Below are 112627 nucleotides of genomic sequence, written 5' to 3'. Positions count from 1 at the left end.
TCTCGGCCGACGTACCGGCGCTCCGGTCGGCGCGCCGCCAGGTGGTCTTCTGGGAGTCGCTCGGTGTGGTGTCGCCGGACAACGTCCGGGTCGTGGTCAACCGGTTCCAGCGGCGCAGCGAGATCCAGCAGGACACGGTCGACATGCTGGTGCTCGGCGAGCGGTCCGAGGTGCTGATCCCGGACCTGGACCGCGGCCTGGAGCGGGCCGGCAACAGCCGGACGCCGGCCGAGGTGCGCAACGCGGTCTGGTGGAAGAGCCTGCGCCGGATCGGCCAGGAACTCGGCGTGACCAGCCGCCGCGCCGTGACGCCGGCTGCGGCCGCCGGTCCGAACGGGACGCCGCCGGCCGACGGCACCCCGGGGGTCCGCCTACCGCCGGCTTCGGGGACGGCCGTGCCGGGACCGACCTCGCCCGGTCCGGGCCTTCCGGGACCGGCTTCGCCCGGTGCGGGCACTCGGGGGCCGACTTCGCCCGGTACGGCCAACGGGCGTCCGAACGCCCGGGCGACCGGCGAGGCCGGTCAGGTCACCGTCGAGAACGTGGTGCTGTTCCCGTTCGCGCTGATCGTGCTGGTGATCTGCCTGCAGTTGGTGCTGCTCGGCCTCTCCTTCGTCTGGTCCGGGGTCGCGGCCGACGCCGCCGCCCGGGCCGTGTCGATCGGCACCGACCCGGTGGCGGCGGCCCGGGACGTGGTGCCGGGCCCGATGGTCGACCAGGTGGTGGTCGACCGGGACGGCCCGCGGGTGGTGGTCCGGGTCAAGGCGCCGCTGCTGCTCGGCGACGGCGTGCCCCGCACCGTGACCGTCGATGTCGATCATGCGGTGGTCGAGGAGCCGAGATGATCATCGCGCGATCACGTACCGCCGAGCGGGGGACGGCCAGCATCGAGATGGTCGCCCTGGTCCCGATGGTCATGATCGTGATGATCTTGGTCTTCCAGATCCTGGCCACCGCCTACACGGCGCAGGCCGCCTCGCAGGCGGCCCGGGATGCGGCGCGGGCCTACTCGCTCGGCGAGTCGGCGCAGGCCGCCGCGGAGTCTAGTCTGCCGGGCGCGGTGCGGCTGGTCGAGGTGACGACGTTCGGCCCGGACCACGGTGTCCGGGTGGTCGTGGAGGGTCCGGCGATCCAGGTGATCGGCGACCGGACCATGATCAGGGAGGTGGTCATGCCATGAGGCGGTCGTTCTCCACCGGCTTCGTCAGCCAGGCACCCACGGCGGGACGGGAGACCGAGGCCGACGACTTCCAGGTCCGCCGGTTCAAACAGATCCTGCTCGACGAGATCGATCTTCAGGAGATGTCCGCCCAGCCGGCCGAGGAGCGCCGGGCCAGGCTGGAGCGGGTGCTGGCCCACCTGATCTCGCGCGAAGGTCTGATCCTGTCCAGCCGGGAGCGTTCGATCCTGATCCGGCGGGTGGTGGACGAGTCGATCGGGCTCGGCGTCCTGGAGCCGCTGCTGGCCGACGCGACGATCTCGGAGATCATGATCAACGGGCACGAGACCGTCTACGTGGAGCGGTTCGGCCGGCTGGAACGGATCCCGTCCGGCTTCACCTCCGAGGCCCAGCTGCTGCAGACGGTCGACCGGATCGTCTCCTCGGTGAACCGGCGGGTCGACGAGTCCAGCCCGATGGTGGACGCGCGGTTGCCGGCCGACGCCAGGATGCCGCGCGGTGCCCGGGTCAACGTCGTGCTGCCGCCGCTGTCGCTGAACGGTCCGCTGGTGACGATCCGGCTGTTCCCGAGGGCGTACGGGCTGACGGAACTCCTGCAGCGCGGCACGCTGGACCGCCCGGCCGCCGACCTGCTCGCCGCCTGTGTCCAAGCCCGCCGCAACATCATCGTCTCCGGCGGCACGGCCTCCGGCAAGACCACCCTGCTCAACGCCCTGTCCCAGTTCGTGCCGGACCGGGAGCGGATCGTCACCGTCGAGGACGCGGCCGAGCTGTCGCTGAACCAGGAACACGTGATCCGGCTGGAGACCCGGCCGCCGAACGTCGACGGGCGCGGCGAGATCACCATCCGCGACCTGGTCCGGAACAGCCTGCGGATGCGGCCGGACCGGATCATCGTCGGCGAGGTCCGCGGCGGCGAGGCACTGGACATGTTGCAGGCGATGAACACCGGCCACGAGGGCTCGCTGGCCACCGTGCACGCCAACTCCACCGACGACGCGTTGTCCCGGATCGAGACCCTGGCGACGATGAGCGACATCGAGGTGCCGTTCCTCGCGATCCGGGACCAGGTGAACAACGCGATCGATGTGATCATCCAGCTCACCCGGCACTCCGACGGCACCCGCCGGATCACCGAGATCGCCTCCGTGGTCTCGGCCCGGCGGGAGGACTACCGCCTGCAACCCCTGGTGGAATGGGATCCGCTGGCCCGTCGGTTCCGCTACCACGCCGTTCCGGAGGGCCTGCGACTCGGACTTGATCATGCCGGCGTCGGCGTACCGGGCACCTGGCCGGTGCGGGAGGGCTGAGCCGTGCCGCTGATCATGATCTACGCCGGCCTGGTGCTGTTCGTGGCGTTGTTGATCACCGGCACCGCCCAGTTCTTGATCAACACGGCGGACCAGCGGCGGCTCGTCGCGGCCACCCTGGCCGGCTCGTCGAGCCGGGAGCCGGCCGGTTCCCGGTACGCCCGCTGGAACCAGCAGTTCGTCGCCACCCGGTTCGGCCGGCTGGTCGAACGTGATCTTGCCCTGGCCGGCATCCGGCAGGCGCCGCTGACCGTCGTCCTGATCCTGGCCGGGATCACCGTCGTGGTGCCGATCGGGCTGGCCCAGTTCCTGGCGCCGGCGTTCGGCGTGCTGGGTCTGGCGGCCGGCTTCCTGGTGTTCCGGCTCTGGGTCAACCGGGCCCGGGACCGGCGGCGGGAGCGGTTCGTCCAGCAGATCCCCGAGCTGGCCCGGGTGCTGTCCAACGCGACCGACGCCGGGCTCAGCATCGCCACCTCCTGGGCGGTCGCCGAGGAGGAGCTGGCCGAGCCGGCGAAGTCGGAGATCCGGCGGCTCAACACGGCGGTCCGGTTCGGCTCGACGCTGGAGGACGCGATGCTGCAGCTGAACGAGCGGCTGCCCTCCCGCGAGGTCCGGGTGCTGATGTCGACGCTGGTGGTCAGCGCCCGCTCCGGCGGCTCGCTGGTCACCGCGCTGCGGGAGATCTCGCAGACCCTGGACGACCGCAAGGAGACCCGCCGTGAGGTCCGTACCACCTTGGCCCAGGCCCGCAGCACCAGCCTGCTGGTCACCCTGCTCGGCGTCCTGATGCTGTTCATGCTCAACGTCGTCCAGCCCGGCACGGTGGAGCGGATGACCCAGCACCCGCTCGGCCAGGTGGCCCTGGTGGTGGCGGGCGCGCTCTTCGTCGGCGGCCAACTGCTGGTGCACCGGATGACCAGGATCGAGCGCTGATGTCCCCGCTCTGGCCGGCGCTGGCCGCGACGGGCGCGCTGGTGCTGTTCCTGATGGGGTACCGGATGCTGCGCGGCCGGGTGGCCGACTACCTGGACGCCTCCGACCTGATCCTGCTCGACGACGAACGCCGCCGGGAGGCGGTCACCCGGGCGTCCCCGCTGACCCGGCTGGCCGGACGGTTCGCGACCCGGCTGCGCCGGCTGATCAGCCCGGCCGTGCTGGAGGCGCTGCAGCGGCAGGTCGACTACGCCGGCCGGCCGCCCGGCGTCACGGTGGAGAGCCTGCTCCGGCGGATGTGCTGGTGGCTGCTGCTGATGATCCCGGTCGGCGTCCTGTTCGTCGTGCAGGGGCAGCTCGTGGGGCTGCCGCTGCTGCCGGCGGTCGCCGTCCTCGTGCCGCTGATGCCGGTCGCCGCCCGGGCCCGGCGCCGCCGCGAGTCGATCGACCGGGACCTGCCGGACTTCCTCGACATCCTGGCCGTCACGGTGAGCGCCGGGATGTCCTTCCGCGGCGCGTTGGCGCGGGTCGCCGACCACTTCTCGGGCGCGTTCTCCGACGAGATCCGGCTGACCCTGGGCCAGCTCTCGCACGGCTCCAGCGTCCGGGTCGCGTTCACCGGGCTGGCCCAGCGGACCGGCTCGGTCGCCGTCCGCAGCTTCGTCACGGCGTTCCTGCAGGCCGAGGAACTCGGTGCGCCGCTGGCCACGACGCTGAACCAGATCGCGATCGACATGCGCCGGGAGAGCGCGCAGCGGATGCGGCGGAAGGCGGCCCAGACCGCGCCTCGGGTCACCCTGGTCACCTCGATGGTGCTGGTCCCGGCCTGCCTGATCCTGGTCATGGTCGGCCTGGTCATCGGCGCCGACATCGACTTCGCCGAACTGTTCGAGGCGTTCTCGTGAGCGCGTCGGCCGTCCGGCTGGCCCGGCTGGACCCGGACAGCCAGACCCGGCTGCTCGACGAACCGCAGTTCGTCCGGCTGGTCCGCGGGGTGTTCACGGCCAGGCTGGTCTTCCTCGCCCTGGCCGCACCGGCCGCGTTCCTGACCAGCTCCGGCACCGTGCTGTCCGGGGTCAGCCTGGTGCTGCTGACCGCGACCAGTCTGCTGCTCAGTCGCAGTGACCGGGTGATGCACCACCTGCTGCTGCACCCCTTGCTGGCCTCGCTGGACGTCGCGCTCACCGTACTGCTGCTGATCAGTCTGGACGCCGACCAGCCGGCCGGCCTCGCCGTCGTCTGTACGGCGCTCGCGGCCGGCCTGCTGTTCCCGGGCCGGATCCTGATCGTGCTGCTGATCCCGCTCGCCTTCGGCGCGATGGGCTCGCCCGGGCTGATCAGCTCGGCCGAGGACTGGCGCGGCTGGCTGGTCGAGCTGACCGGGATGCCCGTCCTGGTGGCCGGTGTCTGCCTGATCGGCGCCGTGATCCGCCGGTACGCCGAGCGGATGATCGAGGCCCGCGAGCAGGTACGCGAAGCAGAGGCGGCCGCCGGCGCGGCGGAGGAACGGGCCCGGCTGGCCCGCGACATGCACGACTCGGTCGGCAAGTCCCTGTACGGCATCTCGCTCAGTGCGAAGGCGCTGACCCGGTCGATCGACACCGACCCGCGGCTGGCCCGCGAGGTCGCCGAGACCCTGTCCAGCTCGGCCGAGACGGCCGCCGCCGAGGCGCGGGCTCTGCTGGTCTCGTTGCGGATCGGGGAGAGCGACCGGCCGACCATCGAGGTGCTGCGCGAGGTGGTCGACGACTGGAGCGCCGAGACCGGGACCGAGGCCGTCCTGACCTCGGTCCAGGCCGTCGACGCCGATCCGCGGGTGACCCGGGAGATGCGGCACGCGCTGGGCGAGATGCTGCACAACATCCACAAGCACGCGGCGGCGAGCCGGGTCGACGTCGTCCTCCGCGGCGACGCCGAACGGCTCGAGCTGGAGGTGTCCGACGACGGCCGGGGCTTCGACCCGGAAGCCGTGGCGGCACAGGAGCGGGACGGCCATTTCGGGCTACGGGGACTGCGGGAACGCGCCGAGAGCGTCGGCGGGACCTCCGCGGTCGAATCGACGATCGGGAAGGGGACGACGTACCGATGGACAGCACAGCGTCAGATGAACGACAAACCGGGGTCGACGTGATCACCGTCGGCATCGCCGACGACAACGCGGTGGTCCGGGCCGGCATCCGCGGCCTGCTCGCCACCACGCCCGACATCCAGGTCGTCGGCGAGGCCGGCGACGGTGCCGCCGCGGTGGCGCTGGCGAAGGCCAAGCGGCCGGTCGTCATGCTGCTGGACGTACGGATGCCGCGGCAGGACGGCGTCACCGCCGCCAGTGAGATCGCCCAACTGACCAACGTCTTGATGCTCACCTACTCGGAAGCGCCGGACGTGATCTCGGCCGCCGTACGAGCGGGGGCGAAGGGCTATCTGGTGCACGGCCACTTCGGCGACACCGAGCTGATCCAGGCGGTCCGGATGGTCGCCGGCGGCATCGGTACGTTCTCCGCGCAGACCCTGGCCGCGCTGTCCAACCCGGCCCCGAGCCTGGCCCAGCTGGCCGACCGGTTCGGCCTGTCCGAGCGGGAGGCCGAGGTGATGGACCTGATCGCGAAGGGCTCGGCCAACGCCGACATCGCCCGCGGCCTGTTCATCTCCGAGAAGACGGTGAAGAACCACATCAACCGGATCTTCGCCAAGCTGCAGGCCAACAACCGAGGCCACGCCATCTCCCTCTGGCACGCCGGCTCCTAGCGCGAGCCACACCCCCGGAGCTCTTGGCCGGCGACGTTGCGGAGGTTCCGCCCACTCGGCGCGGCCGGGATGCGAGGTGCGGACGTCGTGCGGCCGGGGCTCGACGATCGGCGTGGCAGTGGATCGGGCTGGCAGGTCGACGGTCTGGTGGGATCGGGCCCCACTGATCGCGGCTGGTTCAGCTGCGGGGATGCGCGGGTGATTCAGTTGGAACGGGTGCGCCGGCGGCGGAGGATCAGGACGGTGATCACGCCGGCGACCAGGAGCACGCCGATCAGGCCGAGGACGCCGATCAGGGCGCCCTCGATGCGGCCGGGGTCGTTCGGGCCCGCGGAGTTCGTCGCGCCGGGGGTTCCCGGTTCGGAGCCGGGGCCGCCAGGAGAGCTGGCCGGACCGGTCGGGGCGGCGGTGGACGGGTCGGGCGTCGGGGTCGGCGTCGGGTAGGCGGGGAGGCCGGTCGGGGTGCCGTCGATGGCCAGGTTGAGCTGGATCGGCAGGATCCGGCCGCTCTCCGAGTCGATGGTGGGCGACAGGCTGACCGCCAGGAAATGATCACCGCCGAAGGTGGCCGCGCCGATCGAGCCGGTCTCGCCGTCGGTGATGCTGATCTCCCGGTTCCGGATCCGGAGTTGCGGCGTGCCGGTGGTGAGCCGGGTCGGGCGCTCGAGCTCGCCGACCATCACGGTGTAGCGCTCGTGGATCGTGTTCCGGATCGGCGACAGCAGCTGCACGGCGGGGGTGAGCGCGACCGAGCCCTGGGCGCTCTCCGTACCGGGCTGTGGGAAGTCGACGGTGGCCCGGATCGTCTGGCCGGGCTGGGCGGCGATCCGGTAGAACAGGGTCTCGCCGGCGGCGATGGTGTCCCGGTAGCTGCCCGGTTTCAGCTCGGCGGCGTTGGAGAAGGCGGTGCCGCCGACGACCGTGGTCGGCTTCGCGTCGGGTACGGCCTTGGCGCCCTTCCAATCGGTGACGTTCCCCGGCAGCTCGGCCAGGTTGGTGATCGGCGGGTCCTCCCGGATGACGAGTTCGATCTTCGCGGCCGCCTTGTTGCCCTGGTACGAGTTGCGGACCACCTCGAGCAGCACCGGCCCGCCGACACACGGATCGGCCGGATCGTTGCCGCGATAGGCGGTGGTCACCGACCCGGAGTGGACCGAGGTCTCGAACGAGGCCGTACCCCCGGCCGTGTCGTTCGTGCAGGTCTCGCCCTCCGCGGTCAGCAGCCGCAGCGCCCAGGTCTCCTGGTTCAGCCCGCCGCGGTACGGCGACACGACGGTGGACAGCGCCGCGCTGACGGTCGACCCCGGCGTCCTGTTGATCTTGTAGTAGCGCGGCTTCTCGCTGGCGTCGTAGCTGTCCAGGTACTGCCCGGGCGCGGCGACCGGGGCATCGGCCCGGTCCAGGCTGCCCTTGATCGGCGTACCCGACATGGTGAACGGCCGCAGTGCCCGCTTGGTCAGCTTCTGCAGCGAGTCGGTGAGGTCCTCGGTGTCCTCGGCGTCGTAGTAGCTGCCGTCGGTGACGTCGACGATGCAGCGCAACTGCTGCCGGGCCTTGGAGTTGACGTCGAGGCCGATCGCGTTGAACTGCAGGTCGACCCCGGCCGCGGCGAGCTTCTCGGCCACCGGGCACGGGTCGGGGACGCAGTTCTCCTCGCCGTCGGAGACCAGCACGACGACCCGCTTGCCGTCGTTGCCGAGGTCCTTGACCGACTGCTCCAGCGCGTACGAGATCGGGGTCTCGCCGACCGCGTCGAAGGAGTCGATCGCCTGATGCATCCTGGCCCGGTCCAGCGGACCGACCGGCATCACGGATTTCGTGTCCTGGCAGGCCTTCGGGTTCTCGGCCTTGGGTTCCTCGATCTCGGAGCCGTACACCCGCAGGCCCACCTGGGTGCCGTCCGGCAGCGCGTCGGCGACCTGCTTCAGTGCGGTACGGGCCGCGGCCAGCTTGGTCCCGCCCGAGGAGATCTTCTCGTTCATCGAGCCGGACACGTCGAGCAGCAGCAGGATCTTGACCGGCTCGTCGGCGCGGGCGAACTGCCCGGTTGCCGTGGCGAGGGTCCCGGCCAGGACGAGGGCGAGGACCGCGACGAGCACCCGCCGGACCCGCATCCGCTGTGCCATCGTCGCTGGTCCTCCTGGGCCTCGGTCGACTCGCTGTCCCAAGGCTACGGGAGCGGACGCGCCGCGAGGGAGAGGCGAGCGGGCAGCTTGGGCCCGCGATTGGGCCTCTGGACCCATGGCTCGGGGGCCGGATCGCCGTAGTTTGAGGTCATCGAGACCAACCCGGGAGACCGGGATCCAGAAACTGAATCGGCTGGTCAGAGCCGGGAACCGGAAGGAAAGCATCATGGACAAGCTGTTCGTCACGCTGTACGTGTGGCAGCTCACCGTGGCTGACAAGCTGCGGGCCCGGCGTGAGGCCGGTCAGGGGACGCTGGAGTACGTGGGCATGATCGCGGTCGCCGCGGTGATCATCATCGCGGTGGTCGGAGTGCTCAACAAGGCCGCGCTCGGCACCTGGGTCGAGGGCTTCATCAACGCGGTCAAGGGCGCCGTGAAGGTGCCCGGGACCTGATCGGTCCGGGTGATCCGGCGGTGGCCGGGGTGGGGCGATCCCACCCCGGCCATCGGCGGTTTCCACGGTGGGGAAGGAGATCTCGGTGGTGAGCGGGTACGGCAGCCGACGGGCCGACCGCGGTTCGGGTCCGGTGACCGTGGTCCTGGTCCTCGGCATCTGCGCGCTGCTGTTCGTCATCGGCGTGGTCGCCGTCGGCGCGATGGCCCGCGAGGAACGGTCGGCCGCGCAGCACGCCGCCGACGCGGCCGCGCTGGCCGGCGCGCAACGGATCCTGGACGACCTGCCGGGCCTGCTGGTGGACGGCTTCGCGGTGGTGACCAGCCTGCCCGAGCTGGCCGGTGCGGGCCCCTGCGGGCAGCGCGGCAAGGTCCGGGCGGCCGAGCTGGCGACGGCCAACGGCGCCACCCTGACCTCGTACTGCTGGAACGTGCTGTCCGACCGGGTGACGGTGACCGTGCGGCTGAATCACACCGCCGAGGGCGAACCGGCCACCGCCGAGGCCGAGGCGGAGACCCGGTTCGCGCTGGCCCGGTGCACGATCTCGGCCGACTTCGTCACGCCGACGCCCACCCCGACGCCGACTCCGACGCCGACCGGTCCGACGCCGACACCGACCGGACCGCCACCTTCGCCACCGCCTCCGCCGCCGGTGGAGACGTCGATGGACTGCGGGTTCGGCGCGCTGGAGTTGATCTTCGACCCGGGCACGCTGCGGTTCACGTTCGTCGACCTCGAGCTCGCCCTGGCGGACCTACGGCCGCGGCTGACCGGCTGATCATCGGGCGGCGAACCGGTCCCGGAGCCAGCGGTACGGATGGAAGGCCGGCAGCCGGCGGCCGATCAGGGCGACCAGCAGCGGCCCGGCCAGCCACGGCGCGCCGGCGAGCAGTCCCGCCGCCGGCCCTGCGTCGGCCGCCACCACGACGGCGGTCAGCCAGCCGACCAGGATCGGGATCCCGCCGCCCCAGAGCACACACCGGAGCCGGGTCCGGTCCGCCCGCTCGGTGACGACGACGCCGACCAGGGCGGCGTAGCAGCCGAGCAGCGCCGCCGCGAACGACAGCCGGACCGGCTCGGTGGTGGCGCTGCCGGACAGGGTCGCCGACATGCCGGCACCGGCGATGATCAACGAGACCAGTGCCGCCGCCCAGCCGGCTCCGAGGTTCTTGATCATGCCGACCACCGTACGGAGTCGAGCACCTGGTCGGTCCGGCCCGCGGTCAGCCGTTCGGTGCCCAGCACCGCCAGGATCGCCGTCGTGCCGGCGTTCTCGGTGATCAACACCGTGCCGCGGTAGTTGATCTTGGGCGCCGGCCGGTAGGCGAGCGGTGACCGCAGTGCCGGCGAGCCGTCCCGGGTGGTCCGGCTGCGGGCCGGTCCGGCCGCGAGGCCCGGCAGGCCGCCGCCGGCGCCGGACGCGAGCAGCAGCCCGAACGCCTCCTCGGGGGCGACCCCGGCCAGGTCGGCCCGGGCCAGCACGATGATCGACGGCACACCGCCTTCGACGAACTGGCCGTGCCACTGCCAGCCGGCCCGCGGCGGGTCCAGGGCCCGGACCGTGGCCGGCACCTCGAAGCCGAACCGGCCGAGCAGGATCGGCGCCGCCTGCGCCCTTGGGCTGCCGGCCGCCACGGCCAGCGCCGTGAGACCGAGCCCGATCAGGGACCGCCGGGACCAGCGCCGGACCGGCTCGCCGTGGTCGATCATGGTCGCCCGCAGGCCGGGTCGTCGACCAGCGACCGGGCCGATCCGTCCGGGCGCGGCGCCACCTGCTGGACCGAGGCGAGCCGGACGCCGGCCCACTCGGTCCGGCGGGAGAGCCGGACCTCCTCGCCGGCCCGGCTCAGCGCCGTCGCGGCGGCAACGCCCTGGTAGCGGAGCACCGTCACGGTCGCGCCGCGGCTGAACCAGCTGGCCAGCCGGTTCTTCGGGTCCGGCGCGGCGAGCCCGAACAGCTCCGTCGCGGACACGGCCAGGCCGCCCGGCCGGCTCAGCCACGCCTCGGCCAGTTCCCGTTCGTCGTCGGCGCGGATCGGCAGGTCGACGTACCCGATCGAGACCGAGTCCTTGATCGCCGGGCCGCCGTCGATCAAGGAGCCGCCGGCGACGACCATGATCAACACCCGGGTCAGCCGGGCGTCGGCATCCCTGGTCCAGCTGACCGTCCCGGCGGCCTCGCGCTCCGCGATCAGGCCGGTGACCGGCGCGGTCACGGTGAGCTGGCGGTCGGTGGTCCGGTAGCGCGCGGTGGCCGGGCGGTCGTCGTCCAGGGTCAGCCGGCCGGGCTCCGGGGCCGGCGTCTTCGGCGCGTCGTCGATCACCGGGAACGGTGCCTCGCGCAGCGCCACGGTGCTGTACCGCACGGTCGGCGGCGGCGTCGCCGGCCCGGCGGCCGGGTGCACCAGCCGGGCGAACAGCGCCATCGCGGACCGGCTGCGGGCCTGATGATCATGATGGTGCTCCAGCAGGGCGGCGAGTTCGCCGACGTCCTGACCGGCCGGCACCAGCCACTCCGTCTGGGCCGGCAGCTCCAGGCCCGGCGCCGGGTACCGGGACCGGCGCGGCTCGCCGGCCAGCACCGCCGGAGGTTCGGCGGCCGTGGGCGGGCCGGCCTGGACCACGGTGTCGCCGGACCTGGTCCGGCTGGTGGTCAGGACGAGCCCGCTGGGCAGCGTCGCCGTCTCGGTCCGTACCTCGGGCAGTGCGGTGTCCAGCCCGGCCAGGAAGCGGCAGCGCGGTTCGCCCAGCCGGACCGAGTCGAAGGCGGGCAGCGGATCGCGGCAGGTGGCCAGGCCGAGCGAGCCGACCAGGCAGGCGATCCGGGACACCGCGGCCTGCCGCGGGCCGAACGCGAAGCTCATCAGGCCGGCGATCGCGATGGCGGCCAGCCCGGCGACGATCAGCCGGTCCAGGATCCGCATCCGCAGACCGACGCGCTCAACGGAACGTCGTAGCCGAGCCACCGCATCCCTTCCGCAACCGTCCGGGGAGCAGAGTGCGTCGAGCACCCTCCTGGGCGGATCTTAGTACTGTGTCGCCACAGCACTGACGGAACGGAGGTACGTCGAGCGGGGCTTCAGGATCCTGCTGTCACATGGAATCGGGGACCGGGAGGTCCGTCACGGCGACCACGGCGGTGTCCTCGACGGTGCCGTCGCCGCGAACGGTCAGGTCGTGCTGGACCAGGCTGGTCCCGGTCACGGTCCACAGTGTGACCGACCAGGCATCCCCGTCGGCGACCGGCCGCGGTGCGGTGATCCTGGAACCGAGTTCCTTGATCAACTCATCCCGGGCCTCGGCCTGCGCGGCGGTCGGCTTCGGCAGCCACTTGATGTCGCCGACCCGCTCCACCCGATAGGACCACTTCCGGAAGTCGCGGATGGTGTCGAGGAAGGTCCGGGCGACGTCGGCGGCGGTGTCCGCGGTCGGTTCGCTGCCGCGAACCACCGCGTTGAAGGCGTCCGGGCGGCCGGTCAGGAGCTGCACCTCATCGGTGTCGGACAGCGCGACGTAGACCCGGCGCGGGTGGTTCGCGCCGTAGTGCAGGACGTCGATCAGGAGCCACCCGTCGAGCCACTCCGCGGGAACCTCGGTGAGCGTCGTGCGGCCGTCCTCGACCAGGGTCGCGGTGTCCGGGGAGACGGGCTGCAGGGCCCGTGCGAGTCGGGTACGCAAGTCACCCTCCTGACCGTTCGAAGGTGGGCTGCTGGGCGGGTCGGTGGGCGGCGGCGTGCTGCCGGGCGTGCACCCGCCGAGGACCATCGCCACGACGGCGACGATCGCGGTGAGGAGCGGCGCCTTCCGCACGGGATCCCCTTCCATGGCAGCGGTGCGGCCAGTCTTCCACAGGCCGGGGCGACGCTCGCGGCGTGACATCTCAGTGCACCCGATCCCAGGCCGAGCCGTAGTAGTCGACGTAGGACTGACCGTTGTTCGAGGTGGTGATCGAGCCGTTGTAGAAGCCCTCGGCGACCGCGGCCCGGCCCGCCTGGTCCGCCTCCGCTGCCGTACGGCCGTCCCGGATCGCCTGGTCGTAGGCGGTGGTGTAGTTCTGCTCGGACTGGTTGGTGCCGACCGAGTGACCGGCGGCCCGGAACTCGCGGGCCGCGTAGATCTGCTGGATGGTGCCGTCGATCTCCTCGTCGATGGCGCCGCGGACGTAGGCCTCCCGGTCCGGGTTGCCGATGTCGGCGCTGCGGCCCTCGGCGGTGTAGCGGGCGTGGTTCGCCTCGTGCACCAGGACGGCGGCGTCCTCGTAGCCGGGACCCATGACGATCTTGGTGCCGTCCCAGTAGGCGCCGGTCGCGTTCGGGTCGATCACGACCTCGATGCCCTGGTCGGCCAGCCACTGCAGGGTCTGCCGGCCGCGTTCCGTGGAGAGCATCGTCTCGACCAGGTCGGAGTCCGCGTCCAGTCCCTGCGGCAGGTCGACCGGCGGGTCGGCTTGATCATCCGGGCAGCCGATACCGAACAGGTCGCAGTACCACAGGGTGTCGTCGCCGCCGTCGTCGTTCGCGGCGCAGCCCCAGCCGAAGACGTCGCAGACCCAGGGCTCCGGATCCTGCTGATCCTGGTCCTGGCTGGGGTTCTCGGCGCAGCCGCCGGAGCCGAGTGTGATCACCTTGCAGAGCGCGGAGCCGGCCAGGCCGCGGAACTCGGAGTGCTGCGCGGCCAGACTGATCACGACGCCGATCACGATCACCGCGGCGGCGGCGATCGCGGCGACGTACTCGAGCGTGGCCTGGCCGCGCTGTCCTCGCCGGTCCGTCGTGATCATGAATCCATCCTGGTCGGGCGTGGTGCGGCCGGCGAGAGTCCAGGGACCCAACGGCCGGCTGGGGCCCTGGGCCCAGGGACCCAGGGGCAGTAAGGTCCTGATCATGGCCACCGAACGCGTCTTCGGGCCGGGGCCGCACCGGCTCCGCTGCAACGGGACGGACGTCGCGCCGCTCGCCGTCGCGGAGTCGTACCGGAGCCGGCAGCGCGGCCTGCTCGGCACCGACGCCGTGATCGGCGCGCTGTGGATCACCCGCTGCCCGTCGGTGCACATGATCGGCATGCGCTACCCGATCGACGTGGCCGTGGTGGATCGGGCCGGGCTGGTGCTGTTGATCAAGACCCTGCAGCCGTGGACCGGTGGGACCTGGCCGCGACGCGGGGCCAGCGCCACCATCGAGGCCGGCGCCGGTGCGATGGCCGGGTGGGGGATCGAGGTGGGCGGCGTCCTGGAGATCGTCCGGGCCGAACCGGCTACCGGGGATGCTCCAGCTGCTGCTGGATGAGCTTGGCGAAGGCCGCGTGACCCTTCGCGTTCGGGTGGAAGCTGCTCGGGTCCACCAGCATCAGCCCGGGACCGCCCCAGTCCAGGTCGTTGAACCAGGGGTCGTCGCTACCGAGTCCGTGGCCGCGGAAGGCGTCGGTCGGGTCGACGTACTCGACGCCGGCCTCGGCGGCCGCGGAGGCCAGTACGGCGTTGAGATCCCCGGCCCGCTCGTTCATCCATTCCTGATCCTCGGCGAACAGCAGGTTGCCGTAGTCGTCGTCCGGGTCCTCCACGAACAGGGGCGGGTAGCCGACGACGATGATCCGGGCGTTGGGTGCCTGCTGCCTGGCCTTCTGGTAGAGGTCGACCAGCTCGGACCGCAGTTCGGGCAGTCGCTTCGTGATCCGCTGATCATGCTTCTCCTGGCAGGAGTCGATCAGCCCGACGCCGCGCTCGCCGTTGATCACGCAGTCCCGCAGCACGTCGGCGAAGCCCAGGTCGTTGCCACCGACCGAGAGCGTGACCAGTGACGTGTCGTCGTTCAGCGCCGCCAGCTGCGGGTCCTCGCCGGTGTTGTCGCCGTTGGGCTGGTCGAAGTCGTCGATCACCGCCCCGGAGCAGGCCACGAAACCGCTGCCGTCGGCGAAGTCGTTGTCGGCGGCCAGGATCTGGGCGTACGCGTTCTTCGACCGGTGGCACCGATTGTGATTCTCCTCGTCGTCGTTGAACGGCCACAGGTCGTTCCGGTCGTCGAAGTCGGTGCCCTGCTCGTAGTCCCAGGCTCCTTCCCCGGAGGCGAAGCTGTCGCCGAGAGCGACGTACTTGCCGGTCAGGGCCTGCTGGTACGGGGTCAGCGTCAGCCGGTTCACGCAGTTGGTCTGCTGGGTGATCGAGCAGATCGCCGCGGCGGCCATGGCCTGGACCTGGCCGCCGAGCCCGGCCAGCGCGATCCCGATGATCAACACCGCCGCGATCCCGACCGTGGCGACGTACTCGAGGATCCCGGTGCCGCGGTCGGGCCGGCCCTGGCGGGCGAGCAGCTTGCTGATCATGAACCGACGGTACGGTTGCGCAGCGACCCGGCGCCTGAGCCCGGAGGCCCAATTCCGCTGGGTCCCCGGGCCCAAGATCAACTTTGCGCTTCCATGATCGACAACGGCCGCCGGACGGGGGCGTCCGGCGGCCGTTGATGGGGGGTCGGGCTACTTCGGAACGGCGGCGATGGCCTGCTCGAGCACCCTCGGGTCGGGGTCGTGCCGCAGGCTGTAGGAGAGGAAGACGATCATGGTGTTGCCGCGGCGGAAGAAGGCCAGGTCGGTGATCAGTCCCGGATCGGTGTCCGGGCTCTGCCGCCAACTGACGACCCCCGGGCCGGCCGAGTCCAACCGCAGCGGCTTGATCAGGAAGGTGGCGCTCTTCGTCTCCCGGGTGCCGGTGGCGACGTAGGAGGCGCAGCCGGGGACCTGGCCGGCGAGGCCGGTGATCACCTGCTCGGCGGTGTCGTCGGCGTAGTGCCGGACGTACTGCTGCACGAACGGGCCGAACGGCCCCATCGAGAACCGGGCACTGGCCGTGGCGGCCGGTTCCGACGGTTCCAGATCGACCCCGCAGACCTGGGTCCGGTAGCCGGTTCTCGGGTCGTTGCTCGGCCGCCAGTCCTTCGGCAGGTCGCCGACGCTGATCAGATAGTCCTCCGGCCGGACCTCCGGCGGCGGGACCGGCTCCGGGGCCTGCTGGCAGGCCGTGACCACGGTGGTGATCACCACGGCGAGCAGCAGCAGCGGCAGCCGCGGTACCCGGCCGGTCACGGCGTGTCCGGGGACCGGTCGGCGCACCCCGGCTGCGGGGTGAGGGAACAGAAGGCCTGGCTCGTCAGGGCCCGGAGCTCGCTGCGCCAGCCGGCCAGCGCGATGCCGATCACCAGCACGACGGCCAGGGCCACCACGCCCACGTACTCGAGGACGCGGGCCGTGTGGGGCCGTCCCGCCGCGGCTGCCCGTACCCGAGAGTTGATCATGGTCCGAATCTAGGCCGGACCCGCGCCCCGGCGCCTGAGCCCGGAGGCCCAACCCGCCTGGGCCCCTGGGCCCAACGGTCAGCCGGTCGGGACCAGCAGGGTGATCGCGAGTGCGACCAGGACGCAGCCGAGCGCGATCCCGGTGACCAGCCAGGCCCGCCGGATCGGTTCGCCGGGGCGCCGGTTCACCACCAGGCCGACGATCGCGGCGGCCAGGCCGATCAGGGCGACCAGTCCGACGAACTTGCCCTTGGTCGCCTCGGCCATCGCCGCGGCGGACCGGGACAGCTGGAAGTTCAGCACCAGCGCGACGAAGAGCATCGCCAGATTGGCCGGAACCGCCAGCAGCGCGAGCAGCCAGGCGGCGGTCCGGGGGGTCATGCCGGCGGGCCTTCCCGCCGGGCGATCAGCTGACAGGTGACCCGGGCGGTGCAGACCCGCGTGCCCTGGTCGTCGGTGAGGACGACCTCGTAGGTCGCGATCCGGGAACCCCGGTGCAGCGGGACCGCGGTGCCGGTCACCCAGCCCTCCCGGACCGCCTTGTGGTGGGTGGCGTTGAGGTCGACCCCGACGGCCACCTTGTCGGGCAGGCCGTGCGCCGACGCACCGATCGAGGCGAGCGTCTCGGCGAGCACGCAGGAGGCGCCGCCGTGCCAGAGCCCGTACGGCTGGGTGTTGCCGGTCACCGGCATCCGGCCGACCACCCGGTCGGGGGAGGCCTCGAGGAGTTCCAGTCCCATGCGTCCGTCCAGCGCACTGGACAGCGTGGTCACCCAGTCGGGCAGCGCAGCGGTCATTCCAGAAGGGTAGCCAGGGACGATGGCAGATTCTGGGCAGATTCCGGGAGCGGACCAGCGAGTTGCAGATGAGAATCATTATCAGTTAGCTTTCGTTGGTGATCATGGACGCCCAGGTGCCCTCGGTGGGGTTGCGCAGGGCCGCCGACGTCCGGGTCCGGCTGGCCCGTCGGACCGCACTGCTGTGCGTCGTCCTGACGTTGTCGACCATGGTGCTGGTCGTGATCTCGGGAGCGGTCGGCTCGGTCGCGGTGAGCCCGGTCGAGGCGGCTCGCCTGGTGGTCGGGCACCTGCTGCCGGGGATGCCGTGGATGGCGGACGGATCCCTGACGCCGTTGCAGGACCAGGCGGTCTGGCAGTTCCGGCTGCCGCGGGCCCTGCTGGCGGGCTTGGCCGGCGCCGGGCTGGCGCTGGCCGGGGCCCTGATGCAGGTGACGGTACGGAACCCGCTCGCCGAGCCGTACATCCTGGGCGTGTCCTCGGGCGCGAGCGTCGGCGCGGTGCTGGTGATCGTCTTCGGCTCGGCGGTGCTGGGCGGGCTGTCGCTGAACCTGGCCGCGTTCGGCGGCGCACTGGCCGCGTGCGGCTGCGTGTGGGCGCTGGCCCGGAAGAACGGAGCGCTGTCGCCGACCCGGATGATTCTCGCGGGCGTCGCGCTGGGCACCCTGTTGAGCGCGGTGACCAGCTACCTGACCATCTCCACCGATGCGCAGAACGTCGTCAGCGTTCTGTTCTTCCTGCTCGGGAGTGTGTCGGCGGCGACGATGGCGAGCCTGGTCGGCCCCGCGGTCGCGGTGCTGGTCGCCGCGTTGATCGCGGCCCTGCTGGCCCGCTCGCTCAACGCGCTGATGACCGGTGACGAGTCGGCCGTCTCGCTGGGCATCGACGCGTCCCGGCTGCGCGGCGTACTGCTCGTCGTGGCCTCGCTGCTGACCGGCACCGTCGTCTCGGTCGCCGGCGGGATCGGGTTCGTCGGCCTGGTCGTCCCGCACGTCGCGCGGATCGCGGTCGGCGCGGACCACCGCCGGCTGCTTCCGGTGACGCTGCTCGGCGGGGCGTCGTTCCTGATGATCGCGGACCTGCTGGCCCGTACGGTCGCGGCGCCCACCGAGATCCCGCTGGGCATCCTGACCGCCTTCGTCGGCGCCCCCTTCTTCCTGTGGCTGATGCGGCGCGACGGTGCTGAGCGGGCGGGGTTCGGCCGGTGAAGGTCGAGTTCGACGGCGTCACCGTCACCCTCGGCGGGCGGGACGTGGTCCGGGACGCGTCGCTCGCGGTGGAACCGGGCACCGTGGTCGGGCTGGTCGGGCCGAACGGCAGCGGGAAGTCCTCGCTCCTGCGTACCCTCTACCGGGTCCTGGCGCCGCGGCTGGGAACCGTACGGATCGACGGGCTGGACGTGCGGCGGCTCACCGGTCGGCAGGCGGCCCGCGCCGTCGCGGTCATGCTCCAGGACCCGCCGACCGACTTCGACCTCAGCGTCCAGGAGACGGTGCTGCTCGGCCGGGCCCCGCACCACGCCTCGTTCGGGCGCGACACGCCGGCGGACCTGCGGATCGTCGACGAGGCGATGCGCCGGGCCGAGATCACCGACCTCGCCGACCGGATGGTCGCCACCCTCTCCGGCGGGCAGCGGCAGCGGGTCATGCTCGCCCGCGCGCTGGCCCAGCAGAGCCCGGTGCTGGTGCTGGACGAACCCAGCAACCACCTCGACATCAGCCACCAGCACGAACTGATGAGCACCGTCCGGGGCCTCGGCCGTACGGTGATCGCCGCGCTGCACGACCTGAATCTCGCCGCGCAGTACTGCGACCGGGTCGTCGTCCTCGCGGCCGGCCGCGTGATCGCCGACGGCCCGCCGACCCGGGTGCTGACGCGCGAGTTGATCAGCGCCATCTTCGAGGTCGAGGTCCGGATCCTGGGCGATCGCGACCAGCCGGTCTTCGCCTTCCACCGCCGCGCCGCCGCTGCCGGCGGTCGGCCGATCCGCACAGAAAGCAGTGTCCGCCCATGATCCTCGTTCCTCGCGCCCTCGTCCGCGCCGCGGTCGTCCTCACCGCCGGGACCCTGTTCCTGACCGGCTGCGGGTCGTCCGTGACGGCTCCTCCGGCACCGAGCGGTGGCGCCGCCGCCGCGGTGCGGCTGGTGAACTGCGGCCGTGAGGTCGTCGTCGACGGCGTCCCCGAGGCCGCGGTCGGGATGCATCCCGCGCAGACCGAACTCATGCTGCGGCTCGGCCTGGCCGATCGGCTGGCCGGGCAGGCCCAGGCCACGGCGCAGGCCCTGCCCGACGACGTGGCCCCGCTGGCGAAGGACGTACCCGTCATCGGTGGCGTCAAGCCGCCGAGCCGGGAGGACCTGCTGGCCGTCGAACCGGACTTCGTCTATGCGCCGACCACCTACGAGTTCACCGCGGAACAGGGCTTCGCCAGCATCGAACAGCTCGAGCAGGCCGGCGCCGCCGTCTATGTCGCGGGCGGGGGCTGCCAGGAACGCCGGATGACCGGCGAGGTCCGGGACCTGTTCGCCGATCTGGAGCACCTCGGCCGGATCTTCGGGGTCGAGGACGCCGCCGCCGAGCTGGTGGCCTCGAGCCAGGCCGAGCTGGACCAGGTCGCCGCGGCCGTGGCCGGGGTGGACCGGCTGCGGGTCGCCCAGGTGTACGTCGACGGCACCACGTTGCAGGCGATCGGCGCCGGCGTCGAGTACGACATCCTGCGCCAGGCCGGCGCCGACAACGTCTACGCACCGGACCAGCCCGCGTTCGCCGAGTTCTTCGCGGCCACGATCACGCCGGAGTCGCTGGCCGCCGAGCAGCCGGAGGCGCTGGTGTTCGCCGCGTACGACGAGCAGCACGAGGCCGCGACCCGGAAGTACCTGACCACGACGTTCCCGGACCTGCCGGCGGTCCGCGACGGGCGGCTGATCGCGGTCTCGACGTCCGACATGTTCCCCGGCACGCTCGGCAATGTCTCGGTGGTCCGGCGGATCGCCGAACAGCTCTACCCGGACGCCTTCTGAGCCGTGATCCACCGCCGTCTGCTGCAACTCGCCGGTGCCGTCCCGGGCGCCGTCCTCGGGCTCGCCGCGATCGGGATCCTCATCGCCGCGCTCCAGGTCGCCTTCGCGATCACCGCGGGCTCGGTGATCGCCGCCCTGGTCCGCGGCCCGGGCGACCCGTGGCCGGCCCTGGCGACCCTGGCCGCCGTCACCGCGGCTCGCGGGCTGCTGATCTGGGTCCGGGAGCCGGTCGCGGCCCGCGCCGGCGCGGCGGTAAGGATCCGGCTGCGCCGGCGCCTGCTGGGCCGGCTGGCCGCCGTGCCGGCCGCCGAACGGGACTCCGGGCAGGCCGCCGCCACGGTGATCGACGGGGTCGAGGGCCTGGACGCCTACTACACCCGCTACCTGCCGCAGCTGGTCGTCGTGCTCGTCGTGCCCGCGGCCGTCGTGGCCGTCACGCTGACGTACTCGCTCACCGCGGGGCTGGTGCTCGCCGGCGCCGCGGCGATCGCCGTGATCGCGCCGCGGGCCTGGGACGCCCGGCTGCTGCGCAACGGGAGACAGCGCTGGGAACGGTTCGCCCGGCTGTCCTCGGACTATGTCGAGGCCCTGCAGAACATCCCGCTGCTACGGACCTTCGGCGCCGCCGGCCGGACCGCCGCCCGGCTGGCCGACGACGCCGAGGGGCTGCGCCGCTCGACGATGGCGCAGTTGCGGTTGTCGCTGGTCGAGACCGGGTTGAGCGCCCTGGCCGTTCACCTGGGCACCGTCCTGGCCGTGATCGCCGCCCTGGCCGCGGTCGTCGGCGGCCGTCCGGAGGCCGCCGCCGTCACCGTCCTGCTGCTGGCGCGCGAGTGCTTCCGCCCGGTGCAGGAGCTCGGCGCGAGCTGGCACGCCGGTTATCTGGGCCTGACCGCGGTCGACGGGCTGGACCGGCTGCTCTCGTACCCGACCGGGATCGTCGAGGAGGGGACCCGGACCGAGCCCGCCGGGCGCGGTGCGGTGGAGGTCGACGACGTCGGCTACCGCTATCCGGGAACGGACCGCGGCGTCGTCGGCCTCACCCTGCGGATCGCTCCCGGCGAGACCGTCGCCGTGGTCGGCCGGTCGGGATCCGGGAAGAGCACCCTGGCCCGGCTGCTCGAGCGCGACGTCGACCCCGCGTCGGGCCGGCTCCGGATCGACGGTACGGACCTGCGCGGCTACACCCACCAGGCCCGCAGCCGCAGCGTCGTCGTGGTGCCGCAGGACCCGGTGTTCTTCGCCTGGACGGTCCGCGACAACCTCCGCCTCTACCGGCCCGATGCGACCGCTGCCGAGGTCGAGCACGCCGCCGAGACCGCCCAGCTGCGGGACGTGATCGGCGGGCTTCCCGACGGTTACGACACCGTGCTGGCCGAGAACGCCGAACAGCTCTCCGGCGGCCAGCGGCAACGGCTGGCGATCGCCCGGGCACTGCTGTCGGCAGCTCCGGTGCTCGTGTTCGACGAGGTCACCTCCGCCCTCGACCTCGACACCGAACGGCGCGTCATGGACGCCGTCGCGGCGGCGACACCCGATCGGACCAAGCTGCTCATCGCGCACCGCGACACGGCCTGTACCCACGCGACCCGGTGGATCGCGCTGGATCAGGGGCGCATCGCCGACACCGGCGACGGCCCGCCGTCGGCACGGGCTGCGCTGGCGGGAGGGACCGGATGAGGACCGTGCTCCGGCTGCTGCCGATCATCGCCGAGCGGCGCGCCCTGTTCGTCGAGACCGTGCTGTGGAGCGTGGTCACCCAGCTGGCCGTCCTCGGGATCGCGCTCGGCCTGGCCTTCACCGTCGGCCGCGTCGTCGCGGGCGCGCCCGTACCGCTTCCTGGTCTGGCCGGCGGACTCAGCGGGCTCGCGGTCCTGGCCGCGCTCACAGCATGGCGGGAGTCCTGGGTCGCGCACGACCTCGCCTACCGCATCATCGGCGATCTCCGGGGCCGGGTGTTCGACGTCCTGCGGCGCGCGCTGCCCTCGCGCCGCCGGTCGCACCGCAGCGGCGACCTCGCCACCACCGTGATGGCCGACATCGAGACCCTCGAATGGCTGTACGCGCACACGGCGGCGCAGACCCTCAGCGCCCTGCTGATCCTGGTCGTCGGCGTGGTCGTGTCGGCGTCCCTGAACCCCCTGCTGCTGATCGTGTGGCTGCCGCTCCTCGTCGTCGGCGTCGTCGTCCCGCTGCTCACCGGCGCCCGGGCACGTCGCGACGGCGAGCGCCTGGCCGCCGGCGCCGCGGCCCTCCGGGCCGACCTCCTCGACGTGATCCGCGGGCTGCGGGAGCTCACCGGGGCGCAGGCGCTGGACCGGCAGCTGGACCGGCTGACCGAGGACACCCGGGCCCAGGCCCGGCTCCAGGTGCGCGAGGCGGCGCGGCTCGGGGCGGAACGGGGCATCGCCGACGGCACACTCGCCCTCGCGGCCCTCGGCGCGATCCTGATCGTGGTGGTGGACCGGACCGGGATCTCGGCCGCCGACATCCCGCTCGCGGTCGCGGTCGCCGTCGCGGGCCTCGGACCGGCCGCGCAGATCGCCGACCTGCTCCGCAACGCCGGCACACTGCGCGCGGCGGCGGAACGGATCACCGGCGTGCTCGCTGAGCCGCCGGCCGTCGTCGATCATGAGCCCGGTGCGGGTGGCGGGGTACGGGCCGAGGCCGGGCTCGTCCTCGATCAGGTGTCGTTCGGGTACGAACCCGGGCGGCCCGTGCTGCACCGCCTCACGCTGCACGTACGTCCCGGCGAGACGGTCGCCCTGACCGGGCCGTCCGGAGCGGGGAAGACGACCGCCGCCCGGCTCGCGTTGCGGCTCTGGGACCCCGACGCCGGCTCGGTCCGGATCGACGGGACGGACCTGCGCCGGCTGGGCGACGACGAACTCCGGGCCGCCGTCGCGGCCGTACCGCAGTCCTCGCCGCTGCTGCGCGGCACGATCCGCTCCAACCTCGTCCTCGGCGATCCCGGCGCGACCGAGGCCATGATCAACGCCGCGGCCCGGTCCGCGGGGCTGCTCGACCGGCAGAGCGCGCTGCCGCTCGGCCTGGACACGCCGGTCGGCGAGCACGGCACCGGGCTCTCCGGCGGGCAGCGGGCCCGGGTCGCCCTGGCCCGGGCCCTGCTCCGCGACCCCCGGGTCCTGGTGCTGGACGAGGCCACCGCCTCGCTCGACCCGGACGCGGACGCCGTGATCATGGAGTTCCTGCAGCGCTCCGCCGACCGGGCGACCCTGCTGATCGCGCATCGCCCGGACACCATCGCGGCGGCCGATCGCCGGGTCCGGCTGCCGGCGCACGACGACTCCTCAGCCTGACCGCCCTGACTGTCCGAGGTTGTCGCTAGAGTCGCCTGCGTGTCGACCATCACCGAACCCGCAGCGTCCGCCCCCGCCGAGGCGGGCGAGCGCCCGCGCCTGCTGCTGATCGACGGCCATTCGGTCGCCTACCGGGCCTTCTTCGCGCTGCCGGTGGAGAACTTCAGCACCAAGACGGGCCAGCACACCAACGGCGTCTTCGGCTTCACGTCGATGCTGATCAACGTCCTGCGGGACGAGCAACCGACCCACCTCGGGGTGGCGTTCGACGTGTCCCGGAAGACGTTCCGGTCCGAGCTCTACACCGAGTACAAGGCGAACCGGAGCACCTCGCCGGACGAGTTCCGCGGCCAGGTCGACCTGGTCAAGGAGGTGCTGAACGCCCTCAACATCGCGCACGTCGACAAGGAGGGCTTCGAGGCCGACGACATCATCGCGACCCTGGCCAAGCAGGCCGAGGCCGAGGGCTTCGACGTGCTGATCTGCACCGGCGACCGGGACGCCCTGCAGCTGGTCTCCGACCACGTGACTGTGCTCTACCCGCGCAAGGGCGTCTCCGACCTGGCCCGGATGACGCCGGAGGCGGTGCAGGAGAAGTATTTCGTGTCGCCGCAGCGCTACCCGGAGCTGGCCGCGCTGGTCGGGGAGTCCAGCGACAACCTGCCGGGCGTGCCCGGGGTCGGGCCGAAGACCGCGGCCAAGTGGCTGGAGAACTACGACGGCCTGGAGAACCTGTTCGTCCACGCCGGCGAGATCAAGGGCAAGGCGGCGGAGGCGTTCCGGGAGCGGATCGAGGACGTCCGGCGGAACCGGCAGGTGAACGCGCTGGTCACCGACGTCGAGCTGCCGATCACGGTGACCGACCTGCTCCGTCGCGACTGGGACCGGGAGGCCACCCACCAGCTGTTCGACGGGCTGGAGTTCCGGGTGCTCCGGGACCGGCTGCTGGAGACGCTGCCGGCCGAGGAGACCGCGCCCGAGGGCGGTTTCGAGGTCGAAGGCGAGCGGCTGGCACCGGGTGCCCTGGCGGACTGGCTGGCGGCGCACGCGACCGGGGACCGGACCGGCGTCGACCTGATCGGGCACTGGACGGCCGGCACCGGCGATCTGCGGGCCATCGCGCTGGCGGCCGGTGACGGCGCGGCGGCGTATCTGGACGTGACCGAGCTCGACCCGGCCGATGACGCGGCGTTGGCCGCCTGGCTCGGCGACCCGGACCGCCCGAAGGCGATCCACGACGCGAAGGGCCCGCTGCTGGCGATCTGGGCCCGCGGTTGGGAACTGGCCGGGCTCACCTCGGACTCGCAGTTGGCCGCCTACCTGATCCGGCCGGATCAGCGCACCTTCGACCTGGCCGACCTGACGCTGCGGTACCTGAAGCGGGAGCTGCGGGCCGAGGACGCCGCCGCGGAGCCCGATGATCAACTGACGCTGGACTTCGGTGACGACGACTCCGGCGCGGAGACCGCGGCCAACGCGGCGATGATCCGGGCCCACGCGGTGATCGACCTGGCCAACGCGCTGGACGCGGAGGTGGAGGAGCGCAACGAGACGATGCTGCTCCGCGAGGTCGAGCTGCCGCTGCAGCGGACCCTGGCCCGGATGGAACGCACCGGTGTCGCGGTCGACGTCGATCACCTGGAGGGGCTCGAGGGTGAATTCGGCGCCAAGGTGGCGGCCGCGGCCGAGGAGGCGTTCTCGATCCTCGGCAAGCAGATCAACCTGGGCTCGCCGAAGCAGCTGCAGACCGTCCTGTTCGACGAGCTGAAGATGCCGAAGACCCGCCGCACCCGGACCGGCTACACGACGGACGCGGACGCCCTGCAGGGGCTCTACGTGAAGACCGAGCATCCGTTCCTGGCCCAGCTGCTGTTGCACCGGGACGCGACCCGGCTCCGGCAGACCGTCGAGGGCCTGCTCAAGTCGATCTCCGACGACGGCCGGATCCACACCACCTACGGGCAGACGATCGCGGCCACCGGCCGGCTGTCCAGCACCGAGCCGAACCTGCAGAACATCCCGATCCGGACCGAGGAGGGCCGCCGGATCCGGGAGGCGTTCGTCGTCGGCGAGGGGTACGAGACGCTGCTGACCGCCGACTACTCCCAGATCGAGATGCGGATCATGGCGCACGCCAGCGGCGACGAGAGCCTGATCGACGCCTTCAAGTCCGGTGCCGACTTCCACACCGTGACCGCGGCGCGGGTGTTCGGGGTGGAGCCGGACTCGGTCAACCAGGCCGAGCGGGCCAAGATCAAGGCGATGAACTACGGCCTGGCGTACGGGCTGAGCGCGTTCGGGCTGAGCCAGCAACTCGGCATCGAGGTGTCCGAGGCCAAGGGCCTGATGGACGAGTACTTCGAGCGGTTCGGGGGAGTCCGCGACTACCTGCGCTCGCTGGTGGACGACGCCCGGCGCACCGAATACACGGCGACCCTGCTCGGCCGCCGGCGCTATCTGCCGGACCTGACCAGCAGCAACCGGCAGCGCCGCGAGATGGCGGAGCGGATGGCGCTGAACGCCCCGATCCAGGGGTCCGCGGCCGACATCATCAAGATCGCCATGCTGGACGTCGAGCAGGCCCTCGACGATCAAGGCCTGCGGAGCCGGATGCTGCTCCAGGTGCACGACGAACTCGTCTTCGAGATCGCGCCGGGCGAACGCGACGCCGCCATCGCCCTGGTCGAGGACAAGATGAGCCACGCCGTCGACCTGAGCGTCCCGCTGGACGTCTCGGTGGGGCTGGGCCGCTCCTGGCATGAGGCGGCGCACTGATCTGCTGGGTGTCGTGGTGGGGTCCGGGGGTCTTGGGGTAGGCGCGCGGACAACCATCCGGCCGCGATGGTCTGGGTGCCGCTGCCGCGACACTGCGATGCGGCCTCCCGCCAGGCCCGTCCACGTCCGCGCGCCCACCCCAAGACCCCCGAACCCCACCACGACGTGTGCGCAGTGTGGGGAGAACGGGCTTGAGCCGAGCGTTGATCATGATCGCTCCGCCTGCCTGACCGTCCGCTGAGACGCGTTCGGGCGGGCGAACTTCAGCGCGGTCTCGGAGGGCGCCCGGGTCGGTCCTCGACCGCTGGTGATCTGTGGCTGTTGTCCGGCGCGCCGTTGCGTGAGTGCGCCTGATCCGAAGCGGCGCGCGTTCCTGGGTCACGGGTCAGGGTTCCGTGGGATCTCGGACTCGGGTTGCCCGTTCCGTGGGAACTCCGGCCGTCTGTTCCATCCGGCCCCGGTCCGGTCCCGTTCCTCCGCCCTCAGCCCGCCCTATCCGTCCCGTCCAACCGGTTCGGCTGGCGTGGATCGGTGGGGGGGGTGGGTGGAGGGAAGTCCACCTGGATCTCCACCTGGGGGCGGTGGGGGAGCGGGGCTCATTCTTCGAGACTCGAGGCATCGAATTCCTTGATCGGAAAGGGTGTCCTCGCCATGACGACTGTGATCTCCGTACTCCTCGGTGTCGCGTTGTTGATCTTCATCTCGTACCGGCAGCTGCGCTGGCAGCCGGTCGATCCGCGGCGGCTGGTGCTGATGCCGGTGGTCCTGCTCGGGGTCGCGGTGCTGACCGCGGTCCAGTCGGCCGGGCTGCTGAGCGCCATGCATCCCGGGGCACTCGACGTGCTGAGCATCCTGCTGGAGTTGGCGGTCGGCGTGATCGGCGGCCTGCTGATGGGCCGGCTGACCCGGATCGAGCGGCGCGGCGGACGGTTCGGCTCGCGGCTCACCGGGGCCGGGCTCGCGATCTGGTTCGGCTTCATCGCGTTCCGGATCGGGATGGCCGTGCTGGCCCACGTGAACGGTGCCGAGCTCGCCGCGAGCACTCCGTTGATCTTCGTCATGGTCGCGATCGTCAAGGGCGTCCAGGCGCTCGTCGTCACTCGCCGGCTGGCCCAGTTGCCCGAGTCCTCGGCGGCCGCCGATCGGGATCCGGCCCGGGTCGGCTGAGAGTAGGGTCGGTGGGCGTGACCGGCAGCCACGGCGTACGAGCGGTCTCCCGCTGGGAGGAGCCGCTCGGCACGCTGTTCCGGCTGGCACTGGTGATCGCGATCGGGTACGCGTTCGTCGCCTTCGACGGGCTGTTCCGCTCACTGCCGACGGCGATCGCCGGGATCGTCGGCCTGGTGGCGCTGGCCGGGATGGTCATCGCCGAACGGGGGTTGCCGATCCCGGCCCGGGTGATCATCACCGCGGTCGCCCTGTTCGCCGGCGCGGCGCTCTGCTTCGAGATCGCCGCGGTCGGCTGGGTGCTGTACGGGATCGCCGCCTTCAACCTGCTCGGCAAGCCCGAGATCACCCTCCGGGTGGCGATTCCGCTGGTCGCCGCCGCCGGCGTGATCATCGTCGTCGCGGCCGCGTCCTACGGACCGGATCAGCGCGAGCCGCTGTGGACGGCCGGCCTGGTGATCTTGGTCGGCGTCCTCGGCTACAGCCGCCGACAACGGCTGTTGCGCCGGCGGCAGGATCAGGAGCTGATCGAGCGGAGCCGGCAGCTGGAGGAGCGGAGCCTCGAGGTGCTGGCCCAGACCGAACGCACCCGGGTCGAGGCGGCCCGCGCCGCCGCCCTCGAGGAACGCAACCGGATCGCCCGCGAGGTGCACGACGTGCTCGCCCACTCGCTCGGCGGGCTGGTCGTCCAGTTGGACGCGGCGGACGCGCTGCTCGCGGACGGCCGGGATCCGGCGGCCGCCGCGGAACGGATCCGGACCTCGCGCCGGCTCGCCGTGGAGGGGCTGCGGGAGGCCCGGCTGGCGGTCCGGGAGCTCCGGGACGGCGACCCGGCCGCGATCGCCGCGGACCCGGGCACCGCCGTTGTCGATCTTGTGGAGCGGTTGACCGCCGTGGCCCGCGGTCCGGTCGGGCTCCAGCTCGGCGTGGAGTTCGACGTGGTCGGGGAGCCCCGGCCGGTGCCGGAACCGGTCGCCGGCGCGTTCGCCGCGGTCTGCCGCGAAGGGCTGACCAACATCAACAAGCATGCTGCCGGGAGCCGCTCGGTGATCACCGTGATCTTCGGCGACCAGGTTCGTCTTGAGTTGATCAACGGCCTGGACGTCGACGATGATCATGAACTGTCCGGCACCGGCGGCGGGCTCGGCGTACCCGGCATGCGGCAGCGGATCGCGGAGATCGGCGGCACCCTGACGGCGGGCCGTCGCGGCGACCGCTGGGTGGTCTCGGCCGAGTGGAGCGGAGGAGCCGGATGACGGAAACACCGATCCGGGTGATCGTCGTCGATGATCAGGACATCGTGCGCGACGGGCTGGTCACGGTCCTCTCGCTGCTGGACGGCGTCACGGTCGTCGCGGCCGGCGGCGACGGGGCCCAGGCGGTCGCGCTCGCGGCGGAGCACCGGCCCGACGTGGTGCTGATGGACCTGCGGATGCCGGTCCTGGACGGCGCCGCGGCGACGGCCCGGATCCTCGCCGACCGACCGGAGACGGCGGTCCTGGTGCTGACCACGTACGACGACGACGCCTCGATCGGCGACGCGCTGCGGGCCGGGGCCCGCGGCTACCTGACCAAGGACGCCTCCCGGGACGACCTGGCCGCGGCGCTGCGTTCGGTCGCCCGGGGCCAGGCCACGTTCGCGCCGACCGTCACGGCCCGGCTGCTGTCCGGCTGGCAGCCTGGTCCGGCCGAACCAGCCGCCGATCCGCGGCTGGCCGAGCTGACCGGCCGGGAACGCGAGGTTCTCCGGCTGATCGGTGACGGACGCAACAACGCCGAGATCGCCGACGAGCTGTACGTCAGCGTCGCCACCGTGAAGACCCACATCAACAACCTGTTCGCCAAGCTCCAGCTGCGGGACCGGGCCCAGGCCGTGCGGCTGGCCGGCCAGCTCTTTCCCGACAGCTGAGGCGAGCCTGGAATAGCCAGGCGGGCCGCCCGAGTTGCCCGGTTCGACAGGATTCTCGATCCGGAAAGGGGCCACCATGCCCGCACCCTCTGCCGTCGTGATCGGCGCCGGACCCGGCATCGGCCGGGCCGTGGCCGAACGGTTCGCCGTCGACGGCTACGCGCTGACGGTGATCGCGCGGTCGGCTGTGACCGTCGACGAGACGACGGCCGCGGTTCGTTCGCACGGAGCCGCCGTGCTCGGGCTCCGCGCCGACAGCACCGACGAGGCCGGGCTGCGGGCCGCGCTGGACCGCGCCGTCTCCGAGCACGGAGTGCCGGACGTGCTCGTCTACAACGCCGCCCGGCTGCGCGCCGACCGGGTCGGCGAGCTGTCGGCCGCCGAGTTGCTGGCCACGCTCGACGTCAACGTGGTCGGCCTCGCCACGGCGGCGACGCAGCTCGGGCCGGCGATGGCCGAGCGTGGCAGCGGCAGCATCCTGATCACCGGCGGGATGCCGGCGGTGAAGGCCGAGTACGCCAGTCTGTCCCTGGGCAAGGCGGCGGCCAGGGTCTACGCCGAGTTGCTCGCCGCGGAGTACGGCCCGGCCGGGCTCCACGTCGCGTCGGTGGTGATCACCGACGTGGTCGAGCCGGGCACCGCGTTCGACCCGGCCAAGATCGCCGAGGTCTACCCGGAACTGCACGCCCAGCCGCGGGACCGCTGGGAGCTGACCCGGGTGTTCGACGGCTGAGCCGCGGCCCTCAGCGGGCGAGGTCGTCGAGCAGCCGCTCCAACACCGCGGCGACCCCGTCCTCCTTGTTGCTGCCGGCCACCTCGTCGGCGGCCACCAGCGCCTCCGGATGCGCGTTCGCCATCGCGACGCCGCGGCCGGCCCAGGCCAGCAGCTCGGCGTCGTTCGGGGCGTCGCCGAAGGCCAGCACCTCGGCCCGGTCGATGCCGAGGTGCTCGCAGAGCTTCGCGACGGCCCAGGCCTTGTTGACCCCGTCGGCCAGGATCTCGACGAACGGCGCGCCGGAGTGGGTGACCGTGAACCCGTCCAGGCCGAGCGCGCGGACGTCCGTGATCAACTCCGCCGGTGGTCGCTCGGCGTGCCGTACCACGAACTTCAGGCTCGGCTCGGCGAGCACGTCGGTCAGCGTGTGCCGGCCGATCGTCGCCGGATCGCGTTTGTGATCTTCGAAGTGGGCCAGCTGGGCGTACCCGTCCTGGGCCACGAAGACCTCGCCGCCGGCCCGTACGCTCACGAAAAGAACCCCGGGCACCCGCTCGGCCAGCGCCGCCGCGACCGCCTGCTGCACGGCCACGTCGACGTGGGCCTCGAAGAGCACCTCGCCGGTGGTCAGGTGCTGGCACTGGGCGCCGTTGCCGCCGAGCGCCCAGCCGGTGAAGCCGGCCTGTTCGGCGATCATCCGGATGCCCCGCGGCTGCCGGGCCGAGACCGGGACGACCTCGATCCCGGCGGCGCGGACGGCGTCCAGGGCGTCCCGGGTCCGCGGGCTCACCGACAGGTCGTCGCGGAGCAGGGTGCCGTCCAGGTCGGTGGCGATCAGCCGGACGGTCACGGCAGCGGGGTCCAGGTGAAGGCCTCGCGCCACCAGTCGTCGTCGGCCGCCCAGGACCGCAGGGCGTCGAACGCCGCATCGCCGTTGGGTACGGTCGCCGATTCGCCCGAGCCGTCCTGACCCGGCGTGATCGTGATCAGCCAGCCGCCGTCGCCGGCGGCCTCGGCCCGCGCGACCTGGCCGGCCGGCCCTTCCATGATCACGGAGCCGGTGCCGCCCGCGAGCAGCGGCCGCAGCGTCTCCGGCGTGATCTCCTCGATGACCCGGCCGTCAGCCGTCGTCGCCCGAAAGTTCGCCATGGCCCCATCCTGGCCGATGCCGCTTCCGGGCTCGCGGCTGGCCCGGCGGAAACCCGGTCGCGCCCGCCGGCCTGGTGCGGAAGGCTGGCCGGGTGACTCAGCGTGACGTGGTCGGCATCGCGGTGGACCCAGCCCTGGTCCGTCGCTGGCGCGGCTGGTTCGCTCCGAGTCGGCAGGCCTTTCCGATCGCCCTGGTCGACCCCGAGCTCGCGCGCGGCATCCCGGTCCGGACCGTGGAGCCGACCGCGGAGTGGCGGGACACCTTCTTCATGTACGGCGGCGACTGGGCCTGGTTCGACGAGGCCGAGTTCGCCGCGCTGCCGGTCCGAGACCGGCGGGCCCTGCTGGCGGCCCGGCGCCGGACGATGCGACCGAAGACCGCCCGGCTGCTGTGGCCGTCGGAACTCGCCGCCGAGGGCGACGAACCGATGTTCCGCTGGATCGAGTCGGGCATCCGGCCGAGCCGGCACCCGGAGGTGCCGGCCGACGTCTGGCGTGCCGCCCGCCCACTGCTGCCGGAGGCCGAGCGGCTGGCCGGCACGTTCGAGCCGGCCGGCTCCGGGCCGAACTGTTTCGGCAACGTCCTGGCGGCGGCCGGGGTGCCCGGGACCGAGAAGGTACGGGTGGTCCGCGAACCGTTCCAGGCCTGGCTGGACCAGGCCACCGAGCCGGTCCGCGGGACCGGCCATGATCACGAACCGGGCACCGTCCTGGTCTGGACCGAGCACGGCCAGCTCGGCCACGCGGTGGTGACCCTCGGCGGCGGCTGGGTGCTCAACAAGCCGTCCCAGTCCTGGTCCAGCCCCCGCCTGGTCTGGACGGTCACCGACGCCGTACACGCCTGGCGCTTCCCCGGCACCAAGCTGCACCGCTACAAGATCAAATCCTCGAGCTGAATCGCGCTCGCCCCGGCCCGACCCTGGACGACGTCGAGCGGACGCCTCGACCGCGCCGGTCGCGGAACTCCAGGTCAAGGGGTCCACTCGATGCTGACCGAGACCGCCGCTCAGCCGCGTACCTGCTGGGCGGACGCGTCCGCCTGCCCGGGCGCCGCACCCCCCCCAACCCCCTTCGCCGACACGTCACTGGTGCAGCGACACGCCGACAGAACGCCAGCTTGGGTGACCGGTCAGCGGGATCTTTTCTTGGGGGGTGGGGCGGTGGACTCGCGGTAGATGACCTTGTTGATCGCGCGGGTGGTCGGTTCGGGCTTCGGCTCGCCGCGGATCTCGGCGAGCAGTTGCAGGATCCCGTCGCGGCCCTGCGCCTCGCGGTTCACCGAGACCGTGGACAGGGACGGGGTCGCGAAGCGGCCCATCTCGTCGTCGTCCCAGCCGAAGACGCTGAGATCGTCCGGCACCCGCCAGCCGCGGGAGAGTGCGCCGCGGACCACGCCCATGGCGATGACGTCGTTGCCGGCGACGACGGCGGTGACGCCGCAGTCGTCGGGAAGGCTGGTGATCGCGTCGAAGCCGGCCTGGGCGGACCAGTTGCCGTCGTGGACGCCGACCGAGCGCAGCCCCATCCGTTCGACGGTCTCGAGGTAGACGCTGCGACGGTTCCGGGCCGACGCGAAGGTCTTCGGTCCGGCCACGTGGAAGAAGTCCCGGTGGCCGAGCCCGGCGAGGTGTTCGATGATCTCCCGGATCTCGGTCGCGTCGGCCAGTTCGCCCAGGCCGCGGAGCCCCTCGTCGTACGTGCCGGTGGAGACGATGGGGATTCCGGCCGCGTTGTTGCGGACGTCGATCGAGGAGATCGACAGGATGCCCTCGACCTGGCCCGACCTGGCCAACTCGTCGATCCTGGCGGCGCGGGCGCGCATGCTGCCCTCGACGTTGACCATCTCGACCTGGTACCCGGCCTGGTGTGCCGTCTCGGCCGCGGCGGCCAGCAACCGGCCCGGGAACTGGCGCGGGCTCGACGGCAGGACGATCGCGAGCCGGTTGGTCCGCCGCGTCCGCATCGAGCGGGCCACCAGGTTCGGCCGGTAGTCCAGCGCCTTCACCGCGAAGTCGACCTTGACCCGGGTGGTCGGCTTCAGACTCTCCTTGTCCTGCAGGTACCGGGAGACCGTCGTGTGGGAGACCCCGGCCAACCGCGCCACCTGATGGATCGTCGCCGGTCTACTCGGCCCTGAAGCCGCCACAGTGTCCTCCTCATTCCGCCCGCATGCCGAGTCACAGTATCACTGGGTGGACAGGGCTTCCGCTGATGCTGCGCAACCGAGGCGCTGATCCGTCGGAGAAACTTTCCCTTATCCGTAACCAGGAAAGTGATCGATCCACCGATCGTACGGTAATCCGAAACAAATCCAGACCTGGTTCAAGAAAATGAACGGACAACGCTGTCCCATGACCGGACCAGTCCGCGGACTGGCCTCACGGTCGTCGGTGGTCAAGGTTGTCCCGCGGTTCGAACGGCTCGCCCGCGATCTCAGGCCTGCTCCACAGAACCCTTGTCGGACTGGGTTTTCGGGCATCACGCCGAGTTCGGACACCGGTCCGCAACGATCCGATGGCAAACCATGGCAACCGTTGGCCACAGCCTTGACGCACCGCGCGAGCCGCGATTAGCCTCCCCGTCAGAAAGTGGATCGATCACTTTTTGCCGGCCGACCCAAAGGAGCGTTCGTGACCGAGGTCGATCTCGCCCGACCGGCCCGCCGAACACGCGGACCCGAGGCGGTAGTGGATCCTCCGCCCCAAATACGGAGACTCTCCATCTTCACGCGATTACGGCGTGACTATCCGGTACTCCTGCTCGCGATTCCGGGAATGCTGATCATCCTGGCGTTCCAGTACTACCCCTTGTGGGGCAACGTCATCGCGTTCCAGGACTACCAGCCCTACCTCGGCGTCGAACAGAGCCTCTGGGTCGGCTTCGAGAACTTCAAGATCATCGCCAGTGGCGACCCCGCGTTCCTGAACGCGGTCCAGAACACGCTGATCCTGACCGCGATCCAGACCGTGATCGTCTTCCCGGCGCCGATCGTCGTGGCCCTGGTCCTGCACAGCCTGCTGTCCAACCGGCTCCGCCAGTTGGTGCAGAGCATCATCTACGTCCCGCACTTCATGTCCTGGGTCATCGTGGTCGCTGTGTTCCAGCAGGTGCTCGGCGGCACCGGCATGATCAACAACTGGTTGCGGATGAACGGCTTCGAGGCGATCAACATCATCGGCAACGTCGAGGCGTTCCGGGCGTTGCTGACCTCGCAGGTGATGTGGAAGGACACCGGCTGGGCGACCATCCTGTTCCTGGCCGTGCTGTCCCAGATCGATCGCTCGCTCTACGAGGCGTCCGCGGTGGACGGGGCCGGCCGGTGGCGGCAGACCTGGCACGTCACGCTGCCCGGCCTGAAGCCGATCATCATCCTGCTGTTGATCTTGAAGCTCGGCGACTCGCTGACGGTCGGCTTCGAGCAGATCATCCTGCAACAGTCCGCGGTCGGGGTCGATGCGAGCGAGGTCCTCGACACCTACGTCTACAACAACGGGATCATCGGCGGGAACTGGGGCGTCTCGGCCGCGGTCGGCCTGGTGAAGAGCATCGTCGCCCTGACCCTCGTCCTGCTGGCCAACAAGATCGCGCACAAGTTCGGTGAAGAGGGGGTGTACAAGGGATGACCCAGCTCACTGCTGCACGGCCTGCCCGTGCACAAGGGAAACGCCGTCAGGTGCTCGTCGGTGGCATGGTGATGCCGCGGATGCCCGAACGGGTGATCAAGGCGATCTTCCTCTTCGTCATCTGCGGGTTGGTGATCTTCCCGTTCATCGGGGTGATCTCGACCAGCCTGGCGAAACCGGAGGAGGTCGTCGGGTCCGGCGGCTTCGTCCTCTTCCCGACGCAGGGGATCGACTTGTCGGCCTACCGCTCGATCTTCGCCGGCGGCACCGTCACCCAGGCGTTGTTGAACAGCACCTTCATCACCACGGTCGGCACCGCGATCGCCCTGCTGCTCACCTGCACGCTCGGCTGGGCGCTGAGCCGGCGCGGAACGATCGGCAACAAGGCGCTGTTGCTCCTGGTCCTGGTCAGCCTGCTGTTCAACCCGGGCCTGATCCCGATGTATCTCACCGTGCAGCAGTTCGGCCTGCTGGACACCCTGTGGGCGGTGATCGTCCCGACCTGTGTCAGCGCGTTCAACGTGATCGTCGTCCGGGCCTTCTTCGTCGGGCTTCCGGGAGAGGTCATCGACTCGGCCCGGATCGACGGCGCGACGGAGTGGAAACTGTTCTGGCACATCGGCTTGCCGTTGTCGAAGGCCGTGGTCGCGGTGATCGGCCTCTTCTACGGGGTCGGCTACTGGAACAGCTTCTTCAGCGCCCTGCTCTATCTCGACGACAGCAGTCTGTGGCCGCTGCAGCTCGTGCTGCGCACCTATGTCGTCAACGGCGTCGAGATCGGCGGTCAGGACCTCGGCGTCGGGCAGGAGATCCTGCCGCCGCAGACCTCGATCCAGATGGCCATCCTGATGATTTCGATCATTCCGATCCTGTGCGTGTACCCGTTCATCCAGCGCCACTTCGCGAAGGGCGTGCTGACCGGAGCCGTGAAGGGCTGAATCCCGCAATGAAAGGTAGAGACAATGACGACTCCTGACCCACGGCTGGTGACCCGCCGGGCGATGCTCGCCGGAGGCGCGGCGGTCGGCCTGGCCGGCGTGATCGGCTGCTCCAATGAGGGCCGAGGTGGCGCGACGGGTAACAACGACGAGGCGTCGCGGACCCAGGTCCGTCCCGCGTACGTCCGGTACGAGGGCGTGAAGCCGGACCTGTCCGGCTCCGAGTTCAAGATCCCCGACGCGTTCCTGAAGTACCCCGAGGCACCGGTGGACGCGATCACGGATCCGCCGGGCGACGGCAAGCCGATCTCGGTGACGACGTACACGAACACGCCGATCCCGCCCAAGCTGGAACAGAACGCTTTCTGGCAGGAGCTGAACAAGCAGGCCGGTTCGCCGATCACCGTAAGCCTCACACCCTCGGTCGACTACACCCAGAAGTTCGCCACCGCGGTGGCCGGCAACAAGCTCGGCGACATCTTCATGGTCGGCGGCATCCCGCAGGTCCCGCAGATGCTGGCGGCCAAGGCGGTGGACCTGACGCCGCACCTGTCCGGCGACAACATCAAGAAGTACCCGTTCCTGGCGAACCTGCCCGAGGCGGGCTGGAACTCGTGCATCTTCGGCGGCAAGATCTATGCGATCCCGATTCCGCGCGGTGCGATCAGCTCCAGCGTTCTCTACAGCCGCGAGGACATGCTGGAGGAGCAGGGACTCAAGGCCGAGGTGAAGAGCGCCGACGACTTCGTCGAACTCTGCAAGGCGTTGAGCGACAAGCGGAAGAACCGGTTCGCGCTGGCGACCGCGCCGACCCAATACGTCCGGAACATGTTCGCCATGCCCAACACGTGGGCCGAAGAAGGCGGCAAGCTGGTCAACTTCCGTGAGCACGAGGCACACGAAGCGGTGTTCGAGATCCTGACCCAGCTCTGGAAGTCGGGCTACATCCACCCGGACGCCTACTCGGGCCAGAACCAGGACATGAAGGTCCGGTTCAACAACGGGTCGAGCCCACTGGTCCTGGACACGTTCAGCGGTTGGCAGACCTACCTGCAGACCAGGGTCCAGGAGGAGACGCGGATCGCGATCATCCCGCCGCCGAAGGCCGACGGCTCCGGTGTCGGCGCGACCTGGTTGGGCGGTCACGTGATCGGCACCACGGCGATCAACAAGAACGCCGAGGACCGGGTCGAGACCCTGCTCTCGTACCTCAACTTCCTGGCCGCGCCGTTCGGCACCCAGGAGTACCTGTTCCGCAAGTACGGGCTCGAGGGCGTCCACCACAAGATGGTCGACGGCAAGCCGGTGCTGAACGACAAGGGCTTCAGCGAGACCCAGCTCGGTCTGTCCTACCAGGCCGACGGGCCGTGGACGATCTTCCTCCCGGAGGACAAGGACAGCACCGAGTCGTGCTTCAACGCCATGAAGGAGATCATTCCGAACGCTCTCGACAACCCGGTCACCGGCATGTACTCGGAGACCGATCGCCGCAAGGGACCGCAGATCAACGAGGCGCTCGACGACGTCGCGGAGGACATCATCACCGGCCGCAAGCCGATCTCCGCCTGGGCGCCGGCGGTCAAGAAGTGGAAGACTGACGGCGGTGATCAGATTGCGGAGGAGTTCACCAAGGCACTCGCCGAGTCTCGTTGAACCACAGAATTCACGCTAGAGAAGGGAATTCATGACCTCCCCCCAACCCGTACGGTTCGCCGCCGTCGGTCTTGATCATGCTCACATCTTCGGTCAGATCGCCGGCCTGATCAGGTCCGGCGCCGAGTTCGTCGCGATGGCGACCGACGACCCGGACGCGGCGATCGCCGCCAAGGTCCGGGAGCGCCACCCGGACGTCGAGGTGGCCGACGATCCCGACGAGCTGGCGATCCGGGACGGCATCGACCTGGTCGTCACGGCCGCGGTGCCGGACCGGCGCGGGCCGATCGCCGTCGCCGCGCTCCGGGCCGGCAAGGACGTCGTCGCGGACAAGCCGGGCTGCGTCACACTTGATCAACTCGCCGAGATCGAGAAGGCGGTCGCCGAGACCCGCCGGTTCTGGTCGGTGACGTTCTCGGAGCGGTTCGAGGTGCCGTGCGTGATCAAGGCCGGCGAGCTGGTCCGCGAGGGCCGGATCGGCACCGTCGTGCAGACCCTCGGGCTCGGCCCGCACCGGGTCGGCGACCGCGGCCATCTCGGCGACGGCCAGGGCCGGCCGGACTGGTTCTTCGACAACCAGCGCTACGGCGGCATCATCGCCGACATCGCCTCGCACCAGATCGACCAGTTCCTCTGGTTCACCGGGTCGAAGACGGCCGAGGTGGTGGCCAGCACGGTCGGCAACTTCGCCAATCCGGACACGCCCGGCCTGCAGGACTTCGGGGAGGTCCTGCTCCGCAGCGAGAACGCGCAGGGCTACGTCCGGGTCGACTGGTACACCCCGGCCGGGCTGCCGACCTGGGGTGACGGGCGGCTGATGGTGCTCGGCACCCAGGGCTACATCGAGATGCGCAAGTACGTCGACCTCGAGGGCCGCGAGGGCGGCAACCACCTGTTCCTGGTCGACCAGGAGGGCACCCACTACATCGACTGCAGCGACGTCGAGCTGCCGTACTACCCGGCCCTGGTCCGAGACGTACGGGAGCGGACCACGACGGCCGCGCCGCAGGAGCACACGTTCGAGACGATGCGGCTGGCGTTGACCGCCCAGCAGAACGCGACCGTCCGCGGAGCGGCGCGGTGAACACGGTGCAGGAGGGGAGTGATCGCAAGCTCAAGGTCGCCGTCGTCGGCTGCGGCGGGATCAGCCGCCGGCATCTGGAGGGGTACGCCGACTCCGGTCGGACCGATCTGGTCGGGGTCGCCGACATCGTGCCCGAACGGGCCGAGGCGGCAGCGGAGAAGTTCGGGTCGAAGCCGTACGGGAACGTCACCGAGCTGCTGTCGGCGCAGCAGCCGGAATTGGTCTCGGTGTCGACGCCACCCGGCAGCCATGCCGAGATCGCGATCGAGGTGCTCCGCGCGGGTGCCTCGGTGTTGATCGAGAAGCCGCCGGTGCTGTCGCTGGCCGAGTTGGACGCGATCGCCGAGGCGGAGCAGGCCAGTGACGGCTCCGCGTACGTGATCTTCCAGCACCGGCACGGATCCGGCGCGCTCCGGGCCGCCGATCTGCTGGCCCGCGGGGCGCTCGGCACCCCGCAGGTCGCCGTCTGCGAGACGCTCTGGTTCCGGCCGCGCAGCTACTTCGACCCGGACTGGCGCGGCACCTGGGTGGGCGAGGGTGGCGGCCCGACGCTCGGCCACGGGATCCACCAGATCGATCTGCTGCTGCACCTGCTCGGTCCGTGGCGGTCGCTCACCGCGACGGCCGTCCGGCTGGACCGGCCGGTGCAGTTCGAGGACGTGTCGCTGGCCACGGTGATCTTCGAGAGCGGCGCCGTCGCGACCGTGATCAACAGCCTGCTGTCGCCGCGCGAACTGAGTCGGATCCGGATCGACGCGACCGGCGGCACCCTCGAAGTCGATCATGTGTACGGCTACAAGGACGCCGACTGGACTTTCCAGCCGGCGCCGAACGCCGGCAAGGCGGCCAAGCTCGGGCTCGATCCCGGTGTCCGGACCGCGACCGGGGACCTGGCCGCCGGCGCCGAAGCTGATCATGAAACCGATCCGTGGACGGCGTCCGCCGGCCCCGAGGTGCCGAGCAGCCACCGGGCCCAGTTGACCCGGGTGGTCGACGACCTGCTCGCCGGCCGGCCTCACGACACCACCTTGGCCAGCACGCGGCCGACGATGGAGTTCGTCACGGCGCTCTACGCCTCGTCGATCTCCGGCGGCCCGGTGAGCCGAGCCGACCTGGTTCCGGGACATCCGTTCTATGCGGCCCTGCACGGCAACGTGGCACAGGAAGAGATCGACGCGTCGATGGCGATCTGACGCCTGCGAACGGGAGCCGCCCGTTGTTCGTCACTTCTTGGACACGCGGGCGGCTCCCACCGTCGGTTCGTCACGCAGGCGTGAGCACCAGGCGCAACGCCTCGAGGACGGACTCGGCCCGCTGCTGCGGACTGCGGTCTGCCGAGCCCGCGCGTACTTTCGCACCGAGGATGACGTCCGGTCGGCCCGCGGCCCGAGTGCGTGCGATGTGCTCGGCGGTGAGCAGCGAGGCCGGTTCGATCGGCGCCGGCGGCAGATGCGCGTCGACCCAGGCGGCATGACCGTTGAGCGGCACGTCCGCGACCCCGGAGAAGATCAGTCCCGACAAGAGCTCACCCGCCTCTGTCACGTGGGTCACGGCACCCTCCGGGCTCCGCGTCTCGATCACCGATCGGGCCCAGTTGATCACGACGCCGAGCCCGAGATCCCGCGCGACCGACAACTCGTCGGCCAGCGCGAGGAATCCCTTCTCCGGTTCGTGTCCGGCCATCGGCGCATCGCAGTGTTCCAGGAGGATCGCCGCCCCGGACCAGTCCCAGTCCACGATCTCCGCCAACGACTCCGCCAGGGCCTCGGCGGTGCCCGTCCGGGACGGGGCCGACTGGAGCTCGATCGCGGCCACGGTCAGGCCCGATCGTTCGACCGCGTCCCGCAGCGATCGGGTCACCGCGATGGCGTCGCGGCGTCCGGTCGGATCGGTGGACGCGAGTCCGTAGGCCGGGTCGTTGCGGCTCCGGATCCCGGTGACGGGCGCGGCGGTCACCACGTGGCGCCACTCGGTCGGCAACGCGCCGGCCAGCCATCGCTCCTCGTCATCGATGAACGGCAGTTCAAGACCGCCGATCAGGTCGGACTCGGTCAGGTGAGCCAGGAACGAGGCCTGGTCGGCGGATTCGGTCGGGGCGGCGGGATACGCACCGGCAATCAGTCGCATCGTGCCAGGATAGATGGAACAGAATTTCATATTGCCCGCAGGCACCCGGCTCCCTTGTGCGCGAAGCTGTGGCCCGACTCCGGACCGACGGGGACGATCATCCACGGCCGGCCCGAAACCCGCTCGCCGTCCGGTGATCGGCGCACGTAGCATCGGCTGGAGACGCAGGCCTGCGATGGGAGCACCGTGACGCTCGACCACACCGACCAGCTGGCGACGACCAACCCGGCAGTGCAGCCGATCCTCAGTTCCGCGACGCGGGCGTTGGACCGGCTGGCCGAACTCGGCGAACCCGTCGATCCCTCGCTCCGCGAGGCGGTGAACGCGCTGGCCGACCGCCCGGACACAGACCTCAGCGACGAACTGCGGCGGCTGCTCGCGCCACACCTGCTGCTCGAGCTCACCGTCGGCCGGCACGGCCCGGAGACTCTGGTCCAACCGGGCGAGCCGGCCCGGCTGGTGCAGGGCGGCTGGAACAGTTTTCTCCTCTGCGCGGTCAACCCGGGCGGGCTGGAGGCGACGTTCACCGTGTCCGGCGGCGGCAGCGACGTCACCCGGGCCGGCGGGATGGTCACTCGGCCGTACCTGCCGGACCGGATCGAGCACGCCGCGACCATCCGCGACACGTGGTGGTACGAGCTCAAGCTCGACGGTCCGGGCCAGCTGACCGGGCGCGAACTGGAGTTCTTCGTGATCAGCCTGCACAGCCGGGATGCCGGCCGCCGCGCCGCGCCGATCAGCATCTCCCGCACCGGCCGGCCCCACGACGGCAACGCCGGCGACAGCTGGATCCAGACCCAGCGACGCCGGCTCGCCACCGTCGGCTCGGCGTCGGTCGACGTCGAGGTGGACGCCGTGCCGGCCCACGACGTGGTGCTCGACCTGACCGACACGGACGGCCGGACCTGCGTCGCATCGATCTTGATCAAGGACGACCTCGGCCGGGTCTACCCGAACCGTGGGCTGCGGCTGGCGCCGGACATGTTCTTCCAGGACCAGGTGTACCGGGCGACCGGCGAATCGGTCCGGCTGCCGGCAGGCGAGTACGAGGTGACGGCCTGGCGCGGTCCCGAGTACCGGCCGGTGATCACCCGGTTCACCGTCGACCCGGCGGGACCGGCGCCGCTCGCCGTACGGCTGGATCGGTGGATCGACCCGGCTGCGCGCGGCTACTACTCCGGCGACCCGCACATCCACGGCGGCGGCTGCTCGCACTACAGCCAGCCGACCGAGGGCGTCTCGCCGGAGACCATGATCAGGCACGCCCGTGGCGAGGCGATCTGGGTGTCCAGCGTGCTCACCTGGGGGCCCTGCTACTACTACCAGAAGCAGTTCTTCACCGGCCGCAGCATCAGCCCGCCGGCGATCCTGGAGCACCCGTCGCACCAGGAGGCGAACGGCGTCACCTGGCAGCCACAACCGACCCAGACCGACCGCGAGAGCGTGCTCCGCTACGACGTCGAGATCTCCGGCTTCCCGTCCAGCCACTCGGGCCATCTGATCTTGCTCGGGCTGACCGACCAGGACTACCCGGGCACCTCGGTGCTGGAGGACTGGCCGTCCTGGAACCTGCCGATCCACCAGTGGGCGCAGGCGCAGGGTGCGTTCACCGGGTTCGCCCACTGCGGCCTCGGCATGGCGACGCCGTCCCGGGACCTGCCCAACTTCGACCTGCCGCCGTTCTCCTCGATCGGCTCCAACGAGCTGGTGGTCGACGTCCCGCACGGGGCGGCGGACTTCATCGCCGGCGCCGAGTTCGGGCTCGCGGCCGAGATGAACGTCTGGTACCACCTGCTCAACACCGGCTTCCGGACCCTGATGCTCGGCGAGACCGACTTCCCGTGCGTCTCCGACGAGCGGCCCGGCATCGGCCGCACGTACGTGTCGCTGCCGGAGCCGCCGGCCGGCGACCGGGCGCTGGAGGCCTGGATCGACGGGCTGCGCACCCGCTCCTCGTACTTCGGGGACGGTCGGAGTCACGCCTTCGACGTGGCCCTGGACGGCGACCGGTCGCGGGAGCAGCAGCGGGCCGCCGCCGGGCCGGTGCGGCTGACCGCGACCGTCGCCGCGCTGCTGCCGGAGCAGCGGCCGGAGCCGAGCGTGCCCGACTTCGACTACGACCTGGCGCCGGCCGAGCTCACCGTCCCGAGCGACGGTTCCTCGGACTGGGACGCATCGGCCTGGCACCTGGAATGGGCCCGGATCGGCGACACCCGTACCGTCGCGGTCGAGGCCGTCGTCAACGGACAGGCCGTCGCGCGCCAGGAGATCGTCGCCGACGGGACCGAGCAGCAGGTCAGCTTCGACCTCGACCTGGATCGTTCGTCGTGGGTGGCGTTGCGGGTGCTGCCGAGCCTGCACACGTCGCCGGTCTTCGTCGAGATCGCCGGCCGGCCGATCCGGGCCTCGCGACGGAGCGCCCAGTGGCTGCACGACTGCGTCGACCAGCTGTGGGAGGTCAAGCACGGCTTCATCCGACCGGCCGAGCGGCCGGCGGCGCGGCTGGCGTACGACCAGGCGCAGGCCGTCTACGCCGAGCGTCGCGACGAGAGCGAGGTCGACTGATGTCCTGCGAACCGGGCTGTTCCTGCTGCACGCCGGCCGTCGAGGACGCGGCGTTCGTGGTGACGATCAACCCCGAGGGCCGGGTCGAGGCGGCCCGGACCGAACTTCCCGTCGCGCCGGTCCGGCCGGGGGAGTGGGCCGAGATCGACGTCGCCGTGCTCAACCAGGGTTACGTGACCGGACCGCTGCAGCTGCGCTGGTCGCGGCTGCCCGGCCTGGAGGTCGACGCCCCGGACACCGAGCTGACCGGGGCGGCCCGGCAGGACACCCGGTTCCGGGTCCGCCTCGGCGCCGGCGCGGCCGACGTCACGCTCCGGTTCTGGGCCCTCGGCGCCCTCGGCGGCCTGGCCAACAAGAACACCGCCCAGCTGTACGTACGCACGGCGACGTGACCGGACCGGCACCGCTGTGGGGGCCGACGCTGGACTGCCCGGACCCAGCGCGGCTGGCCGAGTTCTATCGGGCGATCTGCGGTGGGGCGCTCACCGTGGTGACGGAGGCGTTCGTCGAGCTGCGGCTGGAGACGGTCAGCCTCGGCTTCCAGCGCGATCCCGATCATCGGGCGCCGACCTGGCCCGATTCGGCGGTACCGCAGCAGGCCCACCTGGACTTCAGCACCGCCGACCTGGACGGGACCGAGCGCGCTGTGCTCGCGGCGGGCGCGAGGAAGTGCGCGACCCAGCCGGAGCCGGCGGTCTTCCGGGTCTACCTGGATCCGGCCGGGCATCCGTTCTGCCTGACCACCTGGGGGACCGCTGCCGGGCCGCCCGAGTCCCGTCGGCAGCCCTGACGCTGGTCGACCTTCGCGCTACCTAGTGCTACTGTGTAGTGGTACTTGGTAACACTCAGTACCAACGAGGGGTGCGCGGTGGAGGGCCTGACGGAGATGCTCAAGGGGACGCTCGAGGGCTGCGTGCTCGAGATCATCCGCGGCGAGGAGACCTACGGCTACGCGATCACACGCCGGCTGAACGAACTCGGCTTCCCGGACGTGGTCGAGGGCACGGTCTACACGATCCTGGTCCGGCTGGAGCGGAACGGGCTGGTCCGGGTGACGAAGCGGCCGTCCGAGCAGGGCCCGCCGCGCAAGTTCTACGCGCTCAACGACGCGGGCCGGGCGGAACTGGCGACGTTCTGGGCCAAATGGGACTACCTCGCCGCGCGGATCGACAAGCTCAAGGAGGACAGATGAACTTCTGGGAAACCATCACCGGCAGCGATCTGACCAGGGAATGGAAGGCGTTCGAGGCACGGGCCGCGGCCCTGCCGGCCGACCACAAGGCAGCCTGGGACACGATCAAGTTCCAGCTCGCCGTCCCGGGCGACTTCTCGGGGCGGAAGCTGATGCCCATCCTGGACGGCGTCCTCGGCCTGCTCGAGGAGACCGCGGCCGAAGGGCAAAGCGTGCAGGACGTGCTCGGCGACGACCTCCCCGGATTCTGCGCGGCGCTGACCGGGAACCAGGGCCGGCGGACCTATCGCGACCGGTGGCGGGAGCAGCTGAACCGCAACGTGGCCAGGAAATTGGAGCGGTTGGGAGGCTGACATGGGAATTCAGGACATCATCGAGGGCAAGAAGCAGTGGCGGGCCCACCTGGCCCGGGTCAGGGCGCTGCCGCCGGACTACCAGATCGTCTACGAGGAACTGCAGCGCTACCTGTTCAAGGTCGGGCCGGTCTCGCTGACCGAGGGCAACCTGCTGGCCGAGCTGGTCGACTTCTTCGAGGAGGGCGCCGCGGCCGGTAAGGGCGTGTTGGAACTCACCGGCACCGACGTCGCCGCCTTCTGCGACGAGTTGATCAAGGACTCGCCCACCTATGCCGAGCGCTACCAGGACGCCGCCGGCCAGAAGCCCGGCGCCTGACCGGCGGGTCAGTCCGCCGACACCCGGATGATCGTCCTGCCCGGGACGCGCTCGCCGGGGGAGAAGGCAGCCGGGGCCTCGGCGAGCGTCCGTACCGCACCGACGACCGGCCGCAGCCGGCCGTCCCGTACCCGGGCGACGAGCTCGGCCAGCCGCTCCCGGTCGGGTTCGACGACGAAGAAGACGGACCGCCCCTGCTCCGGGTGGACCTCGGGCGGCGCGGCGATGGTGACCAGCGTCCCGCCGGGCCGGACCAGGGCGGCCGAGCGGGCCTGCACGTCGCCGCCGATCACGTCGAGCACCAGATCGACCGGTCCGGCGTCCTCGAGCCGGTCGGTCTGCAGATCGAGAAAGGCCGCGGCGCCGAGTTCGCGTGCGCGGTCCCGGTCGGCGGCCCGGCCGGTGCCGATCACCCGGGCGCCGGCCTCGCGCGCCAGCTGTACGGCGAGCGATCCGACCCCGCCGGCCGCGCCGTGGATCAGCACGGTCTGACCGGCGGTGAGCCGGCCGTGGTCGAACAACGCCTGCCAGGCGGTCAGCCCGGAGATCGGCAGGGCGGCCGCCACGGTGTGGTCGACGTCCGCCGGCAGCGGGACGAGGTTGCGGGCCTCGACCGCCGTGAACTCGGCGAGCGAGCCGTCGCGCGCCCAGTCCGCCATCCCGACGACGCGCTGGCCGACCGTCAGCCCGGTGGTGCCATAGCCGAGTCCGGCGACGACACCCGACAGTTCGTGGCCGGGCACGCTCGGCGTCCGGTCCCGACCGGCCCGGTCGGTCCAGGTGGCCGGCCAGTCGAGCTCGCCCGGGGTGAAGCCCGCGGCGTGCACCCGGACGACGACGTCGTTCTCGGCGGCATGCGGGTACGGCAGGTCGGTCAGCGCCAGTCCGGCGAGGCCCGCCTGACGATCGCGAACGGTGATGGCTTGCACGAGGGCTCCTTGACGAAGAGTGATCACGACGGTTTCGTCAGGGAGACGAGGTAGCCGCGCGGGACGTGACGGCCCGCCCGCACCGCGGACTCAGAGGTGGCCGAGCTTGTCCGGATTGATCACCCGGCGGTACGCGGTGATCATCCCGTCCGCGAACTGCACCGTGTCGACCGAGTAGACGCCGCCGTCCCGGTAGAACACCAGGGCCGGCTCGCCGCCGACCTCGGCGAACTCGATCCGGTCCGGCCGCCACTGGCGACCCACCCGGACCATCACCTCGGCGATCCGCTGACCGCCGTGGATCGCCTTGCGCGCCGCCGCGGCCTTGTCGCCGCCGTCGGTGACGTAGACGGCGTCCGGATGCAGCAGCTTGACCAGTCCGGCCAGGTCGCCGGCCAGATACGCGGCACGGAAGGTGGTCAGCGCGTGTTCCCGGACGGCCTTCGATGCCTGCGGAGTGGTCTGCCGCGCCGCGGTCAGCCGCCGGCGACCCCGGGAAGCGAGCTGCCGGGCACCCGGAACCGTCACGTCCAGCACCTGGGCGATCTTGTCGAAGGTCAGCCCGAAGACGTCGTGCAGGACGAACGCCACCCGCTCGGGCGGGCGCAGCTCCTCCATGATCAACAGCATCGCCGTGCTCACCGACTCGTCGACCAGCACCGGCTCGGCGGCGTCCGGCCCGGTCAGCAGCGGTTCCGGCAGCCAGGGCCCGACATAGGACTCGCGGCGCACCCGGGCGCTCTTGAGGATGTCGTACGACCGCCGCGCGGCCACCGTGACCAGCCAGCTGCGAAGATCATCGACCCCGCCGAGGTCCGCCCCCGCGGCCCGCAGCCAGACGTCCTGGACCACGTCCTCGGCGTCGGCCACACTGCCCAGCAGCCGGTACGCCACGCCGAAGACGGCGGGCCGATGGCGCTCCCACTCGGCACCGAGCCGGTCCACCGGCACGGCGGGCTGCTCAGCCATGGCGAGCCAGTGCGACGCGGAGCCGGCCGAGCCACTCGAGGCCCAGGGCCGTCCCGTTCGGCAGCTGGTCGTCACGATCCCAGCGCCAGGTCGTGATCATCGCCAGGACCAGGCTCCGGCAGGCCCGCAGCCGCGTGGGATCCAGGCCGGGGTAGTGCTCGGCGACCTCGTCGGGCGCGTGCGCGAGATCGAACTCGACCGGGCCGCGGCAACACGTCTCCAGGTCGACGAACACCGGCCCGTCCGGTCCGGCCAGCAGGTTGCCCGGATGGGGCTCGCCGTGCAGGAGTTGATCATCGCCGTGCCCGTCCAGCTTCCGTCCCAGCCGGTCCAGCGCGTCCCGGAGCAGAGCTCGATCCGGCCCGTCGAGCGCCGGGGTCCGCACCGGGCTGGCCACGAGTCGCTGCGCCTCGGCGACCCGGTCCGTGAAGCTCGGCGTCGGAAAGTCGACCCGGCGCATGCCGGCATGCAGCCGGGCCAGCGCGGCGGCGTAGTCGGCCGGCCGGATCTCGCCGCGACCGACGCTGTCGTAGTGGGTCCACAGCGTCACCGTGAACCCGTCCCGCCGATGCACGCGCGGTTCTGCCCGCGGATCGAGCTCGGCGACCGGGCAGCCGGCCGCCGCGAGCCGGCGCGCCAACTCGACCTCGAACTGCGCGTTCTGCTCCGCTTCGGGCGCCACCCGGGCGACGACGTCGCACGGCAGCAGCCGCACGGTGAGTTTGTTCGAGTCGTGCAGCACGATCGGGTCGCCGTCGGCCGGCAGGCCGAGCCCGCCGGCGACCGCTCGCGCCGCGGCGACCGCTCGCGCCGCCGCTGCGGCGTGCATCCAGTTACCTCCGTGGCTCGCTCGCCCGGTCAGTGGGTGTGGGCGATCCCCAGTTCGTGCATCCGCTCGTGCTCCTCGCGCTCCTTGATCCGTTGCGCGATCCGCGCCTGGACCTCGGGCCGGCGCAGCGGCGGCACGCTCTTCGGCGGCTGCCGCCGCTCCGGCAGCGAGCCGAGCAACCGGGTCACGATGCCGGAGATCTCCGCCACGGCCTCCTCGAACGGTTCCCGGGTGGCGTCGGTCACCTTCGTCACGCCGGTGACCTTGCGAACGAACTGGACCGCGGCGGCGGTGATCTCCTCGTCGGTGGCGGGCGGGTCGAGTCCACGCAGCGTGGTGATGTTTCGGCACATGCTCCGAACCTACCGCCGCCCACCGACACCTGGGCACCCTCCTTCCGTTCCCTGCCCCCCTTCTCCTGGGCGCTCAGCGGCGGGTGGTCGGAGGCCGAGCTCGCCGAGTCGTTCGCGATCCGATCAGGTTCGCGGAGGCCCTGGTGTGGGGGCGCCAGATCGGGAGAGGGTTGGAGGATGATCCTGGGCCCCGGTCGGCGCCGGCGGCCGGTCCGTGATCGTCGGTGGCCGGACCGGCGCAGCGGGTGGCGGTGGGTCCTGGCCGGCCTCGGCCTGGTGGTCCTCGTGGTGGCGCTGATCGGCTCAGTCGGTCCCTTCCGGCAGACCCAGGAGTTCCGCGCGGCCGTCCAGTGTCACGGCGGCGAGGACGCCTGCTTCGGCGACGAGCCGGGCACGATCGTCGACCGGGACACGTACACCACGACCTCGACCTCCGGTGGCACGAACGGCCAGCCGGGCACGACCACGACGACGACCCACTACAGGGTGACCTGGCAGCGGGCCGGCGGCGACCGGGAGTCCCACGACGTGTCCTCGGCCTTCTACGGCAAGGCCGAGGTGGGGCAGCCGGCCAACCTGCGGACCTGGCGTGGCGAGGTCGTCGGCCTCGAGGTGATGGGCGCGACCGCCTGGTTCCTGCCCGAGTCCGGGCGCAGCTTCGGCTACTGGCTCTACCTGGCCCACTTCGGCCTCGGGCTGCTCCTCTGGGGGCTGTTCTTCGGCTGGTGGGACGGCCCCTTCATGATGGCCTTCCGCCTGCTCGCCTGGATGTTCCTGAGCTTCGTCCCGGTGGCCATGATCACCGACGCCCTGACCTACGGCCTGGCGCCGGGCCTCGACCTGGTCCTGTACCTCGTGTTCGGCCTCCTCTTCGTCGGCGTCGCCGGCGGGATGCTGATCAGCACCCTCGTCGGAAGGGGGACCGGGTGAGTGCGGCCACCGACACCGGGCATCCTCGTTCTACACTCGGGCCGGTGAGCGGGGAGCAGTTGGACCGGACGAGCTTCCTGGCGACACTGCCGCGGCGCCGGCTCGGGGCCGGCGCGCTGATCCGGGACGAGGACGGCCGGGTGCTGCTGGTGGAGCCGACCTACCGGCCGGACTGGCTGCTGCCGGGCGGCACCGTCGAGATCGACGAGTCACCGAGCACCGCCTGCCGCCGCGAGGTGCTGGAGGAGTTGGGACTGGACCGGCCGATCGGCCGGCTGCTGGTGATCAACACCGTGCGGCCCGACCCGCCGACGGACCCGTACGGCTCCCTGCAGTTCGGTTACGACGGCGGCGTGCTGACCGAGGCCGAGATCGCGGCCATCCGGCTGCCGGCCGACGAACTCAGGTCGTACGCCTTCGTCGAGGTCGACCGGATCGGCGACCGCCTGGGTCCGCGCAGCCGTCGCAGGGTCGAAGCGGGGCTGGCGGCCCTGGCCGACGGTACCGTGCACGAGCTCGGGTAGCGGACCTCAAATTGACCCTGCTTTGTCCGCGGCGATAGGCTGATGTGTCGCTGTGGCCTGCGCGACCTCGGACGGAGTGGGTCACGCTCGTACACCCTGGGCAGCTGGCAGCACTTCACGGTCTCGGCGGAACGGTTTGTACGGATCGGGCTGCAGCAACACCCAAAATCTAGTCCAGCCATATCGGAGCCCTACTACATGACGTCCTCCCTTGAGGCCCCGCCGCAGGTCGCCGTAGACGACTTCGGCTCGCCCGAAGCCTTCCTCGAGGCTATCGACGCAACCATCAAGTATTTCAACGACGGTGACATCGTGACCGGCACCGTCGTCAAGGTCGACCGGGACGAGGTCCTGCTCGACATCGGTTACAAGACGGAGGGCGTGATCCCCTCCAAGGAACTCTCGATCAAGCACGATGTCGACCCGCACGACGTGGTCAGCGTCGGCGACGAGGTCGAGGCTCTGGTCCAGCAGAAAGAGGACAAAGAGGGCAGGCTCATCCTGTCCAAGAAGCGGGCTCAGTACGAGCGCGCCTGGGGCACGATCGAGAAGATCAAGGACGAGGACGGTGTGGTCACCGGTCAGGTGATCGAGGTCGTCAAGGGCGGCCTGATCCTCGACATCGGTCTGCGCGGCTTCCTGCCGGCCTCCCTCGTGGAGATGCGCCGCGTCCGCGACCTCCAGCCGTACGTCGGCCAGGAGCTCGAGGCGAAGATCATCGAGCTGGACAAGAACCGCAACAACGTCGTGCTGTCTCGCCGGGCCTGGCTCGAGCAGACCCAGTCCGAGGTGCGGCAGTCCTTCCTCACCCAGCTGCAGAAGGGCCAGATCCGCAAGGGTGTGGTCTCCTCGATCGTCAACTTCGGCGCGTTCGTCGATCTCGGCGGCGTGGACGGCCTGGTGCACGTGTCCGAGCTGTCCTGGAAGCACATCGACCACCCGTCCGAGGTGGTCGAGGTCGGCCAGGAGGTCACGGTCGAGGTGCTGTCGGTCGAGATGGACCGCGAGCGCGTCTCGCTGTCGCTGAAGGCGACCCAGGAAGATCCGTGGCAGGCGTTCGCGCGGCTGCACCAGATCGGCCAGATCGTTCCGGGCAAGGTCACCAAGCTGGTGCCGTTCGGCGCGTTCGTCCGGGTCGAGGACGGCATCGAGGGCCTGGTCCACGTCTCCGAGCTGGCCGAGCGCCACGTGGAGATCCCGGAGCAGGTCGTCCAGGTCAGCGACGATGTGATGGTCAAGATCATCGACATCGACCTGGAGCGTCGCCGGATCTCGCTGTCGCTGAAGCAGGCCAACGAGAGCGTCGACGTCAGCTCCGACGAGTTCGACCCGGCCCTCTACGGCATGACGGCGAACTACGACGAGCAGGGCAACTACATCTACCCCGAGGGCTTCGATCCGGAGACCGGCGAGTGGCTCGAAGGGTACGAGGAGCAGCAGGCGGCCTGGGAACAGCAGTACGCCGAGGCTCACGCCCGCTGGGAGGCCCACAAGAAGCAGGTGGCCGAGGCCGAGAACGGTGACGTCGCCGCGCCGCCGTCGTCCGCTTCGTACTCGAGCAGCAGCAGCAGCTCCGCTCCGACCCCCAGCGCGCCGGAGGGCTCGCTGGCCTCGGACGAGGCTCTGCAGGCCCTGCGCGAGAAGTTGACCGGCAGCAGCAACTGATCACCACGAACGGCCCCGGACGCGCGAGCGCCCGGGGCCGTTTCGTCTTATCGGCAAAGGATCTGGATGCGGATCGCGTTGACCGGGGGCATCGCCTCGGGCAAGACGGCGGTGTCGGACCTGCTCCGCGAGCGCGGTGCGGTGATCATCGACTCGGACCTGCTGGCCCGCGAGGTGGTCGCTCCCGGAACTCCCGGGCTGGCGGCGGTCGTCGAACGGTTCGGGCCCGGGGTGCTGGACGGTGATCAGCTCGACCGGGCAGCGCTCGGCAAGATCATCTTCGCCGACCCGGCGGCCCGGCGTGATCTCGAGGCGATCACCCACCCGTTGGTACGGCAGCGGGCCGAGGAGCTGGAGCGGGCGGCGCCGGCCGACGCCGTCGTGATCCAGGTGATCCCGCTGCTGGTCGAGGCCGGCCTGGCCGACGGCTTCGACCTGGTGATCGTCGTCGACGCCGACCCGGCCCAGCAGCGGGAACGGCTGCGGCGCCGCAACGGCCTGGACGAACGACAGGTCGAGGAGCGGCTGGCGGCCCAGGCGAGCCGGGCGGAACGACTGGCCGCGGCCGACCTGGTGGTGGACAACACCGGGCCGGCCGAGGCGTTGCCGGGCGAGGTGGACCGGTTGTGGCGTCGCGTCCACGACATTCGAGACGCGAAGTGACATACTCTCCGGCGGACGCACCCTGCGGCCGCTGATTCGGCTGCACATTCCGGGTGAACGTCGAAAGACGCCGTTGCCGATACGGCCAAGCCCGTAGGAGGACTCGCGTGGAGTGTCCACGATGCCGAGCCGAACTCCCCGAGGTCGCGCACTACTGTCACGTCTGCGGCCAGGACCAGCGCTCCGGTGACCAAGCCCGCCGGAAGGCGTTCGCGGTCAAGCCGGACGAGCCGGTCACGTCGTTCGCGCTGATCTCGACGATCATGCCGCGGGGGACCGGGGAACGTCCGCAGACGTACCGGATCGCGCTGGTGTTCGCGTTGGTGGTCGCCCTCGTCGCGGCGATCTTCGGCGCCCTGCCGATCGCCGTGCTGGTGGCCGCGTTCGCGATCCCGCTGGTCTACATCGTCTATCTGTACGACGTGAACCTGTGGGACGACGCCCCGGTGCCGGTGACCGCGATGGCGTTCGGCCTGACCGGCGTCCTGGCCATCGTCTTCACGATCATCTGGTGGCGCGGCCTCGGTGGCCCACGGGTGATCACCACGGACCTGGAGGGCCTCGGCAGCGGCCCGTCCGTCGGCGGCTTCCTGATCGCGGCGCTCCTGGTGCCGATCATCGGCGAGGCGATCCGGCAGGTCGGCCCGCTGGTGCTGGCCAGCCGGCCGCAGTTCGACGACCTGATGGACGGCCTGACCTTCGGCGTGATCTCCGGCGTCTCGTACGCGACGTTCGACACCCTGGTCCGGCACTGGGACCTGCTGACCGGCGGCCTGCAGGCGGCGGACCCGGGCGTCTGGGTGCCGCTGATGTTCCTCGAGGGCTTCGTCAAGCCGCTGCTGATGGGCACCGCGACCGGCATCGCCTGCGCCGAGTTCTCCGGTCTCGGCCGCGGCTACGACGGCTTCACGCCGCGCTACTTCCGCGGCCTGGCCGAGGCCGTCGTGGCCAACATCGCCTACCAGGGCGGCCTCTACCTCTTCTCGTTCCTGGGCAACCTCGCCCTGAGCATCTCGCTCAACGTGATCTGGGGCGTGCTGATCCTGGCCATCCTGATCCTGCGGGTACGGACCGTGCTGCACACCGGCCTGATGGAGGCCGCGCTGGAGCGGACCGCCCGCGAGGGCGGCATCGGAGAGGACGGGGAGCTCGGCTTCTGCGCCCGCTGCGAGATGCCGCTGCTCGAGCACGCCGCGTTCTGCAACGCCTGCGGCACCGCGGTCCGGGTGCAGCCGAAGGCGCACCACGTCCGCGGCCAGGCGATGGTGGCCGCGGCCGCCGCGCTGCCCGACGCCGTCGTGCCGGGTGGCGCGGAGACCGAGGACACGGTCCCGGTGTACCCGCCGGACACGCAGCCGCCGGCCGGTGTCGCGCCGCAGCCGGCGCCCGAGATGCCGCCCGCCCCGGCCGAGCAGACCGCGACCTTCGAGAACGCCGGCCCGGCCGACGCCGCCGTACCGACCGACGAGGTCGTACCGGCTGACGAGGTCGTACCGGAAGAGGCTGTTCCGGCGGAGCAGCAGCCGACCACGGAGGAGGCCGAGACTTCGGCGCCGGAAGCGCGTCCGACCGACGGTGAGGAGGGCCGGTCGTGAGCCAGCAGCCGGGACAGTGGGGCCAGCAGCAGGGCGGCCAGCCGGGTTGGCCGCCGCAGCAGGGCCAGCCGCAGCAACCCCAGCAGCCGCAGCAACCCCAGCAGGGCTGGGGTCAGCAGCAGGGCGGCTACGGGCAGCAGGGCGGCTACGGGCAACAGCAGCCGGGCTACGGCCAGCAGGGCGGCTACGGGCAGCAGGGCGGCTACCAGCAGCCCAGCCAGCAACAGGGCTACCAGCAGCCGGGCTATCAGCAGCAGAACCGCCCCGGCGGGTACGGCGGCGGTGGCGGCGGGTATCAGCAGCAGCCGCCGGGCGGCTCCGGCCGGCCGCCGCAGCGCAGTGGCGCCATGGTGATCGGCATCGTGGTCGCGGCGGTCGTGCTGCTGGTCGCGATCGGCGGCATCTTCATGCTGCTCAACCGCAACGCCGCCGGTCCGGAGGCGACGATCACGCCGACCAACACCCAGCCGCCGACCGACGGGCCGACCGAGGATCCCTCCGAGGAGCCGAGCGAGGACCCGACCAGTGAGCCGCCGTCGGACGACCCGACCAGCGAGCAGCCGTCCGACGACCCGACCGGCAGCGGCGGCGGTGGCGAGCAGGTCAGCCTCGGCAACGGCGTCAGCGTGCGGATCCCGAACGGCTGGTCCGATCTCGGCAAGAGCGGATCGGTGGTCCGGTACAGCAACGGCGAGGACCAGTGGACCGGCCAGACCGTGACCGACATCAGCGACGCGGTCGACCAGGTCTGCGACTCGTTCATGCAGCAGATCGCGAAGAAGATGACCAACGCCAAGTTCCTGGAGGCCAAGGCCTCCGAGGCGTCCGGCCTCTCGATCGCCAGCTGCGGCGTGTCCGGCACGGTGACCGGCAGCGGCGGTTCGGGCCAGCTCATGGTCAACTGCCTGATGGCGCTGAAGTCGGATGGCACGCTCGCCGCCAGCACCGTCTACTACACCTCGAACAGCAACACCGAGAAGCTCAGCAAGGACTGGGGCGCGATCAACGGCTCGATGCTCAGCTCGATGATCTGACCCTCGAGCGGAGGGCGGCTCAGGGCCGGTCGCAGCAGGCGGCCGGCCCTGACCGGCTGAGCGATCGTGGCGTTGTCAGTGCCGGGTCGTAGGCTCGACGCATGCGTCCGCTGGATGAACTGATCCGTACTGTCGCGCCGTTCAAGGTGCACAGCGACTTCGAGCCTGCCGGCGACCAGCCGGCGGCGATCAACGACCTGGAGCGCCGGCTGGGCGCCGGCGAGCAGGATGTCGTGCTGCTCGGCGCGACCGGCACCGGCAAGACGGCGACCGTGGCCTGGCTGGCCGAGCGGGTGCAGCGGCCGATGCTGGTGATGCAGCCGAACAAGACGCTGGCGGCGCAGTTCGCCAACGAGCTGCGGCAGTTCTTCCCGAAGAACGCGGTGGAGTACTTCGTCTCGTACTACGACTACTACCAGCCGGAGGCGTACGTTCCGCAGACGGACACGTACATCGAGAAGGACTCCTCGCTCAACGAGGAGGTCGAGCGGCTCCGTCACTCGGCCACCAACTCGCTGCTGACCAGGCGTGACGTGGTCGTGGTCGCGACCGTCTCGGCGATCTACGGCCTGGGCAGCGCGGAGGCGTACCTCGATCAGATGGTCCAGCTCCGGGTCGGGCAGGAGATCGAGCGGGACGCGCTGCTGCGCAAGCTGGTCGCGATCCAGTACGTGCGGAACGACCTGGCCGGGACCCGTGGCACGTTCCGGGTCCGTGGCGACACCCTCGAGGTGTTCCCGAAGTACGAGGAGATGGCGGTCCGGGTCGAGTTCTTCGGCGACGAGATCGAGGCACTGTCGACGATGCACCCGCTGACCGGCGAGGTGGTCTCGGAGGACCAGGAGGTCTTCCTGATGCCGGCCAGCCACTACTCCGCGGGACCGGACCGGATGGAGCAGGCGATCGCCAAGATCGAGGCCGAGCTGGCCGAGCGGCTGGCCGAGCTGGAGCAGCAGAACAAGCTGCTGGAGGCGCAGCGGCTGCGGATGCGGACCAGCTACGACATCGAGATGATGCGGCAGATCGGCACCTGCTCCGGCATCGAGAACTACTCCCGGCACATGGACGGGCGGGAGGCCGGCGAACCGCCGAACTGCCTGCTCGACTACTTCCCGGAGGACTTCCTGCTGGTGGTCGACGAGTCGCACGTGACCGTGCCGCAGATCGGCGGCATGTTCGAGGGCGACGCGTCCCGGAAGCGGACCCTGGTCGACCACGGGTTCCGGCTGCCCAGCGCACTGGACAACCGACCGCTCCGGTTCGAGGAGTTCGTCGAGCGGATCGGGCAGACGATCTACCTGTCGGCGACGCCGGGCGACTACGAGATGGCCCGGTCCGACGGCTTCGTCGAGCAGTTGATCCGGCCGACCGGCCTGGTCGATCCCGAGGTCGTGATCAAGCCGACCCAGGGCCAGATCGACGACCTGATGGGCGAGATCAAGGCGCGGACCGAGAAGTCGGAGCGGGTCCTGGTCACCACGCTGACCAAGAAGATGGCCGAGGACCTCACCGACTACCTGCTGGAGAACGGGATCAAGACCCGATATCTGCACTCGGAGGTGGACACCCTGCAGCGGGTCGAGCTGCTCCGCGGCCTGCGGACCGGAGCCTTCGACGTGCTGGTCGGCATCAACCTGCTCCGGGAGGGCCTCGACCTGCCCGAAGTGTCGCTGGTGGCGATCCTCGACGCGGACAAGGAAGGCTTCCTGCGCAGCGCGAAGAGCCTGATCCAGACGATCGGCCGGGCCGCCCGGAACGTGTCCGGCCAGGTCCACATGTACGCGGACACGATCACCGACTCGATGGCCGCCGCGATCGAGGAGACAAACCGGAGGCGGGAGAAGCAGGAGGCCTACAACAAGGCCAACGGGATCGACCCGCAGCCGCTGCGCAAGAAGATCGCCGACATCACCGACATGTTGGCCCGCGAGGACGCCGACACCGACGACCTGCTGTCCAAGCGCGGCGGCCGGCGCCAGAAGGCGGCGGTTCCGGCGCTGGGCAAGGCGGCCGACCTGAGCGAACGGGCCCGCGAGCTCGCCGGCCTGCCCGCCGGCGACCTGGCCGACCTGGTCCAGGACCTGACCGACCAGATGCACACCGCCGCCGCCGACCTCCAGTTCGAGGTCGCCGCCCGCCTCCGCGACGAGATCTCGGAGCTGAAGAAGGAACTGCGCCAGATGGTCGAAGCCAACCGCTGACCCTCGCCGAGGCCGAACCCGCGGGGGCCGGGAGCGCGTGTGGCGGAGGTCTCAGCCGACCGGAGCCGCGTTCCGGAATAGCGGGGTGGGGTCGGCGCGCTGTGCTGTGCAGCGGCCGTTGTCGGTGGCACGCCGGGTGGGCTTGTCAAATTTCCCAGCCCGGGTGACTCCTGGAACAATTGCCGCCGGAGGGGAGTATTCCCCCGCGCGGCGTCGTCACCACGGCGGTCGGCGGATCACAGACCAGCGATCCGTACGACTCCCCGGCGCCGTGGCCGGACATCCCCGGCGGAAGAGACCTCCGAGAGGGTTCCCCCTGCCCAAGTCTCGGAAGGCCACGCATGGACGTTCATCTGTATGCCTGGATCATCACGGTCGGCGTCACCGTCGCGATCCTGGCGCTCGACGTATTCGTGATCGGCCGCCGGCCGCACGAACCGTCGATGAAGGAAGCCGGGATCTTCATCGGCATCTACATCGCGCTGGCGGTGATCTTCGGCTTCGGCGTCTGGGCCGTCTCCGGTGCACGCTACGCGGGCGAGTTCTTCGCCGGTTGGCTGACCGAATACAGCCTGTCGATCGACAACCTGTTCATCTTCATCATCATCATGGGCGCGCTGAAGGTGCCGCGGCACCTGCAGCAGTTCGCGCTGATGGTCGGCATCGTGCTGGCCCTGGTCTTCCGCGGCATCTTCATCGCCCTCGGCGCCGTGGTGATCAACGCCTTCGCCGGGGTGTTCTTCCTGTTCGGCGCGTTCCTGATCTTCACCGCGGTCCGGCTGGTGATCGACTACCGCAAGCACGACGACGAGGACGAGGCACCGGACAACATCGCGATGCGGTGGGTCAAGCGGCGGATCCCGTCCACCACCGAGTTCCACGGCACCCGGATGGTCCCGCGGATCGACGGCCGCCGGATGGCTACGCCGATGCTGATGGTGATCATCGCGCTGGGCAGCACCGACCTGATGTTCGCGCTGGACTCGATTCCGGCGATCTACGGGCTGACCCAGGAGCCGTACCTCGTCTTCACCGCCAACGTCTTCGCCCTGATGGGCCTGCGCCAGCTCTACTTCCTGCTCGGCGGCATGTTGCGCCGGCTGGTCTACCTCTCGCTGGGACTGTCGGTGATCCTGGCCTTCATCGGCGTGAAGCTGATCATGCACGCGCTGCACGCGACCCCGGTGCTGTCCTGGGTCGGGATCGATCCGCACGTCGTGCCGGAGGTGCCGACCTGGCTGTCGCTGATGGTGATCATCGTCGTCCTGGTGGTGACCACGGTGGCCAGCCTGATCAAGTCCAAGTGGATCGATGATCATGATCCCGCCGAGCCCGCCACGCCGGCCGAGGAACTGCGCTGAGTCGGTCCGGGCAGGGCCGCGGGTGACCGCGGCGGGCGGAGGGCCGAAAACCGGATGCGGGCGGGGTCGCCGATCGACCAGGGTGGTCGACCATGACCTCCACCGTCCCGATCAACGGGCTCTCCCTGGCGCTGAACTCACCGATCGACCCGGACCGGCTGGACCGGATCGTGGCCGACCTGGCCGCGGCCCGGCCGCAGTCGGTGGCCGACCTCGGCTGTGGCTGGGGTGAGCTGCTGTTCCGGGTGCTCGAGGCGGTGCCCGGCGCCACCGGAATCGGGATCGATCTGGAGGCCGACGACGTCGACCGCGGCCGCGCGGCGGCCGAGGCCAGGGGATTGACCGACCGGGTCCGTCTCGACGTGGGGGACGCCGCGGCGTACCGCGGCCGGCACGACCTGGTGCTCAGCGTCGGTGCGCACCACGCCTTCGATCCGGAGGTCGGCACGGCGCTGGCGGCCCTGCGCGGGCTGGTCGCCGATGGCGGCCGGCTGCTGTTCGGCATCGACTACTGGCTGCTCGAGCCGCCGCCGGAGCGGCTCGCGATCATGTGGGGCGGTGCCACGCTGGCCGAGAGCCGGCCGCTCGCCGAGGTCGTCGACGCGGCCGCCGCGGCGGGCTTCCGGCTGCTCGACCTGCACGAGGTGTCCCAGTCCGAATGGAACGCGTACGAGTGCGGGCTGGTCCGGAACCAGGAGGAATGGCTGCTGGCCCATCCTGGTCATCCGGACGCCGCGGGCCTGCGCCGGCGGCTGGACGAGGGCCGCCGGGAGTGGCTCGCCGGGCACCACGGCTACCTGGGCTTCGCCTGGCTCACCCTCGGCGCCCTGCCCGGCTCGCCCTGAGCCCGGACGATCAGACCCCGGCCAGGACCGTCTCGATCCGCTGCCAGGCCGACTCCGCCGCCTCCGGGTCGTGATCGGGCAGGGTCGGGTCGGTGAAGAAGTGCCCGGCGTCCGGATACCGGAACAGGGTGCCGGCCACGCCGATCGCGGTCACGCTGTCCCGGAACGCCGCCAGCCGGTGCTCCGGCGCGAACCGGTCGTCGACCGCGACATGGGTCTGGACCGGGGTGCCCGGCGCCACGCCCTCCGGCACCGGCGTGGTCGCGTGCAGCAGCAGGACGGCGGCGGCCGCGAGCCGCTCCGGCCACAGGTCGGCGATCACGCCGACCCCCATCGAGAACCCGCAGAGTACGGTCGCGGGCGGCAGGTCGCGGAGCGCGGCGCGGGCCCGGCCCAGCACGGTGTCCCAGCCGATCCGGCGCTGCAGCTCGAAGCCGGCCGGCACCGACGGCACTCCGTCCACCTCGGCCGCGACCTCGCCGCCGAACAGGTCGGGCACCACGACCGGGTGCCCGGCCCGGCGGATCCGCTCTGCCGCCGCGAGCTCCACCGGCCGCAGGCCGAGGGTGGAGTGGAAGATGATCACCGGCGTCGGCTCCGCGGACAGCATGGAGGTCATTCTGCCGGGCCGACACCGTCCCGACGGTCGGGGCACGGTCGGCCGAGCCCGTTGATGATCATGCTCGCCGCTCAGCCGGCGCGGGCGCGCATCACGGCGAGCGCCTCGACGTCGCTGATGGTCCCGGTCAGGTACGTCTCGGTCCAGGCCGCCACGTCCGGATAGTCGGACTCCGCGACCACCCGCGCGATCACGGCGGCCGGGTCGGTCGCGGTCCGCCGCAGCGACACCTGGCCGTCGGCGAGCAGGGCCCAGGCGCCGCCGACGTTCCCGTACGGCATGCCGACGCTGCCCGGATTGATCACGGTCCGCCGGTCCACCAACCGGACGTACGGCATGTGGGTGTGGCCGCAGACGACGGTCCGCACCGTCCCGGGCAGCCCGGCGAACACCTCGGCCCAGCGCTCGACGGGGGAGTCGACCAGCACCACCTCGTCGTCGTCCCGCGGCGTCCCGTGGCAGAACACCACGTCGCCGAAGCCGTCGACCGCGAGGACCACCGGGTGCGGCAGGCCGGCCAGCAGCTCGAGTTGATCATGACGGAGCTGCCCGGCCGCCCAGGCGGACTCGGCGATCGCGTCCGGCCGCGGCGACCGGGCCAGGTCGACCACCTCGCGGTCGGCGTTGCCGCGGACCAGGATCGCCCGGTCGCCCAGCCCGGCCAGCCGGTCCAGCACCGCGACCGGCTGCGGGCCGGCGACATGATCGCCGGTGATCACGATCCGGTCGGCCGCGATCACGTCCGGCTCGGCCAGGATCGCCTCCAGCACCGGCAGCACGCCGTGCACGTCGGACAGGACAGCCACCGAACGCACCATGATCAGGTCAGCCCGTGATCATCAGCGCAGCACGACGCTGGACTCGGCGGTCAGCGCCAGGAACGTCAACGATTCCTGGAGATACAGGCGGATCGTCGAGTCGTCGTGGGACAGGTAGCCGATCGACAGGTCCTGCCCCAGGTGCAGCTCGTAGTCACCGCCCCGGGTGGACAGCAGCAGTGCATGATCGAGGGCGGGCGCCCAGACGATGTCGCCGTCGCGGAGCAGCCGGTCCAGGTGATCGAGGACCGGATAGCCGTGATCGGTCGTCTCGGCCACCGCGGTGTACGCGGCCGCCGGCAGCAGCAGGCTGTACGGCCCGGCGACCCCGGCCAGCCGGAGCGCGCTGATCGCCCGGGCGACGACGTCCGGGATCTCCTGGGCGTCGGCCGGCAGCGCCAGTTCCGGGTTCGAACTGCCCGGGCCGATTCCGCCGATCCCGGCCGCCTCGAACCCGTGCACGATGGCCCGGTCCTCGGCGGTCGCGATGGTCTTGGCGGCATCCTTCACCGGCTGCCAGTCCGAGTCCCGGGAACCGCGCTCGACGTCGTCGACGGCGTCCCGGGTCACGGTGAACGGCACCCGCAGCTCGACCAGTTCCTGGACCCGGCGTTGCCGTACCGACAGGCCGTCGGCCGGCGACGCGAGCTCGCGCAGGTGCCCGGTGCCGACCGCGGACAGGGCGGGCCCGGCCGGCCCGACCACGTCGACGACCCGGCGGCCGGCGATCTCGCGGGTGAAGGTGCGTTTCGCCTCGGCCTCGATCTCCGCCCAGGCTGCGTCGGAGACCGGGGCGAGCTCGCGGTGCAGGTTGTTCATCCTTGGTCACTCCCTTTCAGGCTCCCGATGTCCAACGAGCCGCTGGACGCGACGGTGCCGCTGCCGTCGGCTTCGACCGGTGCGGGTTCTCCGGGGCCGTCCTCCAGCAGGTCGACGGTCGGCACGAAGAACAGGCACCCGGTGATCGCCGTGGAGAAGTCGAGCAGCCGGTCGTGGTTGCCGGGCGGGTCGCCGAGGAACATGTTCCGCAGCATCCGTTCGATCACGTCCGGGTCGGCGGCGTACCCGATGAAGTAGGTGCCGAACTCGGCGCTGCCGATCCGGCCGAACGGCAGGTTGTCCCGGATGATCTGCCGCTCAGTGCCGTCGTCGTCGACGATCGTCGTCAGCGCCACGTGCGCGTTGGACGGCTTGACCGAATCCGGCAGCTCGATGTCGTTCAGCTTGCGGCGGCCGACGGCGTGCTCCTGCGCCTCGACCGGCAGCCGGTTCCAGCTGTCCAGGTCGTGCAGATACTTCTGCACGATCACGTAGCTGCCGCCGGCGTAGGCGGGATCCTCGTCGCCGATCACGACGGCCTCGGTGGCGTCGGCGCCGGTCGGGTTCTCGGTGCCGTCGACGAAGCCGAGCAGGTCCCGTTCGTCGAAGGACCGGAAGCCGTGCACCTCGTCGACCACATCGACCGCTCCGGCCAGCCGCGTGACCAGCTGGTACGCCAGCTCGAAGCACAGGTCCGTGTGGTTCGCCCGGAGGTGGAACAGCAGATCGCCCGGCGTCGCGGGAGCGGTGTGGGTCGCCCCGGCGACGGGCCGGAACGGGTGCAGCCCGGCCGGCCGCGGCGCGTCGTAGAGCCGGTCCCACAGCTCGGCGCCGATCCCGGTGACGCAGGTCAGCCGTCCCTCCGGGACCCGGAAGCCCACCGCCCGGGTCAGCCCGGCGACGTCGGCCAGCGCGTCGCGGACCACGTCCTCGGCGCCGTCTCGTACCGTCAGAACCAGGAAGATCGCCGCCCGAGCCGGATCGGCCAGCACCGTCTGGGCCCGCGGGTGTGTCACGGGCACGACAGTAGCAGCGGCGGGAGGAGGATCGGGCCGTGCGAACGTTCCTCCGGCTGCTCCGGAACTCGGCACTGGCCAGGCTCGTCGGTGCGGTCCTGGTGGGGCTGGCGAGCGGCCTCGTCGTCGGCGGTACGGGGGCGCCGGCCCTCGGGCTGCTGGCCGGCATCGCGGTCACCCACACGCTGCTCGTGGTGGCCGGCTGGACCGCGCTCTGGCCGATGGACGCCGGGCAGACCGAGCGGCACGCCGGCCGGGAGGATCTGCTCCCGCTGATCGAGGAGCTCGCGGTCGGCGTCGCGGCGCTCGGCGGACTGGCCGGCATCGTCGTCCTGCTCGCCCTCGGCTCGTCCGGCAGCCGCGACGTCGCGGCCGGCGTCGCGCTGGCCGGGGTGTTCATGGCCTGGGCCGCGCTGCACCTGATGTACGCCGGCCGCTACGCCCACCTCTACTACGGCCGGCCCGGCGGCGGGATCGACTTCAACGGCGACGACCGGCCCGGGTATCGCGACTTCCTCTACTTCAGCTACAACCTCGGGATGACCTACCAGGTGTCCGACACCGCCGTGTCGAGCCCGGTGATCCGGGCCGTGGTGCTGCGTCACACGCTGCTCTCGTACGTCTTCGGGCTGGCGATCCTGGCCACCACGCTCAACCTGGTCGCCGCGATGTTCAGCTGACCGGCCGGATCGCCCAGCCGGTCCCGGGTCGGCACGAAGAACAGGCCGCCGGTGACCGCCGTCGAGAAGTCGAGGGCCGGGTCGGTCCGGCCGTCGGCGTCGCCGACGAAGCGGTCCCGCAGCATCCGGTCCAGGGCGCCCGCCGAGCTCGCGTACGCGACCAGACAGCTGCCGGACTCGTCCGGCCCGTCCAGCGAGAAGGGCAGCGCGTCCCGGACGATCCGGGCCGTCGGCGCCGGCGCGGCCGAGAACCGGTCGGCGGCCGGTTGCGAGCGCCACGCGGCCAGGTCGTGCCGGTACCGCTGGAGGACGACATAACTGCCGCCGGCGTGGTCGGGATCCTCGGCGCCGACCTGGACCGCCGACACGGCGTCGATCCCGGTCGGGTTGTCGGCCCCGTCCGGCAGTTGCGGCAGGTCCGGTTCGTCCTGCTGCCGCAGCCCGGTCACCCGGTCCGCCACGTCGACGGCCCCGGCGAGCCGGTCCAGCAGCCGGTTCGTCAGCTCGGTGCACGCGGTCAGCCGGTCGGCGCGCAGGTGGAACAGCAGATCGCCGGGCGTCGCGACGGCGGTGTGGGCAGGGCCGGCGATGCTGCGCAGCGGCTCCAGCCCGACCGGCCGCGGGCCCGGCCAGAGCCGGTCCCACAGCTCGGCTCCGACGCCGGCGACGCAGGTCAACCCGCCGGTCCCGGCGGCCCGCGTGAGCGCGCCGAGGTCGCCGAGGGTCTGGGCGACCTGGTGCTGACCGCCTGGTCGTACGGTCAGCACCAGGAAGATCGCGGCCCGGGCCGGATAGGCCAGGACCGGTTGCGCGCGCGGATGCCTCATTCCCGCGTCGCCGGGCTACGGCCCTGGTGGGTGACCCAGCGGTCGATCCAGCGGGTCAGTTGTCCCTCCGACGGGCAGCCGGTGCGCCGGTCGACCTCCTCCCCGTCGACCATGATCATCAGCAGCGGCACGCCGGTGACCCGGTGCAGGATGCCGAGCCCGGGGTCGGCGTCGATCTCGATCTTGATCAGCTTCAGCCGGCCCGCGTGCCGAGCGGCCAACCGTTGCAGCTGCGGTGCCAGGGACAGGCTGGAGCCGCTCCAGGGTGCCCAGAACTCCACCAGGACGAGGATCGGGGTGTCGATCGCGGCGTCGAACGTCGCTGCCGTACCGGGCACGACCCAGGGCAGCGGCAGGCCGCAGCCGGCACACCGCGGCAGGTCCGCCGCCGCGACCGGCCAGAGACTCCAGAACCGGCAGTCCGGGCATTGCAGGGAGGCGGCCTCGGCCCGGCTGATCTTGATCCCGGGCGTGCCGCAGTCGCTGTCGTCGATCAACGTTCCCGCCGTTCCTTGATCGGTCTCCGGTCGTGCTGATCGCCACCTTCGACATGATCAGGAGCGCGGTCAAGGATCGGCGGGCCGGTCCGCCGAGGTCGTGGAAAGGTTTGTCACGCCCGACATGGCCGGCTGTCGGCCGTCACAGTGAGCCCGATCCGCGGCACGCGCGGGACCGGGTGTTCGACCCCACGGGGAAACGCTGCCATTCTGGTCGCGGGACTGGGGCATGTGCAGTCGGGAGGACGAAAGATGAGCAACCTGCGAATCACGGAGGTCGCACGATGGCTTGAAACGGGGGTGCCGCGGTTCGTCGAGGAGATCATCGCGGCGACTCTGGAGCAGATTCCGATCTACGGTCGGGAGAAGCTCGTCTCCCGGGATCAGTTGCGCCAGTCCCTGGAACACAATCTGAGCTTTCTCGTCGCGGCGCTCGGCCCTGAGGGCGGGCCGACCGATCTGACCGCGGCGCGGGAGACCGGGCGTCGCCGGGCGGAGCAGGGGATGCCGCTGCCGGAGGTGCTGCAGGTCTACCGGATCGCGTACGCCATCCTGTGGCGTTCGCTGCTGGACGAGCGGCGCCGGTTCGCCACCGACGTCCTGCTCGAGGCGGCCGGCACCATCTGGCGGGTGATCGACGAGACGTCGCTCGCCGTCACCGAGTCGTACCGGGAGACCACGGCCCAGTTGCTGCGGGCCCAGCAGCGGCGCCGGTCGGCGCTGGTCGAGGCACTGCTGACCGGCGGTCCGGGTTCGGCGTCCGGTCCCTGGGAGGCCGCGGCGCTGCTCGGCCTGCCGCCCGACGGTCGGGCCGTGGTGGTGGTCGCCGAGACCCGTGGGCTGGCCGAGGAGAGCCTGCCCGAGATCGAACGCCGGCTGGCCGCGGCCGGGATCGAGTCGGGGTGGCGGCTGACGCCGTCGCTGCAGATGGGGGTCGTCGCGGTGAAGGACGGCCAGTACGAGGCGTTCCTGGAGATCCTGCGCGGCTCGGCGGGGGCCCGGACCGGGGTGAGCCCGCTGTACCGGAAGCTGTCGGAGTCGCCGCGGGCGTTCCGGCTGGCCCGGGCGGCCCTGGTCATGCTGCCGTCGGGCAGCGGCGGGGTCCGGGTGTTCAGCCCCAGCCCGCTGGCCGCCCTGCTCGCGGCCGAACCGGCCGAGGGCGCCCGGCTGGCCGACCTCGTGCTGGGCCCGGTGCTGGCGCAGGGCAGCGAGGACCGGGACGTGCTGCTGGACACCTTGGAGGCCTTCGTGACCCACTCCGGGTCGGCCGAGAAGGCGGCCGCGGACCTGCACTGCCACGCCAACACGGTCCGCTACCGGCTCCGGCGGCTGCAGGAGCTGACCGGTCGTTCGCCGTCCGATCCGCAGGACCTGACCGAGCTGACCGGCGCCCTCTACGCGGTACGGCACACGCCGCGCTGACCGACCAGCCGGCGGACGACGAACCCCCGGAGCCGAGCGGCTCCGGGGGTTGGCGTCGTCCCGCGCTCAGGCCGCCCGGGTCTGGGTGCCCGCGACCGGGGCCTTGGCCTCCGTGACCGGGGTCAGCGCCGCGGCGACCAGCGTCGCGACGTCGGCCATCGGCCGGACCTCGACCGTCTCCAGCACCTCGGCCGGCACCTCGTCCAGGTCGGGCTCGTTGCGCTGCGGCACGAAGACCGTGGTCAGCCCGGCCCGCTGCGCGGCGAGCAGCTTCTGCTTGACGCCGCCGATCGGCAGCACCCGGCCGTTCAGGGTGACCTCGCCGGTCATCCCGACGTCGGACCGGACCGGCCGCCCGGTCGCCATCGAGGTGATCGCGGTGACCATGGTGACGCCCGCGGACGGGCCGTCCTTCGGCACCGCGCCGGCCGGCACGTGGATGTGGATCTGCCGGTCCAGCACCGCCGGGTCGTCGATGCCCAGCTCGGCGGCGTGGGCCCGGACGTAGGAGAGGGCGATCTGCGCCGACTCCTTCATCACGTCGCCCAGCTGGCCGGTCAGGGTCAGCCCGGTCTTGCCCTCGACCGCGCTGGCCTCGATGTAGAGCACGTCGCCGCCGAGGCCGGTCACCGCCAGCCCGGTCGCCACGCCCGGCACCGAGGTCCGCTCGTGCGACTCCGGGGTGAACCGCGGCCGGCCCAGGAAGTCCTTCAGATCACCGAGGTCGATGATCAACTTCTCCGGCTGCTCGACGTCGGCCAGCTTCGTCGTCGCCTTCCGCAACGCCTTGGCCAGCAGCCGTTCCAGCTGCCGTACGCCGGGCTCCCGGGTGTAGTCGGCGGCGATCTCGCGGAGCGCCTCGTCGGTCAGGTCGACCTCGTCCTCGGTCAGCCCGGCCAGCTCGCGCTGCTTCGGCAGCAGGAAGTCGCGGGCGATCGCGATCTTGTCGTCGGCCGTGTAGCCGTCCAGCGTGATCAGTTCCATCCGGTCCAGCAGCGGCTGCGGGATGTTCTCGATCACGTTGGCCGTGGCCAGGAAGATCACGTCGGAGAGATCAAGATCGAAGTCGAGGTAGTGATCACGGAAGGTGTGGTTCTGCGCCGGGTCGAGCACCTCGAGCAGGGCGGCGCTCGGGTCGCCGCGGTAGTCCGAGCCGACCTTGTCGATCTCGTCCAGCAGCACCACCGGGTTGAACGAGCCGGCCTCGCTCAGGGCCCGGACGATCCGTCCCGGCAGCGCGCCGACGTAGGTCCGCCGGTGGCCCCGGATCTCGGCCTCGTCCCGGACCCCGCCGAGCGCGACCCGGACGAACTTCCGGCCCAGCGCGCGGGCGATCGACTCGCCGAGCGACGTCTTGCCGACCCCGGGCGGACCGGCCAGCGCCAGCACCGCTCCGGAGCCACGGCCGCCGACCACGCTCAGGCCGCGCTTGGCCCGGCGAGAACGTACCGCGAGGTATTCGACGATCCGCTCCTTGACGTCCTCCAGGCCGTGGTGATCATGGTCGAGCACCTCGCGGGCGCCGGCCAGATCCTCGGAGTCGGTGGTGATCACGTTCCAGGGCAGCTCGAGGACGGTGTCCAGCCAGGTCCGGATCCAACCGGCCTCCGGGCTCTGGTCGCTGGACCGCTCCAGCTTGCCGACCTCGCGCAGGGCCGCGGTCCGGACCGCCTCGGGCAGGTCGGCCGCCTCGACCCGGGACCGGTAGTCCTCGGCGCCCTCCGGCTCGTCCTCGCCCAGCTCCTTGCGGATCGCGTTCAGCTGCTGCCGGAGCAGGAACTCGCGCTGGCTCTTCTCCATGCCCTCGCGGACGTCGTCGGCGATCTTGTCGTTCACCTCGACCTCGGCCAGGTGGTCCTTGGTCCAGTCGATCAGGACGGTGAGCCGCTCGGCGACCGCCGGCGTCTCCAGCAGTTGCCGCTTCTGCTCGTCGGTGAGGTACGAGGCGTAGCCGGCCAGGTCGGCCAGGGCGGACGGGTCGGTCACCCGGTTGACCGTGTCGATCACCTGCCAGGCGTCCCGGCGCTGCAGCGTCGCGACCACCAGCGAGCGGTAGTCGCTCGCCAGGGTCCGGATCTCCTCGGTGTCGGTGTCCTCGGCCGGCAGGTCCTCGGCCTCGACCCAGAGCGCGGCGCCCGGGCCGGACACCCCCGAGCCGATCTTGGCCCGTCGCTCGGCGCGGATCACCGCGGCGGCCTCGCCGGTCTGCAGTCGGCCGGTCTGCACGATCGTCGCGACCACGCCGTACGAGGCGTAGCGGTCGTCGAGCCGGGGCGCCACCAGCAGGTGCCCGTCGCTGCTGGCCCGTGCCGTGTCGATCGCCGCGCGGGAGCTTTCGTCGAGCTCGATCGGGACGACCATGCCGGGCAGGACCACGAGGTCGTTGAGGAACAGTACGGGCAGTTCAGTCGTCGTCATCTGCGTTACCTCTCAAGTTGAGCGTCATAGGCTCAAGGCATTCGGTCCCCGGTTTCTTCCGGGCGTTCTCCGTGAGCGAACGCGACGTTCTGAGCGCCCAGGACGGCGAGCAGTTGCAGCTTCTCGTGGCTCTCGCTGCCCGGCTCCGCGGTGTAGACGAGCAGCCGGTGCGACTGGTCCGGGTCGAGCAGCGTCTGGCAGGTCAGTTCCAGGGCGCCGACCTCCGGATGGACGAAGTGCTTGACGTCGTTCGGCCGGACGCCGACCTCGTGGTCCTGCCAGACCTGGCGGAACTCCTCGCTCTCGGCCAGCAGCAGCTCGGCGTACTCGGCGGCGCGGGAGTTCGGCCCGCGCAACGCCAGCACCTGGCGCAGCCCGGCGGCGAACATCCGGCTGAGGAACGGGTGGTCCTGTCGCGCATACAGCCGGCGGGTGCCGGGGTCGGTGAACCAGCGGTAGCCGATGCTCCGGGCCGGCCCGCGGTAGCTGGTCGTGTCGCCGGTGAGCGCCACCCCGAGCGGGGTCTGCCGCAGCGTCTCGCCGAGCTCGGTGACGACCTCGGCCGGGGTGTCGTCGAGGCGGTCCAGGATCCGGAGCAGGCCGGGGCTGATGTGCTCGCTGGTCGCGCCGCGGGCCGGCGGCCGGTGACCGGCCAACCGGAACAGGTGGTCCCGTTCGTCGATCGAGAGGTGCAGTCCCTGCGCGATCGAGGCGATCATCTGCTCGGACGGCTGCGGCCCGCGCTCGCGTTCGATCCGGGAGTAGTAGTCGGCCGACAGGTGGCACAGCGCGGCGACCTCCTCCCGCCGCAGCCCCTTGGTCCGGCGGCGTCGACCGCGGGGCAGGCCGACGTCCTCGGGCTGCAGCAGGTCGCGGCGCCGGCGGAGGAACTCCGCGAGCCCGGTGCGATCGATCACGTCTTCTCCTCACGTCCTGCCTCCTTCCTAGCGCCTCGCCGCGGCGGAAGCACGCGCGGAGCCTGGGATCGTCAGGCCGTGGATCCGGTCCGGGCGGTCCGGAAGGATCGTGGCCATGAGAGCGATCGACATCACCGTCTCCGACCTGGCCGGGAAGCTCGCCGTCGTCACCGGGGCCAGCGATGGCATGGGCCTCGGCATGGCCGAACGGTTGGCCGCGGCCGGTGCCGAGGTGATCCTGCCGGTCCGCAACGAGCGCAAGGGCGAGGCGGCGATCGCCACGATCCTGCGGGCCGTGCCGGACGCGGACGTCTCCCTGCGCCGTCTCGACCTGTCCTCGCTGGCCTCGGTCGCGGCGCTCGGCGACACGCTGCGGGACGAGGGGCGGCCGATCCATCTGTTGATCAACAACGCCGGCGTGATGACGCCGCCGGACCGGCAGTCCACCGCCGACGGGTTCGAGCTGCAGTTCGGCACCAACCATCTGGGCCACTTCGCCCTGGTGGCACACCTGCTCCCGCTGCTCCGCGACGGCCGGGCCCGGGTCACCTCCCAGGTGAGCGTCGCGGCGGCCCGCGGCACGGTCAACTGGGACGACCCGAACTGGGAGCACGGGTACGACGGCATGCGGGCCTACCGCCAGTCCAAGATCGCGCTCGGCCTGTTCGGCCTGGAGCTGGACCGGCGCAGCAGGGCCGAGGGCTGGGGGATCACCAGCAACCTGTCCCATCCCGGCGTCGCCCCGACCAGCCTGCTGGCCGCGCGCCCCGAACTCGGCCGCAGCCGGGACACGCTCCAGGTCCGGCTGATCCGGGCACTGTCGGAGCGCGGGATCCTGGTCGGCACGGTCGACTCCGCCAAGCTGCCGGCCCTGCTGGCCGCGACCGACCCGGCCGCGAAGGCCGGCGCCCTCTACGGTCCGGGCGGCCCCGGGCACCTGGGCGGGGCTCCGGCCGAACAGCGGCTCTACCCGCCGCTGCGCAGCGCCGAGGACGCCCGCCGCGTCTGGCAGCTCTCCGAGGATCTGACCCGGCTCTCCGTACCGTCGCTCTGATCAGGGCGCCGGTACGGATCGGTCTGGAGACCGGGCCCGGAATTGGCCCGTGCATCCGGGCCGATCCGGTCATAGCTTCAGGGTGTGGCCGCCGTGGTGGCGCCGCTGGAGCGAGAGTACGGAGAGACGATGCAATCGAGGAACTTCGGCCGCTTGGGTACGGTCAGCGCGCTCACCCTGGGTGGCGGCGGGATCGGCGCGGTCTGGGGTCCGACCACCCGCGAGGAGTCGGTGGCGGCGGTCCGGGCCGCGCTCGACGCCGGGATCACCCACCTGGACCTGGCGCCGACCTACGGCGACGGCTTCGAGGCCGAGCGGGTGGCCGGCGAGGCGCTGCGGCAACAGCCGTCCGCGGAGGTGTTGATCACCACCAAGTTCGGTCTGCCGGACGACGACGAGACCGACCTGCCCGCGCGGATGCGACAGAGCCTGCAGGACAGCCTGGCCCGGCTCGGCCGGGACCACCTGGATCTGTTCGTCTGGCACGCGCAGCTGCGGCCCGCCGACGGCCCGGCGACCGCGCCGCGGACCACAGGCTGGACGGTGTTCCGGGACGAGGTGGTGCCCGAGTTCGTCCGGCTCCGGGAGGAGGGACTGATCCGCGGCTGGGGGATCACCGGCGTCGGCTTCCCGTCCGCGGTGATCGAGACCCTGGGCACCGACCCGCGGCCGGACGGCGTCCAGGTCGTGGTGAACGCCCTCGACCAGAGCGGCGACATGTGGGTGTTCGGTGATCAGGGCCGGCCGGCCAACGGCGACATCCTGGCCGCCGCGCAGTCCGGCGGGGTGCCGGTGATCGGGATCCGCGCGGTCGCCGCCGGCTCGCTCACCGACGCGGTCGACCGCGAGGTCGCGGCCGATTCCACGGTCGCGGTCGACTACGCCCGGGCCGAGGGTTTCCGCCGGCTGGCCGCGGAGCTGGGGGAGTCGGCGGCGTCGCTGGCCCACCGCTACGCGCTCTCCGTACCCGGCGTGGCCACCGTCGTGCTCGGCGTCAAGAACCGGGAGGAACTGGCCGAGTGCGTCGCCGCCGAAGAGCGCGGGCCACTCGGCGCGGAGGTGCTGGAGCGGATCGCGGCGCTGCGCTGACCTCAGGTCACGGAGGCGGTCGGGTGGCTCGGCTGATAGAGCCCGAGCCGCCCGCCGCCGGGCAGTCGCAGGGCACAGAGTCGGCCCCACGGCTGTTCGCTGACCGGGTCGGCGAGCCCGACGCCGCGCTCGGCCAGGTCGGTCAGCGTGGCATCCAGGTCGTCGCACTGGAGGAAGAACTCGTGCTGCTCGGCACCTTCGGTCGGGTGGACGGCAACCTCGGCCGGCGGCAGCGCGAAGATCAGCCAACCGCCGCCGGAGTCGACGTGCGGGAAGCCGAGCACGTCCCGGAGGAACCGCCGGTCGGCCTCGGCGTCGTTGCTGTACAGGATCACGTGAGCGCCGTTGATCATGACAGCAGGCTACCCGTGATCCGCGCTGCGACAGCCTGCCGCGATCATGGAATTCTGGAACGGGCGAGCGGCCGGCGTCGGGGCTCTGTTGATCATGATCATCGTCGCGGTGACGGCGTGTGCTCCGCCCGGACCGCCGCCCGTCGACCGGACCACGCTCGGCCCGAGCGGTACGCCCGGCTCTGCGTCGGCGGTGTCACCGACGCCGACCCGGCCGCCGCTCGCCGGCCCGGGCACGAACTGCGGTCCGATCGGCCGCAAGCAGGTCGCGCTGGTGGCCCGCGGCGAGGCCGCGTGCGCGACGGTGGTCGCGATCATGAAGGCTTTCGTCGCCATGCAGGACATCGAGATCGGCCAGACGATCAAGGTCGACGGCTGGGGCTGCGCCATCCTGGACGGCAGCTCGGGGGAGTCCGCGTCGATCTACACCCTCGCCTACGAGTGCTCCGCCGGAAGGAAGTTGATCAAGGCCTGGCCGGCCGACAGTCCGGTGGCGGCCGGCGCCCAGGTGGACGTGAAGCACTTTGCCGGGACGTTCGCGGGCGGCGGGTATCCGTACCACTTCTCGTCCAGCGGCGGAGCGTTCACCTGCGGCATCCGGCCGCCGACCGACCGGGGTCCGGGCTACGTCGGCTGCCACGGCGAGCTGCCGAAGAACGCCCGGGCCAAGGCGCCGGACGGTGCCTCCGTGCCGGCCAACACGGTGCTGCTCACCCGGGACCGGAAGGCGCGGTTGGGGTATTCGGGGGACCCCGCGTTCCTGCGGACCGAAGGGTCCGGCTTCGCGCCGGCGTAACGGCTGCCGACCGGTCAGGTGCTGGCGTTCTACGGCGTCGCCTGCACCGCCGGCCCGAACGACTCCGTCCGCTGTGTCAACGGCGGGCATGAGTTCACGCTGCGACCGGGGCATGCCGAGCTCTCCTGAACCCGTACCTGCGGACTGTCCGTAGGACCTTGACGCAGTGATCCGGCGCCTGGTGAAATCTCCACATATCCCAAGGGCGGGTGGCGCCGGGGATCGGCAGGGGGAGGTCGATCTTGTCCAGCAGACGTCGAAACATCGGTGCGGTCGCGGCGGCGCTGATCATGGTGGTGGCACTGGCGATGCCGCTGGGGACCGCGGCCGCCGACACCGGCAAGCCGCAGCAGTGGCGCGGCTACTGGGTGGACTCGTTCAACGCGGGCGTCTACAACCCGGCCCAGGTGACCAAGCTGATCGCCGACGCCAGGCGGGTCAAGGCCAACGCGCTGGTGGTCCAGGTCGGCCGTGAGACCGACTGCTTCTGCAACGACTCGGCCTTCCCGCGGACGCAGGCCGCCGGGGTCGATCCGGCGCCGTACGACCCGCTGGCCGAGGTCATCGAGCAGGCCCACGCGGCCGGCCTCGAGGTGCACGCCTGGGTCAACTCGACGATCCTGTGGCGCAGCCTGACCCCGCCCGCGGATCCGAGTCACGCGTATCACGAACACGGCGTCACGGCCACCGGCCGGGACCGCTGGATCAACCGCCGGGTGGACGGCGAGGAGGTGATGGCCAACCGCGTCTTCCTCGATCCGGCGAACCCGGACGCGGTCGACTACATGGTCGAGGGCATCGCCAGCATCGCCCGCAACTACGACGTCGACGGCGTCAACCTCGACTACATCCGCTACCCGGACTACAGCTCCGTGACCACGCACAGCGAGTGGGGCTACAGCGAGACCTCGATCGCCAGGTTCCAGGCGGCGACCGGGCGGACCGACGTCCCGGAGCCGGGTGACGCGCAGTTCTCCGACTGGCGGCGCGCGCAGGTGACGGCCTACGTGCGCAAGATCTACCTCAAGCTGTACGAGGTCGACCCGTCGGTGCGGCTGTCCATGGACGGCATCACGTACGGCTACGGACCGCAGGGGACCGAGGGCGGCTACCAGAAGACCCGGACCTACGCGGAGGTGCTGCAGGACTGGCGGGGCTGGCTGGCCGAGGGAATCATGGACACCAACATCGCGATGAACTACAAGCGCGACAGCCGGGCCGACCAGTCGGTGATGTTCGACCAGTGGAGCGAGTTCCTGGCCGACAACCAGGGCCGGCGCAGCTCGGTGAACGGGCCGGCGCTCTATCTGAACTCGATCGAGGAGAGCCTCGCCCAGGCCAGGGACGCGCTCGCGCCGACCGCCGCCGGCAACCGGGTGATCGGCTGGTCCGGCTACTCCTACGCCAACGCGAGCGCGCTCGCCGTCTCCGACCCGACCCAGGCCGGCGCCCAGCGCGACGCCCTGGCGGACGCCCTCGCCGCCGACCTGTTCGCCGAGGAGGCGGCCGTCCCGGACATGCCGTGGAAGAGCCGCCCGACCCGGGGCCATCTGCAGGGCAGGCTGGAGGTACGGGGCGGTGGCGTCCTCGACCAGGCCGAGGTGACCCTGACCAGCCTGTCCACCGGCGAGAAGCTGGTCCGCCGCTCCGACGGCTCCGGCTGGTTCGGCTTCGTCGACGTCAAGCCTGGCCGGTACCTGGCGCAGGTGAAGCTGCCCGCGGGCGTGCTCGGCAAGCCGGTGACCGCGGTCGAGGTCCGCAAGGGTCGGCTCGACACGGTGCGGCTGGGACCGTTCCGTACCGTTGGCTGAGGCTGCCCGCTGATCTCGTGGCGCCGAGGTCCTCGTCGGTAGGGTCGGCGCCATGAGCGGGCAGCTGCGGAACCGGTCGGCCACGGCCGCACTCGTCCTCGGCGTCCTCGGCGTGCTCCTCTTCCTCTACGCCTCGAACAACAGGTGGCTGACCCGGGACTTGCCCACGGACGCGTTCGAGCATCCGCTCGGGTCGATCGGCACCATGCTGCTGGCCGTCCTGGCGATCTGTTTCGGGTGTGCCGGTCTGACCGTGGCGGCCAAGGTCGCGATGGGCCGGGCCAAGTCGATCACCGGGATCGTGCTCGGCGCCTTGGTGATCTTGCTCGTCGTCCCGCCGTACGTGCTGGCGCCGGTCGGCCGGTGACCTCGCTGGAACGAGTCCTGTGGATCGGTGGTCCGTCGGGCTCGGGCAAGACGACGGCGGCTCGACTGCTGGCGAGGCGGTACGGCTTTCGCTGGCACAGCAGCGACACCAAGACCTGGGACCACCGGGACCGGGCGATCGTGGCCGGTGATCAGCGGGCGATCGCCTGGGAGGCGCTGACCGTGGCCGAGCGGGACGCGCTGTCGCTGGACCAGGCCCGGCAGCTGGAGCATGATCGCGGGCCGCTGACCCGGGAGGATCTGGCGGCGCTGCCGGACCGCCCCTCGGTGATCACCGACGGCACCCCGTTCACCCCGGACGTGGTCGGCCCGGAGCCGCTCCGCCCGCCGGTCCACGCGGTCTGGCTGTTCGCCGACGTCCAGGTCCGAGCGGCCCGCAACCGCGGCCGCGGCTGGGGCGGTGCCGGCGGCCCGGCCGACCTCGACCGGGCCGCCCGGATGGCCGCGCAGGTCGAGGCCGCCGGCGGTACCAAGATCATCACCAGTGATCATGAATCGGCCGAGCGGACCGTCGACGCCGTCGTGGAGGTCTGCGCCGACTGGCTCCAAGCTCAACCACGGGCCTCGACCACGGAGGAACGCCGAGCCCTGATCCGCGACGGCAACGCGGCGATCGTCGGCCAGTACCGCGCCGGCCTGGCCCGCCCCTGGGCCACCACCCGCCCCGAGGAGATCGTCCGGGCGTTCGACTGCGAGTGCGCCGCACCCGGCTGCACCGCCCTGATCGACCTCCCGATGACCTTCTTCCCCGACCCCTTCCTGCCGACCTCACCGCCGATCCTCGCCCCTGGCCACCGGCGAGCGGACGCCTCGTCCGGCTGAGCTCCCGTCCGATCACGCGAACCAAGTTCGGGGCCGACATCGCCGAGTGGACTCCTTGACCGGCGTCACCGAGCGGTGGCTGACCGAAATCCAGCGGACATCGGCGCGATCGCGGTCAACGGGCCGGATCCCCGCATGTTGCGCTCGATTCCGGTCAGCTGGTCACCAGCCGCGGGCACGCCACTCGGCGAGCTTCGGGCGTTCGGCGCCCAGGGTGGTGTCGTCGCCGTGGCCGGGGTGGACCTCGGTCGTGTCGTCGTACGCGCCGAAGATCTTGGTCTCCAGATCGTCCATCAGGGATGTGAAGTCGGCCGGGCTGCCGGTCTTGCCGGGGCCGCCGGGGAAGAGGCTGTCGCCGGTGAAGAGGTGGTCGACGCCGCCCGGTCCGCGGTACGCCAGCGCGATCGACCCGGGCGTGTGGCCGACCAGGCCGATCACCGCCAGCGACTCCGCGCCCAGCGCGACGGTGTCGCCGTCCCAGACACCGGTCAGGTCCTCGACCCAGGCGCCGGTCGCGATCGCATCCTGGTCCGGCCGGCCACAGACCAGCTGCGACCGGGTGGCCTCGGCGACGTCGGCCAGGGCCTGCCAGTGATCGCCGTGCCGGTGCGTGGTGACGATCGTGTCCGGAACCTGGTCACCGATCAGTTCGAGCAGCCGGTCGGCGTCGTTGGCGGCGTCGATCAGCACCGAGCCGCCCGGGCCGCGCAGCAGATAGGCGTTGTTGTCCATCGGCCCGACCGAGAGTTTGATCATGGTCACGGTCTCGGACAGCCGGGTGGTGACCGGCGGGCCGCCGGGCGTGACGTGGTTCGGGCCAGACATCGATGGATCCCCCTCGGTGATCAGAATGCGGGCAGGGTGAGCCCCTCCGCGCCGTCGACCCGGTCGGCACCGGACCGGCCGGTCAGCCAGCCGAGCAGCGCCGCTGCCGTACCGCGGACCTCGCGGGCCTCGCCGGCCGACCCGACGGCCACGGTCGCGCCGCCGTCGACGATCAGGGACAGGCTCGGGAAGCCCTCCCGGGTCCGCAGCCGCAGCGAGCACCACTCCAGGATCCAGCCGGCGACCGGCTCGTCCACCTGGCCGATCTCGTAGCCGACGTCGAGGTCCACGTGGTGCAGCACCACCTCGGTCAGCCGGGCCAGCGGCAGCAGGCGGGCCGGCGCGCTGCCGCCGCCGCGGAGCTGGACGGGCTCGGACCACTTGCCGGCCGCGTCGACCTCCTCCATCCGCTCCCACAGCTGCTCGGCGGCGGTGTCCAGATCGATCTGCAGGTCGAGGCCGGAACGCCCGGCGCCGGCCTCGATCTCGGCGTTGCGTTCCTCGTCCGAGGCGTACATCGTGCCGGGCGTCCCGCTGGCCGCCCCGCTGAGCAGCCGGCCCAGCGCGTCGGCCTGCCGGGCGATGTGGGTGGCGACGTGCCCGCGGGTCCAGTCGGGCAACCGGCTCGGCCCGCGCCAGTCGTCGTCCCCGACGGCGATGGTGTCGCCGAGCAGGCGTGCCGTGGCCGCCGACAGCAGCCCGCGCAGGGTTTCCAGTTGGTCGGCGGCCGGATCGCCGGCGGTGCCCGCGGAAGTCATGCTCAATAACCTACTGCGGAGGCCTCCGGCGGGGGTCGTTGCCTTCACCGAATCGGGAGTGTGCCTGTCCTTGCGCGGAGCGGGGCGGGGGATCTGAAGGGGGTCGTCCCCCTTCGCCGAATCAGAACTGTCAGTGGCCGGGCATAGCATGACCGACGTGGCTGATCGACTCATGATCCGTGGTGCTCGCGAGCACAATCTGCGCAACATCTCCCTCGACCTTCCGCGTGATGCGCTGATCGTGTTCACGGGCCTGTCCGGCTCCGGAAAATCGAGTCTCGCCTTCGACACGATCTTCGCCGAGGGGCAGCGCCGTTACGTCGAGTCGCTGTCGGCGTACGCGCGGCAGTTCCTCGGTCAGATGGACAAGCCGGATGTCGACTTCATCGAGGGGCTGTCGCCCGCGGTCTCGATCGACCAGAAGTCCACGAACCGGAATCCGCGGTCGACGGTGGGCACGATCACGGAGGTGTACGACTACCTCCGGCTGCTCTATGCCCGCGCCGGCCGGCCGCACTGCCCGGTCTGTGGCGAGCCGATCAGCCGGCAGAGTCCGCAGCAGATCGTGGACCGGTTGATGGACCTGGAGGACGGCACCCGGTTCCAGGTGCTGGCCCCGGTGGTGCGCGGCCGCAAGGGTGAGTACGTGGAGCTGTTCCGGCAACTGGCCGGGCAGGGCTTCGCGCGGGCCCGGGTCGACGGCGAGACCGTACAGCTGACCTCTCCGCCGACGCTGGACAAGCAGAAGAAGCACGCGATCGACGTCATCGTCGACCGGGTCGCGGTCAAGGCCTCGGTCAAGCAGCGGCTGACCGACTCGGTCGAGACAGCGCTCGGGCTGGCCCAGGGCGTGGTGTCGATCGACTTCGTGGATCTCGACGCGTCCGATCCCAACCGGGAGCGCCGCTACTCGGAGAAGATGGCCTGCCCGAACGAGCACGACATCGCGATCGAGGAGCTGGAGCCACGCCAGTTCTCCTTCAACGCGCCGTGGGGAGCCTGCCCGACCTGCTCCGGCATCGGCACCAGGATGGAGGTCGATCCGGAACTGGTCGTGCCCGATCCGGAGAAGAGCCTCTCCGAGGGAGCGATCGCACCCTGGTCGTCGGCCCACATCGCGGACTACTTCATCCGGCTGATCGACGCCCTGGCCGACCAGGCCGGGTTCAGCACCGACACGCCCTGGGGCGACCTGCCGGTCCGGGTGAAGAAGCTGCTGCTGCACGGCGTCCCCGGTCAGCTGCAGGTCCGCTACAAGAACCGGTACGGTCGCGAGCGCAGCTACAACGCCAAGTACGAGGGCGTCATCTCCTACATCGAGCGGCGGCATGCCGAGGCGGAGAGCGACACCTCGCGGGACCGGTTCGCCGGCTACATGCGCGAGGTGCCCTGCACCGCCTGCAACGGCGCCCGGCTGAAGCCGTCGTCGCTGGCCGTGACGGTGGGCGACAAGAACATCGCCGAGGTGTCGGCGATGTCGATCGACGAGGCCGCGGCGTTCCTGTCCTCGCTCGAACTGACCGCGCGGGAGCGGCAGATCGCCGAGCGGGTGCTGAAGGAGATCAACGAGCGGCTCCGGTTCCTGCTCGACGTCGGCCTGGACTACCTGTCGCTGAGCCGGCCGACCGGCAGCCTGTCCGGCGGCGAGGCGCAGCGGATCCGGCTGGCCACCCAGATCGGTTCCGGCCTGGTCGGCGTGCTGTACGTGCTGGACGAGCCCAGCATCGGGCTGCACCAGCGGGACAACCGGCGGCTGATCGACACCCTGGTCCGGCTGCGCGACCTGGGCAACACGCTGATCGTCGTCGAGCACGACGAGGACACCATCCGGACCGCCGACTGGGCGGTCGACATCGGCCCGGGCGCGGGGGAGCACGGCGGCCACGTCGTAGTGTCCGGCACGGTCGACGAGTTGCTGGCGAGCGAGGACTCGCTGACCGGCGCGTACCTGTCCGGCCGGCGGGCCATCCCGCTGCCGGCGCAGCGGCGGGCCCAGCTCGATGATCGCAAGATCACCGTGCACAACGCGGTGGAGCACAACCTGAAGGACGTCACGGTCTCGTTCCCGCTGGGCCAGCTGATCGCGGTGACCGGGGTGTCCGGGTCGGGCAAGTCGACCCTGGTCAACTCGATCCTCTACACGTCGCTGGCGAAGCGGATCTACAACGCCCGCGAGGTGCCCGGGCGGCACCGGACGATCACCGGAGCCGACGACATCGACAAGGTGATCCACGTCGACCAGTCGCCGATCGGCCGCACCCCGCGGTCCAACCCGGCGACGTACACCGGTGTCTTCGACAGCGTCCGGAAGCTCTTCGCGGAGACCCCGGAGGCGAAGGTCCGCGGCTACCAGCCGGGCCGGTTCTCGTTCAACGTGAAGGGCGGCCGCTGCGAGAACTGCGCCGGCGACGGCACGATCAAGATCGAGATGAACTTCCTCCCGGACGTGTACGTACCGTGCGAGGTCTGCCATGGTGCCCGGTACAACCGCGAGACGCTCGAGGTGCACTACAAGGGCAAGACGATCGCCGAGGTGCTGGACATGCCGATCGAGGAGGCGGTCGACTTCTTCGCCGCGCTGCCGTCGATCAACCGGCACCTGAAGACCCTGCTCGACGTCGGCCTCGGCTACGTCCGGCTCGGCCAGCCGGCGCCGACCCTGTCCGGCGGCGAGGCACAGCGGGTGAAGCTGGCCAGTGAGCTGCAGAAGCGGTCCACCGGCCGCACCATGTACGTGCTGGACGAGCCCACCACCGGCCTGCACTTCGAGGACATCCGGAAGCTGCTCGGCGTGCTCGGCCGGCTGGTCGACGCCGGCAACACGGTCGTGGTGATCGAACACAACCTCGACGTGATCAAGACCGCCGACTGGATCATCGACATGGGCCCGGAGGGCGGCTCGCGCGGCGGTACGGTGATCGCCGAGGGCACCCCGGAGCAGATCGCGGCCCACCCGTCCTCACACACCGGCGCCTTCCTCTCGCACATCCTCGACGGCCGCCACGTCCCGGTCGGCACCGACCTCCAGCCGGACATCTTCACGGCCGCCGCCGCCAGCAACCGGCGCGCGACGACCAAGCCGGCGACGAAGAAGAAGGCGGTGGCGCGGAAGGCGGTCGCCAAGAAACCGGCGGCCGCCACCACGACGGCCACCGTGAAGAAGACGGCGACGGCGAAGAAGACGGCAGCGAAGAAGACCACCGCGAAGAAGACCACACGACGCTGACCTCGGGCGGCGGTTCCGGTCGATCAGGAATCGGGAGAAGCGCCCGTCCACGGGGCCGACCTTGCCTGAGGGCATCGAGGTCATGGTCGAGGAGGGAGCGGAGCGACGGCAACGCCCTTCGCCACGGTCGACTAACCCGACGGCAGGTGGGGCCATTGGCTGTCGCTCGACGAGCCGGTGTGGCGAGACCTGGCGCTGAACGACGGCGACGAGGTGGCGCTCCGACTCCAGCCGGCCGGGGCCCGGCCTGCCGGAGGATCCAATGCCGCCCTGGCGGATCGCCACCTCGGCGTGAGCCCGCTCCGAAGCTCTGCCTCGGCCACCCGGCGGCCGACCCTCCCGCAGGCTGTGGCGGCGGGGATGCGGGCCAGCGGGTGGGCGCGCTCCGAGCTCGCGGCGCGCGTGCCCGGCACCCAGGAAGGTCCGCCGATCGCCGGGTCGGGGAGACGGGTGATCGTTGTCACTGGTGGCCGCGCGCGCCCGCTGTGAGATTGGGGAGCTCCGAGGGGGAACGAACGAGGAGCGGGTGTGCGCAACGTCAAGCGACGGAGCTTTCTGACCGGGGCCACGGCGGTGGCGGCGACGACGGCGGTGGCGGGGCGGGCCGCAGCCGACGACCGGGACTGGGCGGGAAGGGGACTGCTGCCGTACCGGCTCAGCACGGATCACCTCACCGACCCGCTCGGCATCGCCGGCACGGAGCCGCGGCTCGGCTGGCGGCTCGCCGGTTCCGGCACCGACCGACGGCAGACGGCGTACCGGCTCCGGGTCAGCGCCGGTGATGATCATGAACCGGTCTGGGACTCCGGCCGGGTGGAGTCGGGCGACCAGCACGGGATCGGCTACGGCGGACCGGAGCTCCGGCCGCGGACCCGCTACGTCTGGTCGGTCCGGGTCTGGGACGAGACCGGCGTGCCTGGTCCGTGGAGCCGCCCGGCCTGGTTCGAGACCGGGCTGCCGGCCGGCGAACCGTGGCCGGCGCGCTGGATCGGCAGCGGGATCGAGCTGCCGCAGCCGACCCGGACGCTGCCGCCGTCCGAGTACCTCGCCGAACCGATCACCGGGCACACGCTCGGCCAGACCTTCACCACCGCCGGGCCGATCGTCGGCGTCGCCATCCTGGTCCGCGCCGAGGACGGCGAACCGGCGGCGGTCACGCTGCGGCTGCTCGCCGGCGAGCCGGGCGGTGATCAACTCGCCACCGCTGAGGTGACCGGGCTGGTCGGCGAGACGGCCGCCACGCTCGACCTCGATCAACCACTGCCGGCCGGCGACTACTACCTGGAGGCGACCACGAAGAGCCCCGGCCTGTCCTGGGCGAGTGCGGACGGCAGCCCGGAGGCCGAACAGAAGTCGCCCTATCCCGGCGGCACGGCCCACACGGACGGCCAGGAGCTGCCGCAGCGGGACCGTTGGCTGTACGGGCTCCCGCCGGACCCGCCCGCGGACCCGTTGTTGCGTACGACGTTCGAGTTGCCGGGCCGGCCGGCCCGGGCCCGGCTGTACCTGATCGGGCTCGGCCATGGCCGGGCCATGATCAACGGCCACCGGGTCGACGACTTCGCGCTGTCGCCGCCGGCCACCGACTACGACCGCCGGCTGCTCGCCACCACCCACGACGTCACCGAGCTGCTCCGGCCGGGGGACAACGCGCTCGGCGTCGCCCTGGGCCGCGGCTTCTTCGGCAGCCGGGCCCCGGACTCGGACGGCAGCAACCTCTATCCGTGGACCGGCGAGCCGCGGCTGCTGGCCGTACTGGAGGCGGAACTCGCGGACGGGACCGTGATCAGGATCGGCAGCGGGCCGGACTGGCGGCTGACCGAAGGACCGGTGACCTACGACGGCGTCTACACCGGCGAGACCTTCGACGCCCGGCGGGAGGCCGCCCTGGCCGGGTGGACCGAACCGGGCTTCGACGACAGCGCCTGGACCGACGCGGTGATCATGGAATCGCCGGGCGGCCGGATCGAGGCGTACCCGAACCAGCCCATCCGGACCGACCGCCGGCTCCGGCCGGCCAAGATCACCGAGCCGGAGCCCGGCACCCTGCTGTACGACTTCGGCGAGGTGACCACCGGCTGGGTCCGGCTCCGCGGCCGGCTGGCCCGCGGCACCAGGATCACCGTGCAGTACAGCGAGAAACTCGGCGACACCGGCCGGATCGAGCTCGGCGCCCCGGCCGGGGTACGGAACCCGTCGGTGACCGGCCGGCACCAGCGCGACGAATACATCGCGGCCGGCGGCCCGGTGGACTGGCAGCCGTGGTTCACCTACCAGGGCTTCCGGTACGTCGAGGTGACCGGAGGTGACCGGTCGCTCCGGGTCGAGGCGGTGCCGGTGCACAGCGACCTGGACCGGACCATGCGGCTCCGGGTGGCGGAGCCGGTGCTGCAGTGGATCGTGGACGCGACGCTGCGGACCAACCTCAACGCGCTGCACGGCCAGCCGGACGTCGCGCCGATGTACACGAAGCTGGCCTGGCTGGGTCAGCCCCGACTGGCCGCCGCCGCCTTGCTGAACGGGTTCGACAGCGCCGCGTGGCTGGCCAAGTGGCTGGAGGACATCCGGCTGTCCCAGGGCGAGTCCGGGGCGCTCGGCATCATCGCGCCGCTCGGCCCGTTCCCGCCGGACTTCCCGATCTCGCCCTCGGTCACCGGCAGTTATCCGCAGCTGGTCCGGCAGCACTGGGAGCACTACGGCGACCGGAGCCTGGCGCTGCGCCACCTGCCCGCGGTCCGGCGTTACGTCACCTGGCTGCTCGCCGGGGTCGAGGCCCAGGGCGGGCTGGCGATGGACGTGTTCGCCGATTGGTACCCGCCCGACAACGGCCACGATCCCCGTCCGCCGGAGGGCGGTCAGCTCGTCGGCACCGCGTACGTGATCGAGAGCCTGCGTGATCTTGCGACGCTGACCGGCCTGGCCGGCGAGGAGGCCGAGGCGGCGGAGTGGCGAGCCAAGGCGGAGACGCTGACCGAGCGGTTCAACGAGGCCTTCCTGGACCGCGCCGCCGGCCTCTACCGGACGTCGGAGACGACGGACTATCGCCAGGCCAGCAACGCCGTCCCCCTCGCGCTTGATCTTGTTCCGGCCGAGGCCGTCGAGCGGGTGGCGGCACGGCTGGCCCGCGACGTCGAAGATCACGACCGGCACCTGAACACGGGATCGTTCGGCACCTGGGCGCTGCCGTACGCCCTTTCCGATCATGGCAACGCGGACCTGGCGCTGGCCGTGCTCGGGCAGCACAGCTACCCGGGCTACGGCTTCTGGCGCAGCCTCGGCGGGACGACGCTCTGGGAGAACTGGGAGACGGACTCGCGCGGGCACCAGGACCCGACGCTGTCCGGCCCGCTGCAGTGGCTGCTGGAACGGGTGGTCGGCCTGGAGTTGCTGCGGCCGGGCTGGTCCAGGTTCCGGGTCGCGCCGCGCGTCCTCGGCGACCTGCCCTCCGCCTCCGTCGAACTGGACACCGTGCGCGGCCGGATCGAGGTCGGCTGGGAACGCCGGCGGGACAAGATCATTCTGACCGTCCAGGTCCCGGTCAACGCCGTCGCCGAGGTGGCGTTGCCCGGCGCCGAACCGCGCGAACTCGGCTCGGGCCGGCATCGGGTCGTGGCCGGCGAGTGACCACGACCCGGGCGCCGGCTCGGGCTCAGAAGTCGCGGGAGGAGAGCACGCAGAACTCGTTGCCCTCCGGATCGGCCAGGACGGTCCAGCTCTCCGAGCCGTCCTGGCCGACGTCGGGCCGGGTCGCGCCGAGCTGCTCGAGCCGGGCGATCTCGGCGTCCCGGTCCTGGCTGGTGTGCGGGGCGAGATCGAGGTGGATCCGGTTCTTGACCGTCTTCGGGTCGGTCACCCTGACGAACACCAGGCCGGGCGGCATCCGCTCCCACGGCACCGCCCGGGCCTCCTCCTCGCTGCCGAGGTAGCCCGGGACGAGCACAACCTCGTCATCAGCCTCGTAGATCTTCTGCCAGCCGATCGCCTCCGCCCACCAGGTCGCCAGCGACCGCGGGTCCGGGGTGTCGATCACATTGCTGTACCAGCGCAGCACCATCGTCGACTCCTTTCGTTACGTGGACTCTAGAGACCGCTTCCGCCGCCCGCCCAATCGCAGATAGAGCGCCGCGGCCGGGCTCATGATCACCGCGGAGCCGATCAGGGCGATCGGGATCGAGGTCAGACCGGCCAGGGCACCGAGCGGGGGACCGCCGACCACCTGGCCGATCGCGTCGGCCTGCCCGTTCATCGACAGGACGGTCGCCCGGGACTTCGACTCCAGTTGCCGGTTCAGCCAGGTCGCCTGGATCGGGTACGCGATCGAACCGGCGGCCCGCTTGAGCCAGAGCGCCCCCATCGCCGGCCAGAGGTGGCCGGACACGGCGAGCACCACCACCGCGCCGGCCTGGATCAGAGTCAACAGCGCCAGCACCCGGCCGGGCCGGGCGCCGGTGACCAGGCCGGGCGCGATCCGGTTGACCACGACGCTGCTGATCATGGAGATCAGCGAGCCGATCACCGCGAAGGCCGCGAACCAGAGCGCGGGCTCGGCCCGCCCGAACAGGCTCGGCAGCGTGAACGCCTCCAGGATCCGGGCGGTCCAGAGCCGGTCGATCGCCTCGCTGGACAGGCCGAACAGCAGACTGATCACGAAGAACCAGCGCACCAGCGGACGTCGCCGGACCTGGCCGAGGCCGGACCGGAGGGTGCCCAGCAGGGTGGCCCAGCCGGTGCTCGCCCGGGCCTCCGGGTCCGGCGTGAAATGGCGCTCCGGCATGATCAGCGCGAGCACCGCGGCCAAGATCACGAAGCCGATCCCGCCGGCCACGATCGGCACCTGCAGCGCGACCAGCCCGAGCAGGCCGGCGAGCACCGTACCGGCGAAGGAGAGGCCGAGGGCCAGTTGGTGGCCTCGGGTCAGCACGGGCTGGACCGCCTCGACGCCGACCTCGTCGGTGATCCAGGCCTGGTTGGCGCCGGACACGAAGGTCCAGCCGATGCCCCAGATCACCTGCGCGACGAGGATCGCGGCGAACTCCGGTACGGCGCCCTGCAGGATGATCGCGGCACCGATGACCGGCAGCCCGATCAGGACCGAGAGCCGCCGGGAGTAGCGGTCGGCGATCACCCCGGTCGGGATCTCACCGAGGAAGCAGGTCGCCTCCATCACGGTGCCGACCACGACCAACTGCAGCGGGGTCAGCCCGACGACCTGGACCTGATAGACCATGACGAGGGTGAACGCGAGCGCGTTGAAGCCGGCGAAGCCGGCCTCGAAGACGTAATAGGTACGGGCGGCGCCCGCCGGGCGTCGCAGCCGGCGGAACACAGTGATCAACAAAGAAGTCTCCTGAGTCTGACCGACCCCGATCGAGGGGTCGCTGAAATCGAGCCCTGGTCGCCGACTGGGCCCCTGGATCGTCAGCTCAGGAAGTGAAACGCATGATCGGACGGTAGCAGCCGCTCCGTGACCACGCACCGCATTTCCGGTTCCCGGCCGGCCGGCCGCTGGTAATCTCGTCCGCGCGGCGGAGCGCGCCGGTGATCAAGGAGCACGCATGTCGAAGCCGAGGGTGGCGCTGGTGATCACCACCTGGTTCCCGAATTCCCATGCCGACGTGATCGCCCGCCGGCTGATCACCGGGTACGAGCTCGACGGGCCGCACCGGGAGCCGCAGGTCGAGGTCGTCTCGGCCTACCTGGAGCAGCAGGGCGTGGCCCAGCCGAAGCCGCAGCCCGACGTCGGCACCGGCTTCCTCGCCGAGCACGGTGTGCCGACCTTCCCGACGGTTGCCGAGGCGATGACGCTGGGCGGCGCCGGGGTCGCTGTGGACGGGGTGGTGCTGATCGGCGAGCACGGCGACTACGAGGACAACGAGTTCGGCCAGAAGCTGTATCCGCGGCGCCGGCTCTTCGACGCCGCAGTGTCGGCGATGATCACCGGCGGCCGCATCGTGCCGGTGTTCGTCGACAAGCATCTGAGCTATGCGTTCACCGACGCCCGGTCGATGTATCGCGACGCCCGGCGGCTGGGCATCCCGCTGCTGGCCGGGTCGAGCGTTCCGCTGGCGTACCGGGAACCGACCGGGGCCGAGTGGCCGTTCGGCGCACCGCTCTCCGACTGCCTGGTGATCGGCTACGGCGGTGCCGAGGTGTACGGGTTCCACGCCCTCGAGGCCGGCCAGTCGCTGCTGGAGCGCCGGGCCGGCGGCGAGACCGGCGTCGTCGCCGTCCAGGCCTGGACCGGGACCGAGGCCGTCCGGGCCGCCGGCGACCCGGACGGTCCGATCCCGGCCGAGTTGATCACCGCGGCCGCCCGCGCCGGAGGGTTCGGCGGGGCGGGCGAGGTGATCGACCGGGCGACCGACGTCTACCTGGTCGAGCACGCCGACGGCGCCCGGCAGACGGTGCTGATGTCCGACGCGGTGGAGGACTTCCTGGTCGCGGCCCGCGGACCGGACGCCGCCGTCGCCTATCGGATCGCGCTGCTCGGTGAACAGCCGTACTTCTTCCCGCACTTCGCCCGGCTGGTGTTCCAGCTGGAACGGCTGATGGTCGACCGCCGAGCCCCGTACCCGGTCGAGCGGACGCTGCTCACCGGCGGGGTCATCGACGCGGCGATGCGGTCCCGGGCCGGCGCCGGCCGGCTCGAGACGCCGGACCTCGCGATCGCGTACGACGGTCCTGAGGTGATCGACGGCACGGCCGTTGCCGAGCCGCTTCCGCAGTCCTGAACCACCTCGCCCGGAACGGAGTGAACCATGCGCATCCTGCTGGTCGACCTGCCCTCCTCGATCACCCCCGGCATTCGTGATCAACTCGCGGCGCGGCACACGGTGGCGACGTTCGCCGGCTCGACGCTGGACCGGGTGGCCTGCGTGGAGCAGGCCGAGGCCGACCTGGTGATCCAGGCCGTCCCGGCCGACCCGGATCCCGCCGTCATGATCGACCGGGCGACCAGGGGCACCTGGAACCTGCTCACGACGACCACGGCCCGGCGCCTGCTGCAGCTGTCCACGCTGCGGCTCTTCGACGCCTACGATCCCGGCTGGTCGGTCGACGAGACCTGGACGCCGCGGCCGGACGACGATCCGGACCGGCTGGCGGCCCGCCTGGCCGAGATCACCGGCCGGGAGACGGTCCGGTCCACCATGATCAACACCCGGGTGCTGCGGCTGGACCGGGTCGTGCCCGCGGCCGAGTTCGACGCCGGGCCGACCGGACCGGACTGGCTGCACGTCGAGGACGCCGTCGGCTACGCGGTGACACTCGCCGAGGCGCTGCTCGAGGAGCCGGACCGGCCGGGCTGGACCGTGGTGCACGGGGTGCGCGGACCGGGCCGATTCCGGTCCGGGGCCGGTCACGGCTTCCGGCCGGCGCATCCGGGCGACCCGGCGCCGGCCGGTCCCGCGCCGCGGCTGCCCGCCGAGCCGGCCCCGGTCCTGGTCCCGCCGGCCCGGCGCGCGGTGATCTTCGGCGCCGGCGGTCCGCTCGGCGCCTCGGCCGCCGAGCAGCTGTCCGCGCTGCCGGACGTCACGCTGACCCTGACCGACCTCCGACCGCTGGCCGAACTCGCCACCCGGCCGCCGCAGAGTGCCGGTGCGCCGCTGCCGGTCCCGGCCGAGCCGCCGCACACGGAGCGACTGGTCGACGTCACCGACCATGATCAGGTCCGGGCCGCCGCGGCCGGTGCGGACTGCTTGATCAACTGCACCGTGATCCGGCACGAGCCCGACGCCGCGTTCCGGGTCAACGTGCTGGGCGCGTACGCGATCATGAGGGCGGCCGTCGAGCACGGCATCCGCCGGGTGGTGCAGACCGGTCCGGCCCAGGTGCTGCTGGCCGACCCGATCGGTTACGCCGGCGATCCGGGAGTCCGTCCCGACGCGCCACCCCGGTCCGGCTCCGCGCTGTACTTCCTGACCAAGCTGCTCGGCACCGAGATCTGCCGGATCTTCGCCGAGCAGTACGGCATCGCGACCCCGGTGCTGCTGTTCGAGGCGCTGGTGCCACCCGCCGCCACCGACGACTGGGCCTCGCCGTTCATGATCAGCTGGCCCGACGCCGGCCGCGCGATCCGCGCCGCCGCGGTCGTGCCGGAGCTGCCGGAACCCTGCCCGACCGTCCATGTCCGGGCCCCGTCGCCGCACGGCCGCTACCGCGCCGACGGGCTGACGGACGTGCTCGGCTGGCAGCCCGAGGACCGCCTCGACCACCGCTGGACCCGCCGCCCCACCACTCGCTGACCGGTCACCAAAGCAGGTGTTTCTGCGGCGTGTCGCTGCGGAAGTGACCGGTCGATGGAGGTCGGCTGACCGCGCGCGGTAGGCCGACCGAGCGGGAGGACTGACCGGAATCGAGCGGACTCCGCCAGGATCCGGCCTCGGCTGCCCGATCGGGTGAACGTGCGCTGGATCTCGGTCAACTCCGGCCTGCCGTCGGGACGTGGCCGGCCAGGCGCAGGCCGACAAGGTGGCCGACCGCTCACCGGACGCTCAGCCGCGGATCGCCTGCTGGACCGCGGGTCGTCACTCAGCCCGGAAACCATCGGGGCACGGCTCGCCGACGAAAGGTCCTGCACCGTGCCCGCCCTGCTCCCCGTCCCGAGCCCGTCGAGCTCCCGCGCTATCGTTCTCGCTCGTGCCGTCGCCATCCTGGTCCTGGCCGGTGTCGCGATGACCGCGTCCAGCAGCCCGGCGCGGGCCGACCGGTCCGTCGACGTCATCGCCCATCGCGGCTCGTCGGGCGTCGCCCCCGAGAACACCGCCCCCGCGATCCGGGCCGCGATCCGCCACCGCGCCGACTTCGTCGAGATCGATGTGCAACGCACCAAGGACGGGAAGCTGGTGAACTTCCACGACTGCACGCTGGTCCGCACCACCGACGTCGAGGAACGCTTCCCGGGCCGGACCGACTACCGGGTCTCCGACTTCACGCTGGCCGAGCTGAAGTCCCTGGACGCCGGCTCCTGGTTCGGGCCGCGGTTCGCCGGAGAACCGATCCTCACCCTCGGCGAGGTGATCGGGCTGGTCCGCCACCGGACCGGACTGCTGGCCGAGATCAGTCCCTGTGCCCAGTACCGCGACACCGGCCTGCCGGAGCAGCTCGCGGCCGAACTGGTGGCGACGCCGCACTTCCTGGATCAGGCACTCGCCGCCCGCAGGCTCGCCGTCCAGTCGTTCAGCGTCACCGACGGGAAGGCCTTCCACGCTCGGCTTCCCGAGGTTCCGTTCGGTCTGCTGCACGCGTCCCGGCCGACCGACGCCGAACTGGTCGACCTGAGCAGCTGGGCCGACCAGATCAACCCGAGCGCCGACGACACCGACCTGGCGCTGATCGAGCGCGCCCACCAACTCGGCCTGGCGATCAACGTCTGGACGGTGAACGACCCGAGCCGGCTGCGCGAGCTGGTCGCCCTCGGGGTCGACGGCATCATCACCGACTATCCGCAGTCGCTCACCGGCGCGAGCCGGCCGCTGGCAGCTGGCCCACGAACCTAGGCGGAACGGGGACCCGCGGCGGAGATCCGAGCGCCGGATATCCGTCCGGGTGCGCGGAACCGAACGTGGCCGAGAATCGCGCGGATGTCCGTTCGGGTGTGCGGAGATGGACTGTGGCGGGATCCGGATGCGGGTGTCCGGGGCCTGGCGCGCGGAAGCCAACCGTGATGGAGCAACGTGCGTGGGTGTCCGGGGGTGCGGAGGTTGGACTGTGGCGGGATCCGACGCGGGTGATCGGCCCGGCGCGTGGAAGCCAACCGTGGTGCAGCTATGCGCGCGGGTGTCGGTTCGGGCGTGCGGAGGGGACAGTGGCGGGATCCAGATGCGGTGACCGGTCCGGGGCGCGGAAGCCAACTGTGGCGGAGCTACGCGCGTGGGTGTCGGTCCGGGGGGCGTGCGGAGGCGAACTGTGGCGGAATCCGATCCGGGTGATCGGCCGGCGCGCAGAAGCAAACCGTGGTGCAGTTATGCGCGTGGGTGTCGGTTCGGGCTTGGGGAGGTGGACTGTGGCGGATCCGGATGCGGTGACCCGGCCCGGCGCGCCGAAGCCAATCGTGGTGGAACAACGCGCGGCTGGGACCCGTCGGGCCCGGGCGGAAGCTGACCACGGTGGAGAAGGGTGCGGTGGGGGGACCGCCCCTGCTCCGGGTCAGTCGCCGGGCGGAGGCGTCCCGCGGGCCGCCTCGGCCAGGGCCCGGGCGGCCTCGGCGACCCGGGCGCTGGGCGGCAGGGCGCCGTCCGGTTCGGTCACGTAGAAGGTGTCGATCGCCTGGCCGGCCAGGGTGGCGATGTGGGCGGACCGGATCGAGAAGCCGGCCGCGGTGAGGGCACGGCCGTAGGCGTAGAGCAGGCCGCGCCGGTCGTTCGCCCGGACCTCGATCACCGCCGCCGTCTCGCTGGCGTCCGGTACGGCAGCCACCCACGGCTCGGCGCCGGCGGACCGGACGCGCTCCTCGCGCCGCCGGATCGCCTCCAGGACGCCCGGTTCGCCCCGGCCCAGGCGCTCCAGCTGCTTGATCAGATAGGCCGGGTCGGGCAGGTCCGTGGCGCCGGCCGACTCGACCCGCCAGGTGTTCACCGCCACTCCGTCGATGGTGCTGAGCAGGGCAGAGCGGACGGCGATCCCGTGTGCCGCGAGCAGTCCGGCGGTGTCGCCGAACAGCCCCAGCCGGTCCCGAGTCGCGATGATCACCTGCAGGCCGGCCGGCTTCTCCTCGACGATGATCCGGGACCGCCCGTCCAGGGCCACCGAGCGGGCCAGTCCCAGATCGATCAGGCCGCCGGCCCGGCCGGTGTGCGGCTCGCCGGCCAGCTGGTCCTCGGCCCGCTCGGTCAGCGCGTTGATCAACTGCGCCCGCCATGGTGACCAGGCCGCCGGACCCGCCGCCCGGGCGTCGGCCTCGGTCAGGGCGCGGAGCAGCCGCAGCACCTCGATCCGGCCGTCGACCGCGCCGACCAGCGCGTCCATCGTGGCCGGGTCGGCATGATCACGTTTCGTCGCCAGTTCGGCCAGCGTCAGGTGCTCCCGGACCAGCAACTCGACCAGTGCCGCGTCCTCCTCGCCGTACCCCATCGCGATCACGGCCTGCCGCGCGATCGGCGCCCCGACCCGCGGATGATCATGCTCGGCACCGGGCAGTTTGCCGATGTCGTGGAACAAGCAGCCGAGCAGCAGCAGGTCCGGCCGTTCCACCGAGGTCAGGTGCCGGGCGGCCTCCGCGACCGCCTGCACCGAATGCCGGTCGACCGTGTGCCGGTGCACCGGATTGTGCTGCGGTCGGGCCCGGATCCCTTCCCAGCAAGGGATCCAGCGACTGATGCAGCCGGCCAGATCGAGCGCCTCCCAGACCGCGATCATGGACTCGCCGCCGGCCAGCAGCTCCAGCAGCGCCTCCCGTGCCTCGTCCGGCCAGGGCGTCGGCAGCGGCGGTGCGTGGGCGCCGAGGTTCTCCGCGGTGACGGGGGACAGCACCAGCCCGCGACTGGCCGCGAGCGCCCCGGCCCGCAGGCCGAGCATTGGCTCGGCGGGGGAGGTCAGCCGGGCCAGCCCGACCTCGCCGAGGTGCACGATCAGGCCGTGCGGTGCGGTGTCGTACTGCGGCCGCCGTTCCCTGCGGGCGAAGGGAAAGCGGCGCCGGGCCGGCAGCACCTGACGGGCCGACCGTACGGTCAGGTCGACCGCGTGGCCGATCTTGCGCGCGGCCAGGCTGACGTCGCGGCGCAGTTCGTCGTCGTCGTCGTAGCCGAGCAGCTTCGCGACGTCCGGCACCTCGCCGGCGACCAGCCGGTCCAGGGCTCGGCCGGAGACCACCTGCAGGGCGTCGCGGACGTCCAGCAGCCGCTGGTACGGCTCCCGGACTCCCGCATGCGGCTGGTCGGTGAGCCAGGTGGCCGCCAGCGCCCGCAGCATGATCATGTCCCGCAGACCGCCCCGGCACTCCTTCAGGTCGGGTTCCAGCAGCGAGGCCGCATCACCGCTGCGCTGGTGCCGCTCGGAGAGCGACTCCAGCAGCTCCGGCAGCCGGCGCCGGGCCCCGGCCCGCCAGGCCTCGAGCAGGCCGGACCGGGCCCGCTCGACCAGGTCCGCCTCGCCCGCGATCAGCCGCAGGTCGAGCAGGCCGACCGCGGCGCTCAGTTCCCGGTGGGCCACGTCGGCGCACTCGGCCGGAGTCCGTACCGAGTGATCGAGCCGGAGCCCGGAATCCCAGAGGGGATACCAGATCCGCTCGGCCAGTGCGTCGATCGCGGCCTGGTCGGACCCGTCGTGCAAGATCACCAGATCGATGTCGGACCGCGGCCCGAGCTCTCGCCGGGCCAGGCTGCCGACCGCTGCGAGGGCGACCCCGCCGCGGTCCGTGCCGGCCGCGGACCCGTACAGGTCGATCAGGAAGTCCTCGACCAACCGGGCGACAGAACGCCGACGATCCGGCCCCGCCGTGGTTGCCCACGAGGACCGGATCGCGACGCCGAGGCGCTCGGTGGTCAGGTCACGCTTCAGAGCGCGTCCAGCCCGCGCTCGCCCGTCCGGACGCGGACCACGTCCTCGACCGGAACGGACCAGACCTTGCCGTCACCGATGCGGCCGGTCCGTGCGCTCTTGACCAGGACGTCGATGATGTCACCGGCATCCTCGTCGTCCACGAGCACCTCAAGTCTCACCTTGGGCACCAGGTCGACGGTGTACTCCGCCCCCCGATAGACCTCGGTGTGTCCACGCTGCCGCCCGAACCCGCTGGCTTCGCTGACGGTCATCCCTTCGATCCCGAAGGATTCCAGGGCGGCCTTCACCTCGTCCAGCATGTGGGGCTTGATGATCGCGGTGATCAACTTCATGCCGACACCTCCTCGGATGACTTGCTGTCGACGCCGTTACCGGTCGCCTCGGCCGGCTCGGCCGGACGGGTCGTGGTGCCAAGCCCACCCCGGCGGGTGGCACCCAGCGTGCCGAGATCGTACGCGGTCTCGGCGTGCTCGCTGCTGTCGACGCCGTCCAGCTCGCTCTCCTTGTCGACCCGGAAGCCGATCGTCTTCTGCAAGATCAAACCGATCAGGTACGTGATCACGAAGCTGACCACCAGCACCGCCACGGCACCGACGACCTGGCGCCAGAGCTGATCGAAACCGCCGCCGTAGAAGAGGCCGTTGGTCCCGGCCGGATTGTCTTCGGTGGGAGCACCGGCGGGAGCGGCGTTGGTGAGGAAGAAGCCGATCGCGATGGTGCCCCAGAGTCCGGCCACCAGGTGCACGCCGACCACGTCGAGCGAGTCGTCGTAGCCGAGCTTGTACTTCAGCCCGACCGCGAGGGCGCACAGCACGCCGGCGATCGCCCCGATGATGATCGCGCCGATCGGCGAGACCGCGGAGCAGGCCGGGGTGATCGCGACCAGGCCGGCGACCACACCGGAGGCGGCGCCGAGCGAGGTCGGCTTGCCGTCCCGGATCCGTTCGGTGAGCAGCCAGCCGAGCGTTCCGGCGGCGGTCGCGACCAGGGTGTTCACCCAGACCACGGAGGCGGTGTTGTCCGCGGCGACCGCGGAACCGGCGTTGAAGCCGAACCAGCCGAACCAGAGCAGGCCCGCGCCGATCATGACCAGGGTCAGGTTGTGCGGCCGCATCGGCTCCTTGCCGAAGCCGATCCGCTTGCCCAGCACCAGGGCCAGGGCGAGACCCGCCGCCCCGGCGTTGATGTGCACGGCGGTGCCGCCGGCGAAGTCGATCGCGGCCAGGTTGTTGGCGATCCAGCCGCCGACGACGGAGCCGTCGTCGCTGGTGAACGCGAACACCCAGTGCGCGATCGGGAAGTAGACCAGAGTCACCCAGATGCCGATGAAGATCATCCAGGTGCCGAACTTGGCCCGGTCGGCGATCGCGCCGGAGATCAGGGCCGCGGTGATGATGGCGAAGACCGCCTGGAACCCGACGAACGCCATGGCCGGCAGCGAGGCGTCCGGATCGTCGGCCATCAGCCCGTTCAGGCCGAGGTACTCGATCGGGTTGCCGAGCAGGCCGAGGCCCACGTCGTTGCCGAACGCGATGGAGTAGCCGTACAGCACCCAGAGCACCGAGATCAGTGCCAGCGCGCCGAAGCTCATCATCATCATGTTGAGCACGCTCTTCGCGCGGACCATGCCGCCGTAGAAGAGCGCGAGGCCTGGCGTCATCAGCAACACCAGGGCCGCGGAGGTGAGAATCCAGGCCGTGTCGCCCGAATTCAGTTCGAGTGGAGTCATGGAGATTCCTTCGGTGAAGAAGCTGGAAAGTCCTGGCCCCGACTCTGAGGCGCGGATATTGCAGAGGGCGCGTCGCGTTGTTACACGGCAGTTTCAGATTCGACCATCGCGTGACGAACCGGTTACAGCCGTGCTTCCGTGACCTCACCGGTGCCGCTGCGGCGGCGCAACCTGCGCACCGACGGTACGGCCAGCGCGGCCAGGCAACTGGCCACGATGACGACCCCGACCACGACCAGCCAGGGCCGGAAGCCGGTCAGTGCCGCGACCGGCGCGGTGAGTGCCAGCCCGACCGGCCGGGCGACGAAGGAGCCGACCTGGTCCAGTGCGTACACCCGGGCCAGCTTGTCCTCGGCGATGTTCTGCTGGATCGACAGGTCCCAGCCGACGCTGAAGATCTCCAGCCCGAACCCGTGCGCGAAGGCACCGGCCAGCAGTACGGCGAGCCCGGCGGCGGTCGGGGTCGCGTACGCCATCGCGATCGGGAACGCCGCGGTCAGCGTGAGCAGCACGACTCCCACCAGCAGCGGACGCTGCGGCCGCCAGCGCAGGCTGACCAGGCCGCCGGTGACGAAACCGGTCATCATCGCGGCCAGGCCCCAGCCCCACGCCTCGCGGCCGAGCGTCTCGCCGATGACGATCGGGCCGAGCACCGCCTGGGCACCGCCGAAGAAGAGGTGGTAGATCAACGCCTGCAGCAACAGCAGCCACAGCCAGGCGTGCCGGAACACCTCCCGGGCGCCGCCGGCCAGGCCGCGCAGCATCGACTCGTCGACGGAGCCGGCGGGGCGTTCGGCGCGGAGCCGGGCGAAACACCAGGCGGCGATCCCGAGCGCCGCGGCATCGACGGCGAGCGCCCAGCCGGAGCCGATCCAGACCACCAGCATCCCGGCCAGCCCGGTGCCGAGGATCATGCCGACGTTCTGGCCGAGCCGGCGGCCGGCGACCGCGCCCGAGAGTTGGTGGTCCTCGACGGTCTGGCCGATCAGGGCCCGCGAGCTCGGCACCGCGAGTGCGGTCGCGCAGCCGCCGGCGGCGCCGAGCACTCCGAGCAGCGGGATCGTCGCCCAGCCGCCGATCAGGCCGGCCGCGGCGATCAGCTGGATCAGCCCGTTGCCGGCGGTGGCCAGGGCGACCAGCCGGCTGCGCGGGATCCGGTCGCCGAGCCAGCCGCCGAACAGGGAGGTGAGCACGTCCGCGGCCGCGTACAGGGCGATGACCAGGCCGAGTTCCTGGGCCGACCCGCCGAGGTCGAGGACGGCGAAGGCCAGGGCGACCGGCGCGATGCCCGCGCCGAGCGACTGGATCGTCGTCCCGCCGAGCAGCCAGCGGAACGGGATCGACGTCAGCGGGCTCGCGTTGCTCTCGTGCACGTATGCCAAAGTAGTTCGCTGGCAAATATTTTGTCAACGAAATATCACTATGCTGGGGCCATGCCTGACGATGCGGCCGACCGCCACGTGCAACGGTGGCGCAACCACTGGATCGACGTGCCGTTCGACGACGAGGTGGAGGCGGCGATCTACCGGATCCAGTTGATCGCCGGGCGGCTGACCGACTACAAGGCCGAGGCGGCGGCGCGGGTCGGCCTCGAACTCGCCGAGTACGCGACGCTGCACACCCTGATGATCAGGGAGACGCCCGGCCGCGCCTCGCCGTCCCGGCTGGCCGAGGACCTGGGCATCTCCCCGGCCGGGATGACCGGCCGGCTGGCCAAGCTGGAGCAGGCGGGCTACGTGCAGCGGGTTCCCGGTGGTACGGACCGTCGCCGGCTGGACGTCGAGGTGACCCGGTCCGGTGCCGACCTGTGGCGACGTGCGATGGACCTGCGCGGCCAGCGGGAGGACGAGATGGCCGCGGCCCTGTCCCGCAAGGAACTGGCGTCGCTGAACCGGATGCTCAAGCGGATGCTGGCCCGGCTCGACGTACCGGAACCGGACCAGCCTGTTGCCGAGTGATCAGGAGCCGGTGAAGCTCAGCGAACGCAGGTCGGCCTTGTCCAGATAGAGAGTCCCGTTCAGGTGATCGGTCTCGTGCTGGACGATCCGGGCCGCCCAGCCGGTGAACTCCTGCTCGCGCGGGACGAGTTGATCATCGAGATGGGTCAGTCGGACCCGGCGGTGCCGGGCCGTCACGGCGCGGTAGCCGGGCACCGAGAGGCAGCCCTCGTAGTGCTCGGCGTGATCATCGTCGAGCGGCGTGTAGGTCGGATTGATGATCACCTGGTACGGCAGCGGCCGCCGGTCGAGCGCCGTCGTGACCTCCTCGGGCAGGTCGGCATCGTCCTCGATCACCGCGATCCGCAGGCCCAGGCCGATCTGCGGCGCGGCCAGGCCGACGCCGGGCGCGGCCCGCATGGTCTCCCGCATCGCTGCCAGCAGATCGGCGAGCAACGGTGTCGGAAGCTGTCCCTGGTAGTCGGCGGCGGGCCGGCGCAGCACCGGGTCACCGGCGAGGACGATCGGGACCGGCCGTGGTCCGGCCAGCAGTTCCTCCACCTGGATGATCAACGTCTCATCCATGATCATCGAGTCGTTCATGATCAACGGTGGGCCGGCGTGGCCCGGCCGGTTCCGGTCGGGGCGACCTTCGGCTCGCCGTGGGTGAGCTCCCAGGCGGTCCAGGCGGAGTCGGTCATCTCGGCCAGGGTGTGCCGAGAGGTCCAGCCGAGGGCCTCCTTGATCCGGCTCACGTCGGCGACGACCTCGGCCGGGTCGCCGGGCCGGCGGGTCACGATCTCCGGGTCGATCGCATAGCCGGAGGAGCGGCCGATCTCGGCCAGCACCTCGAGCACCGAGGACCCGTGGCCGGTGCCCACGTTGAAGATGTCGTACGGGCGCTCGTCGCGTTCCAGGTAGTCCAGTGCGGCCAGGTGGGCATCGGCCAGGTCCAGGACGTGCACGTAGTCGCGGATGCCGGTGCCGTCCGGGGTGGGGTAGTCGTTGCCGAACACCTTGGGCCGCTCGCCCGCGGTGAGCGACCGCAGGGCCAGTGGAATGAGGTTGAGCACGGTCGGGTCGCCGAGTTCCGGCCAGCCGGTGCCGGCCACATTGAAATAGCGCAGCCCGACGCCGCGCAGGCCCCAGGAGACGCCCGCCGCCCGCATCATCCACTCGCAGACCAGCTTCGTCTCGCCGTACGGGCTGATCGGCTGCGGTGCCGTCGTCTCGGTGACCAACTGCCCGGCCGGCACGTCGGCCTTGCCATAGGTGGCGGCGGAGGAGGAGAACATCATCTTGTTCACGCCGGCCGCCTGCATCGCCTGCAGCAGGTGCCCGAAGCCGCCGACGTTCTGCTGGTAGTACCAGGCCGGCCGCTCCACCGATTCGCCGACCTGCTTCTTCGCCGCGATGTGGATGACGGCGTCGACCGCGTACTCGGTGAGCACGGATTCGAGCTTCTCGACCGATTCCGGCACCGAGAGGTCGAGGTGGACCAGGGCCGCCGTGCCGACGTTCTCGGCCACCCCGGTGCTCAGGTCGTCGACCACGATCACCGTGTCGTCGCGTTGCTGCAGCAGCCTCACCACATGAGAGCCGATGTAGCCGGCCCCGCCCGTCACCAGAACCTTCATGGCTTGCACCCTATCCAGATCGTGCTTTAGTGTGAGCTTATATAAGGTCTAACTTAGGAAAGGGGCTCGGATGAACCCGTTGGAACACGCCAAGGCGGTGACCCGTGAGGTCAGGACCGGGGAGCGGGACGGCAAGCCGACCAAGATCGCGATCGCCCGCCGGGACTTCCCGGCCGAGCAGGCTGACGTCTGGGACGCGCTGACCAGTGCCGAGCGGCTGCCGCGCTGGTTCCTGCCGGTGTCCGGCGAGCTCACGGTCGGCGGGCGGTACCAGTTCGAGGGCAACGCCGGCGGGGTCGTGGAGACCTGCCGGCAGCCGGAGTTGATCAAGACCACCTGGGAGTTCGGCGATCAGGTGTCCTGGCTGGAGATCAAGCTCAGCCCGGACGGCGACCGGACGTCGGTCGAGTTGATCCACGAGGCGCACGTCGACCCCGAGTTCGCCAAGCAGTACGGGCCGGGCGCGGTCGGCGTCGGCTGGGACGGCGCGTTCCTGGGTCTCGGGCTCCACCTCGAGTCCGGCGCCGACCGGCCGGTCGATGCCTTCACCTGGCCCACCACACCGGAGGGGTTGGAGTTCCACCGCTACGCCGCCGACGACTGGGCCCGGGCCGACATCGCGGACGGCACTGATCCCGCGGAGGCGCGGGCGGCGGCGGAGGCGGTGCTCGCGTTCTACACCACCGTCCCGGAGGAGCAGCAGTGATCAACGCCCTGGACCTGATCGACCTGGTCGAACGCCAGGTGATCAGCGGCGAACGGGACGGTGAGCCGACCAAGATCGTGATCATGCGACGCCGCTACGACGCCGACCTCGACCAGGTCTGGGACGCCTGCACCAACGCGGAGCGGCTGCCGCGCTGGTTCCTGCCGGTCAGCGGGGACCTGCGGCCCGGCGGCCGGTACCAGTTCGAGGGCAATGCGGGCGGGGTGATCGAGGCCTGCCGGGCGCCGGAGTTGATCAAGGTGACCTGGGAGTACGAGGGCGACCTCTCCTGGGTCGAGGTCCGGCTGTCCGCCGAGCCGGGCGGCCGGACCATGATCGAACTGCGGCACGAGCAGCCGGACGACGACGGCTGGCAGACGTACGGCCCGGGCGCCGGGGGAGTGGGCTGGGACATCGGCCTGGTCGGGCTGCACGAGCATCTCCGGACCGGCGCGACGGTGATCGAGCAGGAGTGGACCTCGACCCCGGACGGCCGGGACGCCATCCGGCGGTCCAGCGCCGACTGGGGCCGGGCGGCGGTGGCGGGCGGCGAGGACGCGAAGCTTGCCGCGGCGGCGGCCGACCGGACGGCGGCCGCGTACACGGCCGAGTCGTGACCCGGCCCGGTTGATCATGGCGATCTTCGAAACCCTGGCGGACCCGGTGCGCCGGCACCTCCTCGAGCTGCTCGGCCGCGGCGACCGGACCGCCGGCGAGTTGGCCGAGGCGGCCCGGGACCGCTTCGGGATCTCGCAGCCGGCCACCTCGCAGCACCTCAAGGTGCTCCGGGACACCGACCTGGTGACGGTACGGGTCGACGGCACCCGCCGGATCTACGCGGTGAACCTCCCCGCGCTGGACGAACTGCACGGCTGGCTGGCCCAGTTCCATGATCAGTTCGCGCAGCCGTTGGACGCGCTGGCGACCGAACTGGCCCGCGGCAAGCGGCAGCGGCGGAGGAGCTCCGGAACCGGGGCGAAGCCGGGGAATCCTGCCGCGGAAACGGCTTGACGCGTGGTGCAGGCTGGAGCCCGTGGAGACCCTTGTGGCGGCGAAGCTGAACCCGGGCGACACCGTGCGGGTGGTCGCTCCGGCGCGGAGCCGCGCGTTCGTCCTTGACCACGATCATTCCGCGCTGATCGAGCGCCGGTTCGCCGAGCTCGGCCTGCGGGTCACCTTCGGCCGGCACGTCGACGAACGGGACGCCTTCGACTCCAGTGCGATCGAGTCCAGGGTCGAGGACCTGCACGACGCCTTCGCCGATCCCGAGGTGCGCGGCATCCTGACCGTGATCGGCGGCTTCAACAGCAACGAGCTGCTGCCGTACCTGGACTGGGAGCTGATCGCCGCGAACCCCAAGATCTTCAGCGGCTACTCCGACATCACCGCGGTGCAGAACGCGATCCTGGCCCGGGCCGGACTGATCACGTACTCCGGCCCGCACTGGTCGACCTTCGGCATGCGTGATCATCTCGAGCCGACCGTCAGCTGGTTCCGGCAGGCCTGTCTGGCCGACGAACCGTACCTGATCAAGGCGGCGGACTCCTGGACCGACGACCTCTGGTTCCTCGATCAGGACGAGCGCACGGTCCGGACCACCGACGGCTGGTGGACGATGACCCCCGGCACCGCCCGGGGCCGCCTGGTCGGCGGCAACCTGTGCACGCTGAACCTGCTCCAGGGCACGGCCTGGTGGCCGAGCCTCGACGGCGCCGTCCTTGCGGTCGAGGACGACTACCTGACCAACCCGCACGAGTTCGCCCGCGACCTCACCTCCCTGCTCCAGCAACCCGACGCCGCCGGCCTGCGCGGCCTGCTGATCGGCCGGTTCCAGTCCAGCAGCGAGGTGTCCCGCGAGATTCTCGCCGAGATCCTCCGCCGGCAACCCGCCCTGTCCGGCCTCCCCGTCCTGGCCAACCTCGACTTCGGCCACACCTACCCGCTGGCGACCCTCCCGATCGGCGGCGAAGTCGAGCTGATCACCTCCCCGACCCCCGAACTCCGCATCCTCGTCCACTGACCCGCCGAGTGTGAGGTTGCGACCGCTTGAAATCGGTTTCAGCGGTTCGTAACCTCACACTCGGCGAAGTTGGCGGAGACCGCCGGGTCGCTGGGGCCCCGCTCCGGGCCGAAGAGTTGACAGGTCACAACTGCTGCGACACGCCGCGAAACACCCGCGGTTGTGATCGGTCGGCGTTTGGAGGAGGCGGAGGTTGCCTGCCAGGACGTCTCCCCGGGTCCTCACCGCAAGATCTCCCGCTGATCGACGATCCGGCTTCATCGAGTGGGCACTTAACTCACCCTCTGGCCTGTGGGCCGGTCAAAGTGTCCACTCGATGCGGGCCGTTGTGCAGGTGGCTGGTACTCAACGGCAGAAGCTTCGGCCGTGCGCCCCTTCGGACCGCGCTGCGGGCCACGTCCGAGCGTCTGCTGTGGGCCGGCCCCGTACGGGCGTTTCCGAGTGGGCACTGCTTCGGTTCTGCAGGGTCGGTCGGTTGGTCTTCCGGCTGGCTGGGGTCGATCGCCAGAGCCCTCCGGCTGGCTGGGGCCGACCGTCCTCCGGCTCGCACCCTCCGGCGCGCCCTGGCCGCCCGACGGCCGGACCGCCCCACTCCACCCCAAGATCGACACGTCAATTCCGCAGCGACACGCCGCCAGAACGCCTGCTTTTGTGACCGGTCGGCTCAGAGGAGGCGGAGGTCGGCCAGGTCGAGGTTGAGGGCGGTGGCCACGTCCTGGGCGGGGGCGGCGACGAGGTCCTCGGGCAGGCGGGCTTCGCCGGGGAGCGGGGTGATCTCGATCTCGGTCCGGCGGCCGCGGGCGACGGTGCGCCAGGTGGCGACCAGGCGTTGATCATGGAGCACGACCGGGGCGAAGAGGCCGTTCGCCTTGCGCCAGATCGCCGCGAGTTGTTCCTCGGTGCAGAAGCGGGTCCGGTTCGGGCCGCTGAAACCGAGCAGCAGGCCGTCGAATTCGCCGAGCAGGCGGCAGCCGGGGTCGGGTTCGCCGCCGCGCGGCGGCCGGGCCAGGTCGAACAACGGCTCGTGGTCCGGGCCGGTGTGCTGCACCAGGGTGTCGCCGAGCCGGTCGACGGCGGCGTCGACGCGGGTCAGCCCGACGCCGAAGAAGAAGGCGAGGTCGCGCCGGTGTACGGGGCCGTAGGCGGTGCAGTGGCCGATGATCAACTCGGCCAGCGCCTCGTCGGGATCGACCGGGGCGCACTCGTCGAGGACCGCGGCCCCGGTGCGGTGGTAGATGTCGGTCCGCTTCTCCCAGGCCGCGTCCTTGGGCCGCCGGATCAGGCCGCTGTGACCCCAGATCAGGCCGCGGTCACTGCTCGACCGCAGCCCGGCGAAGTCCGGTTCGCGGGCCGCAAGCCACTCCCCGGCGTGCGCGCAGATCTCGTCCCGGGACCGCCAGGTGTCGCTGCAGAACGCCTCCAGCTCCGCGTCGAGGTCGGCCGGGTCGACCTTCCGCAACCCCAGTTGCCGGGTGATCATGGCCGCCCGGGCCAGCCGCGCGACGGTGTCCAGCAGGGCGAACCGATCGGCCACCGAGGTGTGCACGGTGCCGCGCAGATTGCTCGTCTTGACCAGCTGGTACGACTCCAGGGCGGCACAGATCGTGTGGTAGTCGAGCCCGGGCAGCCGGCTCGCGGCGGCGAGGAACGGGGCCCGCGGCGCCTGGGACTGGATCGGCCCGAGCCGTCGGAAGACCGTCCGCAGGTCGCGCAGGGTCGGTCGTCCGGCCGGCGCGGAGGGGAACTGGCGGCGCAGCGTCAGCTCCGCGAGTTGATCACGATCGAGCCGCATGGACCCGCGACCCGAGGAACTCGTCGATGGCTTCGCAGAAGGCCGGGAAACCGACGTCGGCGTGGATCCCGTGCCCGTACGGCAGCGTACGGAAGCTCGCCGCCGGGATCCGGCCGGCGACGTCGGCCTGGGCCTCCTGCGGCAACGCACTCGCCGGTCCGCCGGCCAAGATCAACACCGGCGCGGTGATCGACTCCAGCCGGGACCAGTTCGCCGGGTCGGGGGAGCGCAGCTCGGCCCGGAGCTGGTTGATCAACGCGAAGTCGTACGGCGTCGGCTCCTCCGGCGGCTCGACAGGGGGCCGGTCCAGCGGCACCGGCGGCGGCGCCTCCTCGACCACCAGCGCGGTCACCCGGTCCGGTCGCAGCTGGGCGGCGATCAACGCCGCCAGGCCGCCCATCGAGTGCCCGATCAGGGTCACCCGGTCCAGGCCCAGCCCGTCGGCCAGCCGCCAGACGTCCTCGCCCAGCGCCCGGAACGAGTAGCCGTCGGCATGATCACTCGCGCCGTGCCCGCGTTGATCCACCGCGAGGACCCGGTAGCGGTCGCCGAGCCGCTCCGCGAACCGGTCCCAGGTCGTGTGATCACCACCGAGCCCGTGCAGCAGGATCACCGGCGGCCCGTCCGGCACTCCGGTCCGGGCCACGAACAGCCGGAGGTCCCCGGCCACAACCAAGCCGTCGTCTGTCACGGCGCACACTCTACGGCGCGAAGATGACCGTTCCGTTCACCTTTCGAATCGGGTCCGGATGCCGACGAAATGATCTTTCATGGCCGAGGCGAACCGTCCGGCATCGCCCGCCGCCAGGGCGTTCAGGAGGTCGCGGTGCCAGCGGGCCGCATCCTCGCGCGGATACTGATCACCGGGCAGCCTGGCGTTGACGTCGGCGAAGGTACGCCAGAAGACGCTCACCAGATCGAGGATCAGCGCGTTGCCCAGCGGCTCGTAGAGGGCCCGGTGGAAGTCCCAGTCGTCGTCCGCGAACGGCTCGCCGCGCGCCGCCTTGGTCTCCATCCGTTCCACGATCTCGGTCAACTCGCCGAGATCCCTGCCGGCGAAGTGGGCGACCACCTCGTCGGCCAGCCCGATCTCCAGGGCCTGCCGGACCGCGAGCACGTCCCGTACCTCGCGCAGGTCGCCGGCCATCGACTGCGACATCCGGAAGGCCAGGCCGTCCTCGAGCGACTTCAGCCCGACGGTGCCGACGTAGGTGCCGTAGCCGTGCCGGATCTCGATGATGCCGACGGCCTGCAGCGCCTTCATGGCCTCCCGCAACGGATGCCGGCCGACCTCCAGTTGGCTCATCAGCTCCTGCTCGGTCGGCAGCGGATCGCCGGAGGCGAGGTTGTGGTCGAGGATGTAGGCCTTGACCGCGTCCCGGATGAACTCCTGGTTCGTCGCCGCCGTACGCGGGCGCCGCGCGGTCGAACCGGTACCGGCCATGATCGTTCCTCCCTGGGAGCTCAGAGCAGCCCCGCGGCCTCCATCCTGCCCCGGATCACGGCGATCTCGGCGTCATTCAGACCGATCGCCGGCTCGGCGAGCCGCGGGCAGTCGATCACGCCGAGCAGCCAGACCGCGGCCTTGAACGCGCCGAGCGCCGCCGAGGCTCCGCCGATCCGGCTCCGGTCCCCGGCCTTGATGATGTCGAACAGCTTGATCAGTCGGTCCTGTTCGGCCCGGGCGCCGGCCAGGTCGCCGGCCGCCACCTGGGCGAGGATCCGGACGTAGCCGGCCGGATCGACGTTGCCGAGTCCCGGCACCGTGCCGTCGACGCCCAGCTGCATCGCGATGTCGACGGTCACCTCCGAGCCGGTCATGATCGAGAACTGGTCCAGGCCGCGGTCGCGGCGCCCGTTCACCAGCGAGCGCAGGCTCAGCTCGGCACCGCTGGAGTCCTTCACCCCGGCCAGGACGCCGTCGGCGGCGAGTTCCAAGATCAACTCGCCGTCCAGCTTGAGCTTCACCCGGGAAGGGATGTCGTAGCCGAAGACCGGGGTCTGGCCGGCCAGCTCGGCGAGCCGGCGGTAGTGCCGGTCGATCTCGTTGCGGTGCGGCGGTACGTAGAACGGGGCGGTGATCACCAGGCCGTCCACGCTGAACTTCATGGCCTGCCGGACCAGGTCCGCGACCCGGTTGGTGGACGGCTCGATGGTGCCGGCCAGCAGCATCGCCCGGCCCGCGGTCTCGCTGCGCGCCACGTCGAGCACCCGGGCCCGTTGATCATCGGAGAGCGAGGTGCCCTCGCCGCTGCTGCCGAGGACGAAGACGCCGGTGGAACCCGCCTCGAGCACGTACGCGATCAGTCGGGCCAGCGAACGCGCGTCGACGTCGCCTTCCTCGGTCAGCGGCGTGACCAGGGGCGGGATCACGCCGTGCAGGTGCAGCCTCGGGTCACCGGTGGGGCCGCCGGTCATCGTGGTTCCTCCGTTCATGATCGTCTGTCGTCGATCGACGACAACGGTACGCGGGCCAGCCGGATCCCTTCGTACGGGCGCTTCCGGCCCGCCTCGTACAGCACGCCCAGGTGTTCGCCGGGCAGCAGGGCGAGGTCGGAGTAGGCGGCCGGCCCGGCGTGCAGCAGCGGGCCGCGGCGCCAGCCGGTGCCGCCGGCGTTGCCGACATAGAGGCCGAGCCTGATCCGCCGGCCGGCCGAACGCGGCGTGGACAGCACGATCCGGTCGTCCGGCAGGCGGAGCAGGGCCGCCTGCACGTCCGGCGCGACGGTCGCCCGGACCGGCCGGTAGCCGGCGTCCAGCGTGTCGCCGCCGTCGTCGGACCAGGCGTGCACCCGGCCGGAGACCTTGCTGCCGAAGTTACGGGTGTTGAAGTAGACCCGGCCGTCGGCCAGTTCGACCGCGGCGGACTCGTTCGGGTTGATCGCCAGCGGGTCGTCGTCGTCGACATGATCATCGACGAAGCCGAGCCGCCAGCTGTGGCCGCCGTCGTCGCTGACGATGCAGTGGCCGGCGCTGTAGCGCTGACGCGGGTCGGGATCCTGGTCCGGCTCGGGCAGCACGGTGTGGTTGGCCGGGATCAGCAGCCGGCCCGCCCGCGGACCCTGGGTGAGCGCGATGCCGTGGCAGGGGCCGGTCGCGTACCAGCCCCAGTTCTTCAGCTTCACCGCGTCGGTGATCTCCTCGGGCTCGGTCCAGGTCCGGCCCAGATCGCTGCTGCGTTGGAGGAACACGCGGCGGGCCAGATATGCCTGGTCAGACAGGTGCAGCTTCTTCTCGGAGAGGTCGCCCGGGTTGCGGACCGACACCAGCACGACGTCGCCGCTGGCCGGATCGATCACCGGGGCCGGGTTGCCGCAGGTCGCGTCGTCGGTCGAGTGCACCACCTGGACCTCGCCCCAGCCGGCGCCGCCGTCGGTGGAGCGCCGGCAGACCAGGTCGATCTTGCCGGTGTCGGATCCCGAGTTCACCCGCCCCTCGGCGAACGCGATCACCGTGTCGCCCGCGGCCACCAGGGCCGGGATCCGGTACGTGTGATAGCCGCTCCCGGCCGGATCGAAGATCAACTCTTCCTTCAGGCTTGAAGACATAGGACGTACTATGTCATAGTCCGTCGCACCTGCGGAGTGGTGCTCGACCCAACGAAGGAGATGGGGAACATGGATCAGCACGGGCGTACGCGACTGACGCGACGCGGGCTGCTCGGCGGTGGTGCCGCCCTCGCCGGGACGGTCGGGGTGGCGGGCTTCGGCGGCCTGGCCGGCTGCTCGACGGGCGGCGGCGGAGACGACGCGGCGGTCAACGCGGCGGTGAAGCTGCCGGCCTACCAGCCCTACGACGGCGTGAAGCCCGATCTGCCCGGCGACGAGACGGTCCTGGCCGGCTACCGGACGTACCCGGCCGAGCCCAAGCAGGTGAGCACCGACGCTCCCGGCGACGGCACCCCGGTGACCTTCATGACCAACATCCCGGGCGCCATCCCGCCGCCCGCGTCGGACAACGCGTTCTGGACCGAGCTGAACAACCGGCTCGGCTCGCCGCTGGAGATCAGCATGGCCTCCAACGACGAGTACGCCGACAAGTTCGCCACCCGGGTGGCCGGCAACGACCTGCCGGACTTGATCAACATCCCGCCCGGCACCGCGCAGCTGCCCGGCCTGCTCAAGGCGAAGGCTCGGGACCTGACCGAGTTCCTGTCCGGCGACGCCGTCAAGGACTACCCGTTCCTGGCCAATCTGCCCGAGGTCTACTGGCGCGGCTGCGTCTTCAACGGTGGCATCTACGGCGTTCCGGTGCCGCGCGGCATGGCCCGCACCTCGCTGCCGCTCTATCGCGAGGATCTCCTTGCCGCCAAGGGAATCAAGGATCCGGCGCCGAAGAACTTCCAGGAGTTCCTCGATCTCTGCGTCGAGCTGACCGATCAACGCGGCAACCGCTGGGCCTGGTCGACGGCGCCGACCAACTACGTCAAGCAGATGCTCGGCATCCCGTACCTGTGGGCGGAGGAGGGCGGGAAGTTCACCAGCGCCAACGAGCATCCGCGCAACGCCGACGCCCTCGAGGCGGTACGGAAGCTGGTCGAGGCCGGTGTGGTCAACCCGGACGCGTTCACCTCCGGCGCGAGCGCCCGCAAGCAGTGGTTCAACGGCGGCATCGTCAGCTTCGACCTGGACAGCTTCGTGGCCTGGAACCAGTACTACGCCGACAACACGGCGGGCGACGCCTTCGCGGTGAACATGCTCGACGTACCGGGCTTCGACGGCGGCGAGGGCACCCCGTGGCTCGGCGCGGCGTTGAACAACATCACGGCGATCAACGCGCAGACCAAGCACGAGCCGGAGACCCTGCTCAAGATCGCGAACTGGATGGCCGCACCGTTCGGCACCCAGGAGTACCTGTTCCGCAAGTTCGGCGTCGAGGGCCGGCACTACGCGCTCGAGGGCTCCGACCCGATCCCGAACAAGGTCGGCGTGCTGGAGACCGGGATCGGCCTGCAGTACGTCTGCGACGCGCCGATGGCGCTCTACCTGGCCGGCCATCCGGAGGTGCCGGAGAAGCAGCAGAAGATCCAGCAGAAGATCGCGAAGCGGCTGGTCGCCAACGCCTCGTACGGGCTCTACTCCGACACGCTGAGCAAGAAGGGCGCGATCATCGACGGCCCGCTGAACGACCTGTCCACCCAGATCATCCTCGGCAAGCAGCCGGTGTCCGCCTGGGCGGCCGGGGTCAAGGACTGGTTGGCGGCGGGAGGCGAGGACATCCGGTCCGAACTCCAGCAGGCGCACGCCGATGTCAACGGAGGTTGAGACGGGTCCGGCAGGCCGTACCCTGAGCCTGTCGAAGGGCCGGGCTTCGCCAGGCCCGGCCCGCGTTTCGCCGGCTCGCCGATTGATCAACGACCGGGTGTTGTTGATCTTCGCCGTCCCCGGCGTCGCGCTGATCCTGTTGTTCCACTACGTTCCGCTGCTCGGCAACGTGATCGCGTTCAAGGACTATCAGCCGTTCCTCGGCATCATGGCCAGCGACTGGTCGGCGCTGGACAACTTCGAGGTGATCTTCAGCGGCGACCGGGCGTTCCTGCAGGCGCTCGGTAACACGTTGATCCTGACCACGCTGCAGGCGGTGTTCGTGTTCCCGGCGCCGATCCTGCTGGCGCTGCTGATGAACTCGCTGTTCTCGGAGAAGATCAAGAAGATCGTCCAGAGCATCCTCTACCTGCCGCACTTCCTGTCCTGGGTGATCGTGGTGTCGCTGTTCCAGCAACTGCTCGGCGGCAGCGGCATGCTGAACAACTTCCTTCGCTCGCACGATTTCGGCACGGTCAGCATCATCGGCAACCCGGACACCTTCCACGCGCTGCTCACCTCGCAGATCATCTGGAAGGACACCGGCTGGGCGACGATCCTGTTCCTGGCCGCGTTGTCGCAGATCGAGCCCGAGCTGTACGAGGCCGCGAGCGTCGACGGGGCCGGGCGGCTGCGGCAGCTCTGGCACATCACGCTGCCGGGCCTGAGCGGCATCATCATTCTGCTGTTCATCCTGCGGCTGGGCGACTCGCTCAGCGTCGGGTTCGAGCAGATCCTGCTGCAGCAGGCCGCGGTCGGCCGCGGCGTCAGCGAGGTACTGGACACCTACGTCTACAACAACGGCGTGCTGGGCGGGAACTGGGGCGTCGCCGCCGCGGTCGGCCTGGTCAAGGGCATCGTCGGCGTGATCCTGGTGCTGGCCGCCAACCGGATCGCCCACGCGTTCGGCCAGGAAGGGGTGTATCGCCGATGAGTCGTCCGCTGGTGCACGGAACTCCGATCGCATCCTGGCCGGTCCGGCTGCTCAAGGCGGTCGTGTTGATCATCTTCTGCGCGGCCGTGATCATCCCGTTCCTCGGGGTGGTCTCGACCAGCCTGGCGCCGGCCGAGCAGATCTCGCGGGCCGGCGGGCTGGTGCTGTGGCCGGAATCGATCAGTACGGAGGCGTACCGATCGATCTTCAACGGCGGCGTGGTGACCCGGGCGATCGGCGTCAGCACGTTCGTCACGGTCGTCGGCACCCTGCTCAGCCTGACCGTCTCCAGCCTGCTCGGGTACGCGCTGTCCCGGCCCGCCTTCGTCGCCGGCCGGCCGTTCCTGTTGATCGTCCTGATCAGCATGCTGTTCTCGCCGGGCATCATCCCGACCTACCTGCTGGTCCGCGGCGTCGGCCTGATCGACAGCCTGTGGGCGCTGATCCTGCCGACGATGGTGAGCGCGTTCAACGTGGTGGTGCTGCGGGCGTTCTTCGCCGGGCTGCCCCGGGAACTGATCGAGAGCGCCCGGGTCGACGGAGCGGGGGAGCTGCGGATCTTCACCTCGATCGTGCTGCCGCTGTCCAAGGCGGTGCTCGCGGTGATCGGCCTGTTCTACGCGGTCGGCTACTGGAACGCCTTCTTCAACGCGCTGCTCTACATCAACGACACCACCCTCTGGCCGTTGCAGCTGGTCCTGCGCACGTACGTGATCAACGACACCCAGCTCGGTGCGGCCGAACTGGGCGTGGAGCATCTGCCGCCGCAGGCCGCCATCCAGATGGCGATCCTGGTGATCTCGATCGTGCCGATCCTGATCGTCTACCCGTTCCTGCAGCGGCATTTCGCCAAGGGTGTGCTGACCGGGGCCGTCAAGGGTTGACCGGGCGGTCCGGAATCGAGCCGGCCAGGTGCACGCCGGTCCGGCCGCCGTCCACGTCCAGCACGGTGCCGTGCACGAAGGCCGCGTCGTCGGAGGCCAGGTAGACCGCAGCCGCGGCGATCGCGTCCGGGTGTCCGGCTCGCCCGGCCGGTGTCGTCGCCATCAGGGTCTCGCCGGCGAACTCCTCGCCGGCATCGAGCTCAGGTGTCCTGATCACGCCGGGGGAGATCGCGTTGACCCGCACGCCGAGCGGGCCGAACTCGGCCGACCAGGACCGGGTCAAGGTCTCCAATGCTCCCTTGGTGGAGGCGTAGACGCCACCGACCGACAAACCGAGCCGGGCCACCCAGGAGCCGAGATTGATCACCACGCCGGAGCCGGCAGCGATCATGCTCGGGACGATGGCCTGGGTGAGGAACAGCGGCGCCTTGACGTTGACCGCGTAGATCCGGTCCACGGTCGGCTCGTCGATCGTCAGGGTGGAGCTGGGTGGGTAGATGCCGGCGTTGTTGACCAGGATCTCGATCCGGCCGCCGAGCCGTTCCACGGCCGCTTCGGCGAGGGCCCGGCTCGCCTGCGCCGTGCCGTCCAGGTCGGCGCGGACGAAGTCGGCCCACCCTCCTCGGTCCAGGATCGAGGCGACCGCGGCCCGGCCGCGACTCTCGTCCCGGCCGGAGAGGACGACCTGCGCACCGGCTGTGGCCAGCGCGGTGGCGATCGAGCGTCCGATATTGCTGGTGGAGCCGGTGACGAGGGCCGTACGACCGGCGAGGCGTGATGTCATGCCGGCGACGTTAGGCTTGGCTTTTTGGACTCACAAGTCCAAAATTTGAGGGTGAAGCTCACCGCCAAGGGACAACGGACACGGCAGCGCATCGTCGAAGGCGCCGCCGTGCACCTGCGCAGCGAGGAACCGGGCGACGTCACCCTCGATGACATCCGGGCCGTGACCCGGACGAGCAAGGGACAGTTGTTCCACTACTTTCCGGGCGGCAAGGAGGAACTGCTGCTCGCCGTGGCCCGGTTCGAGGCGGACCGGGTGATCGATGACCAACAACCGCATCTCGCCGATCTGACCAGCTGGGCGTCGTGGCGGCGCTGGCGGGAAGCGGTGCTGGAGCGGTACCGGGTCCAGGGGCGCAACTGCCCGCTCGGCGCGCTGATGAGCCAGCTCTCGACCACGCCCGGCGCGAGCGAGGTCGTGGGCAGCCTGCTGGATCGCTGGCAGGCCGAGATCCGGCGCGGGATCGAGGCGATGCAACGGCGTGGCTCGGTGGCCGCCACGCTCGACGCGGACCGGCTTGCCGCGGTCTTCATCGCTGGGATCCAAGGCGGAGTCCAGGTGCTCCGGACGACCGGCCGCACCACCCACCTCGAAGCGGTCTTCGACCACCTGATCGACCATCTCCGCCGCTCAACGACCGAGCGTTCGCCGTGATCGAGTCCCGGCGGGCGACGCCGAGCGCCGGCGGGCGGAATCCGAGGGTCTTGACGGTGAGGCGGTAACTCGACTGACTGGAGCCGATGAGTTCGGCGGCCGGCGCGGGTCTAACCCTCGGAGCCGACAGCACATTCCGGGAGGAAGCATGACCGAACAGACCACCAAGGCCCTGCCGCCGATCGTGGACCGCGAGACCTGGCAGGCGGAGCTCGCCGAGCTGCGGCGACGGGAGAAGGCCGCCACCCGGGAGCTCGACGCCATCGCCGCGCAGCGCCGCCGGCTGCCGATGGTCGAGCTCGACGACTACACGCTGATCGGTGCCGAGGGGCCGATCCGGCTGGCCGACGTCTTCGCCGGGCGTTCCCAGCTGATCGTCTACAACCACATGTGGACCGACGGAGCGGAGTGGCAGTGCGGCGGCTGCACCGGCTTCACCTCGCAGTTCGTCCGGCTGGACTTCCTGGACAACTACGATGCCCGCTTCGTCATCGTCACCAACGGGCCGATCGAGGAGGTGCTGGCGTACAAGGAGAAGGTCGGCAACCGGATGGACTGGTACTCCTCCTCGGAGAGCTCGTTCGGTGCCGACGTGGACGCGCCGCCCGGGGCGGGTTTCGGCGTGAACGTGTTCCTCCGCGACGGCGAGCGGGTCTATCGCACCTGGCACACCAACGGGCGGGGCACCGAGCAGCTCAGCCACACGTTCCCGCTGATCGACCTGCTGCCGTGGGGACGCCAGGAGGAGTGGCAGGACTCGCCCGACGGCTGGCCCAAGGCCTCGGCCTATGCCAACTGGCTCGACTCGCCCGACATCGCCCGGCTCTACGGAGCCACCGGCGATGCGGGCTGACCGCCGCGGTCGGCTGCCGATCAACGGGCTGAGCCTCTACCACGAGGTGTACGGCGAACTCGGCGGCTCGGCGAGGACCCCGCTGCTGCTCATCCCCGGCGGCTTCATGAGTACCGCCTCGATGGCCTCCTGGATCCGCGGGTTCGCGGCCGAGCGCCCGGTGATCATCTTCGATCAGCAGGGGCACGGCCGGACGCCGGACACGGCGCGCCCGATGTCGTACGAGCAGTTCGCCGACGACGCCGCGGCGCTGCTCGACGCACTGCAGGTCGACCGCGCCGCCGTGCTCGGCTACTCGCAGGGTGGCGGCGTGGCGCTGCAGCTCGCGGTACGCCATCCCAGCCTGGTGGAGAAGCTGGTCGTGCTGTCGGCCACGTACCGCCGGGACGGCTGGCATCCGTTGGTGCTGGAGGGAATCGCCGGTCTCGACGCCGCGGCGTTCGCCGGCACGGCCGTCGAGCGGGACTTCTTCGAGCACACGCCGGACCCGGCCGCGTTCTCGGCGTACCTCGAGAAGATGAAGGTGCTGGGGATCAACGACCATCACCTCGGCGATGACCAGGTGCGCTCGTTCCCCGCCCGCACGATGATCATCGTCGGGGACGCCGACTCGGTGCGGCCGGAGCATGCGCTGGCGTTGTTCCGGTTGCGCGGTGGCGGCGACGACGAGGCGGCGGGCGCGGGAGTGCTGCGGGAGTCACCGGCGGCCCGGCTGGTGATCATGCCGGCGACGTCCCACGTCGGCCTCGCGGGGGAGTCGGCCACGCTGGTGCCGCTGGTCACCGCGTTCCTCGACGACGTGCCGCCGACGACGCCCGACCTCTTCTAGCGCCCGGAGGTGCGGGCGAGGAAGCCGCGGATGATCGGCAGCACCTCGTCGAAGTTCGTCTCGAGCAACCAGTGGCCGCCGTCGATGAGGTGCAGTTCGGCAGCCGGATGATCACGGTGGTACGCGTGGGCGGCGCCGGCCGGCATGTACCCGTCCTGGTGGCCCCACACGATGAGGGTCGGCGGTCGATGATCACGGAGGTAGGCCTGCTGGCGGGCGAACCAGGGCACCGTGTGGCGCTGGTCGGCGAGCAGGGCGGTCAGGTTCTCCCGCCGCT

The 112627-nt window shown here is 71.3% G+C and carries 110 protein-coding genes (2 of these 110 only partly in view); 65 read left to right on the top strand and 45 right to left on the bottom strand.

Translation table 11 applies throughout. The features are described 5' to 3' along the window. The 7 genes in view from AC6CCG_RS31300 to AC6CCG_RS31270 are tightly spaced (at most 3 nt apart) and all read left to right on the top strand, a layout consistent with a single transcriptional unit that may run on beyond the window. Window positions 1-845, top strand: partial view of a CpaE/TadZ family protein gene (locus tag AC6CCG_RS31300; protein ID WP_496658756.1) — the 3' portion only. The gene continues 865 nt to the left of window position 1, outside the view; the window shows 845 of its 1710 coding nt (coding positions 866-1710); its start codon lies beyond the left edge, outside the window; it ends in the stop codon at window positions 843-845. Next, on the top strand, window positions 842-1180 hold the full coding sequence (locus AC6CCG_RS31295; protein ID WP_496658755.1) for a TadE/TadG family type IV pilus assembly protein: 339 nt from the start codon (window positions 842-844) through the stop codon (window positions 1178-1180). Before AC6CCG_RS31300 ends, AC6CCG_RS31295 begins: the two co-directional genes overlap by 4 nt. Beyond that, entirely contained in the window at window positions 1177-2490 is a 1314-nt protein-coding gene (locus tag AC6CCG_RS31290; protein WP_496658754.1) for a TadA family conjugal transfer-associated ATPase, read from the top strand. The genes AC6CCG_RS31295 and AC6CCG_RS31290 overlap by 4 nt, the downstream gene beginning before the upstream one ends. A 3-nt stretch (window positions 2491-2493) precedes the next feature. After that, window positions 2494-3423 carry a type II secretion system F family protein gene (locus AC6CCG_RS31285; RefSeq protein ID WP_496658753.1) on the top strand — a complete coding sequence of 310 codons (930 nt, stop codon included), beginning with the start codon at window positions 2494-2496 and terminating at the stop codon, window positions 3421-3423. Next, a complete protein-coding gene (locus AC6CCG_RS31280) occupies window positions 3423-4328 on the top strand; it encodes a type II secretion system F family protein (protein WP_496658751.1) in 906 nt (301 codons plus the stop codon). The genes AC6CCG_RS31285 and AC6CCG_RS31280 overlap by 1 nt, the downstream gene beginning before the upstream one ends. Then, window positions 4325-5554, top strand: a complete 1230-nt coding sequence (locus tag AC6CCG_RS31275) for a sensor histidine kinase (RefSeq protein WP_496658750.1) — start codon at window positions 4325-4327, stop codon at window positions 5552-5554. Before AC6CCG_RS31280 ends, AC6CCG_RS31275 begins: the two co-directional genes overlap by 4 nt. After that, window positions 5551-6168: a LuxR C-terminal-related transcriptional regulator gene (locus tag AC6CCG_RS31270; RefSeq protein ID WP_496658749.1), complete on the top strand. Its 618-nt coding sequence runs from the start codon at window positions 5551-5553 to the stop codon at window positions 6166-6168. The genes AC6CCG_RS31275 and AC6CCG_RS31270 overlap by 4 nt, the downstream gene beginning before the upstream one ends. A gap of 203 nt (window positions 6169-6371) precedes the next feature. Here AC6CCG_RS31270 and AC6CCG_RS31265 read toward each other — a convergent pair whose 3' ends face one another. After that, entirely contained in the window at window positions 6372-8294 is a 1923-nt protein-coding gene (locus AC6CCG_RS31265) for a vWA domain-containing protein (protein WP_496658748.1), read from the bottom strand. Between the two features lie 226 nt (window positions 8295-8520). On the opposite strand from AC6CCG_RS31265, the gene AC6CCG_RS31260 reads away from it, so the two are divergent. Together AC6CCG_RS31260 and AC6CCG_RS31255 are read left to right on the top strand one after the other, a co-directional pair. After that, a complete protein-coding gene (locus tag AC6CCG_RS31260; RefSeq protein ID WP_496658747.1) occupies window positions 8521-8748 on the top strand; it encodes a hypothetical protein in 228 nt (75 codons plus the stop codon). Window positions 8749-8815: 67 nt separating this feature from the next. After that, window positions 8816-9526 (top strand): pilus assembly protein TadG-related protein, encoded by a 711-nt coding sequence (locus AC6CCG_RS31255; protein WP_496658746.1) that lies wholly within the window; start codon window positions 8816-8818, stop codon window positions 9524-9526. Here the strand turns inward: AC6CCG_RS31255 and AC6CCG_RS31250 are convergent, their stop codons facing one another. From AC6CCG_RS31250 to AC6CCG_RS31230, 5 genes are all read right to left on the bottom strand, one after another. Continuing rightward, complete coding sequence (locus AC6CCG_RS31250; RefSeq protein WP_496658745.1) at window positions 9527-9925, bottom strand: hypothetical protein; 399 nt, start codon at window positions 9923-9925, stop codon at window positions 9527-9529. It abuts the gene before it with no gap. Next, a complete protein-coding gene (locus tag AC6CCG_RS31245) occupies window positions 9922-10458 on the bottom strand; it encodes a hypothetical protein (RefSeq protein WP_496658743.1) in 537 nt (178 codons plus the stop codon). The genes AC6CCG_RS31250 and AC6CCG_RS31245 overlap by 4 nt, the downstream gene beginning before the upstream one ends. After that, complete coding sequence (locus AC6CCG_RS31240) at window positions 10455-11672, bottom strand: hypothetical protein (protein ID WP_496658742.1); 1218 nt, start codon at window positions 11670-11672, stop codon at window positions 10455-10457. Before AC6CCG_RS31240 ends, AC6CCG_RS31245 begins: the two co-directional genes overlap by 4 nt. 169 nt (window positions 11673-11841) lie before the next feature. Continuing rightward, a complete protein-coding gene (locus AC6CCG_RS31235; protein ID WP_496658741.1) occupies window positions 11842-12558 on the bottom strand; it encodes a hypothetical protein in 717 nt (238 codons plus the stop codon). A 70-nt stretch (window positions 12559-12628) separates the two neighbouring features. Continuing rightward, window positions 12629-13528, bottom strand: a complete 900-nt coding sequence (locus tag AC6CCG_RS31230) for a hypothetical protein (protein WP_496658739.1) — start codon at window positions 13526-13528, stop codon at window positions 12629-12631. A gap of 103 nt (window positions 13529-13631) precedes the next feature. On the opposite strand from AC6CCG_RS31230, the gene AC6CCG_RS31225 reads away from it, so the two are divergent. Then, window positions 13632-14033, top strand: coding sequence for a DUF192 domain-containing protein (locus AC6CCG_RS31225; protein WP_496658738.1), 402 nt, complete (start codon window positions 13632-13634; stop codon window positions 14031-14033). On the opposite strand, the gene AC6CCG_RS31220 is transcribed toward AC6CCG_RS31225, so the two are convergent. The 5 genes from AC6CCG_RS31220 to AC6CCG_RS31200 form a co-directional block, all read right to left on the bottom strand. Continuing rightward, the gene (locus tag AC6CCG_RS31220) at window positions 14002-15066 is read right to left on the bottom strand and encodes an SGNH/GDSL hydrolase family protein (RefSeq protein WP_496658737.1); all 1065 of its coding nucleotides are present in this window, start codon (window positions 15064-15066) and stop codon (window positions 14002-14004) included. The two genes, AC6CCG_RS31225 and AC6CCG_RS31220, sit on opposite strands and share 32 nt — an antisense overlap. A gap of 150 nt (window positions 15067-15216) precedes the next feature. Continuing rightward, window positions 15217-15822 carry a hypothetical protein gene (locus AC6CCG_RS31215; protein ID WP_496658735.1) on the bottom strand — a complete coding sequence of 202 codons (606 nt, stop codon included), beginning with the start codon at window positions 15820-15822 and terminating at the stop codon, window positions 15217-15219. Continuing rightward, complete coding sequence (locus AC6CCG_RS31210) at window positions 15819-16031, bottom strand: hypothetical protein (protein WP_496658734.1); 213 nt, start codon at window positions 16029-16031, stop codon at window positions 15819-15821. Before AC6CCG_RS31210 ends, AC6CCG_RS31215 begins: the two co-directional genes overlap by 4 nt. A 78-nt stretch (window positions 16032-16109) precedes the next feature. Beyond that, a complete protein-coding gene (locus tag AC6CCG_RS31205) occupies window positions 16110-16412 on the bottom strand; it encodes a hypothetical protein (RefSeq protein WP_496658733.1) in 303 nt (100 codons plus the stop codon). Next, entirely contained in the window at window positions 16409-16828 is a 420-nt protein-coding gene (locus AC6CCG_RS31200; protein ID WP_496658732.1) for a PaaI family thioesterase, read from the bottom strand. The genes AC6CCG_RS31205 and AC6CCG_RS31200 overlap by 4 nt, the downstream gene beginning before the upstream one ends. 104 nt (window positions 16829-16932) lie before the next feature. Here AC6CCG_RS31200 and AC6CCG_RS31195 point away from each other — a divergent pair, with 104 nt between their 5' ends. The 10 genes from AC6CCG_RS31195 to AC6CCG_RS31150 all read left to right on the top strand — a co-directional run bounded on the left by AC6CCG_RS31195 (window position 16933) and on the right by AC6CCG_RS31150 (window position 29753). Continuing rightward, the gene (locus tag AC6CCG_RS31195) at window positions 16933-18036 is read left to right on the top strand and encodes a FecCD family ABC transporter permease (protein WP_496658772.1); all 1104 of its coding nucleotides are present in this window, start codon (window positions 16933-16935) and stop codon (window positions 18034-18036) included. Beyond that, complete coding sequence (locus AC6CCG_RS31190; RefSeq protein ID WP_496658731.1) at window positions 18033-18842, top strand: ABC transporter ATP-binding protein; 810 nt, start codon at window positions 18033-18035, stop codon at window positions 18840-18842. Before AC6CCG_RS31195 ends, AC6CCG_RS31190 begins: the two co-directional genes overlap by 4 nt. Then, complete coding sequence (locus tag AC6CCG_RS31185; RefSeq protein WP_496658730.1) at window positions 18839-19849, top strand: ABC transporter substrate-binding protein; 1011 nt, start codon at window positions 18839-18841, stop codon at window positions 19847-19849. Before AC6CCG_RS31190 ends, AC6CCG_RS31185 begins: the two co-directional genes overlap by 4 nt. Before the next feature lie 3 nt (window positions 19850-19852). Continuing rightward, complete coding sequence (locus AC6CCG_RS31180) at window positions 19853-21529, top strand: ABC transporter ATP-binding protein/permease (RefSeq protein WP_496658729.1); 1677 nt, start codon at window positions 19853-19855, stop codon at window positions 21527-21529. After that, complete coding sequence (locus AC6CCG_RS31175) at window positions 21526-23169, top strand: ABC transporter ATP-binding protein (protein WP_496658728.1); 1644 nt, start codon at window positions 21526-21528, stop codon at window positions 23167-23169. Before AC6CCG_RS31180 ends, AC6CCG_RS31175 begins: the two co-directional genes overlap by 4 nt. A gap of 39 nt (window positions 23170-23208) precedes the next feature. After that, window positions 23209-25944 (top strand): DNA polymerase I, encoded by a 2736-nt coding sequence (polA, locus tag AC6CCG_RS31170; protein WP_496658727.1) that lies wholly within the window; start codon window positions 23209-23211, stop codon window positions 25942-25944. Between the two features lie 651 nt (window positions 25945-26595). Next, window positions 26596-27111: a CcdC protein domain-containing protein gene (locus AC6CCG_RS31165; protein ID WP_496658726.1), complete on the top strand. Its 516-nt coding sequence runs from the start codon at window positions 26596-26598 to the stop codon at window positions 27109-27111. A gap of 17 nt (window positions 27112-27128) precedes the next feature. Beyond that, window positions 27129-28367 (top strand): sensor histidine kinase, encoded by a 1239-nt coding sequence (locus AC6CCG_RS31160; protein WP_496658725.1) that lies wholly within the window; start codon window positions 27129-27131, stop codon window positions 28365-28367. Continuing rightward, entirely contained in the window at window positions 28364-29020 is a 657-nt protein-coding gene (locus AC6CCG_RS31155; protein ID WP_496658724.1) for a response regulator, read from the top strand. The genes AC6CCG_RS31160 and AC6CCG_RS31155 overlap by 4 nt, the downstream gene beginning before the upstream one ends. Window positions 29021-29096: 76 nt before the next feature. Then, a complete protein-coding gene (locus tag AC6CCG_RS31150) occupies window positions 29097-29753 on the top strand; it encodes an SDR family NAD(P)-dependent oxidoreductase (protein ID WP_496658723.1) in 657 nt (218 codons plus the stop codon). Between the two features lie 10 nt (window positions 29754-29763). On the opposite strand, the gene AC6CCG_RS31145 is transcribed toward AC6CCG_RS31150, so the two are convergent. Both AC6CCG_RS31145 and AC6CCG_RS31140 read right to left on the bottom strand, forming a co-directional pair. Then, window positions 29764-30585: a Cof-type HAD-IIB family hydrolase gene (locus AC6CCG_RS31145; protein WP_496658721.1), complete on the bottom strand. Its 822-nt coding sequence runs from the start codon at window positions 30583-30585 to the stop codon at window positions 29764-29766. Next, window positions 30582-30884 carry a hypothetical protein gene (locus AC6CCG_RS31140; protein WP_496658720.1) on the bottom strand — a complete coding sequence of 101 codons (303 nt, stop codon included), beginning with the start codon at window positions 30882-30884 and terminating at the stop codon, window positions 30582-30584. Before AC6CCG_RS31140 ends, AC6CCG_RS31145 begins: the two co-directional genes overlap by 4 nt. 92 nt (window positions 30885-30976) lie before the next feature. Here AC6CCG_RS31140 and AC6CCG_RS31135 point away from each other — a divergent pair, with 92 nt between their 5' ends. Further along, window positions 30977-31780, top strand: coding sequence for a hypothetical protein (locus AC6CCG_RS31135; protein ID WP_496658719.1), 804 nt, complete (start codon window positions 30977-30979; stop codon window positions 31778-31780). A 233-nt stretch (window positions 31781-32013) separates the two neighbouring features. On the opposite strand, the gene AC6CCG_RS31130 is transcribed toward AC6CCG_RS31135, so the two are convergent. Beyond that, window positions 32014-32988: a LacI family DNA-binding transcriptional regulator gene (locus AC6CCG_RS31130; protein WP_496658718.1), complete on the bottom strand. Its 975-nt coding sequence runs from the start codon at window positions 32986-32988 to the stop codon at window positions 32014-32016. Between the two features lie 670 nt (window positions 32989-33658). Between AC6CCG_RS31130 and AC6CCG_RS31125 the strand changes: the two genes are divergently transcribed. The 5 genes from AC6CCG_RS31125 (at window position 33659) to AC6CCG_RS31105 (ending at window position 39375) form a co-directional block, all read left to right on the top strand. Then, entirely contained in the window at window positions 33659-34507 is an 849-nt protein-coding gene (locus tag AC6CCG_RS31125) for an ABC transporter permease (protein ID WP_496658717.1), read from the top strand. Window positions 34508-34572: 65 nt separating this feature from the next. Next, entirely contained in the window at window positions 34573-35445 is an 873-nt protein-coding gene (locus AC6CCG_RS31120; RefSeq protein ID WP_496658716.1) for a carbohydrate ABC transporter permease, read from the top strand. Window positions 35446-35469: 24 nt separating this feature from the next. Continuing rightward, the gene (locus AC6CCG_RS31115) at window positions 35470-37098 is read left to right on the top strand and encodes an extracellular solute-binding protein (RefSeq protein ID WP_496658715.1); all 1629 of its coding nucleotides are present in this window, start codon (window positions 35470-35472) and stop codon (window positions 37096-37098) included. Between the two features lie 31 nt (window positions 37099-37129). Continuing rightward, on the top strand, window positions 37130-38182 hold the full coding sequence (locus tag AC6CCG_RS31110; RefSeq protein WP_496658714.1) for a Gfo/Idh/MocA family protein: 1053 nt from the start codon (window positions 37130-37132) through the stop codon (window positions 38180-38182). Then, a complete protein-coding gene (locus tag AC6CCG_RS31105) occupies window positions 38179-39375 on the top strand; it encodes a Gfo/Idh/MocA family protein (RefSeq protein ID WP_496658713.1) in 1197 nt (398 codons plus the stop codon). The genes AC6CCG_RS31110 and AC6CCG_RS31105 overlap by 4 nt, the downstream gene beginning before the upstream one ends. 70 nt (window positions 39376-39445) lie before the next feature. On the opposite strand, the gene AC6CCG_RS31100 is transcribed toward AC6CCG_RS31105, so the two are convergent. Next, window positions 39446-40309: a DUF4862 family protein gene (locus AC6CCG_RS31100; protein ID WP_496658711.1), complete on the bottom strand. Its 864-nt coding sequence runs from the start codon at window positions 40307-40309 to the stop codon at window positions 39446-39448. A gap of 186 nt (window positions 40310-40495) precedes the next feature. Here AC6CCG_RS31100 and AC6CCG_RS31095 point away from each other — a divergent pair, with 186 nt between their 5' ends. The 6 genes from AC6CCG_RS31095 (at window position 40496) to AC6CCG_RS31070 (ending at window position 44738) form a co-directional block, all read left to right on the top strand. After that, a complete protein-coding gene (locus tag AC6CCG_RS31095) occupies window positions 40496-42874 on the top strand; it encodes a CehA/McbA family metallohydrolase (protein WP_496658710.1) in 2379 nt (792 codons plus the stop codon). Further along, window positions 42874-43266, top strand: a complete 393-nt coding sequence (locus AC6CCG_RS31090; protein WP_496658708.1) for a hypothetical protein — start codon at window positions 42874-42876, stop codon at window positions 43264-43266. Before AC6CCG_RS31095 ends, AC6CCG_RS31090 begins: the two co-directional genes overlap by 1 nt. Next, window positions 43263-43664: a VOC family protein gene (locus tag AC6CCG_RS31085; protein ID WP_496658707.1), complete on the top strand. Its 402-nt coding sequence runs from the start codon at window positions 43263-43265 to the stop codon at window positions 43662-43664. Before AC6CCG_RS31090 ends, AC6CCG_RS31085 begins: the two co-directional genes overlap by 4 nt. Before the next feature lie 78 nt (window positions 43665-43742). Then, complete coding sequence (locus AC6CCG_RS31080) at window positions 43743-44066, top strand: PadR family transcriptional regulator (protein WP_496658706.1); 324 nt, start codon at window positions 43743-43745, stop codon at window positions 44064-44066. After that, window positions 44063-44419 (top strand): DUF1048 domain-containing protein, encoded by a 357-nt coding sequence (locus AC6CCG_RS31075; protein ID WP_496658705.1) that lies wholly within the window; start codon window positions 44063-44065, stop codon window positions 44417-44419. Before AC6CCG_RS31080 ends, AC6CCG_RS31075 begins: the two co-directional genes overlap by 4 nt. Window position 44420: 1 nt before the next feature. Beyond that, window positions 44421-44738, top strand: coding sequence for a DUF1048 domain-containing protein (locus AC6CCG_RS31070; protein ID WP_496658704.1), 318 nt, complete (start codon window positions 44421-44423; stop codon window positions 44736-44738). Window positions 44739-44746: 8 nt separating this feature from the next. Here the strand turns inward: AC6CCG_RS31070 and AC6CCG_RS31065 are convergent, their stop codons facing one another. The 4 genes from AC6CCG_RS31065 to AC6CCG_RS31050 all read right to left on the bottom strand — a co-directional run bounded on the left by AC6CCG_RS31065 (window position 44747) and on the right by AC6CCG_RS31050 (window position 47818). Beyond that, a complete protein-coding gene (locus AC6CCG_RS31065; RefSeq protein WP_496658703.1) occupies window positions 44747-45667 on the bottom strand; it encodes an NADP-dependent oxidoreductase in 921 nt (306 codons plus the stop codon). A gap of 90 nt (window positions 45668-45757) precedes the next feature. Continuing rightward, the gene (sigJ, locus tag AC6CCG_RS31060) at window positions 45758-46636 is read right to left on the bottom strand and encodes an RNA polymerase sigma factor SigJ (protein WP_496658702.1); all 879 of its coding nucleotides are present in this window, start codon (window positions 46634-46636) and stop codon (window positions 45758-45760) included. After that, on the bottom strand, window positions 46629-47465 hold the full coding sequence (locus tag AC6CCG_RS31055; protein WP_496658701.1) for a phosphotransferase enzyme family protein: 837 nt from the start codon (window positions 47463-47465) through the stop codon (window positions 46629-46631). Before AC6CCG_RS31055 ends, sigJ begins: the two co-directional genes overlap by 8 nt. Before the next feature lie 29 nt (window positions 47466-47494). Next, window positions 47495-47818, bottom strand: a complete 324-nt coding sequence (locus AC6CCG_RS31050; RefSeq protein ID WP_496658700.1) for a DUF2277 domain-containing protein — start codon at window positions 47816-47818, stop codon at window positions 47495-47497. A gap of 177 nt (window positions 47819-47995) precedes the next feature. Here AC6CCG_RS31050 and AC6CCG_RS31045 point away from each other — a divergent pair, with 177 nt between their 5' ends. From AC6CCG_RS31045 to AC6CCG_RS31005, 9 genes are all read left to right on the top strand, one after another. Beyond that, window positions 47996-48748: a hypothetical protein gene (locus AC6CCG_RS31045; protein WP_496658699.1), complete on the top strand. Its 753-nt coding sequence runs from the start codon at window positions 47996-47998 to the stop codon at window positions 48746-48748. Window positions 48749-48792: 44 nt separating this feature from the next. Beyond that, window positions 48793-49272 carry an NUDIX domain-containing protein gene (locus tag AC6CCG_RS31040; RefSeq protein WP_496658698.1) on the top strand — a complete coding sequence of 160 codons (480 nt, stop codon included), beginning with the start codon at window positions 48793-48795 and terminating at the stop codon, window positions 49270-49272. A 198-nt stretch (window positions 49273-49470) separates the two neighbouring features. Beyond that, the gene (rpsA, locus tag AC6CCG_RS31035) at window positions 49471-50937 is read left to right on the top strand and encodes a 30S ribosomal protein S1 (protein WP_496658697.1); all 1467 of its coding nucleotides are present in this window, start codon (window positions 49471-49473) and stop codon (window positions 50935-50937) included. 66 nt (window positions 50938-51003) lie between these two features. After that, entirely contained in the window at window positions 51004-51600 is a 597-nt protein-coding gene (gene coaE, locus AC6CCG_RS31030; protein WP_496658695.1) for a dephospho-CoA kinase, read from the top strand. A 107-nt stretch (window positions 51601-51707) separates the two neighbouring features. Continuing rightward, on the top strand, window positions 51708-53195 hold the full coding sequence (locus AC6CCG_RS31025) for a PrsW family glutamic-type intramembrane protease (RefSeq protein ID WP_496658693.1): 1488 nt from the start codon (window positions 51708-51710) through the stop codon (window positions 53193-53195). Continuing rightward, entirely contained in the window at window positions 53192-54229 is a 1038-nt protein-coding gene (locus AC6CCG_RS31020; RefSeq protein WP_496658692.1) for a hypothetical protein, read from the top strand. The genes AC6CCG_RS31025 and AC6CCG_RS31020 overlap by 4 nt, the downstream gene beginning before the upstream one ends. A 101-nt stretch (window positions 54230-54330) precedes the next feature. Beyond that, window positions 54331-56430 carry an excinuclease ABC subunit UvrB gene (gene uvrB, locus AC6CCG_RS31015; RefSeq protein ID WP_496658691.1) on the top strand — a complete coding sequence of 700 codons (2100 nt, stop codon included), beginning with the start codon at window positions 54331-54333 and terminating at the stop codon, window positions 56428-56430. 341 nt (window positions 56431-56771) lie between these two features. Continuing rightward, window positions 56772-57791 carry a TerC family protein gene (locus AC6CCG_RS31010; protein WP_496658690.1) on the top strand — a complete coding sequence of 340 codons (1020 nt, stop codon included), beginning with the start codon at window positions 56772-56774 and terminating at the stop codon, window positions 57789-57791. 92 nt (window positions 57792-57883) lie between these two features. Next, entirely contained in the window at window positions 57884-58636 is a 753-nt protein-coding gene (locus AC6CCG_RS31005; protein ID WP_496658688.1) for an SAM-dependent methyltransferase, read from the top strand. Between the two features lie 10 nt (window positions 58637-58646). On the opposite strand, the gene AC6CCG_RS31000 is transcribed toward AC6CCG_RS31005, so the two are convergent. From AC6CCG_RS31000 to AC6CCG_RS30985, 4 genes are all read right to left on the bottom strand, one after another. Next, window positions 58647-59246: a dienelactone hydrolase family protein gene (locus tag AC6CCG_RS31000; protein ID WP_496658687.1), complete on the bottom strand. Its 600-nt coding sequence runs from the start codon at window positions 59244-59246 to the stop codon at window positions 58647-58649. An 80-nt stretch (window positions 59247-59326) separates the two neighbouring features. Next, complete coding sequence (locus tag AC6CCG_RS30995) at window positions 59327-60061, bottom strand: metallophosphoesterase family protein (protein WP_496658686.1); 735 nt, start codon at window positions 60059-60061, stop codon at window positions 59327-59329. A gap of 33 nt (window positions 60062-60094) precedes the next feature. Continuing rightward, window positions 60095-60892, bottom strand: coding sequence for a family 1 encapsulin nanocompartment shell protein (locus AC6CCG_RS30990; protein WP_496658684.1), 798 nt, complete (start codon window positions 60890-60892; stop codon window positions 60095-60097). After that, window positions 60889-61908, bottom strand: a complete 1020-nt coding sequence (locus AC6CCG_RS30985; RefSeq protein ID WP_496658682.1) for a Dyp-type peroxidase — start codon at window positions 61906-61908, stop codon at window positions 60889-60891. Before AC6CCG_RS30985 ends, AC6CCG_RS30990 begins: the two co-directional genes overlap by 4 nt. 38 nt (window positions 61909-61946) lie before the next feature. On the opposite strand from AC6CCG_RS30985, the gene AC6CCG_RS30980 reads away from it, so the two are divergent. Continuing rightward, window positions 61947-62588: a DUF1345 domain-containing protein gene (locus AC6CCG_RS30980; RefSeq protein WP_496658681.1), complete on the top strand. Its 642-nt coding sequence runs from the start codon at window positions 61947-61949 to the stop codon at window positions 62586-62588. On the opposite strand, the gene AC6CCG_RS30975 is transcribed toward AC6CCG_RS30980, so the two are convergent. Beyond that, window positions 62510-63415, bottom strand: coding sequence for a Dyp-type peroxidase (locus AC6CCG_RS30975; protein WP_496658680.1), 906 nt, complete (start codon window positions 63413-63415; stop codon window positions 62510-62512). The genes AC6CCG_RS30980 and AC6CCG_RS30975 overlap by 79 nt on opposite strands. Next, window positions 63412-63912: a thioredoxin family protein gene (locus tag AC6CCG_RS30970; RefSeq protein ID WP_496658679.1), complete on the bottom strand. Its 501-nt coding sequence runs from the start codon at window positions 63910-63912 to the stop codon at window positions 63412-63414. The genes AC6CCG_RS30975 and AC6CCG_RS30970 overlap by 4 nt, the downstream gene beginning before the upstream one ends. 252 nt (window positions 63913-64164) lie before the next feature. Here AC6CCG_RS30970 and AC6CCG_RS30965 point away from each other — a divergent pair, with 252 nt between their 5' ends. Then, window positions 64165-65334 (top strand): PucR family transcriptional regulator, encoded by a 1170-nt coding sequence (locus AC6CCG_RS30965; RefSeq protein ID WP_496658678.1) that lies wholly within the window; start codon window positions 64165-64167, stop codon window positions 65332-65334. A 66-nt stretch (window positions 65335-65400) separates the two neighbouring features. Here the strand turns inward: AC6CCG_RS30965 and lon are convergent, their stop codons facing one another. Both lon and AC6CCG_RS30955 read right to left on the bottom strand, forming a co-directional pair. Then, window positions 65401-67752, bottom strand: a complete 2352-nt coding sequence (lon, locus tag AC6CCG_RS30960; protein ID WP_496658677.1) for an endopeptidase La — start codon at window positions 67750-67752, stop codon at window positions 65401-65403. Between the two features lie 32 nt (window positions 67753-67784). Further along, window positions 67785-68669 (bottom strand): helix-turn-helix transcriptional regulator, encoded by an 885-nt coding sequence (locus tag AC6CCG_RS30955; protein ID WP_496658676.1) that lies wholly within the window; start codon window positions 68667-68669, stop codon window positions 67785-67787. 115 nt (window positions 68670-68784) lie between these two features. Between AC6CCG_RS30955 and AC6CCG_RS30950 the strand changes: the two genes are divergently transcribed. Then, entirely contained in the window at window positions 68785-69723 is a 939-nt protein-coding gene (locus tag AC6CCG_RS30950) for an SDR family oxidoreductase (RefSeq protein WP_496658675.1), read from the top strand. Window positions 69724-69852: 129 nt separating this feature from the next. After that, complete coding sequence (locus AC6CCG_RS30945) at window positions 69853-70812, top strand: aldo/keto reductase (protein ID WP_496658674.1); 960 nt, start codon at window positions 69853-69855, stop codon at window positions 70810-70812. 2 nt (window positions 70813-70814) lie between these two features. Here AC6CCG_RS30945 and AC6CCG_RS30940 read toward each other — a convergent pair whose 3' ends face one another. Continuing rightward, window positions 70815-71165, bottom strand: a complete 351-nt coding sequence (locus tag AC6CCG_RS30940; protein WP_496658673.1) for a VOC family protein — start codon at window positions 71163-71165, stop codon at window positions 70815-70817. Window positions 71166-71211: 46 nt separating this feature from the next. Here AC6CCG_RS30940 and AC6CCG_RS30935 point away from each other — a divergent pair, with 46 nt between their 5' ends. The 4 genes from AC6CCG_RS30935 (at window position 71212) to AC6CCG_RS30920 (ending at window position 74981) form a co-directional block, all read left to right on the top strand. Continuing rightward, window positions 71212-71961 carry a hypothetical protein gene (locus tag AC6CCG_RS30935; protein ID WP_496658671.1) on the top strand — a complete coding sequence of 250 codons (750 nt, stop codon included), beginning with the start codon at window positions 71212-71214 and terminating at the stop codon, window positions 71959-71961. A 242-nt stretch (window positions 71962-72203) separates the two neighbouring features. After that, entirely contained in the window at window positions 72204-73772 is a 1569-nt protein-coding gene (locus tag AC6CCG_RS30930; protein ID WP_496658670.1) for a family 10 glycosylhydrolase, read from the top strand. Between the two features lie 52 nt (window positions 73773-73824). Beyond that, window positions 73825-74139, top strand: a complete 315-nt coding sequence (locus tag AC6CCG_RS30925) for a hypothetical protein (protein WP_496658669.1) — start codon at window positions 73825-73827, stop codon at window positions 74137-74139. Continuing rightward, on the top strand, window positions 74136-74981 hold the full coding sequence (locus AC6CCG_RS30920) for a hypothetical protein (protein ID WP_496658668.1): 846 nt from the start codon (window positions 74136-74138) through the stop codon (window positions 74979-74981). The genes AC6CCG_RS30925 and AC6CCG_RS30920 overlap by 4 nt, the downstream gene beginning before the upstream one ends. A gap of 162 nt (window positions 74982-75143) precedes the next feature. Here AC6CCG_RS30920 and AC6CCG_RS30915 read toward each other — a convergent pair whose 3' ends face one another. Together AC6CCG_RS30915 and AC6CCG_RS30910 are read right to left on the bottom strand one after the other, a co-directional pair. Further along, window positions 75144-75806, bottom strand: coding sequence for an MBL fold metallo-hydrolase (locus AC6CCG_RS30915; RefSeq protein ID WP_496658667.1), 663 nt, complete (start codon window positions 75804-75806; stop codon window positions 75144-75146). A 20-nt stretch (window positions 75807-75826) separates the two neighbouring features. After that, a complete protein-coding gene (locus tag AC6CCG_RS30910; protein WP_496658666.1) occupies window positions 75827-76564 on the bottom strand; it encodes a maleylpyruvate isomerase family mycothiol-dependent enzyme in 738 nt (245 codons plus the stop codon). Between the two features lie 148 nt (window positions 76565-76712). Between AC6CCG_RS30910 and uvrA the strand changes: the two genes are divergently transcribed. Both uvrA and AC6CCG_RS30900 read left to right on the top strand, forming a co-directional pair. Then, window positions 76713-79790: an excinuclease ABC subunit UvrA gene (uvrA, locus tag AC6CCG_RS30905; protein WP_496658665.1), complete on the top strand. Its 3078-nt coding sequence runs from the start codon at window positions 76713-76715 to the stop codon at window positions 79788-79790. A 528-nt stretch (window positions 79791-80318) separates the two neighbouring features. Next, on the top strand, window positions 80319-83414 hold the full coding sequence (locus AC6CCG_RS30900; protein WP_496658664.1) for a family 78 glycoside hydrolase catalytic domain: 3096 nt from the start codon (window positions 80319-80321) through the stop codon (window positions 83412-83414). Window positions 83415-83439: 25 nt separating this feature from the next. On the opposite strand, the gene AC6CCG_RS30895 is transcribed toward AC6CCG_RS30900, so the two are convergent. After that, the gene (locus AC6CCG_RS30895) at window positions 83440-83844 is read right to left on the bottom strand and encodes a VOC family protein (RefSeq protein ID WP_496658663.1); all 405 of its coding nucleotides are present in this window, start codon (window positions 83842-83844) and stop codon (window positions 83440-83442) included. A 15-nt stretch (window positions 83845-83859) separates the two neighbouring features. Next, window positions 83860-85125: an MFS transporter gene (locus AC6CCG_RS30890; RefSeq protein ID WP_496658662.1), complete on the bottom strand. Its 1266-nt coding sequence runs from the start codon at window positions 85123-85125 to the stop codon at window positions 83860-83862. Between the two features lie 220 nt (window positions 85126-85345). Here AC6CCG_RS30890 and AC6CCG_RS30885 point away from each other — a divergent pair, with 220 nt between their 5' ends. The 3 genes from AC6CCG_RS30885 to AC6CCG_RS30875 all read left to right on the top strand — a co-directional run bounded on the left by AC6CCG_RS30885 (window position 85346) and on the right by AC6CCG_RS30875 (window position 89287). Further along, complete coding sequence (locus AC6CCG_RS30885; RefSeq protein WP_496658661.1) at window positions 85346-86521, top strand: hypothetical protein; 1176 nt, start codon at window positions 85346-85348, stop codon at window positions 86519-86521. Window positions 86522-86548: 27 nt separating this feature from the next. Beyond that, the gene (locus AC6CCG_RS30880; RefSeq protein ID WP_496658660.1) at window positions 86549-88033 is read left to right on the top strand and encodes an NAD-dependent epimerase/dehydratase family protein; all 1485 of its coding nucleotides are present in this window, start codon (window positions 86549-86551) and stop codon (window positions 88031-88033) included. Window positions 88034-88462: 429 nt separating this feature from the next. After that, the gene (locus AC6CCG_RS30875; protein ID WP_496658659.1) at window positions 88463-89287 is read left to right on the top strand and encodes a glycerophosphodiester phosphodiesterase; all 825 of its coding nucleotides are present in this window, start codon (window positions 88463-88465) and stop codon (window positions 89285-89287) included. Between the two features lie 649 nt (window positions 89288-89936). Here the strand turns inward: AC6CCG_RS30875 and AC6CCG_RS30870 are convergent. The 4 genes from AC6CCG_RS30870 to AC6CCG_RS30855 all read right to left on the bottom strand — a co-directional run bounded on the left by AC6CCG_RS30870 (window position 89937) and on the right by AC6CCG_RS30855 (window position 95390). Beyond that, entirely contained in the window at window positions 89937-92246 is a 2310-nt protein-coding gene (locus tag AC6CCG_RS30870) for a [protein-PII] uridylyltransferase (protein WP_496658771.1), read from the bottom strand. A gap of 35 nt (window positions 92247-92281) precedes the next feature. Then, window positions 92282-92620 (bottom strand): P-II family nitrogen regulator, encoded by a 339-nt coding sequence (locus tag AC6CCG_RS30865; RefSeq protein WP_152362723.1) that lies wholly within the window; start codon window positions 92618-92620, stop codon window positions 92282-92284. Continuing rightward, a complete protein-coding gene (locus AC6CCG_RS30860) occupies window positions 92617-94017 on the bottom strand; it encodes an ammonium transporter (RefSeq protein ID WP_496658658.1) in 1401 nt (466 codons plus the stop codon). Before AC6CCG_RS30860 ends, AC6CCG_RS30865 begins: the two co-directional genes overlap by 4 nt. 122 nt (window positions 94018-94139) lie before the next feature. Continuing rightward, the gene (locus AC6CCG_RS30855; RefSeq protein WP_496658657.1) at window positions 94140-95390 is read right to left on the bottom strand and encodes an MFS transporter; all 1251 of its coding nucleotides are present in this window, start codon (window positions 95388-95390) and stop codon (window positions 94140-94142) included. Between the two features lie 60 nt (window positions 95391-95450). Here AC6CCG_RS30855 and AC6CCG_RS30850 point away from each other — a divergent pair, with 60 nt between their 5' ends. Continuing rightward, entirely contained in the window at window positions 95451-95975 is a 525-nt protein-coding gene (locus tag AC6CCG_RS30850; RefSeq protein WP_496658656.1) for a MarR family winged helix-turn-helix transcriptional regulator, read from the top strand. Here AC6CCG_RS30850 and AC6CCG_RS30845 read toward each other — a convergent pair whose 3' ends face one another. Further along, complete coding sequence (locus tag AC6CCG_RS30845) at window positions 95976-96545, bottom strand: peptide deformylase (RefSeq protein WP_496658655.1); 570 nt, start codon at window positions 96543-96545, stop codon at window positions 95976-95978. Window positions 96546-96559: 14 nt separating this feature from the next. Continuing rightward, window positions 96560-97591: a UDP-glucose 4-epimerase GalE gene (gene galE / locus AC6CCG_RS30840; RefSeq protein WP_496658654.1), complete on the bottom strand. Its 1032-nt coding sequence runs from the start codon at window positions 97589-97591 to the stop codon at window positions 96560-96562. A gap of 70 nt (window positions 97592-97661) precedes the next feature. On the opposite strand from galE, the gene AC6CCG_RS30835 reads away from it, so the two are divergent. The 4 genes from AC6CCG_RS30835 to AC6CCG_RS30820 are packed head-to-tail and all read left to right on the top strand — an operon-like array spanning window position 97662 to window position 100317. Then, window positions 97662-98297 carry an SRPBCC family protein gene (locus AC6CCG_RS30835; RefSeq protein WP_496658653.1) on the top strand — a complete coding sequence of 212 codons (636 nt, stop codon included), beginning with the start codon at window positions 97662-97664 and terminating at the stop codon, window positions 98295-98297. After that, the gene (locus AC6CCG_RS30830) at window positions 98294-98914 is read left to right on the top strand and encodes an SRPBCC family protein (RefSeq protein WP_496658651.1); all 621 of its coding nucleotides are present in this window, start codon (window positions 98294-98296) and stop codon (window positions 98912-98914) included. The genes AC6CCG_RS30835 and AC6CCG_RS30830 overlap by 4 nt, the downstream gene beginning before the upstream one ends. A gap of 16 nt (window positions 98915-98930) precedes the next feature. Then, entirely contained in the window at window positions 98931-99308 is a 378-nt protein-coding gene (locus AC6CCG_RS30825) for an ArsR/SmtB family transcription factor (RefSeq protein WP_496658650.1), read from the top strand. 22 nt (window positions 99309-99330) lie between these two features. Then, the gene (locus tag AC6CCG_RS30820; protein ID WP_496658649.1) at window positions 99331-100317 is read left to right on the top strand and encodes a S66 family peptidase; all 987 of its coding nucleotides are present in this window, start codon (window positions 99331-99333) and stop codon (window positions 100315-100317) included. A gap of 664 nt (window positions 100318-100981) precedes the next feature. Here the strand turns inward: AC6CCG_RS30820 and AC6CCG_RS30815 are convergent. The 5 genes from AC6CCG_RS30815 to AC6CCG_RS30795 are packed head-to-tail and all read right to left on the bottom strand — an operon-like array spanning window position 100982 to window position 105657. After that, window positions 100982-102109 carry a DNA glycosylase AlkZ-like family protein gene (locus tag AC6CCG_RS30815; protein WP_496658648.1) on the bottom strand — a complete coding sequence of 376 codons (1128 nt, stop codon included), beginning with the start codon at window positions 102107-102109 and terminating at the stop codon, window positions 100982-100984. Beyond that, window positions 102093-102800 carry an alpha/beta fold hydrolase gene (locus AC6CCG_RS30810; protein WP_496658647.1) on the bottom strand — a complete coding sequence of 236 codons (708 nt, stop codon included), beginning with the start codon at window positions 102798-102800 and terminating at the stop codon, window positions 102093-102095. The genes AC6CCG_RS30815 and AC6CCG_RS30810 overlap by 17 nt, the downstream gene beginning before the upstream one ends. Before the next feature lie 36 nt (window positions 102801-102836). After that, window positions 102837-103553 carry a FadR/GntR family transcriptional regulator gene (locus AC6CCG_RS30805; protein ID WP_496658646.1) on the bottom strand — a complete coding sequence of 239 codons (717 nt, stop codon included), beginning with the start codon at window positions 103551-103553 and terminating at the stop codon, window positions 102837-102839. Between the two features lie 20 nt (window positions 103554-103573). Further along, a complete protein-coding gene (locus AC6CCG_RS30800) occupies window positions 103574-104527 on the bottom strand; it encodes a dihydrodipicolinate synthase family protein (RefSeq protein ID WP_496658645.1) in 954 nt (317 codons plus the stop codon). A gap of 14 nt (window positions 104528-104541) precedes the next feature. Continuing rightward, window positions 104542-105657, bottom strand: a complete 1116-nt coding sequence (locus AC6CCG_RS30795) for a sialidase family protein (protein WP_496658644.1) — start codon at window positions 105655-105657, stop codon at window positions 104542-104544. Between the two features lie 69 nt (window positions 105658-105726). On the opposite strand from AC6CCG_RS30795, the gene AC6CCG_RS30790 reads away from it, so the two are divergent. From AC6CCG_RS30790 to AC6CCG_RS30780, 3 genes are all read left to right on the top strand, one after another. After that, on the top strand, window positions 105727-107373 hold the full coding sequence (locus AC6CCG_RS30790) for an extracellular solute-binding protein (protein WP_496658643.1): 1647 nt from the start codon (window positions 105727-105729) through the stop codon (window positions 107371-107373). 82 nt (window positions 107374-107455) lie between these two features. Next, window positions 107456-108346, top strand: coding sequence for an ABC transporter permease (locus AC6CCG_RS30785; RefSeq protein WP_496658642.1), 891 nt, complete (start codon window positions 107456-107458; stop codon window positions 108344-108346). Next, a complete protein-coding gene (locus AC6CCG_RS30780) occupies window positions 108343-109230 on the top strand; it encodes a carbohydrate ABC transporter permease (RefSeq protein ID WP_496658640.1) in 888 nt (295 codons plus the stop codon). Before AC6CCG_RS30785 ends, AC6CCG_RS30780 begins: the two co-directional genes overlap by 4 nt. Here the strand turns inward: AC6CCG_RS30780 and AC6CCG_RS30775 are convergent. After that, a complete protein-coding gene (locus AC6CCG_RS30775) occupies window positions 109220-110014 on the bottom strand; it encodes an SDR family NAD(P)-dependent oxidoreductase (protein ID WP_496658639.1) in 795 nt (264 codons plus the stop codon). The two genes, AC6CCG_RS30780 and AC6CCG_RS30775, sit on opposite strands and share 11 nt — an antisense overlap. A gap of 24 nt (window positions 110015-110038) precedes the next feature. On the opposite strand from AC6CCG_RS30775, the gene AC6CCG_RS30770 reads away from it, so the two are divergent. From AC6CCG_RS30770 to AC6CCG_RS30760, 3 genes are all read left to right on the top strand, one after another. Continuing rightward, window positions 110039-110668 carry a TetR/AcrR family transcriptional regulator gene (locus tag AC6CCG_RS30770; protein ID WP_496658637.1) on the top strand — a complete coding sequence of 210 codons (630 nt, stop codon included), beginning with the start codon at window positions 110039-110041 and terminating at the stop codon, window positions 110666-110668. 148 nt (window positions 110669-110816) lie between these two features. Further along, a complete protein-coding gene (locus tag AC6CCG_RS30765; protein ID WP_496658636.1) occupies window positions 110817-111521 on the top strand; it encodes a DUF899 domain-containing protein in 705 nt (234 codons plus the stop codon). Beyond that, window positions 111511-112350 carry an alpha/beta fold hydrolase gene (locus AC6CCG_RS30760; protein WP_496658635.1) on the top strand — a complete coding sequence of 280 codons (840 nt, stop codon included), beginning with the start codon at window positions 111511-111513 and terminating at the stop codon, window positions 112348-112350. The genes AC6CCG_RS30765 and AC6CCG_RS30760 overlap by 11 nt, the downstream gene beginning before the upstream one ends. On the opposite strand, the gene AC6CCG_RS30755 is transcribed toward AC6CCG_RS30760, so the two are convergent. Next, window positions 112347-112627: the end of an alpha/beta fold hydrolase gene (locus tag AC6CCG_RS30755; protein ID WP_496658634.1), read on the bottom strand. The gene runs 628 nt beyond the window's last position; the window shows 281 of its 909 coding nt (coding positions 629-909); the start codon falls outside the window, past its right edge — the gene reads right to left on this strand; the stop codon is at window positions 112347-112349. The genes AC6CCG_RS30760 and AC6CCG_RS30755 overlap by 4 nt on opposite strands.

The sequence above is a fragment of the Microlunatus sp. YIM B11417 genome (genome assembly GCF_059617205.1).
The sequence above is the reverse complement of the archived record's forward strand: the minus strand, read 5'-3'. Positions and strand labels throughout refer to the sequence as shown.

Coding starts and splice junctions, on each gene's coding strand:
- AC6CCG_RS31155 (WP_496658724.1), top strand. CDS start 28,364: ATGACGGAAACACCGATCCGGGTGATCGTCGTCGATGATCAGGACATC.
- AC6CCG_RS31045 (WP_496658699.1), top strand. CDS start 47,996: ATGATCCTGGGCCCCGGTCGGCGCCGGCGGCCGGTCCGTGATCGTCGG.
- sigJ (WP_496658702.1), bottom strand. CDS start 46,636: ATGGCTGAGCAGCCCGCCGTGCCGGTGGACCGGCTCGGTGCCGAGTGG.
- AC6CCG_RS31280 (WP_496658751.1), top strand. CDS start 3,423: ATGTCCCCGCTCTGGCCGGCGCTGGCCGCGACGGGCGCGCTGGTGCTG.
- AC6CCG_RS31050 (WP_496658700.1), bottom strand. CDS start 47,818: ATGTGCCGAAACATCACCACGCTGCGTGGACTCGACCCGCCCGCCACC.
- AC6CCG_RS31150 (WP_496658723.1), top strand. CDS start 29,097: ATGCCCGCACCCTCTGCCGTCGTGATCGGCGCCGGACCCGGCATCGGC.
- AC6CCG_RS30940 (WP_496658673.1), bottom strand. CDS start 71,165: ATGATCAACGGCGCTCACGTGATCCTGTACAGCAACGACGCCGAGGCC.
- AC6CCG_RS30815 (WP_496658648.1), bottom strand. CDS start 102,109: ATGCGGCTCGATCGTGATCAACTCGCGGAGCTGACGCTGCGCCGCCAG.
- AC6CCG_RS30885 (WP_496658661.1), top strand. CDS start 85,346: ATGTCGAAGCCGAGGGTGGCGCTGGTGATCACCACCTGGTTCCCGAAT.
- AC6CCG_RS30835 (WP_496658653.1), top strand. CDS start 97,662: ATGAACCCGTTGGAACACGCCAAGGCGGTGACCCGTGAGGTCAGGACC.
- AC6CCG_RS30935 (WP_496658671.1), top strand. CDS start 71,212: ATGGAATTCTGGAACGGGCGAGCGGCCGGCGTCGGGGCTCTGTTGATC.
- AC6CCG_RS30850 (WP_496658656.1), top strand. CDS start 95,451: ATGCCTGACGATGCGGCCGACCGCCACGTGCAACGGTGGCGCAACCAC.
- galE (WP_496658654.1), bottom strand. CDS start 97,591: ATGAAGGTTCTGGTGACGGGCGGGGCCGGCTACATCGGCTCTCATGTG.
- AC6CCG_RS31205 (WP_496658733.1), bottom strand. CDS start 16,412: ATGACCCCCCGGACCGCCGCCTGGCTGCTCGCGCTGCTGGCGGTTCCG.
- AC6CCG_RS31140 (WP_496658720.1), bottom strand. CDS start 30,884: ATGGCGAACTTTCGGGCGACGACGGCTGACGGCCGGGTCATCGAGGAG.
- AC6CCG_RS31175 (WP_496658728.1), top strand. CDS start 21,526: ATGAGGACCGTGCTCCGGCTGCTGCCGATCATCGCCGAGCGGCGCGCC.
- AC6CCG_RS31075 (WP_496658705.1), top strand. CDS start 44,063: ATGAACTTCTGGGAAACCATCACCGGCAGCGATCTGACCAGGGAATGG.
- AC6CCG_RS30780 (WP_496658640.1), top strand. CDS start 108,343: ATGAGTCGTCCGCTGGTGCACGGAACTCCGATCGCATCCTGGCCGGTC.
- AC6CCG_RS30975 (WP_496658680.1), bottom strand. CDS start 63,415: ATGAGGCATCCGCGCGCGCAACCGGTCCTGGCCTATCCGGCCCGGGCC.
- AC6CCG_RS31120 (WP_496658716.1), top strand. CDS start 34,573: ATGGTGATGCCGCGGATGCCCGAACGGGTGATCAAGGCGATCTTCCTC.
- AC6CCG_RS31290 (WP_496658754.1), top strand. CDS start 1,177: ATGAGGCGGTCGTTCTCCACCGGCTTCGTCAGCCAGGCACCCACGGCG.
- AC6CCG_RS31240 (WP_496658742.1), bottom strand. CDS start 11,672: ATGCGGATCCTGGACCGGCTGATCGTCGCCGGGCTGGCCGCCATCGCG.
- AC6CCG_RS31265 (WP_496658748.1), bottom strand. CDS start 8,294: ATGGCACAGCGGATGCGGGTCCGGCGGGTGCTCGTCGCGGTCCTCGCC.
- coaE (WP_496658695.1), top strand. CDS start 51,004: ATGCGGATCGCGTTGACCGGGGGCATCGCCTCGGGCAAGACGGCGGTG.
- AC6CCG_RS30945 (WP_496658674.1), top strand. CDS start 69,853: ATGCAATCGAGGAACTTCGGCCGCTTGGGTACGGTCAGCGCGCTCACC.
- AC6CCG_RS30775 (WP_496658639.1), bottom strand. CDS start 110,014: ATGACATCACGCCTCGCCGGTCGTACGGCCCTCGTCACCGGCTCCACC.
- AC6CCG_RS31250 (WP_496658745.1), bottom strand. CDS start 9,925: ATGATCAAGAACCTCGGAGCCGGCTGGGCGGCGGCACTGGTCTCGTTG.
- AC6CCG_RS30860 (WP_496658658.1), bottom strand. CDS start 94,017: ATGACTCCACTCGAACTGAATTCGGGCGACACGGCCTGGATTCTCACC.
- AC6CCG_RS31195 (WP_496658772.1), top strand. CDS start 16,933: ATGGACGCCCAGGTGCCCTCGGTGGGGTTGCGCAGGGCCGCCGACGTC.
- AC6CCG_RS31010 (WP_496658690.1), top strand. CDS start 56,772: ATGGACGTTCATCTGTATGCCTGGATCATCACGGTCGGCGTCACCGTC.
- AC6CCG_RS31210 (WP_496658734.1), bottom strand. CDS start 16,031: ATGATCAACTCTCGGGTACGGGCAGCCGCGGCGGGACGGCCCCACACG.
- AC6CCG_RS30895 (WP_496658663.1), bottom strand. CDS start 83,844: ATGGTGCTGCGCTGGTACAGCAATGTGATCGACACCCCGGACCCGCGG.
- AC6CCG_RS30800 (WP_496658645.1), bottom strand. CDS start 104,527: ATGACCGGCGGCCCCACCGGTGACCCGAGGCTGCACCTGCACGGCGTG.
- AC6CCG_RS31070 (WP_496658704.1), top strand. CDS start 44,421: ATGGGAATTCAGGACATCATCGAGGGCAAGAAGCAGTGGCGGGCCCAC.
- AC6CCG_RS30790 (WP_496658643.1), top strand. CDS start 105,727: ATGGATCAGCACGGGCGTACGCGACTGACGCGACGCGGGCTGCTCGGC.
- AC6CCG_RS30875 (WP_496658659.1), top strand. CDS start 88,463: ATGACCGCGTCCAGCAGCCCGGCGCGGGCCGACCGGTCCGTCGACGTC.
- AC6CCG_RS30915 (WP_496658667.1), bottom strand. CDS start 75,806: ATGTCTGGCCCGAACCACGTCACGCCCGGCGGCCCGCCGGTCACCACC.
- AC6CCG_RS31110 (WP_496658714.1), top strand. CDS start 37,130: ATGACCTCCCCCCAACCCGTACGGTTCGCCGCCGTCGGTCTTGATCAT.
- AC6CCG_RS30950 (WP_496658675.1), top strand. CDS start 68,785: ATGAGAGCGATCGACATCACCGTCTCCGACCTGGCCGGGAAGCTCGCC.
- AC6CCG_RS31055 (WP_496658701.1), bottom strand. CDS start 47,465: ATGCACGCCGCAGCGGCGGCGCGAGCGGTCGCCGCGGCGCGAGCGGTC.
- AC6CCG_RS31220 (WP_496658737.1), bottom strand. CDS start 15,066: ATGATCAGCAAGCTGCTCGCCCGCCAGGGCCGGCCCGACCGCGGCACC.
- AC6CCG_RS31230 (WP_496658739.1), bottom strand. CDS start 13,528: ATGATCACGACGGACCGGCGAGGACAGCGCGGCCAGGCCACGCTCGAG.
- AC6CCG_RS30765 (WP_496658636.1), top strand. CDS start 110,817: ATGACCGAACAGACCACCAAGGCCCTGCCGCCGATCGTGGACCGCGAG.
- AC6CCG_RS30825 (WP_496658650.1), top strand. CDS start 98,931: ATGGCGATCTTCGAAACCCTGGCGGACCCGGTGCGCCGGCACCTCCTC.
- AC6CCG_RS31245 (WP_496658743.1), bottom strand. CDS start 10,458: ATGATCGACCACGGCGAGCCGGTCCGGCGCTGGTCCCGGCGGTCCCTG.
- AC6CCG_RS31000 (WP_496658687.1), bottom strand. CDS start 59,246: ATGCTGTCCGCGGAGCCGACGCCGGTGATCATCTTCCACTCCACCCTC.
- AC6CCG_RS31200 (WP_496658732.1), bottom strand. CDS start 16,828: ATGACCGCTGCGCTGCCCGACTGGGTGACCACGCTGTCCAGTGCGCTG.
- AC6CCG_RS31125 (WP_496658717.1), top strand. CDS start 33,659: ATGCTGATCATCCTGGCGTTCCAGTACTACCCCTTGTGGGGCAACGTC.
- AC6CCG_RS31115 (WP_496658715.1), top strand. CDS start 35,470: ATGACGACTCCTGACCCACGGCTGGTGACCCGCCGGGCGATGCTCGCC.
- AC6CCG_RS31090 (WP_496658708.1), top strand. CDS start 42,874: ATGTCCTGCGAACCGGGCTGTTCCTGCTGCACGCCGGCCGTCGAGGAC.
- AC6CCG_RS31260 (WP_496658747.1), top strand. CDS start 8,521: ATGGACAAGCTGTTCGTCACGCTGTACGTGTGGCAGCTCACCGTGGCT.
- AC6CCG_RS31225 (WP_496658738.1), top strand. CDS start 13,632: ATGGCCACCGAACGCGTCTTCGGGCCGGGGCCGCACCGGCTCCGCTGC.
- AC6CCG_RS30990 (WP_496658684.1), bottom strand. CDS start 60,892: ATGAACAACCTGCACCGCGAGCTCGCCCCGGTCTCCGACGCAGCCTGG.
- AC6CCG_RS30865 (WP_152362723.1), bottom strand. CDS start 92,620: ATGAAGTTGATCACCGCGATCATCAAGCCCCACATGCTGGACGAGGTG.
- uvrA (WP_496658665.1), top strand. CDS start 76,713: ATGACCGACGTGGCTGATCGACTCATGATCCGTGGTGCTCGCGAGCAC.
- AC6CCG_RS31185 (WP_496658730.1), top strand. CDS start 18,839: ATGATCCTCGTTCCTCGCGCCCTCGTCCGCGCCGCGGTCGTCCTCACC.
- AC6CCG_RS31100 (WP_496658711.1), bottom strand. CDS start 40,309: ATGCGACTGATTGCCGGTGCGTATCCCGCCGCCCCGACCGAATCCGCC.
- rpsA (WP_496658697.1), top strand. CDS start 49,471: ATGACGTCCTCCCTTGAGGCCCCGCCGCAGGTCGCCGTAGACGACTTC.
- AC6CCG_RS30805 (WP_496658646.1), bottom strand. CDS start 103,553: ATGGCCGGTACCGGTTCGACCGCGCGGCGCCCGCGTACGGCGGCGACG.
- AC6CCG_RS31295 (WP_496658755.1), top strand. CDS start 842: ATGATCATCGCGCGATCACGTACCGCCGAGCGGGGGACGGCCAGCATC.
- AC6CCG_RS30845 (WP_496658655.1), bottom strand. CDS start 96,545: ATGATCATGGATGAGACGTTGATCATCCAGGTGGAGGAACTGCTGGCC.
- AC6CCG_RS30880 (WP_496658660.1), top strand. CDS start 86,549: ATGCGCATCCTGCTGGTCGACCTGCCCTCCTCGATCACCCCCGGCATT.
- AC6CCG_RS31005 (WP_496658688.1), top strand. CDS start 57,884: ATGACCTCCACCGTCCCGATCAACGGGCTCTCCCTGGCGCTGAACTCA.
- AC6CCG_RS30795 (WP_496658644.1), bottom strand. CDS start 105,657: ATGTCTTCAAGCCTGAAGGAAGAGTTGATCTTCGATCCGGCCGGGAGC.
- AC6CCG_RS30965 (WP_496658678.1), top strand. CDS start 64,165: ATGAGCAACCTGCGAATCACGGAGGTCGCACGATGGCTTGAAACGGGG.
- lon (WP_496658677.1), bottom strand. CDS start 67,752: ATGACGACGACTGAACTGCCCGTACTGTTCCTCAACGACCTCGTGGTC.
- AC6CCG_RS30910 (WP_496658666.1), bottom strand. CDS start 76,564: ATGACTTCCGCGGGCACCGCCGGCGATCCGGCCGCCGACCAACTGGAA.
- AC6CCG_RS30760 (WP_496658635.1), top strand. CDS start 111,511: ATGCGGGCTGACCGCCGCGGTCGGCTGCCGATCAACGGGCTGAGCCTC.
- uvrB (WP_496658691.1), top strand. CDS start 54,331: ATGCGTCCGCTGGATGAACTGATCCGTACTGTCGCGCCGTTCAAGGTG.
- AC6CCG_RS31165 (WP_496658726.1), top strand. CDS start 26,596: ATGACGACTGTGATCTCCGTACTCCTCGGTGTCGCGTTGTTGATCTTC.
- AC6CCG_RS30925 (WP_496658669.1), top strand. CDS start 73,825: ATGAGCGGGCAGCTGCGGAACCGGTCGGCCACGGCCGCACTCGTCCTC.